Below are 115343 nucleotides of genomic sequence, written 5' to 3' on the forward strand. Positions count from 1 at the left end.
CCACGCCAAGGTGATCCTGATCTCGCTGCACGGCGGCATCGCCTATTGGCGCTACGGCGTCGAGCGTCTGATCGAACTGTCCGAGCGCGGTGTGCAGGTGATTCTGGTGCCGGGCGATGACCGTCCTGATCCGGAACTCAGCGACCTGAGCACCGTCAACGCTGTGGATCGTGATCGCCTCTGGCAATTCCTGCGCCAGGGCGGCCTGGGCAATGCGCTGGACTTTTTCCGCTGCCTCGCCAACCGTTGGCTGGCTCGTGATTACGTCTGGGAAGAACCGCAGGCGCTGCCGCGCACGGCGATTTACCACCCGAATAAAACCAGCGCCGCACTGAGTGACTGGCAAGCCGATTGGCTGCCTGCACATCCGGTCGCGGCGGTGTTGTTTTACCGCTCGCATCTACAAGCGGCGAACACCGCGTTCATCGATGTGTTCTGCCAGCGCTTGCAAGCGGCGGGGCTGAATCCGCTGCCGATCGCGGTGGCCAGTCTGAAAGAACCCGGCTGCCTTACGGTGGTCGAGGACTGGCTGGACGAGGTTGAGGCAGGGGTGATTCTCAACACCACCGGGTTCGCTCAATCCAGCCCGGAAGCGCCGCATCTGCGACCGTTTCGCCGCAATATCCCGGTGATCCAGGCAATCTGCGCGCAGGACAACGAGCCCGGCTGGCGCGACAGCGAGCAAGGCCTGGGGCCACGGGATCTGGCCATGCACATTGCCTTGCCGGAACTCGACGGGCGCATCATCAGCCGGCCGATCAGTTTCAAGGATCTGGCTTGGCGCAGTGAGCGCAGTCAGTCCGATGTCGTCTGCTACCGCGCGCAACCTGAGCGCATGGATTTCGTCGCTGAACTGGCGCGGCGCTGGATTGATCTGGCGCAAGTACCAAATGGCGAAAAACGCATCGCATTGATCCTCGCCAACTATCCGACCCGTGATGGGCGCATCGGCAACGGTGTCGGGCTCGACACGCCGGCGGCGGCGCTGAACATCCTGCGTGCATTGCAGGCTGAGGGATATCCGCTCTCCGCTGAACTGCCGAATAGCGGCACCGAGTTGATCGAGCAATTGCTCGGTGGCGTCAGCAACGATCTCGACACCATTGATCTGCGTCCGTGCCAGCAAAGCCTGGCGATGGACGCTTATCTAACGATGTTCAACGCGCTGCCCGAGGCCAATCGCAGCGCTGTGATCGAACGCTGGGGCACGCCGCAAAACGACCCGATGTGCCGCGATGGGAGGATGATGATCGCCGGTCTGCGCTTCGGCCTGACCTTCGTCGGTATTCAGCCGGCGCGCGGTTATCAGGTCGACCCGAGCGCGGTCTATCACGACCCCGATCTGGTGCCGCCGCACGCTTATCTGGCGTTCTATTTCTGGTTGCGCAACACCTACGGTGCCCACGGCGTGATTCACGTTGGCAAACACGGCAACCTCGAATGGCTGCCAGGCAAAGGCGTCGGTCTTTCGGAGAACTGCTGGCCGGATGCGTTGCTCGGTCCGCTGCCGAATATCTATCCGTTTATCGTCAACGATCCGGGGGAGGGCGCGCAGGCCAAACGGCGCACGCAAGCGGTGATTATCGATCACCTGATGCCGCCGCTGACCCGTGCCGAAACCTACGGGCCGTTGCGCAATCTGGAGCTGCTGGCCGACGAGTATTACGAAGCGCAGCTGCTTGATCCGCGCCGCGCCCGTGAACTGCAGCGCGACATTCTGCTATTGGTCCGCGAGACGCAGATCGACCGCGAACTGCAACTCGATGCCGCGCTGGACAGTTATGCCGACGCGGCGATCTGGTTGCCGCGCCTGGATACGTATTTGTGTGATTTGAAGGAATCGCAGATTCGCGATGGCTTGCACATTTTTGGCGAGTCACTGACGGGGCGTCTGCGGATCGATACGTTGCTGGCGCTGCTACGGATTCCGCGCGGAGACGGGAAGGGCGCACAGTCGAGTCTGCTGAGAGCACTGGCCAAAGCATTCGAACTCGGTTTCGATCCGCTCGATTGCGCACTAGCCGATCCATGGACCGGTCTTCGCCCGCCAGAGCTGCAATCGCAAAGCGATGAAGTCTGGCGTAGCGCCGGCGATACCCGCGAACGCCTCGAACTTTTCGCTTCGGACCTAATCTCCCAAACACTACAAATCCCCTGTAGGAGTGAGCCTGCTCGCGATGGCGGTGTGTCAGCCAACATTGAGTCCACTGACACACCGCCATCGCGAGCAGGCTCACTCCTACAAGGACCGCGTTGGGTGGAGGTCAGTGCAATCCTTGACCATCTGCGCGAAGTCGTCGCCCCACGCCTCGATGCCTGCGGCCCCGCCGAAATGCGCGGCCTGCTCGACGCCCTCAGCGGTCGCTTCGTCCCCGCCGGCCCCAGCGGTGCACCCAGCCGTGGTCGCCTTGACGTGCTGCCCACCGGCCGCAACTTTTACTCGGTCGACGTGCGCAACCTGCCGACCACCACCGCGTGGCGCATCGGTTTCCAGTCGGCGACGTTGATTCTGGAACGGCACCTGCAAGACCACGGCGATCACCTGCGCCAGCTCGGATTGTCCGTGTGGGGCACCGCGACCATGCGCACTGGTGGCGACGACATCGCCCAGGCCATGGCACTGATGGGCGTGCGTCCGGTGTGGGCCACTGGCAGTCAGCGCGTTGATGATTTCGAGATTCTGCCGCTGAGCCTGCTTGATCGTCCGCGCGTCGATGTCACGCTGCGAGTTTCCGGGTTTTTTCGGGATGCCTTCGCCAACCTGATTCGCCTGTTCGACGCCGCCGTGCAAGCAGTGGCAGCGCTGGACGAGCCGGACGACCTCAACCCGCTGGCCGCGAAAGTGCGTGCCGAGCGCGAGGCGCTGCGGCAATCGGGCCTCGATGAGGACACCGCGCGGCGTCAGGCCGGATGGCGGATCTTCGGCGCCAAACCCGGCGCGTACGGCGCAGGCGTGCAGGGCGCCATCGACGGTCGCTTGTGGCAGAGCCGTGAAGATCTCGCTGAGGTTTATCTGAACTGGGGCGCGTACGCCTATGGCGGTGCTGATGAGGGCACCGCTGCGCGCGAGCAGTTCGTTCAGCGCCTGAGTCAGGTACAAGCGGTGCTGCAGAATCAGGACAACCGCGAGCACGACCTGCTCGATTCCAATGATTACTACCAGTTCCAGGGCGGCATGCTCGCTGCCGTGGAAAGCTTGCGCGGCGAAGCGGCGGCGAGTTATCACGGCGATCACAGTCAACCGGATCTGCCGAAGATTCGCACCTTGAAAGAAGAGCTGAACCGGGTGATTCGCTCACGAGCGGTCAATCCGAAATGGATCGACGGGGTCAAGCGCCACGGCTATAAAGGCGCGTTCGAAATGGCCGCGACGGTTGATAACCTGTTCGCGTTCGATGCGACGACGCAGTTGATCGATGATCACCAGTACGCTTTGCTGGCCGATGCTTATCTGCTGGATCCGGCAACGCGGGAATTTGTTCGCGAGCACAATCCGCATGCGCTGCGGGACATGACCGAGCGCCTGCTTGAGGCACAGCAGCGGGGGATGTGGCAGGAGCCTGGGGCTTATAAGGAAGCGCTGGAGAATCTGCTGCTGGATATTGAGGAAGATATGTAACCGGCCAAAAGCTACCCTCACCCCAGCCCTCTCCCGGAGGGAGAGGGAGCCGATTTGCGTTGCTGTCGAAGTCTGAGTTCGGCCCGACGTATCAGGTCGACGGAATTCGAAAGAACACCTAGGTCAGTTCCCTCTCCCCAAGGGAGTAAGGGGGTAAGGGAGCCGATTTGTGTTGGCTTTGGAGGCTGAGTTCAACTCGATAATTCAGGTCGGCGCAACTTGCAAGAACACCGCAATCAGTTCCCTCTCCCCCTGGGAGAGGGCTAGGGTGAGGGCCACCCCGACTGACACACCACAACACTCAAGCACACCCAAGACCACGACAGAGAAAACCCAAATGACCGACACCCCGCATTTCCCGCTCTCCGCCGTGGTCGGCGCCGATGACCTCAAGCTCGCCCTGTGCCTCACCGCCATCGACCCGAAAATCGGCGGCGTGCTGATCGAAGGCCCGCGCGGCATGGCCAAATCCACCCTGGCCCGGGGCCTGGCCGATCTGCTCGCCAGCGGTCAATTCGTCACCTTGCCGCTGGGCGCCACCGAAGAACGTCTGGTCGGTACCCTCGACCTTGACGCTGCTCTCAGCGAGGGCCGCGCACAATTCTCACCAGGTGTGCTGGCCAAGGCTGACGGCGGCGTACTCTACGTCGATGAAGTCAATCTGCTGCCCGATCACCTCGTTGATCTGCTGCTCGACGTTGCCGCCAGCGGCACCAATCTGATCGAGCGTGACGGCATTTCCCATCGGCATTCGGCGAAGTTCGTGCTGATCGGCACGATGAACCCGGAAGAGGGCGAGTTGCGCCCGCAACTGCTTGACCGCTTTGGCCTGAACGTCGCCCTCAGTGGCCACACGGCACCGACCGAACGCGGACAGATCATCCGTCGGCGACTGGATTTCGACAGCGACCCGCAAGCGTTCTGCGCACAGTGGCAAGCCGAGCAGCAAGCCTTGCGTGCACGTTGCGAAAACGCTCGTCGTGCCCTGGCCGATATTCCGCTGGATGATGCCGCACTGGCGCAGATCACCGAGCGTTGTTTCGCCGCCGGAGTCGATGGTTTGCGTGCCGACCTGGTCTGGTTGCGCGCCGCACGTGCCCACGCAGCGTGGCGCGGAGCTGAGGTGATTGGCGCAGAGGATATCGACGCTGTCGCCGAGTTTGCCCTGCGCCATCGGCGCCGTGAGCAAGCGCCATCGAATCCGCCGCAACCGGCCCAGTCGCCGGCCGCGACTCAGGCATCACCGAGTGAAGGGCAGGGCCAGTGGGGCGACATGCCGGCGCCTGCGCTCGCCACCGGCGCCCGCCGCGAAGTGCCGAGCTGGCCAAAAAAGCCTTAGGCATTCGCCCCCGATCCGACGCGGGGGCGAATGCCAGACCCCGCGCCGGTCGGCTGGACAACGGACGCCAAGGCAAGCGCCATAAGGCGCGCAGCGGTACGGTAAATTGGCCGGGCACGTTGCTCAACGGGCGTCCCCGGACGCGTGAAGATTTGCTGTTTCAACTGCGCACGCGTACGCCGCATGAGTTATGGCTGGTCATCGTCGATGCCTCCGCCTCGACCCGCCGCCATCAGGCCTTGAGCGATGCCAAAGGTTTGCTCGCGCAATTGTTCGATGATGCTTACCGGCAACGGGCGCGACTCGCATTGTTGACGGCCAGTGGCTCGGTGCCGAAATGGCAGGTGCAGGGATTGAAGGCGTCCAGCGGCTTGCGTGTCTGGCTGGACGCTTTGGGTGCAGGCGGTGGCACGCCGTTGCTGGCGGCGCTGGAGCAGGCCGGGCAGTGGCTGACGGTGCGGCGCAAGCGCTTTCCTGCCGAGCAGCAACGCTTGCTGGTGGTGACCGACGGGCGTTTGAAACAGTGGGCGGGATTACCGGCGCTGGGGTGTCCGGGGTTGCTGATCGACATCGAGCGTGGGCCGATCCGGTTGGGCCGGGCCAAGGATCTGGCGACGGAGCTGGATGCGCAGTATCAACATATCGATGAATTGATTTCCCTCTGATACTTTCTGTGTCTGGTCGGGCCTCATCGCGAGCAGGCTCACTCCTACAGGGGAACGCATTCCAAATGTAGGAGTGAGCCTGCTCGCGATTGCATCGACCCGGTCTAGAGCCGAACACTCAAAACCCGAATCACTGCTCTATGCTGCACCCAGCCCCAATCACAAGGAGTGAGCGATGCGCGTTCTGGTTAAAAACCCTCAAGACGACTTCCGCGTCAAAGCCTACGCCGGCACCAACGGCGTGCTGCTGGCCATGGACCTCGCCGAGTCCCGGCGCCAAGGCTTGCTCGGGTTTGCCATCGAAAAGCAGCAGGGCGCCAAACCCTGGTTGTTCCTGTTCAACAGCCTGACCTTCCCGAATAAGGCTCACACCTTTCCCCAGTTCCACGCCACCCCAAGCGATAAAGCCCCGCTGCAGAAATTTCGCTGGGCCGATTATGCGGTCAATCCGAGCATGACCCTTCACTATCGCGTGCATCTGGCCTACGGCACTGCGGATGCCGTGCAGTTGGGTGAGTCGCTGGAACTGACGATCACCTCCGATGACGGTCACCCGAGCAATCAAAGCGTGATATTCAACCGTGCGATCGCCGCCAGTCAGGCATTCCAGCGCAAGTTTCCCGATCTGGACGCGCAGATCAGCGCCAACAAAAACATGCCCATCGAAGCCTGGCCCGATGCCGCGCGACAGTGGCTGGAAAACGGTTTGCTCGGGCGCTTGCTGGGGTTTATCGAGCGTGCGGTCGATGGTCAGTGGGCGCTGGACATCGCGATTTACGAGTATCAGTTGCAGGCAATCGTCGATGCGGTCAACGCGGCGTTCACGCGAGGCGTACAGGTGCGGGTGCTGTATCACGCCCGGCCCGATGATGAAGACACCACGCTCAACGAAGCGAGCCTGGCGGCACTGCCTCCCGCGAGCAAACGCGGGCGAGTGACCCACAACATCTTTCACAACAAATTCATGGTCCTGAGCCGCGTCGATGCCAGCGGCACTCATCAGCCTGAAGCGGTTTTGTGTGGCAGCACCAATTTCACCGCCAACGGGGTTTATCGTCAGGCCAACGTGGTGCATGTGCTGGACGATGCATCGATTGCCGCCAGTTATCTGCAGACGTTCGAGCAGATCTGGGCGCAGCCGGATGATATCGGCGTTACCCGTGACTGGATTACTGAACACAACCCGATGAGTCCGCAGCAACCTGTGTTCGCCGGGTTCTCGCCGCGCACCGGCGGGGCCGATCTGCAGGCGTTCGTGCAGATCATCAGCGCGGCGAAAAAGGACGTGCTGTTCGTCACCGCGTTCTCGCTGCCGGACGCGATTCTTAACGCGTTACTCGGCCAGCCCCACGACGATGTTTTGCGTTATGGCCTGCAGAACACTGCCAGCCGAATCACCGGTTTTCACGCCGACCGCAGCGCCGAATTCGCCGCCACCGCATTGCTCAACACCGGGCTGGAAGGCTGGCTGCGCGAGAACATGAAAGGCCAGAAAGGCAATCTGCTGGTGCACACCAAAGCCGTGGTCACCGACTTCACCACGGACACACCAACGATCATCAGCGGCAGCCACAACCTCAGCGTTTCGGCGAGTAATGGCAACGATGAAAACTACCTGATCATTCGCGGCGACACCGATCTGGCGGATCGTTACGGGCTGGAGCTGCTGCGGTTTTATGAGCATTACCGCTTTCGTTATTTCGCCAAGAAGCTGGCGTTGAAGCAGGTGAGTCCGTTGGCGGTGGATGACCATTGGACGAATGACTATTACATCGAAGGGGATTTGCGGCAGTTGTCCCGCCTACGCTTCGCTGGCCGCTGACATTGCCCCTGCGGCAGCTCCTACGGGGGAATCTGGAGCGCTGTTACAAATTTAGAAATGATTTGCCGCTGTAGGAAATGTTCCCAAAGCCTGTACGCTCCAAGGCCATTTTTCATTCAGGATTTGCATGAACACCCTCTCGGAGCCTCCCAGTCGCACCTTCCCCTCGCGCCATGGCGCGGTCTTGACGCACTCGCAGCATCCGGTTTTCCGACATCCGACTATCGTTGCTAACGCGGCCCCAGAGCCTTCGCGTTGCGCTTTGCCGTGTCCGGCAGCCTGAATTCATCGAGAGAGATAGAGACGTTTTATGGAATGGTTAGCGGATCCCACGGCCTGGTTAGGCTTGTTGACTTTGATCGTGCTGGAACTGGTGCTGGGTATCGACAACCTGGTGTTCATCGCAATTTTGGCAGACAAGCTGCCACCGCATCAGCGTGACCGCGCGCGGATTATTGGCCTGTCGCTGGCGCTGATCATGCGCCTTGGCCTGTTGGCGAGTATTTCCTGGCTGGTCACCCTCACGCAGCCATTGTTCGAGGTGTTCGACAAGAGTTTCTCTGGTCGCGACCTGATCATGTTGTTCGGTGGTGTGTTCCTGCTGTTCAAAGCGACGATGGAGTTGCATGAGCGATTGGAAGGCCACGTTGGCGAACGCTCGAGCAACACCGCCTATGCGCTGTTCTGGCCGATCGTTGCGCAAATTGTGGTGCTCGACGCGGTGTTCTCGCTGGATGCGGTGATCACGGCCGTCGGCATGGTCGATGAACTGGCGGTGATGATGATCGCGGTGATCATCTCGATTGGCTTGATGATTGTCGCCAGCAAACCGCTGACGCGCTTCGTCAACGCGCACCCGACGGTGATCATGCTGTGTCTGGGCTTCCTGATGATGATTGGTTTTGCCCTGACGGCTGAAGGTCTGGGCTTCCACATTCCGAAAGGTTATCTGTACGCCGCCATTGGCTTCTCGATTCTGATCGAGGTGTTCAACCAGATCGCCCGGGCTCGCCGCAAGCGTTCGATGCAGGGTTTGCGGCCGATCCGCGAGCGCACGGCTCACGCGGTCATGCGCTTGCTGGGTGGGCGTAAACTGGCGGCGGAAGAGGTCGGCGAGGAAATTGCCGACCTGCTCGACGACGGTGACGCGCCAAGTGCCGAACTGTTCGACCGTCGCGAACGGGTGATGATCAGCGGCGTGCTGCAACTGGCCGAACGCCCGATTCGCGGGCTGATGACCGTGCGCGCCGATGTCGACACGCTTGATCTGGCCGATGATCGTGAAGCGATTCGGGCTCGCTTGATGCACTCGTCCTACTCGCGTCTGCCGTTGATTCGTAACGGTGCGGTGGATGAGCCGTTGGGCTTCGTGCACAAGAAAGAATTGCTCAAGGAGTACCTGGGCGGCGCCGAGCCGAACCTGGAACACCTGGCGCGCAAGACCATCAATTTGCTCGACAGCTATTCGATCCTCAACGCGCTGGAGCAAATGCGCGCCGCCTCGACGCACATTGCTTTTGTGGTCAACGAGTTCGGTGATTTCGTTGGTGTATTGACCATGACCGACATCCTCGAATCGATTGCCGGTGAGTTGCCCGATGCCAGCGAAATCGAAGGCCCGGATGTGGTCGAGGAGCAGGGCGGGTTTATCGTCAGTGGTGCGTTGAACCTGTCGCGAGTGCGCCAACGCACCGGGTTTGGTGCGCAGCCGACCGAGGACTATCAGACGATGGCCGGGTTGGTGATGAGCCTTCTTGATCGTCTCCCGGTCATTGGTGATCGTCTGGAACTGGATGGCTGGCAGATGACGGTCAAAGCGGTGGATGAGCGGCGGGTGACGCGGGTGCTTTTGGAGCGCACGCCAGCGTAATCCTTGAGTTCTCTACTAACTGTGCCGGCCTCTTCGCGAGCAAGCTCGCTCCCACCTTGGAACGCGTTTCAAATGTTGGAGCGAGCCTGCTCGCGAATGCTTGGGTTCAGGCACCGCAGTATTCACTGATGAAAAGTGTAGCGATCCTTCCTGTTCCCAACCAAGTGCGAGAAACGTCTGACGGACAACGCAGAAACGTCGCCGGAAATCACGTGGTATCGTCAAATGGATCGAAGTTAAGAGCTTCGAGGGTGCTATTTTAGGTGCTACTAAAAGTACTTCAGGAAGCACCTTAATGGCACACATCGTTCTTTCCCACGTAGTAGCGAGTATTTCCGAGTTGAAAAAAAATCCGATGGGCACCGTAGCTGCTGGTGGTGGACGCTCTATAGCGATTCTCAACCGAAATGAACCAGCGTTTTATTGCGTACCAGCCAAAGAATACGAGGCGATGATGACGCGCCTTGATGATCTGGAGTTGATCGCGCTTTGCAAGGAGCGAGAAAACGACCCCACCATCAAGGTCTCACTAGATGACCTATGAGCTGGAATTTTCTGAAAAGGCCTGGAGAGAATGGGAGAAGCTGGGCGCTGGCCTACGGGATCAGTTCAAGGAAAAACTAGCTGAGCGACTGTCGAAGCGGGGTTTATCTCCTGGCACCGAACAAGGATCGCCACCACGCGACGATTTGCTCCAGAATGTTTCCCGATGGCTTCTCGTCCAGTTTCAATAGCTCCAGACTGCCAAATTGCGAAGTAGCGACCCCGGTTTCTGCTTTCGTCTCAAGTTTTACGGTGGCTCCGGTTGTGCCGGGCGGCGCTTCCGTCCAGTCGGTCAACACCTGCCAGTTCGATGCGTTTTCGAGCAGCAGCGCAAGTACCTTTCCAGATGGGTGTAGCGTCAATGTCACGCACGCCGTGAAGCCTGGCGCAGTCTTCATTCTGGCGGACAGCGCATATTCTTCGGCTGCAGATGGGAAAATGATGTCCTGACTGATGTATCCGGGTGAAGTGATCTTGCAGTCATCCTCGTTGAATTTCACGTGCTCCGGATCGCTCACTGACCAGTCTTTTTCGCCTTCGTAGAACTCGCCATTCCTGATCAAATTCGTCATGTCCTATCTCTCCCTGAGACTTTTTGGTTAACGCTACTTCGGAACCTTCAGCCTGTTCAGTACTGACTCCGCGGACGCGCACGGGCAACGGTGCACAAGGTACGAAGTGTCTGACGCAGCCAAGGCAGATCATGCGTTTGTTTGCGGACGGCAACGGGCGCCTTGGTCTTGCCGATATGCTCGGCGAAATCCCGTGCGAGGGTTTCTTCGGTGCCGATGCCTTTGAGTTTTTTCACCAGTCTACCGTTCTTGTAAAACAGCACGGTGGGCGTGCCGGTGACCAGCGGATGGCGCGGGGACTCGCTGGTATTGAGCATGTAGATATTGGCGCGATATCGGTATGGCTCGGCCGTCTGGCGAAAAATCGGTCCGGCCCATTCGCAGGCGGGGCAGTGTTCGTTGGCGAAATACAGAATCACCGGGCGCCAGGTTTTCAGCGTTTTTCGATAGGTGGCCGGCAAGGCTGCGAAAGGGGTTGTCGAGTTCATTGCAAACTCCCTTTTCGGAATGCAGTGGTTCACGGAAAAAGCGAGCCGTCACGAGATGAAAGCTCGCTTTCAAGAGTATTGGCTCAGAGCAACTTGGATAGCGTTAAATCGCTGAAATAAGAGCCAAGTTCATCAAACGTACCGTCATTTGACTCTGCCTTCACCGTGAATTTGAGTGTCGCAAGAGGTGCTTCGAACTCTTTGAACTTGATCGTCCAGTTCTGACCTCCAGAGACGTCAAGTTTAACCAGGTCGCCTGTCGGAAGTGGTTGCACAGTGACGCGGCCAGCATAGCCAGGCAGTGTTTTCATTCTTGCCGAGATCATGAATTTACCGCCGCCCTCGCTACCCAGGAGAACGTCCTGACTAATGGAGTCAGGAGTCGCGATTATGCAGTGACCATTCACATAACTGACGTTTTCTTTATTTGTTGCGGTCCAGTGGTCGCCTTGATTGGCGAAATCCCCGTTTTTTATCAGGTTGGCCATTTCAAAAGTCCTTATTGAGATTTTGAGTTCGATTCCTGACCCGTTCGGTCCAAACCAGTAGGCCTATCAATTCACCGGTCAACAACTGTCAACTCTGACAGGTCAAGCCGCAAATCCGATGAACGGTCACCCGTGCTCAGTCCATTTTTCAAGTCCGATTCATTGCTCTATGTGTGCATCAATTGGTCGCGCACATGCCCTTGAATGTGACGTTACTTCCCAATTGGTTGCCCTCAGTAGCGACGGTCAAACTTCTACTGGCAATAGTCGCGTGTAGATACGCGGGCTAACTTGTTGAACCGATTAATGTTTCCGAGGACCTGGGTTTTATTGCCAAAGCTATGGCACACTTTCTGCTGTCTATTCCGTAGTAACAAACCGTGTTCCGGTATAGCGGAATAAACACCATCCTGGAGTGCTTGCCATGCATCGCCGTCCTTCGTTGTTCAAAGCGTGTGTTTTTGTTCTTGCGGCTTCGTCCGCTGTCATGGGCCTGGCCCAGGCAGCCGACAGCAAGCTCGACAGTGTTCTGGCCCGTGGCAAGTTGATCGTGGGTACCGGTAGCACCAATGCGCCGTGGCACTTTCAGGGCGCGGACGGCAAGTTGCAGGGTTTTGATATCGACATCGCCAGGATGGTGGCCAAAGGTCTGTTCAACGACCCGAGCAAGGTCGAATTCGTCGTGCAGTCGTCCGATGCGCGGATTCCCAACCTGCTCACCGACAAGGTCGACATGAGTTGCCAGTTCATCACCGTCACCGCTAGCCGTGCGCAGCAAGTGGCGTTCACCCTGCCGTACTACCGCGAAGGCGTCGGCCTGCTGCTGCCGAACAACAGCAAGTACAAGGAAATCGAAGACCTGCAAGCCGCCGGCGACAGCGTCACCGTGGCCGTGCTGCAAAACGTCTATGCCGAAGAGCTGGTGCATCAAGCCCTGCCCAAAGCCAAGGTCGATCAGTACGACAGCGTCGACCTGATGTACCAGGCCGTGAACTCCGGCCGCGCCGATGCCGCCGCCACTGACCAGTCTTCGGTCAAATACCTGATGGTGCAGAACCCAGGTCGCTACCGCAGCCCGACCTATGCGTGGAGCCCACAGACTTACGCGTGTGCAGTCAAACGCGGCGATCAGGATTGGCTGAACTTCGTTAACACCGCACTGCATGAAGCGATGACCGGCGTTGAATTCCCGACTTATGCGGCGTCGTTCAAACAATGGTTCGGCGTTGACCTGCCGTCGCCTGCGATCGGTTTCCCAGTCGAATTCAAATGATCCCGTGAGAGTGGGGCGATTAAAGTCGCCCCGCTCAAGGTACTGCTGACCATGAACTATCAGTTGAACTTTGCCGCCGTGTGGCGCGATTTCGACACCTTGCTGGCGGGGCTCGGTCTGGGCCTTGAACTGGCCTTGGTGTCGATCGCCATCGGCTGCGTGATCGGCCTGCTGATGGCGTTCGCCTTGCTCTCGAAGCATCGCGCCTTGCGCGTGCTGGCCTCGGTGTACGTCACGGTGGTGCGTAACACGCCGATTCTGGTGTTGATTCTGTTGATCTACTTTGCGCTGCCAAGCCTGGGCATTCGTCTGGACAAGATTCCGTCGTTCATCATCACGCTGTCGTTGTATGCCGGGGCGTACCTGACCGAAGTGTTCCGTGGCGGTTTGCTGAGTATCCCCAAAGGCCAGCGCGAGGCCGGACTGGCCATTGGTCTCGGCGAGTGGCAGGTCAAGGCCTACGTCACCGTGCCGGTGATGTTGCGCAACGTCTTGCCGGCGCTGTCGAACAACTTCATTTCGCTGTTCAAGGACACCTCACTGGCCGCCGCAATTGCGGTGCCGGAGCTGACCTATTACGCGCGCAAGATCAACGTCGAAAGCTACCGGGTAATCGAAACCTGGCTGGTGACCACGGCGTTGTATGTCGCGGCCTGTTACCTCATTGCCATGCTGCTGCGATACCTGGAGCAGCGTCTGGCGATCCGCCGATAGGAGGCTGCGATGTACGAATCTCCCAGTTGGTTACATGAATTGTGGCTCGCGCGTGAGCCGTTGTGGCAGGGTTTTCTGACCAGCGTGCAAGTGTCGGCACTGGCGATTCTGCTCGGCACGATGCTCGGCGTGATCACCGGTCTGGTGCTGACCTACGGCAAATTCTGGATGCGCGCGCCGTTTCGTTTTTACGTCGACCTGATTCGTGGCACACCGGTGTTTGTGCTGGTGCTAGCCTGCTTCTACATGGCGCCGGCACTCGGTTGGCAGATCAGCGCATTTCAGGCCGGGGCCTTGGGCCTGACGCTGTTTTGCGGTTCCCACGTCGCCGAGATTGTTCGCGGTGCATTGCAAGCCTTGCCGCGCGGGCAAATGGAGGCGAGCAAAGCCATCGGCCTGACGTTCTACCAATCGCTCGGCTACGTGCTGTTGCCTCAGGCGCTGCGGCAGATCCTGCCGACCTGGGTCAACTCGTCCACGGAAATCGTCAAGGCGTCGACCTTGCTCTCGGTGATCGGCGTCGCCGAATTGCTCCTCAGTACGCAACAGATCATCGCCCGGAACTTCATGACCCTGGAGTTCTACCTGTTCGCCGGTTTTCTGTTCTTCGTCATCAACTACGGCATCGAATTACTCGGCCGGCACATTGAAAAGCGGGTGGCCTTGCCATGACTCAAGCTCAAGTTTCCCCACAGAATCAGGCGTTGCTGGATATCCGTGGCCTGCACAAACAGTACGGCGCAGTCGAAGTGCTCAAAGGTGTCGATCTGAGCATGCAGCGCGGCAACGTGGTCACGCTGATCGGCTCCAGCGGCTCGGGTAAAACCACGCTGCTGCGTTGCGTGAACATGCTCGAAGAATTCCAGGGTGGGCAGATCCTGCTCGACGGTGAATCCATCGGCTATGACGAGGTCAACGGCAAGCGTGTGCGGCATGCGGAAAAACTCATCGCCCGCCATCGTGCGATGACCGGCATGGCGTTCCAGCAATTCAACCTGTTCCCGCATCTGACCGCATTGCAGAACGTCACCCTGGGCCTGCTCAAGGTGAAGAAAATGCATAAGGATGAAGCTGTGGCGCTCGCCGAAAAATGGCTGGAGCGCGTCGGCTTGCTGGAGCGACGCAATCACTTTCCCGGTCAGTTGTCCGGCGGCCAGCAACAGCGCGTGGCGATTGCCCGGGCGATTGCGATGAACCCGAGCCTGATGCTCTTCGATGAGGTCACTTCGGCACTCGACCCGGAGCTGGTCGGCGAAGTGCTCAACGTGATCAAGGGCCTGGCCGAAGACGGCATGACCATGTTGCTGGTGACCCACGAGATGCGTTTCGCCTTCGAGGTCTCGGACAAGATCGTTTTCATGAATCAGGGGCGGATCGAAGAGCAGGGGCCTCCCAAGGAGCTGTTCGAGCGCCCGCAATCGCCGCGTCTGGCTGAGTTTCTGAAAAATACGCGGTTTTAATCTTACGTTTTCACATCAGGAGAAACACCCATGAGCATTACGCGTTACGGCACCGGCAGCACCGCCGCTGGCGGCCAGCCACGTCCCTTCGCTCGCGCCGTTGAAGCGGATGGCTGGCTGCATGTGTCCGGCCAGGTACCGGCGGTGGATGGCGAGATTATTGTCGGCGGTATTGTCGAGCAGACCCATCAGACCATGAAAAACCTGATCGCGATTCTCGAAGAGGCCGGGTATGGCCTCGAAGACGTGGTGCGTGCCGGCGTGTGGCTGGATGATCCGCGGGATTTCAGCAGTTTCAACAAGGTTTTTGGCGAGTACTTCAAGCCTGAGCACGCACCGGCGCGGGCCTGTGTGCAGGCGAGCATGATGGTGGATTGCAAGGTCGAGATCGATTGCATCGCCTACAAGAAGAAGGCTTGAAAATTGCTGCGTTGCTTAGGCCGCAGCCCCTCACCCTCACCCTAACCCTCTCCCAAGGGAGAGGGGACTGATCTGTATCGATGTGGATTTTGCGTATGACGCTTACATTTACATCGATACGGTCAGGCTCTTTCTCTCTGGGAGAGGGCGGGGGGTGAGGGGCGGGGGCGAGGGCAGCAATCCAACTGACACAACACCAAGGGCCAGTTACCATCCGGCGACTTTGAATGGGAACCACTGAAATGACCGAAGACACCATCAAACGCCGGGCTCGCGGTCTGGACCGGGCGTTCGATATTCTCGATTTTCTCAAGGAGATCGGCCAGCCGCTGCGCCCCAACGACATCGCCAACGGCATCGGCAGCCCGAAATCCACGGTCTACGAACTGGTTGCATCGTTGCTGGAACGACGGATTCTGGAACCGGTGGGCAAGGACGGTCATGTCTACCTGGGTCGGCAGCTGTACTTCCTCGGTCAGGCGCATTTGCGTCATTTCGACCTCAGCCGCGAGGCCGATCATGCCTTGCAGGAGATCGTCAGCCAGACCCGTGAAACCGCGCAGATGTGCCTGCTCAACGGGCGTAAATACACCGTGGCACTGATGAAGGAGGGCGAGCGGCATTTCCGCATTTCCTCCGACATCGGTGAAAACGCGCCCATCCCGTGGACCGCTTCCGGGCGCCTGCTGCTTGCGCATTTAAGCGATCAACAGATCATCGACCTGATCGACGAAAACGACTTCATCCTGCCCGACGGCGAGCGCCTGCCGCTGGAGCGTTTTCTGGCGGAAATCCGTCAGGCCGGCATCGATGGTTTCTTCTCCTTCGACAGTGTTGCCGACACCTTTACCCATTGCTTCGCCGCCCCGGTCAAAGACGCGCAAGGCGTGGCCATTTGCACCTTGTGCATCGTCGCGCCACGGGCCGATGCGAAAAACAATTACAACGACTATCGCCGGGTGCTGATCGAGAGCGCCAACAGCCTCGCCCGGCGCATCAACGAATAACCGCGGCTGGCTGCAGCCGCGAATGTGAGGAGTTCGACCATGACCACTGCCATCAATACTGCTGGAGAAAAGGGCGACGCTGCCATCGGCGCGCACCTGGCGCGTGACGTCAGCCTGCCGGCGCTGGTGCTGCATCGCGCAGCGCTGGAGCACAACATCCACTGGATGCAGAAATTCGTCAGCGACAGCGGCGCGGAACTGGCGCCCCACGGCAAAACCAGCATGACCCCGGCACTGTTCAAGCGTCAGCTCGACGCCGGCGCGTGGGGCATCACCCTCGCCAGCGCGACCCAGACCCGGGCGGCTTATGCCCATGGCGTGCGTCGGGTGCTGATGGCCAACCAATTGGTCGGCACGCCGAACATGGCATTGATCGCCGATTTGCTTGCCGATCCGTCGTTCGATTTCTATTGCATGGTCGATCACCCGGACAACGTCGCTGATCTCGGCGCGTACTTCGCCTCGCGCGGGGTGAGGCTCAACGTGATGATCGAGTACGGCGTGGTCGGCGGGCGTTGCGGTTGCCGCAGCGAGCAGGAAGTCATCGAGCTGGCCAAGGCAATCAGCGCGCAACCGGCGCTGGCCCTGACCGGCATCGAAGGTTACGAAGGGGTGATCCACGGCGATCACGCCGTCAGCGGCATTCGTGAATTTGCCGCGTCGCTGGTGCGCCTTGCGGTGCAGTTGCAGGACAGCGGCGCATTCGCCATCGGCAAGCCGATCATCACCGCCTCGGGTTCGGCCTGGTATGACCTGATTGCCGAGTCGTTCGAAGCGCAAAACGCGGCCGGGCGTTTCCTCAGCGTGTTGCGCCCGGGCAGTTACGTGGCGCACGACCATGGCATCTACAAAGAGGCGCAGTGCTGCGTGCTCGACCGCCGTAGTGATCTTCACGAAGGTTTGCGCCCGGCGCTGGAAGTCTGGGCCCACGTGCAGTCGCTGCCGGAGCCGGGTTTTGCGGTGATCGCAATGGGCAAGCGTGATGTCGCGTTCGATGCCGGTTTGCCGGTGCCGTTGCTGCGCTACAAGGCGGGCGTAGTGCCGGCGCTGGGCGAGGATGTCGGTGCGTGCAAGGTCACGGCGGTGATGGACCAGCACGCGTTCATGACGCTGGCGCCGGGCGTTGAGTTGCGCGTGGGCGACATCATTTCCTTTGGTACGTCGCACCCGTGCCTGACGTTCGACAAGTGGCGTGTGGGGTTGTTGGTGGATGAGCAGTTGTCGGTGATCGAGAGCATGGAGACTTGTTTCTAAAGCTTGAGACCGAGTCGCGGCCATTCGCGAGCAGGCTCGCTCCCACAGGGGAATGCATTCCAAGTGTGGGAGCGAGCCTGCTCGCGAAGACGCCAGTCCAGACACCACCGATCAACCAGAGACAGCACAAAATGAACACCCTCAGCCCCCTGGGCCCGAACACCCCACGCATCGCCCTGATCGGCGAATGCATGATCGAACTGCAGCAACGCGCCGACGGCAGCCTGCAACAAAGCTTCGGCGGCGACACCCTGAACACCGCGGTGTATCTGTCCCGCGCCACGGGCGACAAGGCGCAGGTCGATTACGTCACCGCACTGGGCGATGACAGCTTCAGCGACGCCATGTGCCAGATCTGGTCCGATGAAGGCATTGGCCTCGATTTGGTACAACGTCTGCCGGGTCGCCTGCCGGGCCTGTATTGCATCCAGACCGATGCCAGCGGCGAGCGGCGTTTTCTCTACTGGCGCAACGAAGCGGCAGTTCGCGACTGTTTCACCACCCCGGCCGCCGAGCCGATTCTGGCGGCGTTGCCGGATTACGATGTGCTGTATTTCAGCGGCATTACCCTGGCTGTGCTCGGTGCGTTGGGCCGGGAAAAACTTATCCAGACTTTGATCGAAGCGCGGCAGCGGGATGCGCGCATCGTCTTCGATAACAATTACCGGCCACGCCTGTGGGCCTCGGTAGAAGACGCGCGGGCGGCTTATCGCAACGTGTTGCCGTACGTTGATCTGGCGTTGCTGACGGTGGATGACGAACAGGCGCTGTTTGGTTTCGCCGATTGCGAAGCGGTGTTTGCTGCTTACGCGCAGTTCGGCACGCTGGAAGTGGTGCTCAAGCGTGGCGCCGAAGCTTGTTTGATTCAGTGTGATGGTGAAGCGTTCGAAGTGCCGGCGCAGAAGGTCGAGAAAGTGGTGGATACCACGGCGGCGGGGGATTCGTTCAGTGCGGCGTATCTGGCCAGTCGATTGCTGGGCGGAAGTCCGGCGGAGGCTGCCGAGGCCGGGCATCTGCTGGCCAGCAAGGTGATTCAGGTGCCGGGGGCATTGATTCCGAAACAAGCTTGAATGGCCGCTTGCTGCGCAATCGTTTCGCGAGCAGGCTCGCTCCCATAGGGGAATGCATTCCAAATGTGGGAGCGAGCCTGCTCGCGATAGGGCCCTAAAGCCAAACCTTCAATCGCGGTAAAACACCTGCACCAGGTGGTACCCGAACTTGCTCTTGATCGGCCCATGCACGGTGCGCAGCGGTTTCTTGAAAATCACCGCATCAATCGCGCCAACCATCTGCCCCGGCCGCACTTCACCCAGATCACCGCCGCGCTTGCCGGACGGGCAGGTCGAGAATTTCTTCGCCAGCACATCGAACGCTTCACCCTTGGCGATGCGTTGTTTGAGCTGTTCGGCCTCTTCGGCGGTTTTCACCAGAATGTGGCGGGCTTGGGCTTTCATCGTGCGATACCTGATAACGGGGTGACGGCGGGGCGCGGATTATGCCTCAAGTCACAGGGTTTGGCTGATCATCGTGCGGATCTTGCTGGCCAGCAGCTCAATGGCAAAGGGTTTGGCAACCATGTCCATGCCATCCTCAAGAAATCCCTGACGCTCGGCGGCTTTCTGCGCATAACCGGTCATGAACAACACTTTGAGGCCCGGCCGATGCTGGCGGGCGATCTCCGCCAGTTGCCTGCCGTTCATGCCCGGCAGGCCGACGTCGGTGACCAGCAGATCGACGCGTAGATCGGACTCCAGCAGGGGCAGGGCGGTCTTGGCATCTTCCGCTTCGTGGGCCTGATAACCCAACTCCCGGAGCAGATCGAGCACCAGCATGCGCACCGCCGGGTCGTCCTCAACCACCATCACGGTTTCACCGGTCGCCGTCGCCGACGGTTGTTCAACGGCGACGATGGCCGGCCGTTCCGGTTCGACGCCATACAAGCGCGGCAGGTACAAGCGCACGCAAGTACCCTGGCCCGGCAGGCTGTCGAGGCTGACATGACCACCCGACTGCTGGGCAAACCCATAAATCATCGACAGCCCCAGCCCGGTGCCCTGGCCGATGGGCTTGGTGGTGAAGAATGGATCGAAGGCCTTGGAACGCACCGAGGGCGTCATGCCGGTGCCGTTGTCGCTGACCGCCAGCATCAGGTAATCGCCGGCCTTGACCGGTTCGAGCGTGGTGATGTCGCTGCCGTCGAGGTAGACGTTGGCCGTTTCGATCACCAGTTCACCGCCCTCGGGCATCGCATCACGGGCATTGATGACCAGGTTGAGCAAGGCGTTTTCCAGCTGACTGACGTCGGTGCTGACCGGCCACACGTTCTCGGCCAGACGCAGGGTGAGTTCGATCGGATCGCCCTTGGTACGGCGGATCAGATCTTCCAGCGAATGCACCAGTTCATTGGCATCGAGGGTTTTGCGATCCAGCGACTGGCGCCGCGAGAACGCCAGCAATCGATGGGTCAGCGCTGCCGCACGGTTGGCCGATGACACGGCGGCTTCGGTAAAACGGCCAATTTCGTCAGCCCGGCCGTTGGCGATGTAGCGCTGCATCAAATCGAGGCTGCCGATGATCCCGGTGAGCATGTTGTTGAAGTCGTGGGCGATACCGCCGGTGAGCTGGCCGACAGCCTCCATCTTCTGCGCGTGGCGCAAGGCATCTTCGGCACGCTCGCGTTCGAACATCTCGTTCTGCAAACGCTGGTTGGCCTGGGCCAACTGTTCGGTGCGGGCGCTGACCCGTTCTTCCAGGGTTTCGTTGAGATTGCGCAAGGCTTCTTCGGTTTTCTTGCGCTCGGTCTCATCGATCACGAAGATATAGAAACCACTGATCGCGCCGTCGGCGGCGTAACGCGGCAGATAATTCATCAGCGCGTGGCGATTGCTGCCATCGCGGTGCGGGGTATACAGGCTGAATGAGCACGGTCTGCCGGCCAGCGCCTCGGCAATGTAGGGCCGGCGCAGGAAATACGCTTCTTCACCGATGACTTCGCGAATCGTGCGCCCGTAGAGTTCCTGTGGCGTGAGGCCGTACCAGTCCAGATAGGCCGCGTTGTTGAGGCGAAAGCGCTCTTCACAGTCGACATAACTGATCAGGATCGGCATGGCGTTGATGATCAATTGCAGTTCGGTCTGGCTTTGGCGCAACGCCTGTTCGGTGTGTTTGCGCTCGGTCAGGTCCAGCGCCGCGCCGAGAAAACGCATGGGCCGGCCGTGATGATCCTTGTAGCAGCGCCCGCGAGCGAACACCCAGCGCACCTCGCCATCGCCTTGCTGCAAGCGATATTCCTCAGCGTATTCGGTGCCGTGGGTGATGCAGTGCTTGATGCTGCGCGCAATCATGGCGCGGTCTTCCGGGTGCACGCCTTGCAAGTAATCGCTGATCGGCAACCGACCGGCGAGGCTGGGGTCGACGCCATGCAATTGGGCGAAATGCGCATCGGCGATAAAGCGGTCTTCGCCGATGTCCCAATCCCAGGTGCCGACAGCATCGGTCGCAGCCAGGGCCAGTTGCAGGCGCTCCTCGGTTTCCCGTTGGGCTTTGAGGCTTTCTTCTGAGCGTCGCTGCAGCTCCAGAGCGATGCGGCGGCGTTCGTTGGTTTCGATGGCGGTGACGAGGATTCCGGCGACTTGCGCGGTCTCATCACGAATCGGGCTATAGGTCAGATCCAGCCAGAAGTCGGATTCTCTGCCGTCTCGTTGCAGGGTGAAGCGTCTTTCGCTGTAGGTGCGAACCTGGCCCTGTAGGACGGCGCTGTAAATAGGGTCGGTAAAGTCGCGAAGTTCCGGCCAGATCTGGTGCGCAGGCTGTCCGAAAGCGTGCGGATGCTTGTGGCCGGCAAGCAGGGCGAAACCGTTGTTGTAGATCTGCGTGAGCTGCGGCCCCCACAACAACAGCATCGGCATCGGCGAGTGAATCACGATGTCCACCGCGGTGCGCAGGCTCTGCGGCCAGTTGCCGGCAGCGCCCAGGGGGCTGCGGCTCCAGTCGGTACGGGCGATCAGTGCCTGTGCGTCATCGGTGTTCGGTACAGCATTCATTACATCAATCCTGAGCGTGGTTCGTTGAGGCGACGTCTATCATTGTTGCAGTTGATCTGCGCCAGGCGCAGGCCGTTGTCTGTTCATTGAATGCTTCGCGGGTGCTTTTTGCCATGGAAATCGATGCACTGTTGTCAATTTTGTCCAATAAAAACGGTTCGGACCTGTTCCTCTCCACGGGCGCACCTCCCAGTGCGCGCATTGACGGCGTGCTCACAGTGTTGAGCGAACGCCCGTTCAAGAACGGTGAAACCGCCGCCATCGGCGCCTCCCTGATGGACGCCGAGCAACGACGGGAGTTCGACCGGGATCTGGAAATGAACCTGGCGATTTCGCGAGCGGGCATCGGGCGTTTTCGCGTCAATATCTTCAAGCAGCGCAACGATGTATCGATCGTCATTCGCAATGTCAAACTCGACATCCCGCGTTTTGCCGATCTGAAATTACCGACAGTACTGCTCGACACCGTCATGCTCAAGCAGGGGTTGATCCTCTTTGTCGGCGCCACCGATTCGGGCAAGTCGACCTCGCTGGCCGCGCTGATCGACCACCGCAACCGCCATAGCAGTGGGCACATCATCACCATCGAGGACCCGATCGAGTACATCCATCGCCACCAGCGCTCGATCATCAATCAACGGGAAGTCGGGGTCGATACACGCAGCTTCCACGCGGCCCTGAAAAACACCCTGCGCCAGGCACCGGACGTGGTGCTGATCGGCGAAATCCGTGACCGCGAAACCATGGAACATGCCTTGGCGTTTGCCGATACCGGGCATCTGGTGCTCTCGACGTTGCACGCGCACAACGCCAATCAGGCACTGGATCGGATTATCAATATGTTCCCGGAAGACCGGCGACCGCAGTTGTTGCATACGCTGGGAAACAACCTGAAAGCATTTATCTCGCAACGCTTAGTGCGCACCGTCGATGGGCAACGCAGGGCGGCTGTCGAGGTGCTGTTGGGCACGCCAACCATCGCAGATCTGGTTCGGCGCGGACAGTTCGAGGAGCTGAAACCGATAATGGAAAAATCCACCGAACTGGGTATGCAGACATTTGATGCGGCGCTGTACGCATTAGTCGCTGAAGGTGCAATCAGTGCGCAGGAAGCTTTAAAGAATGCAGATTCGGTGAATAATTTGAAGTTGCGGATGAAACTTTCTGAAGAGGCAGATGTTGGTAATGATTCAACGTCCGAAGAATGGGGTTTGATCGATTAATGTTTTCTTGATTGTTTGTGTGTGGGCGCCCGGAAATAGTTATTCATGTTTTTTAGATGGATTGGTCGTATCAAAGAAAGTAGAACGTCATCGCGCTGAAGTTGTCAGCTAATTAACTTGATGAGGTTCTAGTATGAATGATAAGACCCGGAATAAAACGTTCTGGTCTTCGCCTGTTGCTCTTTCCGAATGGAAGAGCAGGGATGAAGCCGATGCCGTTGAGCGTCAATTGGTTTTGGCTCAACTAGAGGGGGCGTTAAGCCAATACACGGATGATCAAAAGATCAATTGGTATGGGCATGAAGTAGAGTTGCAAACCGGATCGTCGTTGTTCGAGATCTATAATCCCGGCAGCCTTTTGCTTAATCAGTTGCTTGCTACCGGCCCGGTATTCGGTGCGATTGCCAGGGAAGGCGCAAGCGATCATGACGGACTTCTGCGCGTTACGCCCGACGGCAAGATGGAGGTCCGTGCGGTCAGGGGGTGGGTGGATCTGGTCGCGGCGCGGCACTTTGAATACAGTGTTCCGACACAATCTGCACTGACGTTGATTTCGGATATAGCAAAAGTGGCCAGTGGTTATATATGGCCTGATAACGCTATAACCCTCGATCAATGGTTCCGCTTTCATGACATAAACTTGCCCGACAACAAGGCAAAGGTCAGGAATTTGATCGATTTATTCGAGTTTGATCCGCCAGTGCCAGAGCCGGGCAACTACTGGGAGCATTTTCAAACCGAAGATCCGGCATTGGTCGTATTAAGCGAGGAACAGTTTTCAGCTATTCGTAATGCGACCGCCAAGTTGATGCCCAACAGAAAACTTCTCACGGCCCTCTACAATGTTACCGGTCGCGCCGCCGTCACACATGAACGTGCGGCTCAACGGGTCATTGAACTCGTCAATCATCCGATTGCTCTGAATCTCGCCGGTGACTACCTGAAAGAACTGGGCTGGTTCGGTGTGAACGAGGGGCAGCAGGCTTCCGATGACATTCTCCGGCAATTGCTGATGACGGCGATATTGCTCGACCTTGATCCATCGATTGGTCACGGCATACAGCGTAATCGCGTGGTCGGACTTGATCTGTATGCGCCGAAAAATGTTGATCGTCACCCCTCGGTCATACTTGAGGCGCTGACGGCTGTGCTGCGAACCCGACAATGGGTTGAGGCTGGTCTGGAGCCGTTGGTTGCCCACTTGCTGTTGGCACGCAATGCACCCGAGTTTCTGGTCAGGGAAATTCCCTCGTCGGTTACCTTGGGTTCGATTGGATGGATCAATTTCTGTCGCGCCGTCATGCTGGTCGAGACACTGAAAACCGGTGCGACGCGTGGCATGACCTACGCGCAGGTCATGGCGTATGGCGAACTTGAACCGGTCAGTGAGTCGCAGAAACACAAGCGTGACCTGGCTATGATTGACCCGATCGTCGATTGGGCATTGATCAACCAGATTGTGACCGTCGCTGAACTCGAGCAGGCCGAGCAAACCACTACCCGACGTGCAATTGATGCATTCGAGCGCCACTCGGAAACGTTCGCTCAAATCGCCAAGGCATTTTCGACGCCGTTACCCGACAGAGCGAAGATTGCCCGATCCGCTTTGCAAATCGCCGCGCCTGGTTGCGACAGCCTGGACGAAAAAGCACTGTCCGAGAAAGGCGGACAGCAAGTCATGTCGATGGTCGACTTGCATCAATCAGGTGATCTGGTCACTGGCCAGTGGGATAGACGTACCGTGCGCCTGGTCACTAACGGTGTCCTCAGGCCGGCCATCAACTACAACCCGTCCGGTGTCAGCCTTTACGCGCGTTACCCGAACCTGTTGAAGCTAGGATCCTGTGACGAGGAGATGGATCGTCAGCTGGCTGTGCATTTCGATGATTTGAACAGCGCCATGTTGTCTAGCGTGAAACTGGCTTTGGCACAGATGCCAGAGGCGGATTTGCAAGTCTTCATGAATGCCGATATTCACTTTCTGACCGTACGCGAGTCCGCCATTTATTCTAAATCGCGCGGCCTGGGCGGGCCCCTGAAAATTGATCTTGACCAGGAAACAATGCAAAGCAGAGATGCCGCCACGGGACGCTTTGGCATTGTGATGTATGCGTCTCACGAGAATGCGGACATCTGCTACGAACTGTTCACATCGCGCGCCGAGACTCGAAAAAATGACGCCTTGGCGGCTTTCATCAAGCGAGAGCGAAAACTGCGACAACGTTCAAGAATGAGTGCCAGTGCGGATCTAACGTTTCCACTGAGCATCACCGCGACGCAACTCCTGCCGCTCGATGTAAAACGCTATACCCATGCGACTGCTGAAGACTCTTCGATCACCAGCAGCATGGCCATTATCGATAATTTCGGCATGCTCAACGCGCCGCAAGCATCGTCGACGCCAAAGTCAGGGTTCTATCAAAAATTCAACGACGCGAATATCGAACGTATCGCCACGTTTCTGGTTAAAAATCGACCTTATCTGAACAAGAACGAGCTGAGAGAACTGGTACGCGTACCGACTCCGCTTGAACTTTCCAGGGAGGAGGGCGAGCGATTGCTGACTTATTTCATCGACCTGGTGGTGCCTTTCAAAAAGTGCATCGAGGATATTGCCTCGGGTGAACATGACAAGGTCGTCGACGGAGTTTACGGATGTCTGATGGATGGCATCGGCCTGGTGGGCACGGTGGCAGGAGCCACCTCCAAAGTCTTGAGCATATCGGCGAAGGCTATTTCAACCACATCCAGGGCGGCGCGTTTTACCCGATTGGCATTCACCTCGGCCGTTTCCCTTTTCAACCCGCTGGATGGGGTGCCCTCTGGCATTCAGTCGGGCGGAAAACTGGTGAACAAGGGCTTGTTGCGTTGTAGCAAAAACAGCCATGAACTGGTTGCCAGGGCCAACAGCCAATTGCACAAACTCAGTGGTCGTCGGCAGTCCTATGATTTGCTCGGTGCGTCGCAAAGTACCCATTTGGGGTTGGGTCACTGGCAACCTCGCGGCACGCCTGGCAACGCTGTTGCTGTTCTGGCGGCCCGCAGTGGCAACCAATGGTACGCCTTGAACCGCCGTGGCAAGTTGTGGGGTCAACCGCTAAGCGGCTTCGCCTATCAAATGCCCTTGCAGTTGCCGTATTCGACCAAGACACTTCCCGCGAGCTACACGCGCAACTTCATCGAAACAAGTCTGCCTCGCGCTCGGGCGAAGATTGACAACGCTATTGCTGTGATCAGCCGACATGAGTTCAAGCGAGACGGCGATCTGCTGATGAAGGCACTGTTCGGTAACACGTCGCAGGTAGCGACCGATCGACTGGTGAATTATCTGCGCTTGATTCGCTTTGATTTCGCTGGCTTCTCGGTGAGCAACACGCTTCTCGATGCAGTGAAGCATAACGAGACACTCGCCTCTTTTGATGTGAACAACTACAAGCGATGGAAAAGTGCCAGCTCCAACGACGCATCGGGTATTGCGTTTATCGAGATTTATACTCAAAACCTGAACAAACACTTCGTCAATCTGGGCTTCAACCATGACGTGGTGGCCGATGACCTGATCCATGAACTGTTCCATGGCAGTGCGCAGACCGTGGATGTCGGCTACGCCACGGACACAGAGCATGCAAGCCACAGCGGGCAGCGACTGGATGTAGCGCAGCTGCTGGATCTTGCGTCCGGCAACCTCCTTGTCGGCGACTCGAGCGCTGGCAATCATGCGGTATCCAAGGCCTTTGAGAATGCCGACTCGCTGGCAATTGCCACTTCGTTACTGAGTCAAATGGCTACGGACAAAACGACATTCGACCGCAACATGACGATCATTCGCAGGGCGCTCGATTCCAGTGGCGGTAGAGCGATTGGTCAGCCGGTTGTGATTACGCTGAACAAACCCCGCTGACGCCAGGCACCGTCGCCAACGCTTGCCGTAAGCGTATCAGCGCCGGGTTCAAATGCGCAGTTCCAGCCGATCCCGAAACTGCTCCAGCGCTTCGGGATTGGCTAACGCATCAGTGTTTTTCACCGGCCTGCCGTGCACCACCTCGCGCACGGCAAGTTCGACAATCTTGCCGCTGATGGTGCGCGGAATGTCCGTCACCGCAACGATCTTCGCCGGTACATGCCTTGGGGTGGTATTGGCGCGGATCTCCTGACGGATGCGTTGCTCCAATGCGTCATCCAGTGCCAGCCCTTCGCGCAACTTCACAAACAGCACAACCCGCACGTCATCCTGCCACTGCTGACCGATAGCGACGCTGTCCAGCACTTCGCTGACTTTCTCGACCTGCCGATAGATCTCCGCTGTGCCAATGCGCACGCCACCCGGGTTGAGCACTGCGTCAGAGCGACCATGGATCAGCATCCCGCCGTGAGGCCGTTGCTCGGCATAATCGCCCTGTGCCCAGACCCCGGGAAACAGGCTGAAATACGATTGCCGCAATTTTGCGCCGTCCGGGTCATTCCACAGGCCAATCGGCATGGCCGGGAAATGCCGGGTGCAGACCAGTTCACCTTTTTCACCAAGCACCGGTTGGCCGGCGTCATTCCAGACTTCGACCGCCATGCCCAGGCTCTTGCCCATGATCTCGCCGCGCCGCACCGAGGACAGCGGATTGGCGTTGACGAAGCACGAAACGATATCAGTGCCGCCTGACATCGACGCCAGGCATACATCCGCTTTCAAGTCGCGATAGACGAAGTCATAGCTTTGCGGCGATAACGCTGAACCCGTGCACAGCAGCGTCTTCAGGCTGCTCAGATCATGACTTTCCCGGGGCTTGGCGCCGCTGCTTTCCAGGGTGGCGAGAAACTTGGGGCTGGTGCCGAACACACTGATGCGCTCGTCGTCGATCAAGTCGAGCAAACGCTGGTTGTCCGGGTGAAACGGCGAGCCGTCGTACAGCACCACGGCGCTGCCGACCGCGAGCGCCGAGACCAGCCAGTTCCACATCATCCAGCCGCAGGTGGTGTAGTAGAAAAGTCGATCGCCGGGGCCGAGATCGCAATGCAGGCCGTGTTCCTTGACATGTTGCAGCAACACGCCGCCGGTGCTGTGAACGATACATTTCGGCACGCCGGTGGTGCCGCTGGAATACAGCACGTACAGCGGATGATGGAACGGCACCGGGACAAAGTCCGGTTCGCCGCCGACCTGATAAAAGTCATCCCACACAGTCACTTCGGCGGGAGTCTTGTATGCCTCGACACGGGCCTGCGGCTGGGCGTAAGGCACGATGATCAACTGCCTCAGGGTTGGCAGTTGCTCGAGTATTCCGTTGATTTTGTCGGTCTGCGCGATGACTTTGCCGGCATAGCGATAACTGGCGCAGGTGAGCAGCACCTTGGGTTCGATCTGGCCGAAGCGATCGATCACCCCATGGGTGCCGAAATCCGGTGAGGAGCACGACCAGATCGCACCGAGGCTGGTGGTGGCGAGCATCGCCACCAGGGTCTGCCAGGTATTGGGCATGCAGGCGGCGACGCGATCGCCAAGACCAACACCGGCGGCCTGCAAACCGGCCTGAAATCCGGCGACATGCTCGGCGAGTTCGGCCCAGGTCAACTGCTCGCGTTGACCGTTTTCCGCCACGCTGATCACCGCCACGGCATCGTCACGCCGCCGCAGCAGGTGTTCGGCGAAGTTCAGCGTGGCGCCTGGAAACCACTCGGCGTCGGGCATCTTTGAGCCTTCGCGCAGCACGGCATCGGGTTGCGTGTGGAAGCGGATATCGAAGAAATCGACAATCGCCTGCCAGAATTCCGCGCGCTGCTCGACGCTCCATTGGTGCAGGGCAGGGTAATCGTCGACTTTCAGTGAATGGCGTTGATTGACCGCACGACGGAAGGTGTCCATGCGCGACTGGGCGATACGGTTGGCGTCGGGTTGCCAGAGGATGTCGGACATTGTTTGCCTCTTGTTTTATTCATGCACAAAGCTTGGGCGGTTCAACTATCCCCTGTAGGAGTGAGCCTGCTCGCGATAGCGGTGTGCCAGAACCGTAAAAGTTAACTGACACAAAGCTATCGCGAGCAGGCTCACTCCTACAGGGACGCAGCATTACTGCGCCAACCACCCACCATCAATATTCCACGCCGCGCCGCGCACCTGGCTGCCAGCCTCGCTGCACAAAAACAACACCAGTTCGCCCAGATGCTGCGGCGTCACGAATTCCAGCGATGGTTGCTTCTCGGCCAGCAAATCATGCTGCGCCTGCTGCGGATCGACCCCCTTGGCCGCACGGTCGTCGATCTGCTTCTGCACCAGTGGCGTGAGCACCCAGCCCGGGCAGATCGCGTTGCAGGTGACATTGCTGGTCGCGGTTTCCAGGCCGACCACTTTGGTCAAGCCGATCACGCCGTGCTTGGCGGCGACATACGCCGCTTTGCCGGTCGAACCGACCTGGCCATGCACGGAGGCGATGTTGATGATCCGCCCCCAGCCTTTGGCGCGCATTCCCGGCAAGCTCAAACGCGTGCTGTGAAACACCGAAGACAGGTTGATGGCAATGATCGAGTCCCAGCGCTCGACCGGAAAATCCTCCACGGCGGCGACGTGCTGGATGCCGGCGTTGTTGACCAGAATGTCGACACCGCCGAATTCGCGCTCGGCGTAATTGATCATGTCGGCGATCTGCGCCGGGTCACTGACATCGGCCGGATGATGGCCGACCATGCCGCCGAACCGGGCGACTTCGGCGATGACTTTCGACGCATCGCCAAAACCATTGAGAATCAGATTCGCGCCAGCCTTGGCCAGGCTCAGTGCGATGCCCAGACCAATGCCGCTGGTGGAACCAGTCACCAGCGCGGTCTTGCCGGAAAGAGTCGTCATGAATACCTCACACAATGCCAGTGGCGTAGAAGGTGCCGATCACTACGAAAACCGCCAGGGTCTTGATCAGCGTAATACAGAAAATGTCTTTGTAGGCTTCGCGGTGCGTCAGGCCCGTCACCGCGAGCAAGGTGATGACCGCGCCGTTGTGCGGCAGGGTGTCCATGCCGCCACTGGCCATCGCGGCGACGCGGTGCAGTACTTCCAGCGGAATATTCGCGGCGTGGGCTGCACTGATGAACTGCTCGGACATCGCCGCCAGCGCAATGCTCATGCCGCCGGAAGCGGAACCGGTGATACCGGCCAAAAGGGTCACGGTGATGGCTTCGTTAACCAGCGGATTGGGAATCTGCTTGAGCCAGTCCGCCAGCACCAAAAAGCCTGGCAGCGACGCGATCACCGCGCCGAAGCCATACTCCGAGGCGGTGTTCATCGCCGCCAGTAATGCGCCGCTCACGGCACTTTTGCTGCCTTCGGCGAGCTTGCTGCGAATCGCCTGAAAGCCTAACGCCAGCACCATCAGAATGCCGACCAGCAAAGCCGCCTGCACGGCCCAGATCGCCGTCAGTTTGGCGATCTCGGTGGTCACCGGAGCCGCCATGCCCGGCAGCGCGAGGCTGTGGGTCTTGCCGTACCACTGCGGAATCCATTGGGTGAAGAGCAGGTTCATGATGCCCACCGCCAGCAATGGCGACAGGGCAAGCCATGGGTTTGGCAGTTTCAGATCTTCAGCGGTTTCCGGCTCGTTGCGCAATTCAGTGCCGTAGCCTTCGCCAGCACGTTGCGCCTTGTTGCGTTGCCGCTGCAGAAACAGCATGCCGGTGCAGAACACGAAAATCGTGCCGATCACCCCCAGCCAAGGCGCCGCCCATGCGGTGGTGTTGAAAAAGGTGCTGGGGATGATGTTCTGGATCTGCGGCGTGCCGGGCAGGGCGTCCATGGTGAATGAAAACGCGCCGAGGGCAATGGTGGCCGGGATCAGCCGCTTGGGGATATTGCTCTGGCGGAACATCTCGGCAGCAAACGGATAGACCGCGAAGACCACCACGAACAGCGACACGCCGCCGTAAGTAAGCAGAGCGCAGACCAGCACGATCACCAGCATCGCTTGCTTGGTGCCGAGCAAGCGAATGGCCGCCGCGACAATCGAACGGGAGAAGCCCGACAGTTCGATCAACTTGCCGAACACGGCACCGAGCAGGAATACAGGGAAATACAGTTTGATGAAGCCGACCATTTTCTCCATGAACACCCCGGTGAACGCAGGGGCGACGGCGGAAGGGTCGGTGAGCAGAACTGCGCCGAGGGCGGCAATCGGGGCGAAGAGGATAACGCTGTAGCCACGGTAGGCGGCCAGCATTAGCAGCGCCAGGGCTGCCAAGGCAATGATCACACTCATGGTGTGTCTCTCCAGAATTGTTATTTTTGTTGGTAGAACGGGTGTGGAAGAGGTGTTAGCGAGATCTGTGCCAGATACGTAAGCAATTGAAATATATGAAGTTAATCTGAGTGATTGAGTGGCGAATGAGTTGTTTGTCTCTGTTTTGAGATGGTGTTGATCGATTTGGCGTCATCGCGAGCAGGCTCACTCCTACAGGGGGGATGTGTACACCGGTAAAACTGTAGGAGTGAGCCTGCTCGCGATGAGTGCGAAGCACTCCTTTGTGCATATCTACATATAGAGATTAACGTCTCTATATAGAGATTCAGGCGATTCCCAACGCCACCATTTTCTTGTACAACGTCGACCGCCCAAGCCCCAGTCGAGCCGCCGCTTCCGGCACGTTTCCCGCGCATTGCACAAGGGTCGACTGAATCAGTTGCCGGTCGAAACGCGCCCGCGCCTCGGTGAACGTCTCAGACACCGACGCTTCAGCCATTGGCGTCAGCGCACGCTCGACCGGCGTCAACGTGCCAATCGCCGCACGAATATCCTGCTCGGTCAGCATCAAGTCATCACTGAGCAACGCCGCTCGCTCCAGCACATTGCGCAGTTCGCGAATGTTCCCCGGCCAGGCATGCTGACCGAGCAACGCCAGCGCATCCCGGTGCAGTTCGTGTTGGCTGCGCAGTTCTTCCAGAATCGCTTCACTGAGTGCCGGTAAATCATCAAGGCGTTCACGCAATGGCGGCACCTGAATCGGCAACACATTCAGGCGATAGTACAAATCGGCGCGGAACTCGCCGCGCTTGATCGCCGCTTGCAGATCGGTCGAGGTGGCAGCAATCACGCGCACGTCGCTCTGAATCACCTCGTTGGAGCCGACCGGTTCGAACTCCTTTTCCTGCAACACGCGCAGCAGCTTGCTCTGCAAGGGCAGCGGCATGTCGCCGATCTCGTCGAGGAATAACGTGCCGCCCTGGGCGATTTGCAACTTGCCGGTGCGACCCTTGCGGTCGGCGCCGGTGAACGCGCCCGGTGCCGTGCCGAAAAATTCCGCCTCCAGCAGTGCCTCGGGAATTGCCGCGCTGTTGATGCTGACGAATGCTTTGTGCGCCCGTGGCGAAGCGCTGTGAATCGCTTGGGCCAGCAGCTCTTTGCCGGTGCCGGTTTCACCGAGCAGCAACACCGGTGACTCGGCGCTGGCACTGCGCCGGGCGCGGCGTTTGACTTCAAGACTGGCGGCGCTGGTGCCGATGAAATGGGCGAAGTTGTATTTGGTCTGCCGGGCGCGCAGCAGAGAACGGGTCGAGGCCAGTTCTTCCTGCATGCTCAAGTAGCGTTTGAGCATCGGCGACAACGTGCGCAACTCGTCGAACAGGGCAAAACCGATCGCGCCGATCACCGTGCCGGCGTCATCGTGGATCGGCAGGCGCATCACCACCAAAGGCTCCTTCGGCGTGTCCTGCATGTCCAGAAGAATAGGGCGACCGGTGCGCACGACTTCCCGCAACAGGCTGCCGGGAATCACGCTTTCACAGGGTTTGCCGATCGCGCCTGCAGCCGATTCAAGACCGAAACGCCGGGCGTAGCGCTCGTTCATCCAGACGATGTTGGCATCGCGGTCGACAATCACCGTGCCTTCGCTGGATTGCTCGATGATCTCGAACAGCGAACGGATCGCCAGGGTGCGCACCCGTTGGTAGTCCTTGAGGCTTTCGGTGGTGTTCATGGAGGCTGATCCTGATTGTATGTTGCCTGTGCCGGCCCTTTCGCGAGCAAGCTCGCTCTCACAGTAGATTGGGTCGTGGCCAAATTTTGTGTCCGGCGTGAACCTTGTGGGAGCGAGCCTGCTCGCGAACTCCTCGACCCGGTTTCAAGCCGAACACATATGACACCTACCCCGGATGCGCCGCCGCCAACAGCTCTTTGGTGTACGGATGCTGCGGCGCATCAAACACCTCATGGCTGGCGCCACGCTCGACCACTTTGCCGTCCTTGATCACGATCATGTCGTGGGCCAGCGCGCGCACCACCGCCAGGTCATGGCTGATGAACAGATAGGTCAGACCGTGTTTTTCCTGAAGCTGGCGGAGCAGGGCGACCACTTGTTTCTGCACCGTGCGATCCAGCGCCGACGTCGGTTCGTCGAGCAGGATCAGCGCCGGTTTCAGCACCAGCGCCCGCGCGATAGCGATGCGTTGGCGCTGACCACCGGAGAACTCGTGGGGATAGCGATGGCGACTTTGCGGGTCGAGGCCGACCTCTTTGAGCACGCGGATGACTTGCTCATCGCATTCATCAGCCGTCGACTCGCAGTGTACTTCCAGGCCTTCGCTGATGATCTGCGCGACTGACATGCGCGGGCTGAGGCTGCCGAACGGATCCTGAAACACCACCTGCATCTGGCGGCGCCATGGGCGCATTTGCTTCTGATTGAGACCGTCCAGTGCCTCGCCCTGAAAGCGGATACTGCCTTCGGAGTCGAGCAGACGCAGGATCGCCTGACCCAGCGTCGACTTGCCCGAACCCGACTCGCCGACGATGCCCAGCGTCTTGCCACGCTGGATGCTCAGGCTGATGCCATCCACCGCCCGCAGGTACTGCTTGCGCTGGAACAGACCGCCACCGACGACAAACTCAACCTTGAGATCGTCAATCTCCAGCACGTTTTCGCGCTCATCCCGAGGCAGTGCTTCGCCTTCGGGCTCGGCGTTGAGCAGCACGCAGCTGTAAGGATGCTTCGGTTCGGTGAACAGGGTTTCGCAGGGTGCCTGCTCGACGATTTCCCCGGCCTTCATCACGCACACGCGTTGCGCAATGCTGCGCACCAGATTGAGGTCATGGCTGATCAGCAGCAGCGACATGCCCAGGCGCTGTTGCAGGGATTTGAGCAGCAGCAGGATCTTGCGCTGCACGGTCACGTCAAGCGCGGTGGTCGGTTCGTCGGCGATCAACAGCTCCGGTTCGCAGGCCAGGGCCATGGCGATCATCACCCGCTGTCGTTGTCCGCCGGAGAGTTGATGCGGGTAAGCCTTGAGGCGTTCCTTGGGTTTCTGGATGCCCACCAGTCCGAGCAGTTCGAGGATCCGCGCCTGCGCCGCTTTGCCGCCGAGGCCACGGTGCAGCAGCAGGGTTTCGCCGATCTGTTTTTCGATGGTGTGCAGCGGATTCAGCGAGGTCATCGGTTCCTGAAAAATCATGGCGATGCGGTTGCCACGCAGTTCGCGCAAGACTTTGGGATCGGCGCCGATCAGTTCCTGGTCGCGATAGCGAATGCTGCCAGTGGTTTGCGCTTCGCTTTCGGGCAGCAATTGCAGAATCGAATGGGCAGTCACCGATTTGCCTGAACCCGACTCGCCAACCAGGGCCAGACACTCACCGGGGCGAATGTCCAGGCTCAGGTCGCGCACCACGCTCTGGTCATGGAAGGCAACGTTGAGGTTACGGATTTCAATCAGGTTGTCAGTCATGGCCACGCTTCAGGATCGAGGGTCGAACGCGTCACGCAACGCTTCGCCGATGAACACCAATAAAGAAAGAATCAGCGCCAGGGTGAAAAACGCCGTCAGCCCGAGCCACGGTGCTTGCAGATTCTGTTTGCCCTGACCGATCAACTCACCCAGCGAGGCGCTGCCGGCGGGCATGCCGAAACCGAGAAAATCCAGCGCGGTGAGGGTGGAAATCGCCCCGGTCAGAATGAACGGCAAGTAGCTCAATGTTGCATTCATGGCGTTGGGCAGAATGTGCCGGAAGATCACCTTGCGATCGCTCAGGCCCAGCGCGCGGGCGGCTTTGACGTACTCCAGATTACGTCCGCGCAGGAACTCGGCGCGCACCACATCCACCAGCGCCAGCCATGAGAACAGCGCCATGATCCCCAGCAGCCACCAGAAATTCGGCTCGACGAAACCGGAGAGGATGATCAACAGGTACAACACCGGCAGCCCCGACCATACTTCCAGCAAGCGCTGCCCGAGCAAATCGACCCAGCCACCGTAGTAGCCCTGCAATGCCCCGGCGGCGATGCCGATCAGAGCGCTGACAAAGGTCAGCATCAAGGCAAACAGAATCGACACCCGAGCACCGAAAATCACCCGCGCGAGCACGTCTCGCGCCTGATCATCAGTGCCCAGCCAGTTGACCGCCGTCGGCGGGCTCGGCGCCGGTTTGTTGAGGTCGTAGTTCGGCGTGTCATCGCTGAACGGAATCGGCGGGAACAGCAGCCAGCCACCGTCCTTGCGAATCAGGTTCTGCACATAGTCGCTGCGATAATCGGCCTGGAACGGCAGCTGTCCGCCGAACTCCTGCTCGGTGTGGCGCTTGAACACCGGGAAGTACCACTGGTCCTGATAGCTGACGACCAGAGGCTTGTCATTGGCGATCAACTCACCACCCAGTGTCACCACAAACAGGCCGATAAACAGCCATAACGACCACCAGCCACGACGGTTTTTCTTGAAGCGCTCGAAGCGCCGGCGGCCCAGAGGCGAGAGCTTGAACATCAGGCGTTCCTCGCAGCGAAGTCGATACGCGGATCGACCAGCGTGTAACACAGGTCGCCGACCAGTTTTATCAGCAGGCCGAAGAGGGTGAAGATGAACAGCGAACCGAACACCACCGGGTAGTCCCGCGAAACCGCGGCTTCGTAGCTCATGCGCCCGAGACCGTCGAGGGAGAAGATCACTTCAATCAGCAAGGAGCCGGCGAAGAACACACTGATGAATGCCTGCGGGATGCCGGACACCACCAGCAACATCGCATTGCGGAACACATGCCCGTAGAGCACGCGGCGCTCGCTCAGGCCTTTGGCGCGCGCGGTCACCACATATTGGCGGGTGATTTCATTGAGAAACGAGTTCTTGGTCAGGATCGTCAGCGTGGCGAAACCGCCGATCACCAGTGCCGTCACCGGCAGTACCAGGTGCCAGAAGTAGTCAGCGATTTTGCCGAGGGTCGACAGCGATTCGAAGTTGTCCGACACCAGGCCACGCACCGGAAACCAGTTCAGCGACGTGCCGCCGGCAAACACCACGATCAGGAACATCGCAAACAGAAACGCTGGCATCGCGTAGCCGATGATGATCGCCGTGCTGCTCCAGATATCGAAATGACTGCCATGGTGCACGGCCTTGCGGATCCCCAGCGGGATCGACACCAGATAGGTGATCAGTGTCGCCCATAGCCCGAGGGAAATGGTCACCGGCATTTTTTCCAGGATCAGGTCGGTGACTGTCGCGCCACGGAAAAAGCTTTTGCCGAAATCCAGTTGTGCGTAGTTCTTCAGCATCAGCCACAAGCGTTCATGGGCCGGTTTGTCGAAGCCGTACTGTTTTTCGATGTCCTTGATCAGTTGCGGATCGAGGCCGCGACTGGCTCGGGAAGTACCGCTCATGGTTTCGCTGGCACCGCCGCCGACACTGGCGCCGCCGATCCCTTGCAGGTGAGCGATGGCCTGTTCCACCGGACCGCCGGGCGCGGCCTGGATAATCACGAAATTGACCAGCAGGATGATCACCAGCGTCGGGATGATCAGCAGCAGGCGCCGCAGTATGTAACCCCACATCAGTGCGGCCCTCCGGGTCTGCCACGGGTAATTTTTTCCGCGGTCATCTGCTGATTGGTCAGCGGTGTGCTGCTGATTTCCCACCAGCTCTCGATGGCTTCGTCATTGCTGGCTTGCACCGACGGTATGCCGAAGCGGTTCCACCACACGGTCGAGGTGCCCGGTGGATAGTAGTTGGGAATCCAGTAGTAATTCCATTGCAGGACCCGGTCCAGGGCGTGCGCGTAATGCAGCATGTCGGACTGGGTGGAGGCGCGGATCAGGCCGTTGATCAACGTATCCACGGCAGGATTTTTCAACACCATGTAGTTGTTTGCGCCTGGGTCGTTGGCCGACGCGGAGGCGAAGTAATTGAGCAATTCGCCCCCCGGCGAGGTGCTGACCGGGTAGCCGGTGACGATCATGTCGTAGTCGCGGCTCATCAGGCGATTGACGTATTGCGAGGAGTCGATACGGCGAATGTTCAGATCGATGCCGATCTGTTTCAGCGTGCGCTTGTACGGCAGCAGCAAGCGATCCATGCCGTTCTGGCTGACCAGGAAGGTGAAGCTCAGTGGTTCGCCCTGGGCGTTCACCAACTGATCGCCATCCGGTTTCCAGCCCGCCTGTTCGAGCAGTTCGAGGGCCTGCAACTGTTTGTCACGGATGACGCCGCTGCCATCGGTTTTCGGCGCTTCGAAGACTTTAGTGAAAACCTCTTCGGGAACCTGGCCGCGCAGCGGTTCGAGGATTTTCAGTTCCTGCGCATCGGGCAGTTCGCTTGCCGCCAGTTGTGTTTTGGAAAAGTAGCTCTGCTGGCGGATATACATACCGCGCATCATCTGCCGGTTGCTCCACTCGAAATCCCAAAGCATGGCCAAGGCCTGGCGTACGCGGCGATCGGCGAACATGGGTTTCTGCAGGTTGAACACAAAACCCTGGGCTGACTGTGGCGCCTCGGTGGCCAGATGCGCCTTTTGCAGGCGTCCGTCGCTCAGTGCCGGGCTGTCATAGCCGATCGAGTAGCCAGTGGCCGAAAACTCGCGGTTGTAGTCATAAGCGCCACCGCGCAGCACTTGGCGGGCGACGTCGGTATCACCGAAGTACTCGATGCTGAAATGATCGAAATTGTACAGGCCACGACTGACCGGCAGATCCTTGCCCCACCAGTCGGCGTTGCGTTCAAACGTGATACTGCGCCCCGAATCGACCTTGCCGACACGATACGGGCCGCTGCCCAAGGGGGCTTCATAACCGCCGCCGCCGGCGAAATCGCGACGCTTCCACCAATGCTCGGGGAATACCGGCAGGGTCGCGATGTCCAGTGGCAGGGTGCGGTTTTCATTACTCTTGAAATCGAAGCGCACGGTCAGCGGCGCTTCGACTTCGACGCCTTTGACGTCGGCAAACTGGGTGCGATAACGCAGGCTGCCCTGGGTCATCAATAAATCGTAGGTGTAACGCACGTCTTCGGCGGTGATCGCTTTGCCGTCGGCGAAGCGTGCCTTGGGATTGATGTAGAAGCGCAGCGACAGACCATCGTCCGAGCGTTCCATCTTTTGCGCGACCAGACCGTAGACCGTGTAAGGCTCGTCAAGCGAACGCTGGGCCAGCGGCGAATAGAGCAAGCCATCGATCTGAGTGACGCCGATGCCTTTGTCTATATAAGGAAGGACATGGTCGAAGTGGCCGATCTCGATGGCCGAGCGGCGCATTGTCCCGCCCTTTGGCGCTTGCAGGTTGGTGTAGTCGAAGTGACTGAAGCCGGCAGGATACTTGGCAGGCTCGCCATAAACGGTCAACGCGTGTTGCGGTGCAGCGTTTGCGCCGGTGGCGCCCGTCAACAGGGCGAGGGCGGTGAGCATCAATGTGGGGAAAACCAGTCGCATTGTCAGCCTTGGAACCGGGAAATCGATAAGCGCAAGTTGTACGCGAGAGGCGCGTCAGTCGCCAGCCGTATATGTAACTGAAACACAACGGCCCACCAGAAGGCGGGCCGTTGGCAAGCAATCAGGCGACGGATCAGTCCTGACGGCTGGTGACTTCCAGCAGGTGATAACCGAACTGGGTTTTTACCGGACCTTGCACGACGTTGATTGGCGCGCTGAAGACCACGGTGTCGAATTCCTTGACCATCTGGCCAGGACCGAACGAACCCAGATCACCACCCTGACGGCTCGATGGGCAGGTGGAGTTGGCCTTGGCAACTTCGGCGAAATCAGCGCCACCTTCGATCTGGGCCTTGAGTTCGTTGCACTTGTCTTCGCTGGAAACCAGGATGTGGCGGGCAGTGGCTTTAGCCATGGGGAAATTCTCCAATCTATTTCAGTAAAAGTGTGGAGCCTACCGGATTCAGTGGGCGAATTCTCGGCAAAGTTCCGTTCGATTGTCCGTGGCCTTGATCAGAGATTCGCGGCTCGCAAACGTTCAGCATGTTCGACGTACAGCTCAATCGGGTCGGGCAGTGCGGTTGCCGTGGTGGCCGTGCGGCGCAGGCTGCCCAGATGGTCCAGCGGGTAGTCGGAGCGGATCACTTGCCCCAAGTGAGAACTGAAGCGGCCAACGAAGCCGTCATTCTGCTGCGTTTCGGTCATGAAGTACTGCGATAACGCGTGGCAAATGCTTTGGGTTGGATCGAGTGTCGACGGGCTGTTGGCCGGCAGGACGCCGCTCCATGAGTAATAGCGTACGCCGTTGACCTGTTCCGGGCCTTGTCCGCCCCAAGTGCTGGGCAATCCCTGCGGAAACTTGTCGTTGAACTCGCCTACGCCTTCGGTCGTCAGTGCATTGAGCGCCGCCATTGCGTTCTGCGGCAAGGTGACACTGCCACTGAGCAACGATAGAAAATCGGCAAATAGCGTCGCTATATTTTGGGCGACGACCTCCGGCAGCCGCCCGGGTATCAGGGCCTTACGCAGAAAGTCGGCCAGTTCCGAACCGTGATTCGGGCCGCTGACAGAGGTTACGGAAGCGACGGCGTGTGGCGCGAGCGCTGCAGCGTATCGAGCAGCCAGTGCTCCCTGACTGTGTCCTATGAGGTTGACTTTGTCTGCACCTGTGCCTCGCAAGACACGATCAATCTGTGCAAGTAATTGTTCACCCCTGGTTTCGTTTTTATGGGTGGCAGAAAGGTGCGGAACAAACACTCGGCTGCCGGCCGTTTTCAGAGCGTCCTTTACGTCATGGAACAGCTCGAAGTGACCGATGCGCTCGAATCCGAACAGGCCATGTACCAACAGGACGGGATAGCGAGTTGAAGCATTCCGTTGCATGTTCTTACCTTTTTCGCAGAAGTTCATCGGGGAATCCGGAGGCCACTCTAAAACACTCATCCCGTTGAAGAAGTAAGAAGGGGCTTCTCTTGGCCGTTGAATCTGGACTAGTGGCTGTACGAATTTTCAGATACTTATGAAATCCGAATCGGAAGTTGAGGACATCTTTCGCTCGGTTGATGGCGTTTTTGCGTAGTTTGCCTACCCGGTGGGAGGCCTTTGCCGGGTGTTCGCGGCGGCTGAGGCTGACATCGAAAGTGTGCGCAATAGCGTTCAATGTTGGCTGTCGACGCCGCCCATGAAAGCGGCGTTCTTTCCAAGGAATGGAGCCACTAATGCACACGCACGAAGTCGAGTTTTGCTACCGGATGCGCCACCCCGCCAGCCCCTGTGTTTCGAACGAACTGCTGCCAGCGGCAATCGTTGATAGTCTGAAGGGGGCGGTGCTTGATCCATCGCTGGGCAAGGTCGTTGTCCGTATTGCTCCTTATGCAAACATGAGCTGCGGCGATCAGTTGCTCTTGAGTTGGGACGGTCTGGACATAGAGGGCTTTGCTTATCAGCATGAAATGGTTCGCTATATCAGCGAAGCCCAGGTCGGCAAAGACATCGTTTTCGTGATCAAAGGCCTGCACATCGCTGCACTGGATGGCGGTTCGCTGGCGGTCTACTGGAAACTGCTCAGTGCGCGCTCGGCTGAACCGGCGGTGTCTGCCCGTGTGCATTTGTCCGTGGGTGATGTCCGGCAACAATTGCTTGCACCGATTGTCGAGGGGGCCATCGGAGGGGCGCTGGATCCGGCGCGGGTGCCGGACGGCACGCTTATCGTGCTCCAGCCTTATGCCCGAATGGCGGCGGGGGATCGAGTCACGTTGCTGTGGGGCGCTGACGCATTGTCCGCAACGTTCAGCGACAGCTTGAAGGTCGAAGCCTTTGCTGTCGCAGACGTACTGTCATTCTGGGTTGAAGGGGCGCACATCGCTGCTCATCTCGGCGGCGAGGTGGTGGTGCGCTATCAGGTCGAGCAGGCGGGCGGAGTCATTCGCGAGTCCGAGGCGGCAAGAATTCTCGTTACCCCGTTCCTGCGGGGAGAGCTTGAGGCTCCCGATGTACTTGAAGCTGAAGACTGCGTGCTGTTGAAAGAGGACTCCGTCGATGGCGTCACCATCGTGATCGGTAATGCCCGGACGCAGGAAGGCGAGTTGGTCTATCTCAAGTGCGACGGGGAACTGTTCAATCATCGGGATGACCGTGAAATCACTCGGGAGACGGCGGGGAAGCCGCTGATCTTCATTGTGCCGCACCGATTCTGGCGTGAGCACCATGGCACGACCGTGCGGGTGGCCTACACGGTTGAACGTCTGGACGATGTCAGTCAGACGTCTGCGGCCACACAGGTGCGAGTGGAGGGGTAACGCGGCGTGACCAGCCCTGCGGTTTGCAATAAATCCGCGGGGCTGGCCGGATAATCAGCCTTTTGTCTGTGTACTGAGGCGTTGAGATGCGTCCAGCAGCAAACGCTCCGTTGCGCTGAAACCGAGGCAGCCATCGGTAATCGAAACCCCGTAACGCAGGGATTCGCTCAGCGGCTGGCAGCCCTCGAACAGGTGAGACTCGATCATCATGCCGATCAGAGAACGGTCACCTTGCAGGCGTTGCTCAAGCACTTCGTTGAAGACGCCAGGCTGGCGTAGCGGGTCCTTGCCACTGTTGGCGTGGCTGCAATCGACCATGATCCGGCTCGGAATCTTCAGGCGATCCAGGTCGGCATGGATTTTGGCCACACTCTCGCGATCATGGTTCGGCCCTTTATGGCCGCCGCGCAGAACCAAGTGGGTGTCGGGGTTGCCGGGCGTTTGAATGATGGCTGGATGGCCCTGACTATCGACGCCGAAATGCCGGTGCGGATGGGCTGCCGAACGCATGGCGTCCACCGCAATGGCGGCACCGCCGTCGGTGCCGTTCTTGAAGCCGACGGGCATGCCCAATCCACTGGCCATCTCCCGATGGATCTGCGATTCAGTGGTACGCGCGCCAATGGCCACCCAGCTCAGCAGGTCATCGAAGTAGCCGGCAGCCATGGGTTGCAGCAGCTCGGTGGCCACCGGCAAACCGAGGCGGATCATTTCCAGCATCAGCTCGCGCGAAAGCGTGAGACCGCCAGCCATGTCATCACTGCCATCCAGATGCGGGTCGTAGGCCAGACCTTTCCAGCCGACCGTGGTGCGCGGTTTTTCGACATAGGCTCGCATCACCAACAACATTTCGCCGCTGACTTCTTCAGCCAGTCGAGCGAGCTTGCCAGCGTATTCGAGTGCGGATTGCGGATCATGGATAGAGCAGGGCCCGACGATGACCAGCAGGCGCTGATCCTGGCCGTTGAGAATGGCGCGAACCGCCTGACGGTGGGCGGTGACTTGCTGACTCAAGGCATTGCTCAGGGGCAATTGCTGTTTGAGTTGCAACGAGCTGGGCAGACGCAGAGTCAATGCTTCGTTGGCAGGATTCAGAGTGGACAGCGGCAGAGCAGAAACGGACGAGTTCATATTCGGTCTTCCTGGGCTGGCGGCGGGTTCTCCCGCTCGCTCGGCCCTACTGGGGTGTTCGACAATTGGCCGTATTGGCTACGTGTGTGTGCTTGCCACCTGTAGGTGACCGATCGGAGGCGGCAGGCTGTCCCGAGCGGAAGCTGGTAAATCGCCAGGCGTTAAAGCTGTCGTAACGGTAATAAGTGGCGTAGTTCATTTCGTGAATCCTCAAAGTGTCTGGTGTGTTGCTTAAAAGGTTGGGGCTGAAAAAACAAAACCCCCGGTCGGGAGGCCGACCGGGGGTTGAGAATTCTCTGGTAGGCGACCCGTTGTTATGGGCGCCGTTTGGGTATCAGGCGCGCCAGTGGCTAAACCAATACCCAAAATAAAAGCTGACCGGAGCGCAAACGTCATTCACCCGGGCAGCCGCAACCGAGCGCAAGGCGCTGGCGGTACGAAGCTGTGAGAGGGCGTTGAACATGGTCTGTCTCCAATGAATGGGCCGAGCTTACTAGAGGGCGATACGCCTCAGCAATCAGAAATTGCTATCGCGTAATCAACAAAACATCTATTGCTAGCGTCGCGCTGGAGTTGTGACATTCTGCACTTCGCTTGATGACCAAGGATGAACCGTGTCGACACAAAACATTGCTGCTGCTCAGTCTCTGCTCATTGCCGATGATCTGTTGGTCAAGGCCGAGCGCGTCGTGGGTGCGTGGCTGGGGCGAATTGTTCCTGTTGTGCAAGCCTGATGACATTCCACTTACGATTGGCGGTTCCAGAAGATCTGGCGTTTGCCCGTGATCTTACCTGTCAGAACATGCTGCGCTACTACATTCGCCATGACCTGCCATGGCAGGACGAAGCGTTCGACGTGGCATGGTTGGGGCGGCAAAACTGGCTGATAGTGAAGGGTGATGTGCCAGTGGGCTTTCTCAGTCTCAGTCGGGATATGCGCGCGCTGTACATTCGTGAACTGCAAATTGCTGAAACGTATCAGGGGCAGGGTGCTGGTTCTTGGGCGATCGATCAGGTTATCGACATGGTCCGCAAAGAAAGACGCCCGGCTCTACGCCTGACCGTATTTGAAAATAATCCGGCGAGAAACTTGTATGAGAGAAAAGGACTACAGGTTCAGGGCGCGGACGAGTGTTTTCTGCGAATGCAGCTTGATATCAGTACACATGTGCTCTGAAACCCACGGCCGGCAAGCCTTCAATGATGAATTGAAACTTTTTAAATGACGCTTTCCGCTAGGTCTGCGTGGCACTTTTTGCTAAGGTGTCCGGCATCCCAATATGACCATATCGCGAGGTGTCTGCTTGATTAGGGTGCTAGTGGTCGATGACCATGATCTCGTTCGTACAGGCATTACACGTATGCTGGCCGATATCGATGGCTTGCAGGTGGTTGGCCAGGCCGAATCCGGGGAAGAGTCCCTGATCAAGGCCCGAGAGTTGAAGCCCGATGTGGTGCTGATGGACGTCAAGATGCCTGGCATCGGCGGCCTGGAAGCCACGCGCAAACTGTTGCGCAGTCATCCGGATATCAAGGTGGTCGCGGTCACGGTGTGTGAGGAGGATCCTTTCCCGACACGCTTGTTGCAGGCCGGTGCTGCGGGTTATCTGACCAAGGGCGCGGGTTTGCCGGAAATGGTCCAGGCGATTCGCCTGGTATTTGCCGGCCAACGCTATATCAGTCCGCAGATTGCCCAGCAATTGGCGATCAAATCCTTCCAGCCCTCCAACGACTCTCCCTTCGATGCCTTGTCCGAGCGCGAAATTCAGATCGCCTTGATGATTGTCGGCTGTCAGAAGGTTCAGATCATTTCCGACAAATTGTGCCTGTCGCCGAAAACCGTGAACACCTACCGCTATCGTATTTTCGAGAAGCTTTCGATCAGCAGCGATGTCGAGTTGACCCTGTTGGCGGTTCGTCACGGCATGGTTGATGCCAGCCTCTGACCATGACTGAAACATTCGATTCCGGCGCGTTTCTGTCGACAGTCAGCGGGCGCCCAGGCGTCTATCGCATGTTCGACAGCGATGCACGCCTGTTGTACGTGGGCAAGGCCAAGAACCTGAAAAAACGCCTGGCCAGCTACTTTCGCAAAACCGGCCTGGCGCCGAAGACTGCCGCGTTGGTGGGGCGCATTGCGCAGGTCGAAACGACCATCACCGCCAACGAAACCGAAGCGCTGCTGCTTGAGCAGACGCTGATCAAGGAGTGGCGACCGCCGTACAATATCCTGCTGCGCGACGACAAATCCTATCCCTATGTGTTTCTGTCCGACGGCCAGTTTCCGCGCCTGAGCATTCATCGCGGGGCCAAAAAGGCCAAGGGCAAGTACTTCGGTCCCTATCCGAGTGCCGGCGCCATACGTGAAAGCCTGAGTCTGCTGCAAAAGACCTTCTTCGTTCGGCAGTGTGAAGACAGCTACTACAAGAACCGTACCCGTCCATGTCTGCAGTATCAGATCAAGCGCTGCAAGGCGCCTTGCGTGGGGCTGGTCGAGCCTGACGTGTATGCCGAAGACGTGCGCCACTCGGTCATGTTTCTTGAGGGGCGCAGTCACGCGCTGACCAACGAGCTGTCCACGGCGATGGAGGAGGCGGCGATCAACCTGGAGTTCGAACGAGCCGCCGAGTTGCGTGACCAGATCGCGCTGCTGCGCAGGGTTCAGGATCAACAAAGCATGGAAGGCGGCACAGGGGACATCGATGTCATCGCGGCATTCGTCAACCCGGGTGGCGCCTGCGTGCACCTGATCAGTGTGCGTGGCGGGCGCGTGTTGGGGAGCAAGAATTTCTTTCCGCAAGTCGGCATCGAGGAGGACGTGTCGGAAGTCATGGCCGCGTTTCTTGGCCAGTATTTCATCAGCAGCCCTGAGCGCGATTTGCCGAGCGAACTGATCGTCAACGTGGTGCATGAAGATTTTCCAACGTTGATCGAAGCGATCCATGAGTTGCGTGGTCGCGAGCTTGCCATCAGTCACCGGGTGCGCGGTACGCGGGCACGCTGGCAGCAACTGGCCGTCACCAACGCCGAGCAGGCGTTGGGCGCACGCCTGGCCAACCGCCAACACACCGCCGCGCGCTTTGAAGCCTTGGCCGAAGTGTTGAATCTCGATGAACCGCCGCAGCGCCTGGAATGCTACGACATCAGCCATTCCAGCGGTGAGGCGACGGTTGCTTCCTGTGTGGTCTTTGGCCCGGAAGGCGCGATCAAGTCGGACTACCGGCGCTATAACATCGAAGGGGTCACGGCGGGTGACGACTATGCCGCCATGCATCAGGCCTTGACGCGACGCTTCAGCAAACTCAAGGAAGGCGAGGGCAAGTTGCCAGACATCTTGCTGGTGGACGGTGGCAAGGGCCAGCTGTCGATGGCTCGCGATGTTCTCAACGAGTTGGCCGTACCAGATCTGATTCTGCTCGGTGTTGCCAAAGGCGCTACTCGCAAGGCGGGCTTCGAAACGTTGTATCTGAATGATGCGGCGCATGAGTTCACCTTGCGTGGCGACTCGCCGGCGCTGCACTTGATTCAACAGATTCGCGATGAGGCGCACCGCTTCGCGATTACCGGACACCGCGCACGCCGAGGCAAAACCCGCCGTACGTCAACGCTGGAAGGCGTTGCCGGCGTTGGGCCGACCCGACGTCGCGACTTGTTGAAACATTTTGGTGGATTGCAGGAGCTGACTCGTGCAAGCATCGAAGAGATCGCCAAAGCCCCGGGGATCAGTAAAAAGCTCGCAGAGTCGATTTATGCGAACCTGCATAGCGAGTAGAATGCCCCTTCACCTCGTAGCCAGTTGTGCCGATGAATATCCCTAATCTGATTACCGTTCTACGCGTCCTGCTCATTCCGATCTTCATTTTGCTGTTCTATCTGCCTTATCAGTGGAGTTACATGGCCTCCGCCTCGGTGTTTGCCTTTGCGGCAGCGACGGATTGGCTGGACGGTTATCTGGCTCGCCGTCTGGAGCAAAGCACTCCGTTCGGGGCGTTTCTCGATCCGGTAGCCGACAAGCTCATGGTTGCGGTGGCACTGGTGCTGCTCGTTCAAGAACACGGCAATCTCTGGCTCACTCTGCCGGCTGCTGTCATCATCGGTCGCGAGATCGTGGTGTCGGCATTGCGTGAATGGATGGCCGAGCTTGGTGCTCGTGCCCACGTAGCCGTTTCAAATCTGGGCAAGTGGAAAACCGCGGCGCAGATGCTTGCGCTGGTCATTCTGTTGGCCAACCCGAAGGACTTCAGTTTCTGGGTTATCTTGGGTTATGCCTTGCTGATGGTCTCTGCCGGCCTGACCTTGTGGTCGATGGTGCAGTACCTGCGCGCCGCCTGGCCGCACCTGAAGACTGATGTTGAAAAGAAATAAAACTTTTTTGAATCAAGGGGTTGACGGAGCTTCTTAATTCTATAGAATGCGCATCACCAAGCGGGAATAGCTCAGTTGGTAGAGCACGACCTTGCCAAGGTCGGGGTCGCGAGTTCGAGTCTCGTTTCCCGCTCCAAGTTTGTACAGTGTTTGTTGTTGTGCTACTGACAGCAGATACTTTGAGGCCGAGTAGCAAAATGGTTATGCAGTGGATTGCAAATCCACCTACGCCGGTTCGATTCCGACCTCGGCCTCCACTATAAATAAGCTCCGTAGATCCATGATTTACGGAGCTTTTTTATTTGCAAAGTACCGCAAGATTTAGTCTTGAAAAACGGTCATTGCAAACTTGCTTCACCGGGAAGTGATGTATATATTTCCCGCACTGTTGTTCAAGGCTGGATCCTGTCAGGATCGCGACTGGGCAGCAGAAGACAGCAGCACCGCGCTACCGCCCGAATGGCGAAACTGGTAGACGCATGGGACTTAAAATCCCCCGCTCGTAAGGGCGTGCCGGTTCGATTCCGGCTTCGGGCACCATCTTAAATCAAGGGTTTGCGGGCGAAAGCTGATGCAAGCCCTTGTTTGTTTCTGGTCCGCAATCATTTGGTTGGCATTGCTGTTTGCCCTTGCGATTCCTGATGTATGGCTCGGTCATTATCACGGTCGTACACTCAAGTTGATTCCCCGCCTGCAAAATCTCACGCTGGACTCTGCCTTGTCTGTACCTGCCTTGGCGCGCAAATCTTGCCTCTGAAACTCAGCCTTAAGCCATCCGTTCCGCTGGTTGCCGTTGGGCGCGGAGGGGAATGCATTCAGGTGGTGTGCCAGCGGTTTGATACGAGGCGGTTGTCATAGCTCGCAGTTTCATCCAAATCTCTCGATTGCCCAGCGGCTAATATCTGCAAGCTGCATGGCGTTACGAAAAGATGCCCGGACGTAGCCGGGCTTTTAGGGAAGAGTTCAGCGCGAATCCGCTTCTTTCGGAGAACGAGACGAAGTTTTTTCACTTCGTCTCCGAAGCCAGCTAAAGAACGCGTGCACCGGATGCAGGAAGGCCACAAGCACGCCGATGAGCATGATGATGAAGATGGCCACAAGCGGGATGCTTTCGTGCGAGAACATGGTGGGTTACTCCTGTAGTCACTATGTCGGAACCCGCAGCCTAGACGCATCGAGCCATGTTTTCGATGAACGTATATTCATCCTTCAGCGCCTCGGTTGTGCTACAGCGAGGCTCACGAGTCAGGCGGTATCTGGAAATCAGCGAGCAACCAAAAGACCCTCCCGAGTTGGCTGGGTTATTTGAAATTTCGTTCGTAAAACATTCGCTGTATCGCCGCGCAACCGCCAGACAAAACCATTTGCTCAATGCTGAACCCGCTTGTGAAGTGCCTGTTCGGGTATTAGCACCCGGCAAACTGTGCGTCCGCCGGGAACCAGGCGCGTTTAAGGCATCAAGACAGAGTCGACAACGTGGATCACGCCGTTTGACTGCATCACGTCTGCGATGCTGATACTTGCCTTACCGCCTTTGGCGTCCACCACCCATAGCTTGCCTTCGTACAGCTTGATACTCAGCGACTCACCTTGAACGGTTTTCAGCATAACGGTGCCGCCGTTCTTTTTGGCCTCGGCCATTATTTGTGCAGATGTGTGAGTGCCGGGCACAACATGGTAGGTCAGGATTTTGGTCAGATCGGCTTTGTGTTCAGGCTTTACCAGCGTGTCGACGGTGCCTGCCGGAAGCTTCGCAAACGCTTCGTTTGTCGGAGCGAAGACGGTGAATGGACCTTTGCTGTTGAGCGTATCAACCAGCCCGGCAGCCTTGACCGCCGCTACAAGTGTCGTGTGATCCTTCGAGTTGACTGCGTTCTCAACGATGGTTTTAGTGGGGTACATCGCTGCGCCTCCGACCATCACCAAGTCGGCGGCAAAGCTGAGCGTTGCAGTTACACAGAGAATGGCGAAGCAGGCTGCTGCAGCAATTTTTTTGTAAAAGGCATGCATGATGTATCTCCTTGGCTCTTGTGCCCTCCGAGTGAGGGTATTGAATCTACGAGCCAGCGATCAAAATGGATGCATCGGTTGTTGAAATGATTTTGTGAGTGCTGCCCGTGTCAGGCTTTTGTCCTGGTGCTGGTGGTCGCTCATAAAGGCGTACCGCTTCGGCCACCCTGAATAGCAAAGGCCTGCATGAGTTTCCTCATGCAGGCCTTTTTTGTGCCTTGCTTATACGCAGTGCTAGACGAATGCTTGCCCGCTAAAGCCGCGAGGCAAGCGCTGAAGACCGGCCATTGCAGTCAGGCGCTCGATCCACTCTGCGCGCCAGTTGGTTGCGCCGTGGGAGGTTTTGGCCTGACGGGCCATGCGACGGGTGGCGTTGCGCTGATCCTTTCGCGCCTGTTTGTAGGCATCGGTATTGCGGCAACTGCGGCACTTCACGCGATTGAGTTCGCGGCTTGCCGACAGTTGTTTGCCTTTATGGCCGCAGGCCAGATGCCCGTCGACGTTGAAATGGATAACCATAACTGTCTCCTATGCGACATGTATAAGTTATGACAACTCACGCACGGTAACCGTTCGCCATTTGGGCGCTGGCCAAAAAAACACCCACATGCGGGCGGGAGAGGGCGTTACTTTGCAAAGGAGTGATTTCACTGTCGTCGCGCAGATGCAGTCGTCACGTGAAAAACTGGAAAAATAGACATTACGGGCAGACACAAGCGCGGTGACTCCTGTGTCACCGCTAATGAGCAAATTCCTGACACCCTGGCCGGGTCGAGGTCATCTGAACCGAGGCAGTGGCCGATCAACAGGCTTTAGCGCCGACAGCGTGTTGCGAATCAGCGGAGCATCCTTCTCGATGTCGTTCAGCCGGTCTCGGATGCGCAGGGCGGTGGGGTGTCCACCTTGGTGATCGACCCAGTCGGCGATCTCTTTGCAAGCGGCGGCGAGGCGCGCTTGTCGAGCGTCGAGCAGGGTGAGGAGGGTGGTGATGGACTCTTTTTCGGACATTGAACACCTCCGTTCTATGAAACCTGGGCTGCAGCAAAAAGCCCGCGTGTTGCGAGCCTTCTGCCGTGGGGCGCTGCTCCTTCAGCTGGTTTCAGTATAGACCCGCTTCTGATCGGCATCAGCCTGAAGACTGGCGGGCCGCTGATGGGGAACTCGCTGCGTTGAGGCGTCTGCATTCACCTCGTGCTTCACCCTCCGTGTCGTAGCCATCGCCGATGAAACCGCCAGTACGTGTGTCGCAGATGCGAAACCAGCTAGTGGCTTTGGCGGGATCATGCTGGCTGTCTTCGGCACGTCGACCGTAAATAATGATCTTGTTGCAACGCTTCACGACGAAAATGTCTTCCATGGCGTCACCGCAGCTGATTCGTGTCAGATCAACTATAGAAGCCCTCGGCAATCGTGCAAAAAATAGGCAGGTCAGCTCGTCGGTTGCCAGCGCCAGCCTTCGGGGTGCCAGGTCAAACAATGGCTTGGGTTTAACGCCTGTAAAAACGCTTGATCGTGGGAAACCGCGACAATCGCTCCGGGAAATGCCTGCAAGGCGTGTTCGAAAGCGTGCACCGACGCCAGGTCCAGATGATTGGTCGGCTCATCCAGCAGCAGTAATTGTGCGGGCGTCTGGCGCCACAACGCCAGCGCAAGGGCTGCTTTCAAGCGTTCGCCGCCACTGAGTGAGGCGCACGGGCGGTTAACGCGTTGTGCGTCGAGTTGCAGATGAGCGAGAAAGCTGCGCAACTCACCTTCGCTCAAAAGTGTTTGCTGTGCCTGCAACTGATCGACAATCGATGTGTGCTCATCCAGCAGCTTCAGTTGTTGGTCAAGAAAGGCAAAAGGCACGTGCGTGATGCACTCGCCACTTACCGGCGCCCATTCACCTGCCAGCAATTTCAACAGCGTCGATTTGCCACAACCGTTGTGACCGCTGACAGCGATGCGCATCGGCCCTTGAATGGCGAGGTCAAGGCGGGTGGTGGGCGCATCTGCCGGTAACCATGGCAAGCACGCGTCGATCAGCGTGCACACCCGCCGATTGCTCGGCACCACGCTGCCCGGCAGATTGATCAGCACGCCGTCGGCGGGCAGGACGTTTTCGTACGCCTCGCGAACACGCTGATCCAGATCGGCCTTGCGTGCCTGGTGGCCGACTTTTACCTGCCCTATGATGTCCCGCGCAGCGGCTTTCAACGCTGCCCGCTCGAAGCCCGAAACGTTGGCACTTTGTGCGTGGCGACGGCTGCCGGCCGCGTGGCGCTGGATCGTGTCGTGCTCGCGTTGCAGCCGCGTACGTTCGCGCTGACGTTCGATACGGGCCTGATCGAGCTGTGCCTGCGCCGCCTGTTGATGGATCCTGCGTTGCTCGGTGAAATCCGAAAACCTTCCGCTGAAAACTGTTACTCCCAACGCCGTGAGTTCGACAATTCGCTGCATCTGCTCCAGAAGCTGGCGGTCGTGACTGACGATAATCAGGCCGCCACGCCAGCGCTCAAGCAGGCTCATCAGCCATTGCCGACCGGCGCTGTCGAGGTGATTGGTGGGCTCGTCGAGCACCAGCAATGGCGCCTGACTCAGCAGTGCGCCGATCAAAGCGATTCTGGCTTGCTGGCCACCACTGAGGTGCTCCGTCAGATCCGACCCGGTGAGGTCGGTCAGCCCGGCCCCATCGAGCATCTGGCGCAAGCGTTCGGCCAGATCCCAGCGTTCATCGATGAGGTCGAAGTCGTGCGCAGTGGCACCACCGCATCTTAGTCGCTCCAGTGCGCTGAGCGCCGGGGCCGTCCCCGTTGCATCGGCGACGGTTTGCCCGGGTGTGGCGATGAACGTTTGTGCGACGTAATGCACGCAAACCGAGCGTGCCACGCTGCCGGTGCCGGGTTGTAATTGCCCGGCAATCAAACGTGCAAGCACGCTTTTGCCAACACCATTGCGCCCGACGATCGCAGTCGGTTGATGATCGAAAGTCAGGTTCAGGTCTTCAAACAGTGTTGCGCCATTGGCGAACTGAAAGCCCAGTTGATTCAGGGAAACGAGTGCGGGTGTACGCGAGACGTGAGTCATCGGCACCTCCAAAAAATGTCGTGAAAACTGACAAGCGCCGAGAACGGCGTGTCGCGATTACATTTTTAGAAGGCTGGATTGTTCACTGCTGCGGTCGTCCGAAGGAGGAGAGGTCGCTAGCCTAGATGACGCTCCCTTGCGGATCAAGATGCATCGGTCATCTCGCTCATTCGCTCGAGAAACATCGCCAGTGCCACTTCCTCCGCACGCAGGCCTTTGCGCACGCGCGGGCGAGGCAGTTCAGCGAGGGCGCCGAGCATGAATTTCTCCACCACGGCGGGGTGGATGTAGCATTTTCGGCACACCGCCGGGGTGTTGCCCAGCTGCTTGGCGACGCCTTTGACCATCTCCACCACATGCCGCTTGGCCTCGGTCTCGGATTCCCATTGCAACTCGCGCAACACCGCCAGCGCCAAGGCACTGCCGGCCCAGGTACGGTAATCCTTGGCGGTGAAATCGGCGCCGGTCAGGGTTTGCAGGTAGGCGTTGACGTCGGAAGAACTGACGGTGTGTCGCTCACCGTTTTCATCCAGATACTGAAACAGGTTCTGCCCGGGAATCTCCAGGCAACGCTTGATGATGCGCGCCAGACGCCGATCCTTGACGGTGATCTGGTGTTCGATGCCGCTTTTGCCGCGAAACTGGAAGAGGATCGCGCTGCCGTTGACTTCGACATGTCGGCTGCGCAGGGTGGTCAGGCCGTAGGAACGGTTGTCGCGGGCGTATTGCGTATTGCCGACCCGGATCAATGTGGCGTCGAGCAGGGTGATCACCGTCGCCATGACCTTGTCACGACTGAAGCCGGGCGCGGCCAATAGCGCCTCCAGTTGCTTGCGCAGTTTCGGCAACGCGAGACCGAACTCACGCAGGCGCGAATACTTGTCGGCATCGCGCACTTCGCGCCAGCGCGCGTGATAGCGATATTGCTTGCGGCCACGGGCATCACGGCCGGTGGCTTGCAGATGACCGCGCGGATCCGGACAGATCCACACATCGGTATAGGCGGGTGGTACGGCAAGGGCATTGATGCGTTTGATTTCATCCGGATCACTGATGCGCTGGCCGGACGGCTCGAAATAGCTGAACTTGCCACGCAGCTTCTTGCGGGTGATACCGGGCTGGGTGTCGTCGACGTAATGCAGGTCGGATGGCAGGTCGGCAGTCAGCACGGTGTCGGGCATGGCAGTTTCCTTTGATGGCGCGGCGGTCTGTAAAACGATTGACCGCACGCCGTTGCCGTGGTGCCGAATGATTTAAGCGAGGACTGCGACCGCTTTGATCTGCGCCCATAAATGCTGGCCCGGATGCACGCCCAACTGGTCCCGGGAATAGCGTGTAATACGCGCGAGCAGCGGAGTGCCGCCAGCATCAAGGCGAATCAACACGTGGGCGGCGTTGTCCGCCGATTGTTCGCTGACCACCGTCACCGGCAGTCGATTGAGGATGCTGCTGAATTCGCTGTTCTGCAGGCTCAGGCTGATATCCCGCGCGTGTACTTTGCAGCGCAGGGTCTGACCCGGTTCCATCGGCGCGTGCGTCACACGGATGCTCATCTCGGTGGCCGGCAATTGCAGGCTCAGCAGTTGATATTGCGCATCGTAGGCGCTGACCTGCCCTTCAATGATCACCCCGGCGTCATCGCCCATCGCCATCGGCAGATCAAGACGTGCGAGGGTTTCGCCAATCGGGCCGCTGGCCAGCGCTTTGCCTTCGCTGAGCAAGACCAGATGATCGGCCAGTCGCGCCACTTCATCCTGGGCATGACTGACGTACAACAGCGGAATGTCCAGTTCGTCGTGCAGACGTTGCAGGTACGGCAGGATTTCACTTTTGCGCTGGCTATCGAGAGCGGCCAGCGGCTCGTCCATCAGCAGCAGTTTCGGGCTGGTCAGCAGGGCGCGGGCGATGCCGACACGCTGGCGTTCGCCTCCCGACAAATGCTGCGGATGACGCTCGAGCAAATGCTCGATGCCCAAGAGTTCGGTGGCCTGCGCCATGTCGACCCGACGCTGGGACTTGGCGATGCGCTTGAGGCCGAACTGCAAATTGGCCAGCACCGACAGATGCGGAAACAGGCTGGCTTCCTGAAATACATAGCCGAGCGCGCGTTTGTGTGGCGGGACGAAAATGCCGTTATCGCTGTCCTGCCAGACTTCATCGTTGATCTGAATGAAGCCATGTTCAGCGCGCTCAAGCCCGGCAATGCAACGCAGACAGGTGGTTTTACCCGAGCCGGAATGCCCATAAAGCGCAGTCACGCCACGGCCCGGCAAGTGCAGGTCGACATCGAGGCTGAAGCCCGTATAGACCCGTTTCAAACGCACATCGATCATCGATCAGCTCCAGCCTGCGCGGGTCTTGCGGCTGGAGTACAGCGCCAGCAACACCAGAAACGAAAACACCAGCATCGCCCCGGCCAGCCAGTGAGCCTGCGCGTATTCCATCGCTTCGACGTGGTCATAAATTTGTACGGAAACCACGCGGGTCTTGTCGGGAATGTTGCCGCCGATCATCAGCACCACGCCGAACTCACCGACGGTATGCGCGAAACCGAGTATCGCTGCGGTGATAAAACCGGGGCGCGCCAACGGCACAATCACGCTGAAAAACGTGTCCCACGGATTGGCACGCAAGGTCGCGGCCACTTCCAGGGGGCGGGTACCGATCGCCGAGAACGCGTTCTGCAACGGTTGCACCACGAACGGCATGGAATAGATCACCGAACCGATCACCAGCCCGGTGAAGCTGAACGTCAAAGTGCCCAGGCCCAGCCATTGGGTGAACTGGCCGAGAAAGCCGTGCGGGCCCATCATCAGCAACAGATAGAAACCGATCACGGTCGGAGGCAGTACGAGGGGCAGGGCGACGATCGCTCCGATCGGGCCGCGTAGCCATGAATCGGTGCGCGACAGCCACAGGGCGATCGGCGTGCCGACCACCAGCAAGATCGCGGTGGTCAGGGACGCCAGTTTCAGGGTTAGCCAGATCGCCGCGAAATCGGCGCTTGTCAGTGACATTTTAAAGCTGGTAACCGTAGGACTTGATCACCGCAGCGGCTTTCGGGCCTTTGAGGTATTCAACCAAAGCTTTGGCGGCGGCGTTGTCTTTGCCTTTGTTCAGAATGACCGCGTCCTGTTTGATCGGGTCGTGCATGCTCGCAGGGACGATCCATGCCGAACCGCTGCTGACTTTGCCGTCCTTGTAGATCTGCGACAGGGCGACAAAGCCCAACTCAGCGTTGCCGGTCGAGACAAACTGATAAGCCTGAGTGATGTTCTGGCCTTCAACGATCTTGGCTTTGGTGGCGTCGGTCAATTTCAGTTTTTCCAGCACTTGCGTGGCGGCCAGGCCGTATGGCGCAGCTTTCGGATTGGCGATGGACAGGTGCTGGTATTCGTTCTTTTTCAGCACTTCGCCTTTCGCATCGACATAACCTTCTTTCGCCGACCACAACGCCAGCGTGCCGATCGCGTAGGTGAAACGCGAACCTTTGACGGTCTCGCCTTCTTTTTCGAGTTTTTCCGGGGTGGTGTCGTCAGCGGAGAGGAACACTTCGAACGGCGCGCCGTTCTTGATCTGAGTGTAGAACTGGCCAGTGGCGCCATAGGCTGCGACCAGTTTGTGCCCGGTGTCTTTTTCGAAATCGGCGGCGATGGCCTGGATCGGCGCGGTGAAGTTGGCTGCCACAGCCACCTGCACTTCATCAGCCTGAACTGCGCCGACGGCGAAGACGGCGAGCAAAGAGGCCAGGCAACCAGGGGCAAGACGTGAGGCACGAATGGTCATGTAACAGCTCCGTTATTGACGAGTGCAGCGGGCAGCTATTGTTTGAAGTGGGCTGCGCCGATGCGAGGGGTGAATTCGCTATATAGCGAAATATATAGCGAAATGCCGCCAAACAGGAAGTGTTGGTTAAAATCAGCGCGAGGATGTTTGAATCTTCACGCTGTACAGCTTCAGCGGCGAGCGAGTTTTGCCAGTGCGCCTTCGGCCAATTGTCGAGTCAGTTCAGCGCTACCGAGGTCTTTGCCCAAGGTGAATGCCTGACCGGCCCAGAGGTTGGCAAACTCTGCTTCGTTGATCGCTCGCAGCGGCATCAGCGCACCCCCGGCCAAGGGAAATGCTGGTGCCTGGGGCGAAATCGGGCCCAGCTCACGCATGACGCGATTGAGAATGCCCCGTGCCGGCCGCCCGGTAAAAATATTGGTGATCGCTGTTTCGCTTTCCTTGGCGGTGCGCAGCGCCTTGTGGTGAGCGGCGCTGACTTTTGCTTCCGGCGTGAACAGATAGGAGGTGCCGACCTGTACCGCTGAGGCCCCCAACATAAACGCCGCCGCCATGCCGCGCGCATCGGCAATTGCCCCGGCGGCAATCACCGGTACGCTCACCGCATCGACCACCTGAGGCACCAGGGCAAACGTGCCGATCTGACTGCTCAGATCATCACTGAGAAACATACCGCGATGGCCGCCGGCCTCGTAGCCCATGGCGATAATCGCGTCGCAGCCGTTCTGTTCCAGCCAGATCGCTTCATCGACCGTCGTGGCCGATGAGAGAATTTTCGCCCCGGTTGCCTTGACCCGCTCGAGCAAGGATTTCTCTGGCAGACCGAAATGGAAGCTCACGACTTCAGGTCGAAACTCTTCCAGCACTTCACAGGCTGCCGCATCAAACGGTGCCCGATTGGACACCGGCGTCGGTGCAGCGAAATCGGCGCCCAGTTCACGGTAATACGGTTCCAGTAAATGCTTCCAGTCACGTGCACGTTGCTCATCGGCTGCCGGTGGCTGATGGCAGAAGAAGTTCACGTTGAAGGGCTTGTCGGTGTGCTGGCGGATGGTTTTCAGCTCTTCGCGCAATTGCTCGATGCTCAACATCGCGGCCGGCATCGAACCCAGGCCGCCGGCGTTGCACACGGCGATGACCATGGACGAATTCGTCGCACCGGCCATCGGGCCCTGGATGATCGGCAATTCAATGCCGAGCAGATCAAGAAGACGGGTGTCTGGCCATTGGCTCATGAGGGCGGTTCTCCAAACGGTGTAGCGGGCAGGGGGCAAAACCGGTTTTTAGCAGCAAAACCGGATTCGGGGCCAGTTGGAAATTCAGAACAACCCGTGCAGTTTTTCAGCGTCGATGACATCCGCCGTTCTTCGGCCTCCAGAAGCGTGATGAAAATTGCTGGTACGCCGGTGGTCACGGCAATGGCGAACTCTTTAAGAATTTCGGTGAAACCACGACCGTCGAAAAAGCATAGACGCGGGCCATGGAAATACCCGGCGAATTCGCCGATTGGCGCAAAGTCGAATGTGGCAAGGTGTTGCGATGTGCTATTTCAAGGCACGACATTCTGAAAACAGTCCAGCGAGGCAGTCATGTTTAACGCCATTGTGATCGACAAAGACGACAGCGGTTACCGCGCCAACCTGCAACAGGTCAACGAGGAGCAATTGCCTGAAGGCGATGTCACCGTGGCTGTTGCGTACAGCACGCTGAACTTCAAGGATGGCCTGGCGATAACCGGCAGCAGTCCGGTGGTGCGCAAGTTTCCGATGGTGCCGGGGATCGATCTTGCGGGCACCGTGGAAGCCAGTTCACACCCCGACTGTAAGGTGGGTGATCAGGTGCTGCTCAACGGCTGGGGTGTTGGCGAGAATCACTGGGGCGGTCTGGCGCAGAAGGCGCGACTCAATGGCGATTGGCTTATTCCATTGCCCAAGGCCTTTACGGCGGCGCAAGCGATGGCTGTCGGTACGGCCGGTTATACGGCGATGCTGTGCATTCTGGCGCTCGAGCGTAATGGCGTGACGCCGGAGCAGGGTGAGGTGCTGGTCACGGGGGCCAACGGCGGTGTCGGCAGTTTTGCCATCGCCCTGCTGAGCAAACTCGGCTACCGTGTCGTCGCGTCCACCGGCCGGGTCTCCGAGCATGAATATCTGCAGCAGTTGGGCGCCGGCGAGATCATTGACCGTGCGACGTTGTCAGCGCCCGGCAAGCCACTGGCCAAAGAGCGTTGGGCGGCGGTGATCGATTCGGTTGGCAGTCACACCCTGGCCAATGCCTGCGCGAGCACCCGCGCCGAAGGCACCGTCGCCGCCTGTGGTCTGGCCCAAGGCATGGACTTCCCGGCGTCAGTGGCGCCGTTTATTTTGCGCGGTGTGACCCTCGCCGGCATCAACAGCGTGACCCAGCCCAAGGCCCGCCGACTGCAAGCGTGGGAGCGTTTGGCCAAGGATCTGGATTTCTCGCTGCTGGCATTGATCAGCCACGAAATCGGCCTGAGTGAAGCCATCGAGGCGGCGCCAAAACTGCTCGCCGGGCAACTTCGCGGACGGGTTGTGGTGGACGTCAATCGCTGAGGTTTTCAGGTTGCGTAGCATCCATTGACCGTTCACGCCGGCGTCTCGCGCTCAAGCAACTGACGCTTGCGCTCGACCCCCCAACGATAACCGGAAAGGTTGCCATCGCTGCGCACCACGCGGTGGCAAGGGATCGCCACCGCCAGGCGGTTGGCCCCGCATGCCTGAGCCACTGCGCGCATGGACGTCGGCGCACCGATGCGCTGGGCAATTTCGGCGTAGCTGGCGGTGCTGCCGAGCGGAATCTCCCGCAACGCTTGCCAGACACGTTCCTGAAACGCCGTCCCCCGCACGTCCAGTGGCAGATCCAGGCCAATGGCCGGCGCTTCGATAAAACCCACGACTTTGGCGATCAACTGTTCAAACCCGCTGTCTGCGCCAATCAGGTTGGCTCTGCGAAACTGATCCTGCAGGTCGCACACCAGTTGATGCGGGTCGTCACCCAGCAAAATCGCGCACACCCCACGCTCACTTTGCGCCACCAGAATCGCGCCCAGCGAGCATTGGCCTACGGCAAAATGGATGTCGTTGTTTTGACCGGCAGCGCGGTAGTCGCCAGGTTTCATCCCCAACAGTTGGTTGGCTGATTCGTAGAAACGGCTGTTGGAATTGAAGCCTGCGTCGTATAGAGCGTCCGTCACCGAATTGCCGTCCGCGAGACGTTCACGCACTCTGCGCGAACGATGGGCGGCGGCGTAGGCTCTTGGCGTCAGGCCAGTGGCGGCTTTGAACACGCGATGAAAGTGAAACGGGCTCAAACCGGCCGTCTCTGCGAGCTCGTTCAGGGCGGGCGGATTTTCTGCTATCTCGATTTGCCGGCATGCCGTGGCGACGGTCGCGGCATGCTGCGCGGCGACATCACTTTGATCCTTGCTCGCACGTTTGCTCGGCCGATAACCCGCGGCTTCGGCCTGTTGGGCGGTATCGAAAAACTCGACATTCTGGGGTTTCGGCAAGCGTGCCAGGCTGCTCGGGCGGCAGTAGATGCCGGTGGTTTTTACCGCATAGACAAACTGCCCGTCCGCCTGCGGATCCCGTGCAAGCACGGCGGCCCAGCGTGGATCATGTTCGGTATCAAGCGGGGTCGAAAGCGTTTTCATGATGAGTAATCCGTTGACCTGTTTGATTCAGGTTAACCAGCCTCGCCAGGCACAACACTCCGGGCCTTGCGGTCAAATTTTTCGGGTTCAGCGAGCGACCCGAAACGTCAGATTGATCCGCTGTTGACCCAAGCGCGGATGCTGACCTTGCTTGATTGGCAATACGCCGTGGTAGCGCAATCGGTCGACGCCGCCCCAGACCACCATGTCACCGTGCAGTAGCGAAATTCGCCGGGTCTTGTCGCTGCGCGCAAAACCGCCGAACAGAAATATGGCTGGTAATCCGAGTGACAGGGAAACGATCGGCGCGGCGTAGTCCTTTTCGTCTTTATCCTGATGCAATGACATTTTTGCGCCGGGGACATAGCGATTGATCAGGCAGGAATCTGCATTGAAGCCAGAGAAACCAGCTCGCTCGGCTGCCGAATGCGCCAGAGCAGCGAAGGATTTCGGCATCTGCGGCCAAGGCAGCCCGTTGAGCGGGTCGACAGCCGAATAACGATAGCCGCTGCGATCAGTGATCCAGCCCCACTCACCGCAACTGCTGGTGCCGACTGACATGCTGAAACCGCCCGGTGTGACCATGTGGCGCAAGGGGGCCGCTGCGAGAACGGCGTGCAGTGCCGGCAGCAATTGATCGACAATCGGCAGGGCGAAGCCGCGCAATAGCCAGGATTGCTCGCCAATCTGTTCGGCTCGGGCTTGTTGTTGAGGTTCGTGGTCAGCGAACAGGTCGAGAGTTGTTGAGGACATGGCCATCAGGTTGCGTCGTGAAAGATGATGCCTAGGGTATGCCTTTTTCCACTGTGCAGGCGACTGACACCGTGGCGCATGGTCACCCGATAATCACCGCGCACGCCTTTGACGGGGCGCTGATTCACGGCAAAGATCAGCGCATCACCTTTCGTCAGATCAAGTACGTGCGGGCGAGATTGCATGCGCGGGCGCTGCTCGGTGAGAACGAACTCTCCACCGCTGAAGTCTTGCCCGGGTTCTGACAGAAGAATCGCCACTTGCAGCGGAAAAACCGATTCGCCGTACAGGTCCTGATGCAGGCAGTTGTAGTCCTGCGGGCCGTACTGCAACAGAAGAGGGGTGGGGCGTCGTTGACCGGCGGCATGGCAGCGCTGAAGAAACTCGGCGTGGTTCGGAGGGAAACGCTCGGGCAGGTGCATGCGTTCGTACCAGCGATTGGCCAAGGGGACCAAGCGCGGATACAACGCGCAGCGAAGGCGTTCTACCGGTGTCGGCAGGGGATATCGAAAGTATTTGTACTCGCCGCGACCGAAACCGTGGCGGGCCATGATGACCTGCGATCGAAACGGTTCGGTCTGTGGATACAGCGCACTCAGGTGATCGCAGGTTTCGGCCAGCAGCAGCGAACGGATGATCGCGTAGCCGTCCTGATCCAGTTGCTGCGCAAGGCTTGCCCAGTCGAGCGAATCCAGACGCGAGGGTGACATCGACATGCTGACTCCTTGACGCTTGGTCGAAGAAAGTCAGTCTAGGCAAGGCCTGGCGGCAGAACACTCCGCCGCTTGCGGTCGAATTCGCTGCCGCGTCTTACAGTGCTTTGCTTACCGAGATTTCGCTGATCACGTCGTCGCTCTGGCCGTGAAGGGCCTCCAGAGCGGCCTTGGCTTCTTCGGCAGTGCCGTTTTCCAGCTGCGCGAACTCGAAGCGGCGTTCACCGTTGAGTTTGTACTTGATGACGTATTTGGTTGTTTGGGCCACGGTCATGCTTTCCTTTCTGGTTGAGCGGCGTGTCTCAGCTGAGTTTGGTGCTGGAGCGACGGATGATCTTGATCGAGTGGGTCAGCGTCGGCTTGCGGGTTACGCTGATCGCACGGCGGTTGACCGTGTCTATGGTGATGTTCCAGAAACCGGTGCTCGGCGCGGTGATACGGGCCGGGAAGGTGTCGAAGGCGCCGCCGTGATAGGTGTGACGGCCGCCATTTTTGAAGCTGCGGAAGTTGGCGTCGTTCATCAGACGGATGTTGCACATTTGCGAGCATTGAATGACGACGATGTCGTCTTCGTTGAGGTGTTCGCGCTGGTGAATGAATTTCATGGGCGCCTCCAGAAGGGCTTTTTCTACAAAATCAAAACGATAGCTTGTAATTGCGCGCAGTTTATCAGCCCGCACGGGTTATTATCTGGCCGTCGGGCGTTGGTTTGACAATTTTGAACAGATATTCGCAATCGGATGCGGGTTAAATGCAGAAGGCCCCGGAGAAAAACGGCATTTGTGCTGTCGGACGGTCTTTAACGGAGGTTTTGTATGAAGTGGGGTGTGGTGTGTCTGCCGTTGATTCTGGCTGTGGGTGGTTGTGCGAGTGTTTCCGAAATCAATGAAACGCTGCCGACCATGAGCGTGATCTCCGGCAAGAAACCCCATGAATATGCCCAGTGTCTGGCCGATAAACTGGCAGACAGCCGCGGCGCGCTGCAAGTGCAGCCGCACAAGGACGGGGTTCGGGTCATCGTACCGGGGAAACTTTCTACGGGTGCAGCCGCAGTGTTTGATATCGAAGATCGCTCCGGCGGCAGCAGCATCAAGTTGCATGAGCGCATGTCGAACGTGCCGGTTCGCCCGCGTGACGTGCAAAAGGCCGCCAATGCGTGTATTTCCGGCTGATAGACTGACAGTCATCAGCACCGATGCCGTCGCAGTCATGCTGTGACGGCATTTTCATTTCTGGAGTCGCGATGAAGCGAGAGCAAGTACGGGAGCGCCACGTAGAGGGCCTGATCTCTGCCACCCATGTTATCCAGAACCCGGCGAATCCGGGTGAGTGGATCGTGTTTTTCAAGAAGAGCGCCGGGCGCAGCTACTTTCTGGTCGACGATAACGACGAAGTCGAATCCTTCAACCGTCTCGACGATCTGATCGAAGTCGTTCGTGGACTCGGGATCAAGTTCGCCGAAATTCATATGTAAGGTCTATTTGCAGACCACGACAACGCTGCGGTTCTTGTAGTTGCCGACATCAACGCCCAGGGTTTTGTCGCTTTCCTTCGGCTGGGGTGTGCCGTCGGTGCCAACGATTCGGTAGCCAGTGCCCGCGCAGGAGGCATCGGCTTTTTCATAGCAGGTCGCCCAGGAATTCGCTTCGCCGGAGCAATCGATCGACAGCCCCTGTTCACCATTGTTCAGGTATGTGGGTTGGGAGGTGGCGCAACCGGCCAGTGCCAATACCGCGATCAGGGGCAGCCATTTTTTCAGATTCATGTTTGTGGTCTTCAGCGAGGGGGACTAGACGCTCTGACAGCGCCGGTGTGAAAAGGTTATAGCGTTTGGCCACTTGTTTGTAGTGGGCACAAAAAAGCCCTGCTCAAGGGCAGGGCTTGGGGCGTCGCAGTCGATCAGTCCTGATCTTTGCCGCGGCGCTTGGCCGATGCCGGAGTGTCGGTGAACACTGCCGCTACATCGGTCGCCATTTGTTCGCTGTCGAAAGGCCCGGCGATGTGTTCGCCATTGGTCGTGGTCAGCGTCCACTTGCCGTCTTTCTTGTCGATCACATACCCGTTGACGATTTTTACCGCAGCCATCTATCTGTCTCGTTCGCTGGTTCAAAGGCGCCATGATACCGGCAAATGCTCGCATTGGGGGGCGATGAGCGTATGGTGATTCAGTTTCTCGGCTGCTTTGAGCTACGCTGATCTGGCTGCGCCAGGATGTCGATGGAACTATCGGCGAGAATATTTCTCTATGTTGGCATCGGTTAGCCAGTGCGGGGCATTGTAAGGTGCACGCCGCCTGATTAGACTGCGCCGAAACTCGTACACACAGCCCTTTCAAGGACTTATATGATCAAGAAATGCTTGTTCCCAGCAGCCGGTTACGGTACTCGCTTCCTGCCAGCGACTAAAGCCATGCCTAAAGAAATGCTGCCGGTGGTAAACAAGCCACTGATCCAGTACGGCGTTGAAGAAGCTCTGGACGCTGGCCTGACGGAAATCTCCATCGTGACCGGTCGTGGCAAGCGTGCTCTGGAAGACCACTTCGACATCAGCTACGAGCTGGAAAACCAGATCAAAGGCACCGATAAAGAGAAATACCTGGTCGGTATCCGCAAACTGCTCGACTCGTGCTCGTTCTCCTACACCCGTCAAACCGAAATGAAAGGTCTGGGTCACGCGATCCTCACCGGTCGCCCACTGATCGGTGACGAACCGTTCGCCGTGGTCCTGGCGGACGACCTGTGCGTCAACCTCGAAGGCGACGGCGTACTGACCCAGATGGTCAAGCTGTACAAGCAGTTCCGTTGCTCGATCATCGCCATCCAGGAAGTCGATCCGCAGGAAACCAGCAAGTACGGCGTTATCGCCGGCGAGATGATCCGCGACGACATCTACCGCGTTCACAGCATGGTCGAGAAGCCAAAGCCGGAAGATGCGCCGTCGAACCTGGCAATCATCGGTCGTTACATCCTGACTCCGGACATCTTCGACCTGATCGAACAAACCGAGCCAGGCAAGGGCGGTGAAATCCAGATCACCGACGCCCTGATGAAACAAGCCCAGAACGGCTGCGTCATGGCCTACAAGTTCAAAGGCAAGCGTTTCGACTGCGGTGGCGCTGAAGGCTACATCGAAGCGACCAACTTCTGCTTCGAGAACTTCTATAAGACTGGCAAGGCTTACTAAGAGCGCTTGATTGGTCTGTAAGAAAAACCCGCTTCGGCGGGTTTTTTCATTTTGCGCCCCCATATGACTGGCAGCGCTTGCCCAATGGGTGGCTGCAGGTATGCTGATCCCCTGCCGAGGAGATAGAAATGGCCTACGATTTTGACCTTTATGTGATTGGTGCCGGTTCCGGCGGTGTGCGCGCTGCGCGTTTTGCGGCCGGTTTCGGTGCGAAAGTGGCGGTGGCGGAGAGCCGTTATCTGGGCGGGACCTGCGTCAATGTCGGCTGTGTGCCGAAAAAGCTGCTGGTGTACGGCGCGCATTTCGCCGAAGACTTTGAGCAGGCGTCCGGTTTTGGCTGGAGCCTGGGCGAAGCGAATTTCGACTGGGCGACGCTGATCGCCAACAAGGATCGTGAGATCAATCGCCTCAACGGCATCTATCGCAATCTGCTGGTCAACAGCGGCGTGACCTTGCATGAAGCGCACGCGAAGATCGTTGGCCCGCATGAAGTTGAAGTGAATGGTGAGCGTTTTACAGCGAAAAACATTCTGATCGCTACCGGTGGCTGGCCGCAGATTCCGGAGATTCCGGGGCGCGAGCACGCGATCGGTTCCAATGAGGCGTTCTTCCTCAAGGAGCTGCCAAAGCGTGTACTGGTGGTTGGCGGCGGTTACATCGCCGTCGAATTTGCCGGGATCTTCCACGGCCTTGGCGCGAACACCACGCTGCTGTATCGCGGCGATCTGTTCCTGCGCGGCTTCGATGGTTCGGTGCGCAAGCATTTGCAGGAAGAGCTCACCAAGCGTGGTCTGGACCTGCGGTTCAATGCCGACATCGCGCGTATCGACAAGCAGGTCGATGGCAGTTTGAAAGCCACCCTTAAAGATGGTCGTGTGCTGGAGGCGGATTGCGTGTTCTACGCCACGGGTCGGCGTCCGATGCTCGACAATCTGGGGCTGGAAAACACCGATGTGCAGCTCAACGACAAAGGCTTCATCAAAGTCGACGAGCAGTATCAGACCAGCGAGCCATCGATTCTGGCGCTGGGCGATGTCATTGGTCGTGTGCAACTGACGCCGGTGGCGCTGGCTGAAGGGATGGCTGTGGCACGACGTCTGTTCAAGCCAGAGCAATACCGTCCGGTGGATTACAAGATGATCCCGACGGCGGTGTTCAGTCTGCCGAACATCGGCACGGTCGGTTTGACCGAAGAAGAAGCGCGCGAGGCTGGCCACGACGTGGTGATTTTCGAAAGCCGGTTCCGGCCGATGAAGCTGACCTTGACCGAGTGTCAGGAAAAGACGCTGATGAAGCTGGTAGTCGACGGCAAGACCGACAAAGTCCTCGGCTGCCACATGGTCGGCCCGGACGCTGGCGAGATCGTTCAGGGTTTGGCGATTGCGTTGAAGGCTGGCGCAACCAAGCGCGACTTCGACGACACGATCGGGGTACACCCGACGGCCGCCGAAGAATTCGTCACCATGCGTACGCCGGTCGGCGCTTAAGCGTCTTTCGGCTTGGCCGAGTCTGGCGCTGCCGTAACGGCAGCCGCCAGACGCTGGCTTTCTTCCAGGCTTGCCTGAGCCTTGTTCAATTCCTTTTCCAGTGACTGGTTGAGCAGCGTCTGCTCCTCGACGCTCTGCTTGAGTGTCTGGCTTTCCAGGGTGGCCACGCGCAGGCGTTCCTGGAGGAGGGTGCGTTCGCTGTCGACGCGGGTCGCTTGCTCGAGCAATTGGTCCTGACGCTGATTGCTCTGCTTGAGCTGATCTTGCAGCAGACTCAGTTCGCGCTGCGTGCCACGGTTTTCCGTGAGCAGGCGTTCGTTGTCGCGGTGCAGTTGCGTGATCTCGTCCTGGCGGACCAATGCACTTTGCTGCGCCTGACGCAATTCGGCCTGAATCTGTTGCACCTGCGCTTCGTGGCGGCTCTGTTCTTGCTCGCGCTGCTCTTTGCTGGCGTTGCGGTAGTGCTCCAGCGCGTCACGGGCATGCAGGTGTTTTTCTTCCAGCGAGCGGATCTGCTCGTCCCTGTCCTGCAAGCGCAACTCAAAGTCGGCCAATGCCTGATTCAGCCCGGCATTGCGGGTCTGCTCGGTCTGCAGCATCGAGCGTGTGTTGTTCAGCGCTTCGGATTCACGCGCCAGTGCAGCGCCTTGAATGTCGTGCTCGTGTTCGAGCTTTTCCAGTGCCTGACGCGTCTGTTGCAGCTCCGACTCCAGTGCTTCGCGCTGCTCCTCAAACTGCTCGCGGGCTTGCTCGATGGGCTCTTGCGCTTGTTCTTTGAGGCGTTGGGCGAGCCTGGAGACGAGGGCGGTCAACTCGTCATCGATAGGCTCAGCCGAGGCTTCAACGGGCTGGGCGCCGTCATCCAGTTCTTTCAAATAGCGATGGATCGTGGTTTTCGAGCCGGTGTTGCCCATTTCAATGCGTACTGCATCGATGCTCGGGTGTTCGCCACGGGCGAGGATCGCTGTACGCGCGATCTGCACCAGTGCTTTGGTTATGCCGCCACGGGCCATGTGAACTCCTACGTTTACGTACTGTGGTACATGCCACTAAAGTACGCAGTGTACCATCTCAAAAATAAAGATAAACCTTTGATATTGAAGACGCGGGATATACTGGTATTACCCAGTGTCAGGCGGCAAAATGCGCCTTTGCATTCCTGCATCAGTACGCCAGCGAGAAAACAGCCCATGAGCGATCTGGATCGCTATCTGCAAGCCGCCACCCGTGACAACACGCGCCGTAGCTATCGCGCGGCCATCGAGCATTTCGAAGTTAAGTGGGGCGGGTTCTTGCCGGCGACGGCCGACAGCGTCGCGCGGTATCTGGTAGCGCACGCCGAAGAGTTGTCGATAAACACGCTGAAGCTGCGTCTGTCGGCGCTGGCGCAGTGGCACAACAGCCAAGGGTTTGCCGATCCGACCAAGGCGCCGGTGGTGCGCAAGGTTTTCAAAGGGATTCGGGCTTTGCATCCAGCGCAGGAGAAACAGGCTGAGCCGTTGCAGTTGCAGGATTTGCAGCGCGTCATCGACTGGCTGGAGCATGAGGCGCAAACCGCAAAAGAGCAGCAGGATCGTCCGCTACTGCTCAAGGCTTATCGTGATCGCGCCTTGATTCTGCTGGGCTTCTGGCGCGGCTTCCGCAGCGATGAGCTGTGCCGCCTGCAAATCGAACATGTGCAGGCGCATGCCGGCAAAGGCATCACCTTGTATTTGCCGCGCAGCAAAGGCGATCGGGAAAATCTCGGGCAGACCTATCAAGCTCCGGCGCTGCTCAAGCTCTGCCCGGTGCAGGCCTATATCGACTGGATCACCGAAGCGGCGCTGGTACGCGGCCCGGTTTTCCGCAGCATCGACCGCTGGGGCAATCTGAACGAGGAGGGCCTGCACGCCAACAGCATCATTCCTTTGCTGCGCCAGGCGTTGCAGCGTGCCGGGATTGCCGCCGAAAACTACACCAGCCATTCCCTGCGTCGCGGCTTTGCCACTTGGGCACACCAAAGTGGCTGGGATCTGAAATCGTTGATGAGTTACGTCGGCTGGAAGGATATGAAGTCGGCGATGCGCTATGTTGAAGCCAGCCCATTCCAAGGGATGGCTCGGATTACGGATAACCCGGCTTCGTCGTAGATATCGTTTTCTTCTATTAATACAGTCGGCTAATAGCGAAAACAAATCAGCAGCATCAGGTTTGCCAATGAGCCATCCGTCGAGTGAGTGGGTAGGATTCACCCATCGAATTCACAACCCTGACGGAGAGTCATCAATGCCTATCATCAACAGCCAAGTAAAACCGTTCAAAGCTACCGCGTTCAAAAACGGCGACTTCGTTCAAGTCTCGGACGCTGACCTGAAAGGCAAGTGGTCGGTTGTATTCTTCTACCCAGCCGACTTCACCTTCGTTTGCCCAACCGAGCTGGAAGACCTGGCTGACAACTACGCTGCTTTCCAGAAACTGGGCGTAGAGATCTACAGCGTTTCCACCGACACCCACTTTGCCCACGCTGCCTGGCACAACACTTCGCCAGCCATCGGCAAAATCGAATACACCATGATCGGCGACCCGACCCACGTCATCTCCCGCAACTTCGACGTGCTGATCGAAGATGCTGGTCTGGCTGACCGTGGCACCTTCGTGATCAACCCAGAAGGCCAGATCAAAATCGTTGAACTGAACGATGGCGGCGTTGGCCGTGACGCTTCCGAGCTGCTACGCAAGATCAAGGCTGCTCAGTACGTTGCTGCTCACCCAGGCGAAGTTTGCCCAGCCAAGTGGAAAGAAGGCGAGGCCACTCTGGCACCGTCCCTGGACCTGGTCGGCAAGATCTAAGCCTGTGACACGCAACGCAGGGCGGTACGCCGCACCTTCTTAAGTACGCTGCACCGCCCAATAAAAATGCCCGGGCGAGATTCGCTCGGGCTTTTTTTCGCCTCAAATAAAGGAAATCGCCCGTATGTTGGACGCCAATCTTAAAGCCCAGTTGAAATCGTACCTGGAACGGGTCACCCAGCCGATCGAGATCGTTGCCTCCCTCGACGACGGTGCGAAATCCCGTGAAATGCTGGAACTGCTGAAAGACGTTGCCAGTCTTTCGAGCCAAATTACCCTGATCGACAGCGGTGACGATGCACGCAAGCCATCGTTCTCGATCAACCGCCCGGGCGCCGACATCAGTCTGCGTTTCGCCGGCATCCCGATGGGCCACGAGTTCACCTCGCTGGTGCTGGCCCTGCTGCAAGTCGGCGGCCACCCATCGAAAGCCAGTGTTGAAGTGATCGAGCAGATCCGCTCGCTCAAAGGCCAGTTCAGCTTCGAGACCTACTTCTCGCTGTCCTGCCAGAACTGCCCGGACGTGGTCCAGGCGCTGAACCTGATGGCTGTGCTGAACCCGAACATCCGCCACGTCGCCATCGACGGCGCGTTGTTCCAGGACGAAGTCAACGATCGCAAGATCATGGCCGTGCCGAGTATCTACCTCAACGGTGAGAACTTCGGTCAGGGCCGCATGGGCCTCGAAGAGATTCTGGCCAAACTCGACACCGGTGCCATCGAGCGTCAGGCTGAGAAAATCAGCGCCAAAGAGGCCTTTGATGTGTTGGTCGTCGGTGGTGGACCGGCCGGTGCGTCGGCAGCGATTTACGCTGCACGTAAAGGTATCCGCACTGGCGTCGCCGCTGAGCGTTTCGGCGGCCAGGTGCTCGACACCATGGCCATCGAGAACTTCATTTCCGTACAGGAAACCGAAGGACCGAAACTGGCCACGGCGCTGGAAGAACACGTCAAGCAATACGACGTCGACATCATGAACCTGCAACGTGCCGACAAGCTGATTCCGGGCAAAAACGGCGAGCTGCACGAAGTCCGTTTCGCCAGCGGCGCGACCCTCAAAGCCAAGAGCGTGATTCTCGCGACCGGTGCGCGCTGGCGTGAAATGAACGTGCCGGGCGAGCAGGAATACCGCAACAAAGGCGTGGCGTACTGCCCGCACTGTGACGGTCCGCTGTTCAAAGGCAAGCGCGTGGCAGTGATCGGCGGCGGTAACTCCGGCGTTGAAGCAGCCATCGACCTGGCCGGCATTGTCTCGCACGTGACGCTGCTGGAGTTCGACGTACAACTGCGTGCCGACGCGGTATTGCAGCGCAAACTGCACAGCCTGCCGAACGTCACGGTGATCACCAGCGCGCAAACCACTGAAGTCACCGGCAATGGCGAGAAGGTTAACGGCCTGCGTTACAAGGATCGCAACACCGACGAGTTGCGTACTGTCGAGCTGGAAGGGATCTTCGTGCAGATCGGTCTGTTGCCGAACACTGACTGGCTGAAGGGCACCATCGAGTTGTCGCCGCGTGGCGAGATCATCGTCGACAACCGGGGTGAAACGTCGATCCCGGGCATCTTCGCTGCCGGCGACGTGACCACCGTGCCGTACAAGCAGATCGTGATCGCGGTGGGCGAGGGCGCCAAGGCTTCGCTGAGTGCTTTCGATCACCTGATCCGCACTTCGGCTCCGGCGTAAGCGTCCAGCCAGAAATAAAAAAAACCCGTGAGCGATCACGGGTTTTTTATTGCGCGTGAAAAGCTGCCCCTCACCCCAGCCCTCTCCCGAAGGAGAGGGAGCCGACCGAGGTGTCTGGCGTTGTCCATCGACCTGAATGACCGAGTCGATTATGGATTCGGTAAAAATCTCTCACGTCGGCGGAATTCTTGAATATCCCCCGATCAGTTCCCTCTCCCGAGGGAGAGGGAGCCGACCGAGGTGTCTGGCGTTTTCCATCGACCTGAATGACCGAGTCGATTATGGATTCGGTAAAGATCTCTCACGTCGGCGGAATTCTTGCTTATCCCCCAATCAGTCCCTCTCCCGAGGGAGAGGGAGCCGATCGAGGTGTCTGGCGTTTTCCATCGACCTGAATGACCGAGTCGATTATGGATTCGGTAAAGATCTTTCACGTCGGCGGAATTCTTGCATATCCCCCAATCAGTTCCCTCTCCCTATGGGAGAGGGTTAGGGTGAGGGGCTTTTCAGCTTTTACAGCGGCGCAGGCTGAATGATCTCGACCCAGTAACCATCCGGATCCTTGATGAAAGCCAGGCTCTTCATGCGGCCATCGGTCAGGCGCTTCTGGAAGTCACAGCCCAACTCTTCAAAGCGCGCACAGGCCGCGACGATATCCGGCACCGAAATGCAGATATGACCAAAACCACGCGGGTCGGTATTGCCATTGTGATAGGCAAAATCCGCATCGTTTTCGGTGCCGTGGTTATGGGTCAGTTCGAGAATGCCCGGGATCGATTTCATCCACTCAGTGCGGGCAGCCGCGTCGGCCGGGATCTGCGCTTTGTCGACCAGTGCGAGGAAGTACAGGCTGAACTCGGCTTCCGGGAAATCGCGTTTCTCCACCAGCGAGAAGCCCAGGACGCGGGTGTAGAAGTCCAGGGATTTAGTGATGTCTTTGACGCGCAACATGGTGTGGTTGAAAACGAAGTTGCGGGTTGCGCTGTCTGGGGTGGCGGTGACGCCGGGGAACGTATTGAGTTCGTGCAGGCTCATGAGCCCTCCAATAACTATGGGCGAGTGAATGGACGCAATGATACGCATGCCTGTCGGCATCGCCAAATGAAAGGGCAGGCTTGCCCTGCGTGCGGGCGAGGCTCAGACTTTACGGTTCAATCTGCGAGTGCGTCCGGCAATGATCCGACTGTGTAAATCCGTGTTTGTTTTTTTTGTGTTGTCGCTTGTGGCGGTGTGCGCGTCAGCGGACGAACCAAGCATTACCTGGCCTGCCGGTTGGCAAGTTGAGGCGCTGCCCGAGGCGGCTGCACAGGTTTCCCGTCAGCGCGCGGTCAAGAATGACGCCGATGGCAATCAGGTGATGGTTATGGAATTGACCATGACTCATGTCGAAGCGGGGCATCAGGTCAATTTGCAGGGCGTGCTGCTGGAGATGCGCAAGTCGATACAGAAGGACTTCTTCCAGGGCGGTTACCAAAGTGTCTGCAACAAAGTGCATCCGTCGACGCTGGGTACTTTGTCGGCGCTGGAAACCACTTGCACCATCACCGAAAACGGTCGGCATGTGTTGTCGCAAACCCTAGTGGCGGCAGTCGAGGCGGACAAGGCTTATGTTCTTTCCTACGCCGGGCAAGCTGAGATTTATAAGGCGAGCGCAGACGAGATAGTGGCGCTGAGAAACAGCTTGAAACTTTAAGGCGCTGTACTCTTCACGGAGGAGGTTAGATACCCGAACGGATTAAGCACAAAGTTTAATCGCGGGCTTGATCGCAACATCGCGCCGCAAAATGTTTAGCTCTCTGACTCAGCAGCGTTACAGAAAACCCGCAACTTGTTCGATGAAATTCATTTCATTTGTTAGATATTGTCAACAAAAAAGCCCTGCGTCATGCAGGGCTTTTTTGTTGGCGTTGGATTAACCGCGCAACCAGGAATCAACGGTGGCTGCACCGTATTGTTCCTTCCAGGCTTTCAGGCCACGGTGATTGCCGCCCTTGGTTTCGATCAGTTCACCGGTATGCGGATTCTGATAAACCTTGACCACGCGAGCGCGGCGGGTTTTAGGGGCTGCAGAAGTTTGCAAAGCGGATTTTGCCGGGTTCGGATCGAGGATGGCGACGATGTCCTTCAGGCCTTTGCCGTAGGTTTTCATCAGCCCCTGGAGCTTTTCTTCGAATTCGATTTCTTTCTTGAGCCCGGCATCGTTCTTCAGCGATTCCAGCTGTTTGAGCTGTTCCTGAAGGGCCTTTTCAGCTGCACGAAATTCAGCGAGTCTGGACAATATCTTTACTCCAATAGTGTGTTTGGCTGATACCAACCGCAAACAAAGCTAATAAGCCAAGAGCCTTGAAGCGACTCGGTGATAAATGGCTCCCCTGCCAATCTTGCTCAGGTTGAAAAAATTGTAGTAGTTAATGCGCCAAGAGTAAATCCTGATGTTGTCCTCATGTAACAACAGCGGTCTTTTGTATCAATTTGGTGCGCCTGGTCGGTACGCTCGTCTTAATCCGGCTTAGTTAATGGTGAGTTAACGCGCTGATGAATTCCGCAGCCGGCATCGGTTTGCCGAACAGATACCCTTGCAGGAAGTTGACGTGATGTGCGGTCAGATAATCGGCTTGCGCCTGAGTTTCGACACCTTCGGCAACAATACCCAGATCAAGCTTGGCCGACAGGTCGATAATGGTATCGAGAATGTGTCGGGACAACGCATCGACACCGATCATGGCAACGAAACTCTGATCGATCTTGAGGAAATCCACATTGAATTTGCGCAAGTAGCCCAGGCTTGAGTGGCCGGTGCCGAAGTCGTCAATCGCGATCTTCACGCCCAGCGCATGCAGTTGCTCGAACAGCTGGCGAGTGATGTCGGTCGGCTCGATCAATTCGCGCTCGGTCAACTCCAGCACCAGGTTGATGCTGTCGGCGGCGAACGCGGCGAGAAACGTTCGACAATCCTCCACCAGTTCCAGGTCTTTGCAATGGCTCGCGGTGATATTGATGCCGATATGAAATGGCGCGGTGAACGTTGCTGATAGCGGCCCCAGCAGCGCGGCAGTTTGTTGCATCAGGGCGCGGGTCATCGGCACGATCAACCCCGAATGCTCGGCGAATGGAATAAACAGATCCGGACGTACCAGGCCTTCTTTCGGGTGAGTCCAGCGCATCAACACTTCAGCTCCCGACCATGCCTTGCTGTCGCCATGCACCACGGGCTGGAAGTAGGGAATGAACTCGCCAGCCTCGAGCGCGCGGAGCATTTCGTGGCTCGGTGAAGTGGAGCGCTTCTGCAGGACATGGCCGATGGCCCCCGACACCACGCCAAAAAAGATCAGCAGACTGAACAGCGGCGGATATTCATCGACCATGTAGCGCCAGGTTTCGCCCTCGGGAAACCCGGCAGAAACACTGAACGCATAACGGGCGGAGGCCAGGGTGTTTTGCGCTATCGGCAGCGTGGGGAGGGTACCGGTGTGGACTTTGCCGTCGGCCGACAGCCAGTTATCGCCCACTTGCAGCACCAGCAACATGTGCCGGCCGATCAAACGCAACATGTTGCTTAGATGGTAACCGTCCAGTGTCGTCAATGCGCCGCCGCGACCTTCGCTGAGCCGATAAACCAGCAGCGCGGTGTTGGGGGTGACCGGATTGCCGTTCATCAGCCACAACTTGCCCTGGTTGTAGTCGCCCGCGTTGACGGCTTCCTTGAAGTCGCCAAACAAAGAGCTGCAATAAAGGTTGTCGTCCCACACCAGATTGGTCGAGCGCACGAACGGGCGGCGGGTTACTTGCTCGCGCAAGGCGAGTTTGACGTTTTCGCAATTCTGACCGGCCAATGGCAGCAATTCGCGCGCCGCTTGCGCGGTGTTGTCGAGCATCAACTCGAACTGCTGCAGTGCCTCTTCGGCGGTCTGTTGTGAACCTTGCTCCAGCGTGCGTCCGGCCTGGATGTAAAGAATGGCGCTGCCCAGCAGCACCGGAAGCAAACCGCTGAACAGCGTGACAGCGATGCGGGTGCTGCGTTTGCGGCGGGGTCTGACGGTCAACGGCATGGGCGCATCCTGTCGCGGGGGAGTGGGGCTCTCGAACGCAGGCCGGATAACGGCGCGCCGCTGAAAAGCATAGTGCAACAAAGCCCTTGCGCCGGGCGACAAAAAGCGGATTTTATAGGGAGGGCAGACAAGCCTATTTACGCTGTGTAGAATCGGGTTACGCATACAATAATAATCGTCTTCTGGCAGCAGAAGCCTCGCCCGCAAGAGCCTTGGGTCGACAATGAAGATATTCGGGTTTCAACTGATCTACGGTGACTTCCTCGCCCGCAGTGTGCGTGGCATCTCCTGCGCGCCACCCACCGACCTCGCATGACTGACAAATAACCCTGGTTAATTGATAAGAAATGATGAGGCGCCACCATGGCAGATTTATACGAAAACCCAATGGGCCTGATGGGCTTTGAATTCATTGAGCTCGCATCGCCGGTGCCGGGCACCCTGGAGCCGATCTTCGAGATCATGGGCTTCACCAAAGTCGCCACCCACCGCTCCAAGAACGTGCACCTGTACCGTCAGGGCGCGATCAACCTGATCCTCAACAACGAACCCAACAGCGTCGCTTCGTACTTCGCTGCCGAGCACGGCCCATCCGTTTGCGGCATGGCGTTTCGCGTCAAGGATTCGCAAAAAGCCTACAACCGCGCACTCGAACTCGGCGCCCAGCCGATCCATATCGAAACCGGCCCGATGGAACTGAACCTGCCGGCGATCAAAGGCATTGGCGGCGCGCCGTTGTACCTGATCGACCGTTTCGGCGAAGGCAGCTCGATCTATGACATCGACTTCGTGTTTATCGAAGGCGTTGATCGCAATCCGGTCGGTGCCGGCCTGAAGATCATCGACCACCTGACACACAACGTGTATCGCGGTCGCATGGCCTACTGGGCAAACTTCTACGAGAAGCTGTTCAACTTCCGCGAGATCCGTTACTTCGACATCAAGGGCGAGTACACCGGCCTGACCTCGAAAGCGATGACCGCACCGGACGGTATGATCCGCATCCCGTTGAACGAAGAGTCGTCCAAAGGCGCTGGCCAGATCGAAGAGTTCCTGATGCAGTTCAACGGTGAGGGCATCCAGCACGTTGCGTTCCTCACCGATGACCTGATCAAGACCTGGGATCAGTTGAAGAAGATCGGCATGCGCTTCATGACCGCGCCGCCAGATACTTACTACGAAATGCTCGAAGGTCGCCTGCCGAACCACGGCGAGCCGGTTGATCAGCTGCAATCGCGCGGCATCCTGCTCGACGGCGCCTCGGAGCAGGGCGACAAGCGCCTGCTCCTGCAGATCTTTTCGGAAACCCTGATGGGCCCGGTGTTCTTCGAATTCATCCAGCGCAAAGGCGATGATGGTTTCGGCGAAGGCAACTTCAAGGCTCTGTTCGAGTCGATCGAGCGCGATCAGGTGCGTCGTGGTGTGCTTGCTACCGAGTAATCGGCCACTGAAATGAAAAAATCCCGGCCTGCTGAAATGCAGAGCCGGGATTTTTTTTGTAGATCAAAAGATCGTAGCCTTCGCTTTTAAGGACGGCGTTGGCGCATCAGGTGTTTGAAGCTTTCGAAGACCAGCACCACAACGGCCAGCCAGATCGGAATATACGTCAGCCATTCCCCGGACTTGATGCTCTCACCGAGCAACAACGCCACACCGAGCAACAGCACCGGCTCAACATAACTCAACAAGCCAAACAGACTGAACGGCAGCAAACGGCTGGCAATGATGTACACCACCAGTGCCGACGCACTGATCAATCCCAGCAACGGAATCAGCCACATCAGCCCCGGGTACTGATCGAACACGCCGAAGCCTTGCTCGCCACCCTGCACAAACCAGTACGCCACCGGCAGCATCAAGGTCATATCGACCCACAAGCCACCCAGGTTGTCAGTCTTGAGGTATTTGCGCAGCACGAAGTACAGCGGATAGCCGACCACCACCACCAGCGTCGCCCAGGAAAACCCACCGACCTGATACAACTCATTGAGCACGCCCAAACTGGCGAAAAATACTGCAATTTTCTGCAAATAAGACAGACTCTCGCCGTAGGCAATCCGCCCGGTCAGCACCATCGCCAGCGGCAGCAGGAAGTAGCCCAGCGACACATCAAGGCTGTAGCCGTTGAGCGGCGCCCACATGAACAGCCACAGTTGTACGCCGAGCAGGGCGGCCGAGATAATCAGGCCGGCGACCAGTTTTGGCTGTGCCGCGACCATCCGAATCAGCTCCAGCACCCGCCGCCATTCCCCGGACACCAGCATGAACACGGTCATGCACGGCACCGTCAGGAGCATCCGCCAGCCAAAGATCTCCACGCCGCTCAACGGTGTGAGCAACGAAGTGTAGTAATACATGACGGCAAACAGCACCGAGGCTGAAACCGATAGAGCGATACCTTTAGACAAACTGTCCTCGCGGGTTGGTGGTCAAACGGGGCGCGAAGGATACGTGGTTTTTGTGCTGAATATTGGCCGGGTGATCAATATTCACCACATCCTGAAGATAAGCACAAAACCAGTGGGAGCGAGCCTGCTCGCGAAAGCGGTGTGCCAGGCAACGCAGATGTTGAATGTGCCGGCCTCTTCGCGAGCAGGCTCGCTCCCACAATGGATTTGTGTTGCCTCCACAATCTGCTGACGCCACTGCTTGCCGGCTTGTGCGGCTTTCAGGACTGAAGCGGTTTACGCCCCGACACAAAATGGCTCACATCGTTGAACCCCGGCGTCGACGCATGCCCCGGCGTCACCAGCGAGTCGATAAACGCTTCATCGTCCGCCGTGATCTTCACCGCCTGTGCTTTGGTGTACGCATCCCACTGCTGCTCCGTCCGCGGGCCGACGATCGCCGACGTCACGGCACTGTTGTTCAACACCCAAGCGATCGCAAACTCCACAGTTCCGACGCCGCGCTGCTCGGTGTACTGCTGAATCTGTTGGGCAATACGCAGCGACTCGACGCGCCATTCGGTTTCCAGAATGCGCTTGTCCTGACGTCCGGCACGGCTGTTGGCGTCCGGTTTGGCGTCCGGTGCGTATTTGCCGCTCAGCACGCCCCGGGCCAGCGGGCTGTAAGGCACCACACCAAGGCCATAGCTTTGCGCTGCTGTGATCTGCTCGGTCTCGGCCTGACGGTTAACGATGTTGTACAGCGGCTGGCTGATCACCGGGCGGTCAACACCGAGTTTATCGGCGATACGAATCACCTCGGCGATCCGCCAACCGCGATAGTTGGACAACCCCCAGTAGCGAATCTTGCCCTGACGGATCAGATCGCCAATCGCCGACACGCTCACCTCAAGCGGTGTGTTGTGGTCTTCACGGTGCAGGTAATAAATGTCGAGATAGTCGGTGCCGAGCCGGGTCAGGCTGGCATCGATGCCATTGAAGATATGTTTGCGGCTCAAGCCGCTGCGGTTTGGCACGCCGTCCACCGGGCCGAAACCGACCTTGGTCGCCAGCACCCATTCATGCCGATGCCGGGCAATTGCTTCACCGACGATCTCTTCGGAGCGGCCGTTGGTGTAGACATCGGCGGTGTCGATGAAATTGATCCCCTGATCCCAGGCTTTGTCGATGATGCGCAGCGAATCCTCTGCGCTGGTCTGCTCGCCAAACATCATCGTGCCGAGGGTGAGGGTGGACACCTGTAACCCTGAGTGCCCGAGAGTGCGAAAGCTCATGCCGAAATCCTTTTGTCGGTGGGAAAGCCCTAATCAAATACCAGAAGCGCTGAATACGGCCAACCGTTTTGTCCAGAAACTGCCTTTCTCAACTCCAGCGAAAGGTGACCATTCGTCGTGACTGTCAGATCTGACAGTAGGCAGATCTGCGGACGCTCAGGCTTGATCCTCGACGGGAGCCTTGTTGAAAAAGGCTCTGTCTTTTCTTGAAATCAGGAGCGCTTTCATGAACACACAGTCTTGCGATGAGGTTTTGTCCGAGGACGCCGAGGTAACCCTCTACGCGCCGCAACTTCCGGACAGCAATACATCTGTGGCCGGTGCCGATTGCGGTATCGCCAAGGCGTTTTACGATCTGCGACCGAATGGCGCAACAGTCATTATCAACCCGGTTCTGGCGCAGCAGCCAAAGGATACGTTTTCAATTCACGTGAACGGCATCATGCGGGTCGACAGCCAGCAGTCCCAATCCACGGATGACGCAGTGACCCTGCATATTCCCAAAAATCTGCTGCGATCCGATCCGGGCTTCGTCAATGAGCTCACTTACACCGTCAAACGCACCACGGGCGCCGAAGATACCTACGAGCCGCCATGGACGATCCTGTACAACGCCATCCGCCCCGGGATGGAGGACAAGAACGGCGATGAAGGACACTCCGAACTCGAGTTAGGACTGCCTCGGGATGTGCTGGAAGACGGTATCGATGCCGATCGTGCAGCACAGGGCGTGCAGGTCTGGTTCTCCTATCCCTATTGCCGGCCGTACGACCGGATTGTGCTCAACTGTAATGGTCATGATGTTGAGTGGGTGGTGCATCCGGACGAGGCTCCGGCGACACCGACCAGTACACCCACTCGCATTGGGCGTCTGTTGGAAAAAGCCGATCTGGAGGCGGCAGGTGATCATCCCCAGTTCTCTTTCACCTATACGGTGTTCGACCAGATTGGCAACGGTGCCGATTTGAATTCACCATGGTCGGCGGCGATACGCGTCGTTGTTGACCTCAAGGGCGCGCGGATGACGGCTCCCGATGTTGCCGAAGACCCGGATGACCCGCACGACGCGCCAGAGACCATTGACCTGAATAAACTGGGCAACAAGGATCTGACCATCCAGGTGCATGTCATGGAACCTCTTTGGGCCACCAACGATATTGTCCGCGTGAAATACACCGCGACGCCAGGCAGCGGAACCGTTGTCGCACATACGGTTGACGAGCCGGTCGGCAGGCTTCCTTTTGTGCACAGGTTGATGATTCCTAATGCCAAGGTCATTGGCGACAGCGTGATAGCTGCGCTGTATGAACAAGTACGTGAGGGAGTCGTAAATGCAACATCTAAAGTCGCGCGACCAAGAGTGATTGTTAAACCCGTTATTTTGGAAGTTAAGAATTCGTCCGGAGCTGACGTGCAGAACGGCGGCACGGTTTCGGACAATAAAGTGGTGTTGTCGGGTTCTGCGCTGGCGGGGATGGTGTTGCGGGTTTTTGATGGCGAGGCGTTTATTGAGGAGATTCAAACCGGATCGAATTATAAGTGGCAGAGCAAGTTGCTACCGATTGCGGTGGGGCAGCACAGCTTCACTGTGAAGGAAAAAACCGGGAATCAATTTGAATCGGATCCATGGCGGTTTGAACGGTTGGCGTTGAGCATTGACCGGACGCAGATGAAGCTGGACGGTTTCTCGGTGAAGGTGCCGCAGTGGCCGAAAACCGGGGAGGATTCGCTTGGCAATACGGGTGTTCGTGTGCCGACGGGTGGGGTTCCGCCGTATGACTATGCGTCCTCGGATCCGTTGACTGCGCCGGTGACTGTGGCAGGTAAGGTGACTGGACTCAAGCAGGGTGTGGCGACGATATATGTCACGGATCGGGAGGGTGAGACAGTTAGTTACCTGGTGGCTGTTACGAATGTTTATAGGTTGCAGATCAGCGATCAAGCGATAGGCTTTCTTCAAGCTGAAGCATGGATGAATTCACTGGAAGGTCGTCCTACTTACGACGGGGGCTTTCGAAACGATATCCTTCGAGTTTATGTCCCGCCAATCCGGACATCGCACGTTTGGACGTGCGCCACTTTTGGTCGATTTGGGGGGTTTATGACCGTTGAATATAGATTTCAAACCACGACGGGGTCGCCCCTATTCCCTGCATGGTGTCTTGTACCTATGTAGCTGAGCGGCTGTTTGATTGATCGTTCCCACGCTCTGCGTGGAACGATCAAAGCACACTAAGCGGACAAAGTGATTTATCGACTCAGCCCTGCGCAGCGCTCTTGCAGAAACACCTGCAACACCCTGACCCGTTCCGACACCTGCATCCGATGCGGACACAGCAAATTGAACGGCGCACTTTCCCCGTCCCAATCATCAAACAACGTCACCAGCCGCCCGGCGCGGACATCTTCGGCAATGTCGAGCCAGGCCTTGTACGCAATGCCATGCCCGGCCAGCGCCCAGCGTCGGGCGACTTCGCCGTCGTCGCTGAGGTAGTCGCCATGGACTTCCACTTCCAGCGTTTCATCGCCGCGACTGAAACGCCAGCTGTTGTAGGGCCGGCCATTGCGCAGATAGAGCAGGGCGCTGTGCTCGCTTAGTTCGCCGGGATGTTGCGGGGTGCCGTGGCGCGCCAGATACTCAGGGCTGGCGCAGGCAACGCGCCGGTGTTGCGGCAGAATCGGCAACGCCACCAGCGTCGAGTCGCTCGGCACGCCGAAGCGCAATGCAACATCGACGGTCTCGCGAAACAGATCGGCATGCCGGTCGTTGAGCAGCAGTTGCAGTTGAATATGCGGGTGTTCGCGCTTGAAATCGTCGAGCCATGGCAACAACACATTGCGCCCGAAGTCCGACGGTGCCGCCAGTTGCAACACGCCGCTCAGGCCTTCGCTTTGTTGCTTGAGGGCCTGTTCGCCCTCGGCTAGCGCCGCCAGCGCCAGCCGCACGCTTTCAAGATAACGGCGGCCTTCCTCGGTCAGACGGATGCTGCGCGTGGAGCGTGCGAACAAACGAATGCCCAGACGGGTTTCCAGGCGTTTCAGCGCGATACTGGCGGCGGCTGGCGTCAATTCGAGCGCACGGGCGGCAGCGGAAATGCTGCCGGCATCGGCGACACGGACAAAGATCTCCAGATCGAGAATCGAGCTCATTGCTAAAAATCCTTTAAAGATCTTTGCGTTTTTGCGGGATTTTTTCGTGATTGGCAAGAGTGGATACTGCAATCAATCAACAACCGCAGGAGAGGCGCATGACCTGGACATTCGATCACCTGGCCTTCAATACCGCTGACGGGCAGAGCTTGCAGGACGATTTCGCCAAGTTGCTCGGGCTCAAGCCGGGCCGGCGACCGCCGTTTCCGTTTCCCGGGCGTTGGCTGTATCAGGATGAGCATGCTGTGGTGCATGTGATTGAGCAGCCGTTGCCGGATGACACGGAATTGAGCCACATCGCGTTTCGTACTGAAGAGCCGGCGGAAACGGTGTTGCAGCGGGTGCGTGACAGTGGTTTGCCTTTTCAACTGGCGCAGGTGCCGGGGGAGGGGATCGCGCAGATTTTTGTGCAAATGCCGGGTGGTCTGGTGATTGAGCTGGACGCATTAAAAGCCCCTCACCCTAACCCTCCCGAAACGTCGGACCGCCCGAAGGGAGAGGGGACTGACCGAGGTGTTTGAGCAAGTCACACCAAGGTTCAATTTCAAGTCGAACTCAGACGTTGAAAAGCCCGAAGATCGGCTCCCTTTCCCCCTCACCCCCTTGGAGGAGAGGGCTGGGGTGAGGGGGAAAAGATCTCCAGAACACCACTAAAGCCCAGCCGAAACCCCAATAAAAAACGGCCCAGAAAAGGGCCGTTCTCCTGTGCATCAAAAACTCAAGCCCGCAACGTCCGCGTCATGTGCAACGCCAGCAGACTCCCGCCCACAATCACCCCCGCCAGCAGATACAACGCCGCATCGGTCGAACCGGTGCTGTCCTTGACCCAACCCACCAGGTACGGACTGAGGAACCCGGCCATCTGCCCCATCGAGTTGATCAACGCCAGCCCACCGGCAGCAGCACCGACACTCAACATGGCCGTCGGCACTGGCCAGAACATCGGCAGGCCGGTCAGTGCGCCCATGGTGGCAATGGTCAGGCCGAGGATCGCAATCGCCGGATTCGCCGCGAAATTCACCGCGATCATCAGACCGATCGCGCCCATCAGCATCGGCACCACCAAGTGCCAGCGACGCTCCTTGCGCAAGTCCGCCGAGCGCCCGACCACCAGCATGAACACCGCCGCCAGCAGATACGGAATCGCACTCAACCAACCGATCACCAGGTTATCGCTGAAGCCAAGGTTCTTGATGATCGATGGCAACCAGAAGTTGATCGCGTACACGCCGCTCTGGATGCAGAAGTAAATCAGGCCAAACGCCCAGATCGCCGGCTTCTTGAACACCGCCAGCAGTGAGTCGGAGGTGGTTTTCGGCTTGTTCGCCAAATCTTCGGCCTGATCCGCTTCCAGCACTGCACGCTCATGCGGGCTCAGCCATTTGGCATTGGCGAAGCTGTCGCTTAGCAGGAACCAGGCGAGGGCGCCGAGGATTACCGTTGGAATGCCTTGCAGCAGGAACATCCACTGCCAACCGGCCAGACCGCCCTGGCCTGCAGCAAAGTGATTGAGGATCCAGCCCGAGAAAGGGCTACCGAGCAAACCGGACACCGGGATCGCCGACATGAACAGCGCCATGATCCGCCCACGGCGGAAGGTCGGGAACCACTGCGAGAGGTACAACACGACGCCCGGGAAGAACCCGGCTTCAGCCGCACCGGTGAACAGGCGCAGGGTGTAGAACTCGGTCGGGGTGGTGACGAACAGCAGGCAGGTCGACAGCGTGCCCCAGGTGATCATCATCAGCGCAATCCAGCGCCGTGGACCGAATCTGGTCAAGGCGAGGTTGCTCGGTACGCCGCACAGCACGTAGCCGATGAAGAAGATACCGGCACCGAGGCCGTACACGGTTTCGCTGAATTTCAGGGCATCAAGCATCTGCAATTTGGCAAATCCAACGTTGACCCGGTCGAGGTAGTTGAACAAGTAGCAGATGAAAATGAAGGGAATCAAACGCAGGGTGATGCGTTTGTAGACGGCGTTTTTATCGTCATCGATGGTCTGGGTAGCTGCGGCGCTCTGCGACATAGCGGCTCTCTCTTTATTATGATTTTTTGCGATGCAAAGGGTAACGTTGATCGCCCCGAGAGTCTCGACCACCTTTGGCTGGATTGTCTTTGTGCCTGCGCACAGGGTTTGCCGTCAGACCCTGTGCGGGTGAACAACCGCCAGTGCCATAAATCAAGGATTGCCGCCGCTATGTTTGAACTCGATCACGACCTCGCCCAGGACATCGTCGACCGGGCCATGGCCATTTTGCCCTACAACGTCAACGTCATGGACAGCCAGGGGTTGATCCTCGGCAGTGGCGAACCGGAGCGCATCAATACTCGTCACGAAGGTGCGCAACTGGTGCTGGCCAACGGTCGTGTGGTCGAGATCGATGCGCAAACGGCCGTGCATTTGAAGGGCGTGCAACCGGGGATCAACCTGCCGCTGTTGCTCGATCAACGCTTGATCGGTGTGCTCGGCATCACCGGTGAACCGGAGCAATTGCGCACTTACGCCGAACTGGTGCGCATGACCGCCGAAATGCTCGTTGGCCAGCGCAATCAGCAGGCCGAGCAGCAATGGCGGCGCCAGCGTTGTGATGATTTGCTGGCGCTGCTGTTGAGCGAGGCGGGGGACTCGCCGCGTCTGGTCGATGAGGCGCAGCAACTTGGGCTCAAGCCGCAATTGACGCGAGTGCCGTATCTGTTCGAGCTGGGCCTTGAACATGGGCCGGGGCAAACCGTCGAGGCGTTGAGTGCCTGGCTGACGTCGCGTTATCCCGATAGCTGGTGCGTGAGTTCGGCGAAGTCATCGCTGTTGTGGTGCCGCCCGGCAAGTCAAAACGTCGAGCATGATCGCTTGCTGGAAAAACTCGACAGCCTCGGCTGGAAGATTCTGCGCATTGCCGTGGGCGGGCAGGCCGATGGACTCGCCGGGCTGCGCCGTTGTTATCGCCGCGTGGGCGATTTGCTCGCCTATGGTCGCGAAGTGTTGCCGCATTCGCGATTGCTGACGCTGAACCGTTATCGATTGCCGGTGATGTTGTGGCGGCATCGCAATGACGATGCACTGGACGAATTGCTCAAACCGCTGCGCAAGGTGATCGCCAAGGACGCCAACGGCCAGTTGCTGGCGACGCTGCGCAGTTGGTGCGAGCACGATGGCCAGAGTCAGGCCTGTGCCGATGCCTTGGGCATTCATCGCAACAGTTTGCGTTATCGGATGGAGCGGATTGCTGAACTGAGCGGGGTTGATCCGCTGCGGCTCGATGGGATGCTGGCGCTGTATCTCGGGGTGCAGTTGCTGCCACAGACTGATCCGGGTTAATTAGGCGTCTTCAAAGACGCCATCGCGAGCAGGCTCACTCCTACATTTGGAATGCATTCCCCTGTAGGAGTGAGCCTGCTCGCGATGGCGGCGGTACATTCACCGCACAGCCTTTTGTGAAAATGAACAATAAACGCCCCCGCCACTTGTGCAGTGGACAGGCGTCAAGGCGCAGGCCAACTGGCAGCATGAGGGGCATTGCAAACGGAGAATTCCCATGAAGATCGTCATCGCCCCCGACTCGTTCAAGGACAGCCTCAGTGCCCAAGGTGTCGCCGAAGCCATTGCCCTCGGCCTGGCCCAGGTCTGGCCGCAGGCAACGATGATCAAATGCCCGATGGCTGATGGCGGCGAAGGCACGGTCGAATCGATCCTCGCCGCTTGCGAAGGCGAACTGCGCCGCACCCGTGTTCGCGGCCCTTTGGGCACTCCCGTCGACGCTGCGTGGGGCTGGTTGCCGCATAACCACACGGCAATTATCGAAATGGCCGAGGCCAGCGGCTTGCAATTGGTGCCGCTGGGACAACGCGATGCCTGCATCAGCAGCACCTTCGGTACCGGCGAACTGATTCGCGCAGCGCTGGATGCTGGTGCGCACCGGGTGATTCTGGCGATTGGCGGCAGTGCCACCAACGATGGTGGTGCCGGGGCGATGCAGGCGTTGGGTGTGAAATTGCTCGATGCGCAACATCAGTCGCTGGTACCCGGCGGCTTGGCACTGGCGCAACTGGCGCAACTGGACCTGAGCGAACTCGACCCGCGACTGGCGCAGGTGCGTTTCGATATCGCCGCTGATGTGAACAATCCGCTGTGTGGCCCACACGGTGCCTCGGCGATTTTCGGCCCGCAGAAAGGTGCGTCGCCGGCGCAAGTGCAGCAACTCGATCAGGCGTTAGGGCACTTCGCCGAGCTGTGTGCACAAGCGTTGGGCAAAGACGTCCGCGATGAACCGGGTAGCGGTGCGGCAGGCGGTTTGGGCTTTGCGGCCAAGGCTTTTCTCGGCGCGCAATTTCAAGCCGGGGTTGAAGTGGTTGCCGAACTGGTCGGCCTCGCCGAAGCGGTCAAAGGCGCTGATCTGGTGATCACCGGAGAAGGGCGATTCGATGCGCAGACGTTGCGCGGCAAGACCCCGTTCGGCGTCGCACGGATTGCCAAGCAACACAACGTGCCGGTGATTGTCATCGCCGGGACATTGGGCGAGGGTTACCAAGAACTCTACGATCACGGTATCGATGCGGCATTCGCCGTGACCAGCGGCCCAATGACGCTGGAGCAGGCCTGCGCCGAAGCACCGCGCCTGTTGCGTGAACGGGCGACGGACATCGCCCGCGTCTGGCAGATGGCCGCCAAACGCTGAGCCAGATCGGCAGCTCCTACACCAAGCGATCAATAGTGTTGCATTGTTGTAACACTCTGAAAAATAATTTCTCTTGACCCGCAATCTTCCTAAAGCCTGGCCGATACAGCTAACAGGCGCGCACCAAACTTCCTGAAAACAGCGACGCCAGACTGAGCCCGCCCCCCTCGGGCCAGTGACGACGCATGGACGCTCGTAGTTTCTATCTTTCGAGAGCTCAACTATGTCCCTGCGTAACCTGAATATCGCGCCCCGTGCCTTCCTCGGTTTTGCCTTTATCGCCTTGTTGGTGATCGTGCTCGGCGTGTTCGCCGTCAATCGCATGAGCACTATCCGTCAAGCCTCGATCGACATGGAGACCAACCAACTGCCCAGCGTGACGTACCTTGGCGTGGTGACGGAAAACGTTCTGCGTCTGCGGATTCTGTCGTTCCGGATTCTGGTCAACCGTGACCCTGCCGGTCTGCAAGAGGCGCAAACACGCATTGGCGTGCTGGTAGACAAGGTACGCAGTGCTCAGGCGAGTTACGCTGCGCTACCTGCCGAGGCCGATGAACGTGCCTTGTATCAGGCTTTCGCGACGACGCTCGACAACTACCTGCAAGCGCAAAACCAGATGATGGAGCTGTCGCGTCAGGACAAGGTCGATGAGATGCGCACGCTCATCAACACGCGGATCAAGGACGGCACCGACCAGATGGGTGAACAGCTCAACAAGCTGATCGCAATCAACGCCGCAGGTGCGAAAGTCGCCTCGACTCAGGCGGGTGAGCATTACGACAGCGCCATTACCGGCATTGTCATTGTTGCCGTGATTGCGGCGTTGGCGACGGTGCTGTTGGCACTGCTGCTGACCCGCAGCATCGTCACCCCGCTGAACCGTGCCGTACTGGCCGCGCAAACCATTGCCGACGGTAACCTGAGCAAAACCATCGAAGTCGACGGCAAGGACGAAGCGACGCAGTTGCTGCAGGCGCTCGCCACCATGCAGAGCAACCTGCGCAAAACCATCGAACAGATCGCCGGTTCCGCCACACAACTGGGCGCCGCTGCCGAAGAACTCAGCGCGGTGACCGAAGAAGCCTCCCGTGGCCTGCAGCAGCAGAACAACGAAATCGAGCAAGCCGCCACCGCCGTCAACGAGATGACCGCCGCTGTCGAAGAAGTGGCGCGCAACGCCGTGTCGACCTCCGAAGCCTCGAACCAGTCGACCCACGCCGCCCGCGAAGGTCGCGATCAAGTGGTGAAAACCGTCGACGCGATCCAGACCATGACCCACGACGTGCAGAACACCGCACAGATGATAGAAGGCTTGGCCGCGCAGGGCCGTGATATCGGCAAAGTGCTCGATGTGATCCGCGCCATCGCCGAACAGACCAACCTGCTGGCCCTCAACGCAGCGATCGAAGCCGCCCGCGCCGGTGAGGCCGGGCGCGGTTTTGCCGTGGTTGCAGACGAAGTGCGCGCGCTGGCTCATCGCACCGCACAATCGACCCAGGAAATCGAAAAAATGGTCGCCGGCATCCAGAACGGTACCGGCGAAGCAGTGTCGTCGATGCAGCAAAGCAACCAGCGCACCCAGACCACCCTGGAAATGGCCCGCGCCGCTGGGGTTGCGCTGGAGCAGATCACCCAGTCGATCCATCAGATCAACGAACGCAATCTGGTGATCGCCAGCGCCTCGGAAGAGCAGGCGCAAGTCTCGCGTGAGGTCGACCGCAACCTGGTCAACATCCGCGATCTGGCTACGCAATCGGCCGCCGGGGCCAACCAGACCAGCGCCGCGACCCACGAACTGTCGCGTCTGGCGGTGGATTTGAACGCCATGGTGGCGCGTTTCGTGATTTGAGATACGGTGAAGGCTGGAGACCGCGCAATCAGGAGACGTACATGCGCTATTCAGCCTTGACCCAACGAATCGCCGGGGAGGGAGCCGCTGCCTGGCAGATTCACGACCGAGCGCTGGAGCTGCGCGCCGAGGGTGTCGATATCCTGCTGCTGAGCGTGGGCGACCCGGATTTCGATACACCGCTGCCGATTGTCCACGGCGCGATCGACAGTTTGCTGGCGGGCGATACCCATTATTCCGAAGTGCGTGGTCGTCTGGCGCTGCGTCAGCTGATTGCCGACCGCCATCGTCGGCGTAGCGGGCAAGCTGTGGATGCCGACCACGTGATCGTCATGCCCGGCGCGCAATGCGCGGTGTATTCGGTGGCGCAATGTCTGCTCGATCCCGGCGATGAAGTGATCGTCGCCGAACCCATGTACGTCACCTACGAAGGCGTGTTTGGCGCGTGTGGCGCGACGGTGGTGCCGGTGCCGGTGCGCCCGGAAAACGGTTTTCGTGTCGATCCGGTCGACGTCGCCGCGCGTATCACCCCGAAAACCCGCGCCATGCTGCTCAACAGTCCGAACAACCCCAGCGGCGCCAGCCTGTCACTGCTGATCTGGCAAGAACTGGCGGCGCTGTGCATCCGCCATGACTTGTGGCTGATCAGCGACGAGGTCTACAGCGATTTGCTTTACGAAGGTCAGCACGTCAGCCCGGCGAGTCTGCCGGGCATGGCCGAACGCACGGCAACAATCAACAGCCTGTCGAAATCCCACGCCATGACCGGCTGGCGCATCGGCTGGATGATCGGGCCGAAGTCGTTGGCCGAGCATTTGGTCAATTTGTCGCTGAGCATGTTGTTTGGCCTGCCGGATTTTGTGCAGAAAGCCGCAGAGATTGCGTTGCAGTCAGACCTGCCGGAAGTGACGCAGATGCGCGAGGAATATCGCCTGCGCCGGGATCTGGTGTGCGAACGTTTGAGCGGTTGCCCGGGGCTGTATCCGATCCGTCCAGATGGTGGCATGTTCGTGATGGTCGATGTACGCCAGACCGGTCTCGGCGCACAGGCGTTTGCCGAGCGGTTGCTGGAGGGCTATGGGGTTTCGGTGCTGGCGGGTGAGGCGTTCGGGCCGAGTGCGGCGGGGCATATCCGCATTGGTTTGGTGGTCGATCGGGTGAAACTCGCGGATGCCTGTGCGCGGATTGCGTTGTGTGCGGCGCAGCTTTTACAGGCGCGTAGCGCCTGATGGTTTTGGGGTGCCTGTCCCGGCCTCTTCGCGAGCAGGCTCGCTCCCACATTGGATATGCATTCCCCTGTGGGAGCGAGCCTGCTCGCGAAGGCGGCATTACAGCCACCGATTAATTCAGCCCTGCCAAGCCGATGGATTCACCAGATTCGCTGGCCTCTCTCCCTTCAACGCAGCCAACAGATTCTCCACCGCACACCGCGCCATCGCCTCGCGCGTCTCATACGTAGCCGAACCCATGTGCGGTGTCGCCACCACATTATTCAGCTGCAACAACGGCGAATCGTGATTCAGCGGCTCACGCTCAAACACATCCAGTCCTGCGGCACGAATCCGTTGATGACGCAGCGCCTCTATCATCGCCGCCTCATCGACCACTTTGCCCCGCGAGATATTGATGAAGATGCTTTCCGGGCGCATCAGCGCGAACTGCTCGGCGCCGATCAAACCTTCGGTCTGCGCCGTCAGCGGCAAGGTCAGGCAAATGAAGTCAGCCTGCTTCAGCAGATCTTCGAGGCTGCGGTATTGCGCATCGAATCGCGCCTCGACCGCCGGTTTGCGCGACTGGCTGTGATAGATCACCGGCATGCCGAACCCGAAATGCCCGCGCTGCGCCAGCGCCTCGCCGATGCGGCCCATGCCGATAATCCCCAACGTTTTGCCATGTACATCGGTGCCGAAATGCGCCGGGCCGATATTGCGGCTCCATTGGCCGCTGCGCACCATGTTCGCCAGTTCCACCACACGCCGGGCTGCGGCGAGGATCAGCGCGAAACCGGTGTCGGCGGTGGTTTCGGTAAGTACGTCCGGGGTGTTGCTCAGGAGGATCTTGCGCCGGGTCAGATAATCGATGTCGTAGTTGTCCACGCCCACCGAGACGCTGGCAATCGCCTCTAGTTGCGGCGCGAGATCAAGCAACGCCGCATCCAGTTTCAGGCTGGCGCCGAGCAAACCGTGGGCGCGGGGCAGGGCGTCGCGCAGTTGCATCAGACCGTCGGCGTCGAGGCTTTCGATCAGCGTGACTTCGCACTGTTCCTGCAGACGCGCCATCAGCGCGGGCGAAAGTTTCTTGTACAACACGACCTGTTTTTTCATGGCAAAAGTCTCTTCAGGAATGCGCCGGCACGGCACGCGTGGCGACGGCTTTGGCGACGACGCGATCACTGGCGCCGGGCTTGAGAAAAATCGTCAGGATCACCGACAGCAGCAACGCGCCGCTCATCAACAGATACGAAGCGCCGGGCGAGCCGGTGGAGCTGTTCAGGTAACCGACCAGATACGAGCCGCCGAACGAGCCGAGCGCACCCATGCTATTGATCAGCGCCATGGCGCCACCGGCGACGTTGGCCGGAAGAATCTCCGGGACGATGGCAAAGAACGGCCCGTAAGGTGCGTACATGCACGCGCCGGCAATCACCAGCAGCGTGTACGACCACCAGAAATGCTCAGCGCCCAGGGCGTAGGAACCGTAAAACGCGATGGAGGCGATCAGCAGCGGTGGCCAGACAAAGCGTTTGCGCTTCTGCAGCTTGTCCGAACCCCACGACACCAAAAGCATGCCAATCACCGCCGCCAGATACGGCAGCGCCGACAGCCAGCCGGCCTCGATCATGTCCATTTGCGCGCCGGCCTTGAGAATCGATGGCAGCCACAGCACAAAGCCGTAAACGCCGATGCTCCAGCAGAAAAACTGCAGCGCGAGAATGATCACCTTCGGCGAACGGAATGCCTCGGCATAGTTTTTTACCGCTTTGATCCCGACCTGTTCGGCTGCCAGAGCACTTTCCAGATCCTGCTTTTCCTGCTCGTTGAGCCACTTGGCCTGCGCTGGACGATCATCGGCCAGACGCCACCAGATAAACGCCCACAGCACCGCCGGCAGGCCCTCAATGATGAACATCCAGCGCCAGCTGAAATGCTGCACCAGATACCCCGAAACCACCGACATCCACAGCATCGTCACCGGGTTGCCGAGGATCAGGAAGGTGTTGGCCCGTGAGCGTTCGGCACGGGTAAACCAATGGCACAGATACACCAGCATCGCCGGCATCACCGCCGCTTCAACCACGCCGAGCATGAAGCGGATGACGATCAGCCAATAGGCGTTGGAGACCACGCCGGTCAACGTGGCGAGAGCACCCCAGAGAATCAGGCTGACGAAAATCAGTTTCTTCACGCTGTGTTTTTGCGCGTAGATCGCACCCGGCACCTGGAAGAAAAAGTAACCGAGGAAAAACAGCGCACCAAGCAGCGAAGACAGGCCCGGGGTGATCATCAGGTCGGCGGCCATGCCCGATGCGGCGGCGAAGCCGTAGTTGGCGCGATCGAGATACGCCAGGCTGTAGGTGATGAACACAATCGGCATGATGTACCACCAGCGGCGGGTGGCGAGGGTTGCGGTTTTCATGGGTCTTGCTCCTGAGCTTGTTGTTTTTGTCGCAGCAGGTTCAATTGTTTGCAGTGACTAGGCGGGCCTCTTCGCGAGCAGGCTCGCTCCCACAGGGGAATGCATTCCAAATGTGGGAGCGAGCCTGCTCGCGAAGGCGGCCTCAAATTCAACCGATAACTCCAGGCGGGTCGGCAACCCTTCCATATCCCCGCGACTCTGCACCGCCCGACTGCCAATCCAGTTCGCACGCTGCACCGCCTCGGCAAAACTCTGGTGCTCAAGCAGGGCACTGATCATCCCCACCGCAAAACCATCACCGGCACCGACCGTGTCGACGACATGCGCCACCGGCACACCGGCGACAAATCCCGATGCCAGATGCGTTCGGTAATAAGCGCCTTGCGGGCCAAGCTTGATCGCCACGGCCTCTGCACCTTGATCGAGATAAAACGCGGCAATGTCCGCCGGGTGTTCGAAACCGGTGAGCAAACGACCTTCGCTCAACCCCGGCAGCACCCAATGGGCGAGGGCGGCGAGGCGGTTGATCTCGCGGATCATTTCGCGCTCGCTGGCCCACAGGCTCGGGCGCAGATTGGGATCGAACGACACGCTGCGTCCGGCGTTGCGCATGCGTGTCATCAATTCAAAGGACATCTCCCGCGCCGAGGCCGAGAGCGCTGGAGGAATGCCGGTGGCATGAAGATGGCGAGCACTCAGCAAACTGGCGGTGATCGACTGTGGCGACAAATGACTGGCCGCCGAACCGCGCCGGAAATACTCGACCTGCGGGTCGCTGCCATCATCATTGCGCGATTTGAACTGGAACCCGGTCGGGTGCTGTTTGTCGACGTCGACGTGGCTGCAATCCAGACCTTCCTTGATCAAGGTTTCGACCACAAAGCGCCCGAGCGAATCGTCGCCGACCCGGCTCAGCCACGCGACGTTGAAACCCAGGCGCGACAGCCCGATCGCGACATTGCTGTCGGCCCCGGCGATACGCTTGTGAAAGTGTTCGACCGCCGCCAGATCACCGGTCTGCTCGGCGACCAGCATCGCCATGGTTTCGCCGAACGAAAGAATATCGATCTCAGACATGAGCAGGCTCCAGACGCGATTGGCCGAGGCGGGCGAGGGCGGCGACGTGCTCGGTGGTCAGTTGCACCAGATCATCGCCCTGCAACGGATATTCGGCGGCGCGCATAACGCCTTGGGCCATGTGCCGCAGCAGTTGTTCCCACAGATGCAGGTCACTGACGGCCGGCGGCACCGCCACCAGTTTGCCGTCGGCGCGACGGGCCACGGCTTTGCAGTGCACATAACCGACATGCCGGCCGAGCAGGCGGGCGGCGCTGGTGGCGGACTGGTCCTGCCACTGCCAGTTGCCGATGTCGAAAGTCATTTTGATCGGCAGATTGTGCTGCTCGACGGCGGCGAAGAAGCGCTGAAATGGCTCGATCCGACCGCCGTGCAGGGTCTGGTCGTTTTCCACCAGCAACTGCACCGGGCTGAGCTTCAAGCGTTCGGCCAGGGCTTGCAGATCGTTGGTATCGGTGAAGTAGCCGAGGGAGACTTTCAGCCATTTCGAGCCGAACGCTTCGGCTTGTTGCAGTGCGGTGATCAACTCGGGATTGGGCTGCGCCTGCCCGGCCAGCCACAGTTCGGTCGGTGAGGAATAGATGCTTAGCAAGCCCTGCGCCTGCGTGGCCTGCGCCAGTTGCGCAGGGTCTTCGCGCGTCAGCAGCTCTTCGCGCCATTCGATGCGATTGGCCCCGGCGGCAGCCAGAACATCAATGAAAGCATCCTGCCCGCGCTGACGCACAAGCTCGGCGCCGTAGCTGGACAGGCTGATGGAAACGTCGGGTTTATTCATTGTTATTGACCTCTGAAACCGGTTTCATTTTTGTTCAAAAAAATATCAGGTGTTTCTGTGTTGTTCTCTCGGGCGCTATCGCGAGCGGGCTCACTCCTACAGGGGAACGCATTCCAAATGTAGGAGTGAGCCTGCTCGCGATAGCGTCAGCTCAAACAACGCTAATCCCCAAGGTTGACCCACGCTCAACCAGCACCGGCGCAAAATCCACCACCCGCGCCACCTCATCATCCCCACGCAAGCGCTTGAGCAAACACTCAAACGCCCGCGCGCCGATCTCCTGCGTCGGCTGGGCCAGCGCGGTAATCCCGCTGCCCACCAACGGATACCAATCCAGATCATCCAGGGCAATCAGCCCGACATCCTCAAACAACCGCACACCCATCTCCCGCAGTGCCGTTGTGGCAGTAAGCGCCGCCACACCATTGGCGCAAAACAATGCTTTCGGGCCGTCGCCGGGAGTGTTTAAAAAGGTTTGAAGTTGCGTGTTCAGGTCATCGCCGGTTTCCAGCACCGCCCCGGCCAGGTTCGAATGCAGCGCGATCTGCGCCTGAAAACTGCTGACCCGCTCGATCCGCGAACTGGTGCCGTCATACGGTTCAGTCACCAGCACCAGATCCCGATAGCCACGTTGTTCAAGGTGCGTGAGCGCCATCTCCACGGCCTGCGGGTTGTTCAGCCCGACCATGTCGCTGTCGAGCCCATCGACCTTGCGATCCACCAGCACCAGCGGCATCTCGCGGCGCAGTTCATGCAGTTCGTCACGGTGATGGCCAAGGGTGTTCACGATCAGCCCTTCGATGTTGTACGAACGCAACAGCGCCAGGTGCTGGCGTTCCTGCTCGTCATCGCGGTCGGTGTTGCACACCACCAGGCTGTAGCCGTGGGCACGGCAAGCGGTTTCCACCCCGTGCATCACGGCAATCGAGTAAGGGTTACGGATATCGGCGACCAGCATGCCGATCAGGCGTGTACGCCCACGTTTCAGGCCTCGGGCCATTTGATTGGGACGATAGCCGAGTTCGCTGATGGCCTGTTCGATGCGCAGGGCGATGGCATCGGAGAGCAGGACGCGATCATCGCCGATGAAGCGCGAGACGCTGGCTTTGGATACGCCAGCGCGTTCGGCGACATCAAGCATGGTCACGCGGCTGCGCTGGGCGGCGGAGAAGTCGTTCACGGTCTGAAACCTTATTATTGGATTTATAGGTTCAGCATCTGCGAACAGTGCTGAAACCGGTTTCAGGAAACACCAAAAACAAATCTTCCGTCAAGTGAATGATCACCTGCCTTCAACTCGTTGCCGACGGGTGGAATGTCGTCAGCCGAACAAACCGGCAGCGATATTGATCGAAAACCCCAGAATCGCCGTGTTGAACACGAAACCGATTAACGATTGTGCCAATACGATTTTGCGGATATCGCGGGTGGCCACGCCGACATCTGCAGTCTGTACCGCCACGCCGATGGTGAAGGAGAAATACAGGAAGTCCCAATAGTTGGGCGTCGTCAGCCCTTCGGCGAAGCGCAACGCCGGTTCCTTGCCATTCCAGGTGTAATACAACCTGGCGTAGTGCACGCAGAAAATCACCCCGATCAGCAGCCATGAACCGATCACGGTCAGTGCGGTGAAACCGTAATGCATGAGCTTGCGCGTGGTTTCCAGGTCCTTGCTGCCCGCCAGTTCGAAGGTGATTGTGGCCAGGCTGGCCAGCGCGGCGATGCACACCACGAACAGCACCAGCCCGGCATTTTCGTCTTCGACTTCAGCGATGCGTTTGACGTCCGGCGCCTTCGCGCGCACGGTCAGCCAGAACATCAGGATCAGGTAAGTCCAGACACCGGCGTTCCAGCCGATGAGGATTTTACTGACGATGGAATCGGCGGGGGCCAACAGACCGGTGGCGAGGCCGAACAGGGCGGCGGCAGACAGGCGAGGGTGGGTGCGGGCGAGGAAGCGCATGAGGACTCGATGGGCCAGGGTGATTCAGACACCTTAGCCCAGCGATGCAGGATATGACCACTGACTCGAGTTTATGAAGAACCCTGTGGGAGCGAGCCTGCTCGCGAAGGCGTCGGTAGATTCAACATAGATGTTGGCAGACCGGACGCTTTCGCGAGCAGGCTCGCTCCCACAATTGGTATCAGTGGGGTTTGGTGAATCGTTGTACGAGCTTCATGACCACGACGAAGAACACGGGGACGAAGATCACCGCCAGCGTCGCGGTGATCATCCCGCCAATCACGCCGGTGCCGATCGCTTGCTGACTCGCCGAACTGGCACCCGTGGCAATGGCCAATGGCACCACGCCGAGAATGAACGCGAGCGACGTCATCACGATCGGCCGCAAGCGCAAGCGAGCAGCCTGCAACGTCGCATCAATCAGATCGTGACCTTCGTCGTACAAGCTCTTGGCAAACTCGATGATCAGGATCGCGTTCTTCGCCGACAGACCGATGATGGTGATCAGGCCAACCTTGAAGAACACATCATTGGGCATGCCGCGCAAGGTCACCGCCAGCACCGCGCCGAGCACACCCAGCGGCACCACCAGCAACACCGAGGTCGGTATCGACCAGCTCTCGTACAGCGCCGCCAGACACAGGAACACCACCAGCAACGACAGCCCAAGCAGGATCGGCGCCTGGTTGCCGGACAAGCGTTCCTGCAACGACAACCCGGTCCATTCCTGGCCCAGTCCTTTCGGCCCCTGCGCCACCAGACGTTCAATCTCCGCCATGGCCTCACCGGTGCTGTGCCCCGGTGACGGTTCGCCGGAAATCGCGATCGCCGGATAGCCGTTGTAACGGGTCAACTGCGCCGGGCCTTGAATCCAGTTGGCCTGCACGAACGCTGACAGCGGCACCATGTGCCCGGTGTTGTTGCGTACGTGCATTTTCAGCAGATCGGCCACCTGGCTGCGTTGATCGCCTTCGGCTTGCACGACAACACGCTGCATGCGCCCCTGATTGGGGAAGTCGTTGATGTAGCTGGAGCCGACGGCAGTCGACAGCACGTTGCCGATATCGGCGAACGATACGCCCAGAGCATTGGCCTGCTTGCGGTCGACCACCAACTGCACCTGCGGCGCTTCGGCCAGCGCGCTTTCGCGCACATTCATCAGCACCGGGCTTTTCTCGGCGGCTGCGAGCAGTTCGGTGCGCGCTTGCATCAAGGTCGCATGGCCGAGGCCGCCGCGATCCTGCAAACGGAACTCGAAACCGCTCGATGTGCCGAGGCCATCCACGGGCGGTGGCAGCACCGAGAACGCCATGGCGTCCTTGATTTCAGTCAGTGCGATATTGGCGCGATCGGCAATCGAGCTGGCGGCATCATCACTGCTACGCTGCGACCAGTCCTTCAGCGTCGAGAACGCCAACGCTGCGTTCTGGCCGCTACCGGAGAAGCTGAAACCGAGAATCACCACCGTGTCACTAATTCCCGGCTCGCTGGCGTTATGTGCTTCAAGCTGTTCAGCCACGGCCACCGTGCGGTTCTTCGTAGCGCCGGGCGGCAGTTGAATATCCGTGATGGTGTAGCCCTGATCTTCCACCGGCAGGAACGAGGAGGGCAGACGCGCAAAGCACAGGCCCAGTCCAACCAGCAGCACAGCGTAAATCAGCAGGTAACGGCCGCTGCGTTTCAACGCATAGCCGACCCAGCCCTGATAGCGATCAGTCAGGCGCTCGAAGCGGCGGTTGAACCAGCCGAAGAACCCGGATTTTTCGTGGTGTTCGCCCTTGGCAATCGGCTTGAGCAGCGTCGCGCACAGTGCCGGCGTGAGGGTCAGGGCGAGGAACGCCGAGAACAGAATCGACGTCGCCATCGACAGCGAGAACTGCTGGTAAATCACCCCGACCGAGCCTTGCATGAACGCCATCGGAATAAACACCGCGACAAGCACCAGCGTGATGCCGATGATCGCGCCGGTAATCTGTGTCATCGCCTTGCGTGTGGCTTCCTTGGGCGACAGGCCTTCGGTGGCCATGATCCGCTCGACGTTCTCCACCACGACGATGGCGTCGTCCACCAGAATACCGATGGCCAGGACCATGCCGAACATGGTCAGCACGTTGATCGAGAAGCCCAGCGCGAGCATGGTCGCGAACGTGCCCATCAGCGCCACGGGCACCACCAGCGTCGGGATCAGCGTGTAGCGCACGTTCTGCAGGAACAGGAACATCACCGCAAACACCAGCAGCATCGCTTCGCCCAAGGTGTAAATCACTTTGGTGATCGAGACTTTGACGAACGGCGAAGTGTCGTACGGAATCTTGTATTCCACGCCCGCCGGGAAGTAGCGCGACAGCTCATCCATCTTCGCCCGCACCAGGGTCGCGGTGTTCAGCGCGTTGGCGCCCGGCGACAACTGTACGCCGACGGCGGTCGACGGTTTGCCGTTGAGACGCGTACCGAACTGGTATTCCTGGCTGCCGATCTCGACCCGCGCGACGTCACCGATGCGCACGGTGGAGCCGTCGCGATTGGCCTTGAGCACAATGTCGGCGAACTCTTGCGGTGTCGACAACTGACCTTTCACCAGAATGGTCGCAGTGATTTCCTGGCTGGACGGATTGGGCAGATCACCGATGCTGCCAGCGGACACCTGAGCGTTCTGCGCGACGATGGCGGCGTTGACATCGGCAGGCGTCAGGTTGAACGCGATCAGCTTCTGCGGATCGATCCAGATGCGCATGGCCCGTTCGGCGCCGTACAACTGCGCCTTGCCGACACCGTCCAGACGCTTGATCTCGTTCATCACGTTACGCGCCAGATAATCGCTGAGCGCCACGTCATCGAGCTTGCCGTCGCTGGAGGTCAGGGTGATCAGCAGGAGAAAACCGGACGAGACTTTTTCAACCTGCAAACCCTGCTGAGTCACCGCTTGCGGCAGGCGCGACTCGACCACCTTGAGGCGGTTTTGCACGTCGACTTGCGCCAGCTCCGGGTTGGTGCCCGGCTGGAACGTGGCTTTGATCGTCGCGCTGCCGAGGCTGCTTTGTGATTCGAAGTACAACAAGTGATCGGCGCCGTTAAGCTCTTCCTCGATCAGGCTGACCACGCTTTCATCGACGGTCTGCGCCGAGGCGCCCGGGTACACGGCGTAGATCTCGATCTGTGGCGGGGCGACGTCGGGGTATTGCGCCACCGGCAATTGCGGGATGGCCAGCGCACCGGCCAACAGGATGAACAGCGCGACGACCCAGGCAAACACCGGGCGGTCGATAAAGAACTGCGGCATAGAAAAGCGTCCTGCTTACTGACCAGAGGTCTGGGCAAGTGGAAGAGGGGTGTCGTCGATCTGCACGGTTTCGCCGGGGCGGGCGTGTTGCAGGCCTTCGATGACGATGCGGTCGCCGGGCTTGAGGCCGCCGGTGACGATCCAGCGATTGTTCTGCACCGCGCCCAGTTGCACTGGTTGCTCAGCGACGCGCATCTGCTCATCGACGGTCAACACCTGAGCAATGCCGGCGCTGTCACGCTGCACGGCACGTTGCGGCACGGTAATGCCGTTCTGGATGGTTGCCTGTTCCAGACGCACGCGAATGAAACTGCCCGGCAGCAAGTCGAGATCCGGATTTGGGAATTCGCTGCGCAGGATGATCTGACCCGTGCCCGGGTCGACGGTGATGTCGCTGAACAGCAGCTTGCCCGGCAGCGGATACAGGCTGCCGTCATCCTGAATCAGCGTAGCTTTGACCTGATCCTGGCCGACTTCCTGCAACTGCCCGGAGCGGAACGCGCGGCGCAATTCGTTGAGTTCACGGGTCGACTGGGTGAGGTCGGCGTGAATCGGGTTGAGCTGCTGAATCAGTGCCAACGGTGTGGTTTCGTTCTGCCCGACCAGTGCGCCTTCGGTGACCAGCGCACGGCCGACGCGACCGGAAATCGGCGCGGTGACGGTGGCATAACCCAGATTCAGTTTCGCCCGTTCGACGGCAGCCTTGTTGGCCGCAACGTCAGCGGCGGTTTGCCGGGCATTGGCGCGGGCGTTGTCGTAGTCCTGAGCGCTGATGGCTTTGTCGTCGATCAACTGGGCGTAGCGTTGCTCTTGCAGTTTCGCTTGAAAGGCATTGGCTTCTGCCTTGCGCAGCGCAGCTTCAGCGCTGTCGAGGTCAGCCTTGAACGGCGCCGGGTCGATGCGGAACAGCACGTCGCCCTTTTTCACGTCGCTGCCTTCGCGAAAGGTGCGTTGCAAGACCACACCGGCCACCCGTGCGCGCACTTCGGCGATGCGTGGCGCGGCGATGCGGCCGCTGAGTTCGCTGCTGATCGTCAGGGGATGCGCTTCGAGCGTCTCGATGCGCACCGTGGCCGGTGATGCCTGATCCTCGGCTTGCGAGGATGAATCACAGGCGCTCAGTGTCAGCGCCATCGCGATCAGGCCGAGTCCGGCCAGCAGTTTCTTCGACATGTACAACCCCCAATATTGATGTCCGCATCCTACGGGCAGACGCCGAGATTAGCGGTGAAGCTTTGTAGGCGCTGTGTGAAATTGTGTAAGGGTTTTGCTCAGGGATGGGCGAGGGCGTATATCCTTCAGATCTTGAAATTTATTGCGACAGATAGATAGCTTTCGCGAGCAGGCTCGCTCCCACAGGGGATCGCATTCCAAGTGTGGGAGCGAGCCTGCTCGCGAATGGGCCTTATCAGTCGCCACAGCACTTTCTGGATCACCCCATGCCCAACATCCTCCTGGTCGAAGACGACACCGCCCTCGCCGAACTGATTTCCAGCTACCTGGAACGCAACGGATATTCCGTCAGCGTGATCGGCCGTGGCGACCATGTGCGCGAGCGAGCGCGGGTCAATCCGCCGGATCTGGTGATCCTCGACCTCATGCTGCCCGGCCTTGATGGACTGCAAGTCTGCCGTTTATTGCGCGCCGATTCGGCGACGCTGCCGATCCTGATGCTGACGGCTCGCGATGACAGTCACGATCAAGTGCTGGGCCTGGAAATGGGCGCCGACGATTACGTCACCAAACCGTGCGAGCCGCGCGTGTTGCTGGCACGGGTGCGCACCTTGTTGCGCCGCAGCAGCCTCGGCGAACCGTTGACCGCCAATGACCGCATTCTCATGGGCAATCTGTGCATCGACCTGTCTGAGCGCACCGTGACGTGGCGCGATCAGCCAGTCGAGCTGTCCAGCGGCGAATACAACTTGCTCGTGGTGCTGGCTCGCCATGCCGGCGAAGTGTTGAGCCGCGATCAGATCCTGCAACGCCTGCGCGGTATCGAATTCAACGGCACCGACCGCTCGGTGGACGTGGCGATTTCCAAGCTGCGCCGCAAGTTCGACGACCATGCGGGCGAGGCGCGCAAGATCAAGACTGTGTGGGGCAAGGGCTATCTGTTCAGCCGCTCAGAGTGGGAATGCTGAGCTGATGTTTCGCATCCTGTTTCGCCTGTATCTGGTGACGATCGTCTCCTACAGCGCGGCGATCTATCTGGTGCCGGATCTGGTGGTCATGGCGTTCCGGGATCGCTTCGTCACTTACAACCTCGATTATTCGCGCGGTCTGCAATCGCTGATTACCCGTCAGTTTCACGCCGTGCCGCAGGAGCAGTGGCCGGCGCTGGCGGCGTCGATGGACAAGGATTTTCAGCCGCTGCACATCGTCCTCGCGCGGATCGACGATGCCGGGTTCACCGCTATCGAGCAGCAACGCCTGCGCCGTGGTGAAAACGTCGTACGCATTGGCGACTGGGGCTGGCGTACGCTGGCGGTGACGCCGCTGGACGACACCACCGCCGTGCAAATGGTCGTGCCGCCGGATCCGCTGGACGTCAATCTGTTGTACTGGAGCATCAACGTGCTGATCGGCGCGAGTCTGCTCGCCTGCCTGTTGATGTGGCTGCGCCCGCACTGGCGTGATCTGGAACGCCTCAAAGGCACTGCCGAACGCTTCGGTAAAGGTCACTTGAGCGAGCGCACAAAAATCGCCCCGAGCTCCAACATCGGCAGCCTCGCCAATGTTTTCGACACCATGGCGGGCGATATCGAAAACCTGCTCAATCAGCAACGTGACCTGCTCAACGCCGTGTCCCATGAACTGCGTACGCCACTGACTCGTCTGGATTTCGGCCTGGCTCTCGCCCTGTCCGATGACTTGCCGAGCGCCAGCCGCGAGCGCTTGCTGGGACTGGTCGCGCACATTCGTGAGCTGGATGAGTTGGTGCTGGAGTTGCTTTCCTACAGCCGCTTGCAGAATCCGGCGCAATTGCCGGAGCAGGTCGAGGTGTCGCTGGATGAGTTCATCGACAGCATTCTGGGCAGTGTCGATGAAGAGCTGGAGTCGCCGGAGATCGTTATTGATGTATTGCTGCACGGTCAGTTGGAGCGTTTTTCGCTCGATCCACGCCTGACCGCGCGGGCGATCCAGAACCTGCTGCGCAATGCCATGCGTTATTGCGAAAAACGCATTCAGATTGGTGTGCAGGTCAATGCCGAGGGCTGTGAGATCTGGGTCGATGATGACGGCATCGGTATTCCCGATGATGAGCGAGAGCGGATTTTCGAGCCGTTCTATCGACTTGATCGCAGTCGGGATCGGGCTACGGGTGGGTTTGGTCTTGGTCTGGCGATCAGCCGTCGCGCGCTGGAAGCACAGGGCGGCACGTTGACCGTTGAGTCTTCACCGTTGGGCGGGGCACGCTTCCGGCTGTGGTTGCCCAATAACGCCTGAGCTGCGTGACGCTGAAAATCTACCTGTGGGGCCGAGCCTGCTCGCGAAGGCGTCGGGTCAGTCAACGCATACCTGGCTGACATACCACCTTCGCGAGCAGGCTCGCTCCTTGGGAATTGCGTTGTTCAGACCAGCTCTGTGGATTGAATCAACCCGACCCCGGCACTTTGCATCCGCTCAATCGCTGCCGCCAGTGATCCATTCAGATCGATCGCCCGGCACGCATCCATCACCACATAAGTATTGAACCCCGCCGCCCGTGCATCCAGCGCCGAAAACATCACGCAGAAATCCAGTGCCAGCCCCACCATGTAGACCGTATCGATCCCGCGCTCTTTCAGGTAGCCGGACAGCCCCGTGGTGGTGCGGCGATCGGCTTCCAGAAAGGCTGAATAGCTGTCGATATCCGGATTGCAGCCCTTACGAATGATCAGTTGGGCGTGAGGCAGGTCAAGTTCCCGGTGAAACTCGGCCCCCGGTGTCGATTGCACACAATGGTCGGGCCAGAGCGTCTGCTCGCCATAATGCAACTGGATGACATCGTAGGGCTGGTGCCCGGGATGACTGGACGCGAATGAGGCGTGACCGGTCGGATGCCAGTCCTGTGTCATGACCACCTGGGTGAACTGGCGGGCGAGCCGGTTGATCAGCGGCACAATCAGGTCTCCTTCGGGGACCGCTAATTGACCGCCGGGGGTGAAGTCGTTTTGAACGTCGATCACCAGTAAGGCAGAGCGGGATGAATCTGGCATCGTGGAGGCATCCTCGGAAAAATACGCGCTGAGCATAGTGCAGGAACTAGCTGGTGATTAAGCGGCTTTTTAACAGTTTTGCCTTGTCTTCCAGCGCCATTGGGGCGTCGTGTCCGATCAGCATCCAGGCGTGTTCACGTTCAGTCCAATACACCACGTTCATCTCACGCCGACGCTCATGGGCCAACGGCTGACTGCCGCTGTTCGAGCGGGTCACACACAGCGCCAATGGTCCATGTTTCGCATCCAGATAAACGATCTGCGCAATCGGTACGCCGTCATACTCCAGCATCTGCGCCCGTTTGAATTCGGCATCAGGCAGCTTCAAAGTGGCTGGCGCAAGGTTCAGGCCCAGGCGCGCATCGACGGTGCGCAGTTGCGCGCGTTGGGAGGCTTCGTCGGTGGGCAGGTGATCGAGCGTTTGCGGCACATACAGCGCCATGTAATCGCCCACCAATGCCCGCCAGTTGTTCGATTGCACGGCGTGCCAGCCGAGGAATAACCGGTCGGCCAATACGCCACCGGCCAACAGCGCAGCGGCGGCGCCACCGATAAACCAGCGGCGATTGAAGCCCGGAGGCTTGGGCGCTGGAATGGCGTCCAGCCGCGCTTGCAGACGCTCCAGCGGGGCCTGCTGCGCCAGCTCGTCATAGGCGTTCTTGTACGGCAGGTTGCTGCGGCTGAGCCATTGCACGCGCAGACTCAGCAGTGAGTCTTCGGCAATGGCGTTGTCGAGTTGATGGCGATAGTCGCCGTCGAGTTCGCCGTCGAGGTAGGCGACCAGTTGCTCATCCGAAGGTAGGTTCATGATCGGTCTCCTTCGGTGGATTTCGGCACGGTCTGCAGCGGTGGGTATTCGGCGAGTTTGAGGCGGGCGGTGGCCAGGCGGCTCATGACCGTGCCGATCGGCACTTGCAGGATTTCAGCGACTTCGCGGTAGTACAAGCCTTCGACATAGGCGAGGTAGACCGTTTCGCGCTGGGTCTCGGGCAGCGCATCGACGCGGCGGATCACTTGCGCGGCCATCACATGCGTCTGCGCGGCGTACTCACCATCAAACGCCAGTTGTCCATCGGCATCGACCTGGCCCGCACCCTGACGCACGCGCCGAGCGCGCACTTCATTGAGCCAGATCGAATGCAGAATGCTCAGCAACCAGCGATCCATACGCGTGCCGGCGATGTACTGATTGGCGCGCTCCAGCGCTCGCACACAGGTGGCTTGCACCAGATCCTCGGCCACGTGCCGATTGCGCGACAGCAGTAGACCGTAGCGCCACAGTTGCGCCAGGTGCTGCCCGAGTTCTGCTCTGAATGCCTGATCGTTGAAGATGATGGCGGCCCTTATAAGTGCTCAGGTTTTCGATGAGTCGTTGATGGCTTCGGCCAGGTCCTGGTATTCCTCGCACGACGTGCCGCAAATCGATTGGATCTGCTGCAACTGCTCTTGCGCCAGGTCGACGCGGCCTTTGATCACATAGGCCTCGCCGAGGTATTCGCGCACTTGCGCGTACTGCGGGTCGAGTTTTACCGATTGCAGGTAATAACCGATGCCTTCGTCAGTGCGCCCCAGCTTGCGCGTGGCGTAACCGCGATAGTTGAGGGCCTTGGCGGTGTGCGGTTGCTTCAGCGTGTCGAGCAACGCCAGGGCCTCTTCGTAGCGACCGGCCTTGGCAAGGCGATAGGCGTAATCAGTACGGTCGGCATCCGAAAGTGCTTTGCTGACTTGCATCACACACTTCTGGGTTTTGCTGTCCCAAACCTGGCCTTTCGGGCATTCCGGCTTCTGCACCGGCGCGTCTTCATCGCCATTGGCCAGGGCCAATTGGCTGGACATCGCCGCGACCAGTAACAACGGGGCGGCGAACATAACGGAACGGATAGTCATGGGCAAGGCTCCACAGAAAGTTATGTTTCACTTTGAACACCACAGGGTGAATTTTTATTCATTACTTTATCAGTGACTGTTCAAGGTAAGCGTAAATTCAAGCGCTATGCTCGGGAGCGTCTGCCGTCGATCCGACGTTTTGCCGTAAGGAGAGTTGCCATGACCGATCACGTCCATCATTCAGCCGCTGCCGGCTACAAAAGCGCTGCCGACACCTATGTGAAAGGTCGGCCGGACTATCCGCCGCAGGTGACTGAGTGGCTGAATGTGACGCTGGGTCTGGACAGGCATAAAACCGTGATCGATCTGGGTGCCGGCACCGGCAAGTTCACCGGACGCTTGGTGGCGACCGGCGCGCAAGTGATCGCGGTTGAACCGGTGCCGCAGATGCTGGAAAAGCTGTCTGACGCCTGGCCTGATGTGCTGGCCGTGAGCGGCACGGCGACCGATCTGCCGTTGCCGGACGCTTCAGTCGATGCGGTGATTTGCGCGCAAGCGTTTCACTGGTTCGCCAGTGCCGAGGCGCTGACCGAAATCGCTCGAGTACTCAAGCCCGGAGGCAAGTTGGGGCTGATCTGGAACCTGCGCGACGCCGACGTCAGTTGGGTGCCGAAACTGGACGCCATCGTCAACGCACTGGAAGGGGACACGCCGCGCTATTACACAGGTGCCTGGCGCAAAGCGTTTCCGCACCCGGCATTCGCGCCTCTGCAGGTCGAGCGGTTTCACCATGGCCATACCGGCTCGCCGGAAGACGTGATTTTCAATCGGGTGCGCTCCACCAGTTTCATCGCCGTGCTGCCGGAGGTGCAGCGGGCGAAAGTCGATGAACAGATTCGTGCGTTAATCGCCACAGAGCCGGAACTGCGTGACAGGGATGTGGTGACAGTGCCTTACGAAACCGCCGCGTTCGTCGCCGTGAAAAAAACCTGACATGTGGGAGCGAGCCTGCTCGCGAAGGCAATCTACCCGGCATCCGATAACCCGGATCAACCCACCCGAGCCAGATCCACCGCCTTCCTGTTGCGCTCGCGAACCCCACGCACCACCAGATACAACAACGGCCCGATCGATACGAAAACCGCCGTCAACAACAAATATGGCACCACCGACCAAATCGACTGCCCACGCGACCGGGCATCCTTGACCATCCACACCCCGGCCAGAGTCGCCAGCAGATACAGATCAATCACCACCTGCGCGGTGTCGGGCCGCGACATCAGGCTGATGCCGAAGTCGATCAACGACTGTTCAGCCTGGAGCATCACCGAAACGGTGTAACCGCTAAACGCGAGCAAAGCCGCGAGGGGCAGGGCGATCGACATCATGCATTCCTTCCGTGGTGTGATGAGAGAGTGGCCAGACTAACGCCGCCGCGCAAAATTGGCCATTGACTCGCCAATAGCGCACAGGCTAATTTCCAGCCCATGACTTCGACTGTATCGCTTTGCCAGCCAATGATTATTACCGCCATTCCTCATTTGGCGGGCTAGCTCACGACTGCAGCACCCAACCCGCCCTAGAGGCGGGTTTTTACTTTCTGTCTCCGGGGTTTTGAAAATGTCAGGAGACGACCATGCCGCACAGCCCCGACCAGCAAACCCTGCTTGAGCACTACGTGAAAAAGATCCTCGCCGCGCCGGTGTACGACCTCGCGGTGCGCACGCCGTTGCAAGCGGCGCCGGCGCTGTCGGAGGCGCTGGGCAACCGGATTCTGCTCAAGCGTGAAGACCTGCAACCAACGTTCTCCTTCAAGATCCGTGGCGCTTACAACAAACTGGTGCAACTCACCGAGGAGCAAAAGGCGCGCGGGGTAATCACCGCATCGGCCGGCAATCACGCGCAAGGCGTGGCGTTGGCAGCGCGCGAACTGGGGATCACGGCGACCATCGTCATGCCAGCGACAACGCCGGAACTGAAAGTGCTGGGTGTGCGCAGTCGCGGCGCTGACGCGTTGCTGCACGGCGAGAGTTTCCCGTTCGCGCTGGCCCATGCACTGCAACTGGCGGAGCAGACTGGACGCACCTTCGTGTCACCGTTCGATGACCCGGAGGTAATCGCCGGGCAGGGCACCGTGGCGATGGAAATCCTCCGCCAGCATCAAGGTTCGCTGGACGCGATCTTTATCCCGGTGGGTGGTGGCGGTCTGATCGCCGGCATCGCGGCTTACGTCAAATACCTGCGCCCGGAAGTAAGGATCATCGGCGTCGAATCCGAACACTCAGCGTGCCTGAAGGCCGCACTGGAAGCCGATCAGCGCGTCGTGCTGCCCAATGTCGGCACTTTCGCCGATGGCGTGGCGGTAGCGCAGATCGGCGCGTTCGGGTTTGAGGTTTGCCGTTTCTGCGTCGACGAAGTGATCACCGTCAGCAACGACGACCTTTGCGCAGCGATCAAGAATATCTACGACGATACCCGCTCGATCACCGAACCGTCCGGCGCCTTGGCCGTGGCCGGGATCAAGCAGTACGTAGCGCGAACCGGGGTGCGCGAGCAGACATTCGTGGCGATCGACTCGGGCGCCAATATCAACTTCGACAGCCTGCGCCATGTCGCCGAGCGCGCCGCAGTCTGCAGCGTCTCGGCGTGAAGCGGTTTACGGCAGCAAGGGGCGCAGGAAGCTGCGCTCGTAGCTAACGATGAACTTCTTCTCGACCAGGCTGGCCACCAGTGCGGTGCTCTCCTGATCGGTCATCGCGATGTGCCGATAGCTTTCGTAATCCGCCAGTGACGGAAAACTGAACAGGCAATAAGCGATGTTGCTCGCGCCTTCGGACGGCAAAAAGTAGCCGTGATGCGTGCCGCCCAAGCGCTCGACGATGCCGAGCCAGGCCTTCGCGTAGGCCTCGAACTCGGTCAGTTGGTAAGGGTCGATGACATATCTGACGTGGCAGGTAATCAAACGACGCACTCCTTGTTCGGGTTATTCCTGCAGGGCTGTACCGACTTTGTCCGAGGCCGACCAGATGCGATAACGCACTTCGACGTCCGACGGCGCATACACCACGACCGGCAATTTGCTGTTGTACCGCAGCATGAAGCCGTCACCGACGACAGGCACGAACGCGCGTTTCTTCTGGCTGCCGGGCGGGCAGGCCATCATCGTGCTCATCGGCCCGATGACTTTTTCCAGCCGATAGAACGGATAACCCCAGCCTTCAAGATTTTTCTCATCGAGAACACCGCCCAAACGCTGGCGATTGCAGTCCACTTCCAGAGTTTTGCCGGCAAGGATTTCCACCTGGAAGTTCTCTTCCTGCTCCTGCTTGGGCAAGTGAATGACCTGGCGGGTGAACCCGGCTTCAGCCTTCGGGTACGGCGCGACGTCTTCAAGCTTGGCGGCGTGGGCGAGGGTGGACAGGCTAGCGATGAACAGCCCGGTGCTCGCGTAAACGCGGAAAGAACCCATGGAAGCCTCCGTGCGGGTGTAGGGTGGATAACGGGCATTCTTACCGTCATGGGCCGTGATTGCAAACCAGCGTCGAGTTGCAAATTGCAGTACCGGCAGGGGCCATTCTTGCAATTTGCAACTAGCCAAATACTGGCACCGCCGCCAAGTGCTTGATTTCATGAGGGTGAAAATGAACCGATGAAAGGCACGCTTTATGCGTCTTTTCAGTGCGGCGCACCGGCCTTGGGCGCCTACACTCCAATGGGCATTTCGCAGTACCACCGCTTGTCGCACCAGGGAAACAGCGGGGACACACCCGTGCAGGGGCAGCAACGGTCAGCGTGAATACTTGATTGGCATCTCACAGTAAGGAGAGGGTTTCGCCATGTTTCTGTCTGCCTTGGAACTACGCAATATCATTGAAAGCAGTTTTCTGCCGAAACGCTGCCAGTGCACGCTGTCGCCGGACTTGTCGATGACCGTCAAGGTTTTCGGCGATCACCAGACCGATCAGGTCGATCTGCTGGTCAGTGGCATCGACGCCAGCCATCTCAACGGCTGTCGTGAAATCAACGAACTGATCGCCGGGCTGCGCTCAGATCTGAACCAGCAAACTGTGCAACATCACTACAGCCCACGCTCCAGAGTCGTCTAACGCACCGTTTCACCCAGTTCGACCGTCACGCGCCGGGCCTGCACAAAACCAAGGCCCAGCGCGAACTCGACCAGCACCGCGAGCAGAATCCCGGGGCCGGCATGGCCGTTCAGCCATTCCGCAAACCCCAACACCGCCAAACCAAAACAACCGACGATGAACCCGTTGCTCAGCGCATTGCGCCCCAGCGACGGCGGTGCATTGCGCACCAGATAAAACATCACCCCCAACGCCGCAAACAGCACCGCACTGCGCCGCGCGACAAACCCGGCACCCTCGGAGTACTCGATGCTCCAGATCGCCAGCAGGCTCTGCGGGAAAACGCCCCAGGCCAACGCCAGCAAAAAACACAACGAACACGTGAAGCCCGACAACGTGCGAAACGACAACTGCATGGCGAATCCTTGCGGCAGTGAGGAGGGCTCCGAGCATAACCGCCGAAACACCCCACGCCTACCGCAAAACCGCAAATCAGACGTTTCTGTCAGTTCTGGAAGTTGCACGCGTCAGACAATTTCCGATAACTGATTTCCTCAGGCTTACCGGCGTTGTCGATGTACTTCATGTCGGCCGTAACCACTTTGCACAGTTGCGTTGGTGGCTCGGTCAACGACACCACTTTGGCCACATGCAGCGGCATGCCGTACTCATACGGCACGGCTTTGGACGTGGCGGAAGTGTCATTGGCCTGGGCCAGCCCGGCAAACGCGGTGCAGGCGAGGGCGGCGGTGAGCAATAAAGGACGAATGTTCATGAAAGGACTCCCGAGTGGCGGTTCTAGCGTTCGGCGTGATGCACCCGAACCTGCCGCACTGGGCAACAGCCAAAACGGCTGAGGGCGTGCGGTTCAGTAGAGTTTTTGACCACGGCGTTAAGGGATGGTTAACCGAGCTGAACGCCGGCTGTCAGGGAGTGCGGCGGTTTTCTCTGGAAGGTTTGGCGAATTCCTACAAAGGCTGGTGCCTTGTCTGCTTCCGGCGGCTGGAGCGGGGCGGTTATTGTCGGTTGCCGCTGCAAAATCAGTGGTTCGGGTTTGGTCACCTGATAACTTCCCTTATTGCAGATGTGCCATCATTTGCGCTGCGGACATCTATGTCCGTGCGGTGCATAGCTGTGGCGGCTGTGTGCAGGACGCCTTCGGGCGAGCTGAGTTGGGGTTGTTCTCGGTTGACCAAGCCTGCACACAGTCCGCCTCCCACTGTTTGGTCACAGTGCTGGCGGTTACTTTCGCCCCAATTGAGTAATCACCTATGCCGATAATCAAACTGCTACAAAACCGCTATCTCCCCCTCAGCAGCAATGTCACCGAAACCCCGACACTGCTCATCGACACCCAAGCCAACCCGAAAGACATCCTCGAAGCCGCCGTCCAGCGCATCCGCGCCGCCGCCGACCTGCTCGAGACCTTGCATTGCCTGTGCTTCAAACACGCCGACGTGCAGGACATTCCACACATCACCCATGCGCTTTACCTGCTGACGCAGGATGGCAATGATTTGCTGCAGGTGGCGCAGCAGCAGATGTTGAGCTGGAAGGCGCCGGCTTGATGGGCTAGTGAAAACGGCAGGGGTGAACAGCCGAATTTACGCGGGCTGATTCACTTGCTGCCGGTTAATGCAAGCGGGGTGTTGTGCGACTAACCGCTGGGGCTGCGGTCAATCTCCTAGTTTGTCAGGGAAAAATGAGAGGGGTGGGTGAGTGGTTTTCCACTCTTTAGCTATTCTTTCTGAATCTTCAATCTGTGCTGGTGTCATTTTCTCGCGAATTTCTTCACCTTTTCGCTCAACATATCTTCCGATTCCGCCAGCATCACCTAGATCTTTAAGCAATGTAAAAAGCGCATAACCTTTAAATAGATCTAGGGGGTAATCCAGTTTGTCCGGAGTGTGGGAAATATAGGCGCCATAGCTGCTTACTGCCACTTGGTAACCACTGCGGGCTGCTAACTCAAGCCACTGGCGAATACTTGCTGTGTCGCCTTCTCTATGTAAAATTTCCAGGTAATCCATCATTGCTTTTGGATATCCGCCTTCCGATGAAAGCAAAAGCCATTTTTTTACAGATGCATCACGTTTTCCTGGAATCAAGAAGAAACCTTCGCCCTGACGTTCGTTGACCGCCATCCAGTACTGCGCGAGCGAGTATCCCGCGTTTGCGGATCTCTCTAACCACTCACGATTCAGAGTGATTTCATACATTAGATACAAGGATTCGGGATCGCCTTCCTGCGCCTTTGGTAGAACTAATCCTTTAGCTTGTGCAAACCATTCCGCTTGGGTTTTCTTGAATGGAGGGCAGTTGCCAATCTTCTGACAAAAGTCATTTTTGTGTCGGCCCAGTTGAATCATTGCATAGATATTGTCTTTTTCTGCTGCCTTTTCATACCAATGTTGCGCTTCGGGTGCCATGTAGCGACTTTTTTTCGAATGATTTCTGCTAAGTAATATTGAGAATCGGAATTCCCATCGTTGCTTTCAATTTGGAGTTGTTGAGTCGCTGCATTTATTCTAAGTTGATTGTATAAGATCAGTCCTGAAACTTTTTCGGGTTCGCTGTCTGCCGCTAGGCTTAGATCTATCCAAAAAAATATAACAATTAATAAAGGCCGCATAGAGAATTTAGACACTACTATTGCCTGCCTAGTTTTTCCGGGAAAAAGGAAAGTGGAGGATGTGCCGCTTTCCATGCTGAAGCAAATTTCTCGGCGCGCACAAGTTGTGCTGGAGTCATTTTCTCTGCAATCTCTGGAAGTACTTCATCTACATAAGATTGCATCCCTCCACCTTCGTCTAGTTCCTTCAGAAGTGAGGTTATCGCATATCCTTTTACCACATCAAATTCGAATCCGAACCTTTCAGGAGCATGTGCTAAGTACGCGCCGTAACTGGTGACGCCGCTCTCATATCCGCGTTCGGCGGCGGTTCTAATCCAATGGCGAGCGGTTTCAAGATCACCACTATTTTCATGTAGATAAGCCGCATACTCCATCATCGCTCGCGGATTTCCACCTTCGGCCGATGCTTTCAACCAATTACCGACGGATGCGTTGCGCCTGCCCGGAAGGAAGAAACCTTCGCCTTGTCTATCGCCAATAGCCATCCAATATTGCGCTGTTGCATTTCCAGCAAGCGCTGATTTTTCCAACCAGCTACGATCTAACGTTATTTCATACATAACATACATCGCCTCAGCGTCACCGTGTTCAGCCCTAGGCTGCGCTAGATCACGTGCATTACGAAGCCAATCGACTGGAGCTTTAATAGGGTTTGGGCAATTGTTCATCCTTTTACATAGATCATCACCACTACGCCCTAACTGAATCATTGCGTAGTAGTTCCCTTGCTTTGCAGCAGCTTCGTACCATTGCTGCGCTTCAGCAGTCATGTACCGGCTTCGCTTTCGAAGTGCCTCGGCAAGGTAGTATTGGGAATCAAGATTTCCCGAATCGGCCTCTTTTTTTAGCTCGGGAATCGCCAAGCCTAACTTTAGCTGGTTGTATAACACCACTCCCAGGGTTGATTCATTTGTTTGCGAATGTGCTGAGCTGTTTGCAGAAAGAGCGGCGATCAGCATTGCTAAAATAATTCCAAATGCTCGCACTGCTATTAATAACCTAGCTTGTCAGGGTAAAACGAGAGAGGCGGGTGGTTGGCCTTCCACGTTTTTGCGAGCTCTTTTGCTTTTTCTATTTGCTCTTTTGACATGTTTTTTTCTATGCCGGATAATGTGTCATTGACGTCTCGTATTACATTGCCTCCACCATTAAGTTCCAGCAGGTTTGAAAGTAAAGCATATGATTTTATTGGGTCGAATGCGAAACCGTATTTTGAGTTTTCTTCGCCTATGTAGGATGCATATCCAAATACACCTTCTACATAGCTCGAGTCAGCTGCTTTTTCGTTCCAGTTTCTGAACGAGGCTAAATCATTTTTTTCGATCATGATTGCGGCTAACCCCATCATTGCAAGTGGATAACCATTTTCAGCAGACGCCTTCATCCATCGTTCGATAGCTTGGTCGCGTCTCGAGGGTAGTAAAAATGAACCCCTTCCTTCTTGGTACTTCGTCGCCAGACGGAACTGCGCAAATGCGAATCCGTTCTCTGCTGACTTCTCCAACCAGTCATCGTTGTCTGTCATTTCATATAACAGGTACATTGATTCGCTATCTCCCTGCGTTGCGCGTTGAATTGCAAGGCTTTTAGCTTTAATTACCCAGTTGCTAGGAGAGTCTTCACCTGGTGGACAGTTTTTCATGGTTGAACACAAGTCGTCTTCAATTCTCCCAAGGCGAATCATAGAGTAGATGTTCCCCTTTTTTGCGGAGCTTTCGTATGCTTTTTTAGCTTCCGGAGTCATGTAGCGGTTATTTTTTCTTAACGCTTCGCCCAGATAGTAGAGCGCCTCATCATCTCCGCCGTCAGCGGCGGTTTTCAAAAAATCGATCGCAGAAATGGCTTTGTATTGATTGTAGAGTTTTATCCCCTCGTTTTTTGATTTTTGTTGTTGGGTGGAGAGTTCGGAATGTGCATGTTTGCTAAACAGTATGCATGCAAACGCCAAGCTTAGAGTCAAAATTTTGAGTGGCTCAAAGTAACTTTGTCTCGCAGTTGAGCTTGGTTTTAATTGTAGAGGCTGATGCAAGATTAAAAGCCTATTTTTTCAGGGAAGAAAGACAGAGGGGGGTGTGTAGTCTTCCACTTGGAAGCAAAGTCTTCTGCTTCCTGAATCTGCGTCGGGGTCATTTTTTCTGAAATTTGTGGAAGTGTCTCCTCAACATCTGTTTGTGCTGATCCGCCGCCGTCTAGCTCTTTCAGCAGAGAAATTAATGCATACCCTTTGATTTTATCTTCCGTAAATCCGAGTGCTTTAGGGTCGACGGCTAAAAAGTATCCATAGTTATAGACGCCGGCCTCATATCCAATCGACGCCGCTTTTTCTACCCAATAGCGGGCTTGTTCCAGTTCGCCTTTTTCTCTATATATACCAAAAAGTTGCATCATTGCTTTAGGGTTTCCTGCTTTCGCAGAAAGTAAAAACCAATGTTCGATTGTCTCTTGTCGCTTCCATGGAAGAATAAAACCTTCTCCTTGACGATCACCAATAGCCATTCGATATTGGGCGATTGCATCTCCTGCGCGTGCTGATTTCTTTAACCACTCTCTCTCTGCGGTCAACTCATACATTATGTAAAGAGCTTCCGCATCACCGCGATCGGATTTGTCTTTCGCGATTCTCGTTGCTTCAGCCAACCATTCTTTTGGTTCTTTTTTTCCTATTGGACAATTCTTCATTGTCAAACATAGGTCATTATCGGTTCGGCCGATTCGAATCATCGAATAAAGGTCGCCTTGGGTGGCTGCGGCCTCATACCATTGAAGAGCTTCGGCATTAAGGGTTATTGTTTGTTGCCGGAGTTCTTCGGCTAAATAGAATTGTGCTTCAGTATCTCCAGCCTCTGCCGCAATGCGTAGTTCACGCTCGGCTTTTTTATGTTGATTGAATAGCTTGATTCCTTGCAGTTTGGCTACCTGTTGTTGTGTGCTCAACTGCACCGACGCGTAACTGGGAAATATGAACGAAGTCAAGAATATGAAATAACCAATACACAATATTCTTGTAAGGCGCGTTCCTTTTGCAGAATAAAAATGTTTCGTCAAAATCCATATTTTCCGGGGTAAAAGGATAGGGGAGGATGCGTATTTTTCCACTGCTGTGCAAATACCCTGGCTTCTGCTATCTGCTCAGCACTCATTTTTTCAGAAATTTCTGGCAGAACTTCATCCACGTAAGGCTGTATATTCCCACCACCATCAAGCTCCTTCAGTAATGATGTCAGTGCGTAACCTTTTACTAGGTCAAGCGGAAAATCATATAGTGAAGGGGCATGAGCAAGATAGGCCCCGTAGCTGCTGACGCCAGACTCGTACCCCGTTTTTGCCGCCTCTTCGATCCAATGCCGGGCTACCCCGATATCGCCACCGTTTTCATAAAGAAATGCGGAGTATTCAAGCATTCCTGCGGGGAAACCATTTTCAGCTGACGCTTTTAACCAACGTCCGACTTCTTCAGTTCGTTTCCAAGGCAGAAAAAATTTTTCACCTTCTTTGTAGCGATTTGCCAAAAGCCACTGGCCTCTGGGGAAGTTAGCTGCTGCGGATTTTTCCAGCCACTCTAATTGCCCAGACGACAGATATTTAATGTACATTGCTTCGCCATCACCATTATCTGCTTTTTGTTCACTTTCTTTGTTTAATAACTCCAGCCAGTCGGTGCGTTTTTTCGTGCCCTCAGGGCAATTGTTCATGACCTCGCATAAGTCATTATTTGATGTCGCGAGTCGTAACATTGCGTACAAATCGCCTTGCAAGGCTGCGGCTTCATACCATTTTTGAGCCTCGGCAGTAATGTATTGTTTTTGCTGTCGAAGCTCCTCTCCCAAATAATATTGCGACTCGGCATCACCCGCTTCCGCAGCAATTTTTAATTCTGCAGCCGCAGGTTTGTATTGATTGTAGAGTTCAATGCCCTGGATTTTTGCCTGAAACTGTTCGTGCGTTAGAGCAGATGATTCGGTTGCTATTATAGTTAATAACGTTAACGCCGCAGTCATTAGTTTTATTAGTGTCTTTGCTGAACTCATGGGTGGTTTTTCTTCTCTGCGAAAGTAAGGGGGCGGTTAGTCTTCGATTAAAATGCGGCGGTCCGCGCGTCCCTGAAGAAATCCAAAAAATCGGAGTCAGTCGCTAAGTTTTTCGGGGAAAAAAGAAATCGGTGGATGGGTAGCTTTCCACTCTTGTGCAACGATTTTTGACTGTTCAATTTGTTCTGGTGTCATTTTTTCAGCAATTTTTTCAATTTTACGGTCAACATAATCTTGCACTCCACCGCTGTCGCCGAGCTCCTTTAACAAAGAAAAAATAGCGTAGCCTTTAACTAAGTCCAGCGGGTAGCCAACTTTGTCAGGAGTATGTGAAATGTACGCTCCATAGTTGCTCAAAGCTGCTTGCTCGCCGGTTGCTGCGGCCACTTCAAGCCAGTGCCGAGTGCTCTCCATTTCTCCTTTTACATACAGTGTTTCTAGATATTCCATCATTGCTTTTGGGTTGCCACCCTCGGAAGAGAGTAGTAGCCATCTTCTTACTGA

At 58.2% G+C, this 115343-nt stretch carries 107 protein-coding genes, 3 tRNA genes and 2 pseudogenes (2 of these 112 cut by a window edge); 47 read left to right on the plus strand and 65 right to left on the minus strand.

From position 1 onward, the window contains the following. The 7 genes and pseudogenes from cobN to HU754_RS29435 all read left to right on the plus strand — a co-directional run. Positions 1 to 3619: the 3' portion of a cobaltochelatase subunit CobN gene (cobN, locus tag HU754_RS13175; protein ID WP_186624551.1), read on the plus strand. The gene continues 230 nt to the left of window position 1, outside the view; only the last 3619 of its 3849 coding nucleotides appear in the window; the start codon falls outside the window, past its left edge; the stop codon is at positions 3617 to 3619. Positions 3620 to 3956: 337 nt separating this feature from the next. Continuing rightward, positions 3957 to 4958 (plus strand): magnesium chelatase ATPase subunit I, encoded by a 1002-nt coding sequence (locus tag HU754_RS13180; protein ID WP_099756444.1) that lies wholly within the window; start codon positions 3957 to 3959, stop codon positions 4956 to 4958. Beyond that, entirely contained in the window at positions 4940 to 5623 is a 684-nt protein-coding gene (locus HU754_RS13185; RefSeq protein WP_189661569.1) for a vWA domain-containing protein, read from the plus strand. Before HU754_RS13180 ends, HU754_RS13185 begins: the two co-directional genes overlap by 19 nt. Before the next feature lie 175 nt (positions 5624 to 5798). Beyond that, positions 5799 to 7445, plus strand: coding sequence for a phospholipase D-like domain-containing protein (locus tag HU754_RS13190; protein ID WP_186624553.1), 1647 nt, complete (start codon positions 5799 to 5801; stop codon positions 7443 to 7445). A 310-nt stretch (positions 7446 to 7755) separates the two neighbouring features. Further along, positions 7756 to 9315 (plus strand): TerC family protein, encoded by a 1560-nt coding sequence (locus tag HU754_RS13195; RefSeq protein WP_186624554.1) that lies wholly within the window; start codon positions 7756 to 7758, stop codon positions 9313 to 9315. A gap of 295 nt (positions 9316 to 9610) precedes the next feature. Then, positions 9611 to 9859: a type II toxin-antitoxin system Phd/YefM family antitoxin gene (locus HU754_RS13200; protein WP_099756441.1), complete on the plus strand. Its 249-nt coding sequence runs from the start codon at positions 9611 to 9613 to the stop codon at positions 9857 to 9859. Then, positions 9849 to 9950: pseudogene (locus HU754_RS29435) on the plus strand (type II toxin-antitoxin system RelE family toxin); the annotation flags it as partial. The gene HU754_RS13200 and the pseudogene HU754_RS29435, both read left to right, overlap by 11 nt. 12 nt (positions 9951 to 9962) lie before the next feature. Here HU754_RS29435 and HU754_RS13205 read toward each other — a convergent pair. The 3 genes from HU754_RS13205 to HU754_RS13215 all read right to left on the minus strand — a co-directional run bounded on the left by HU754_RS13205 (position 9963) and on the right by HU754_RS13215 (position 11406). Next, the gene (locus tag HU754_RS13205) at positions 9963 to 10430 is read right to left on the minus strand and encodes a hypothetical protein (RefSeq protein ID WP_186624555.1); all 468 of its coding nucleotides are present in this window, start codon (positions 10428 to 10430) and stop codon (positions 9963 to 9965) included. 56 nt (positions 10431 to 10486) lie between these two features. Beyond that, positions 10487 to 10918: a thioredoxin family protein gene (locus tag HU754_RS13210; protein WP_186624556.1), complete on the minus strand. Its 432-nt coding sequence runs from the start codon at positions 10916 to 10918 to the stop codon at positions 10487 to 10489. 83 nt (positions 10919 to 11001) lie between these two features. Then, positions 11002 to 11406, minus strand: coding sequence for a hypothetical protein (locus HU754_RS13215; RefSeq protein WP_186624557.1), 405 nt, complete (start codon positions 11404 to 11406; stop codon positions 11002 to 11004). Between the two features lie 424 nt (positions 11407 to 11830). Here HU754_RS13215 and HU754_RS13220 point away from each other — a divergent pair, with 424 nt between their 5' ends. The 8 genes from HU754_RS13220 to kdgK all read left to right on the plus strand — a co-directional run bounded on the left by HU754_RS13220 (position 11831) and on the right by kdgK (position 18604). Then, positions 11831 to 12679: a transporter substrate-binding protein gene (locus tag HU754_RS13220; protein WP_099756438.1), complete on the plus strand. Its 849-nt coding sequence runs from the start codon at positions 11831 to 11833 to the stop codon at positions 12677 to 12679. A gap of 51 nt (positions 12680 to 12730) precedes the next feature. Beyond that, entirely contained in the window at positions 12731 to 13393 is a 663-nt protein-coding gene (locus HU754_RS13225; RefSeq protein ID WP_003225455.1) for an amino acid ABC transporter permease, read from the plus strand. A gap of 9 nt (positions 13394 to 13402) precedes the next feature. Next, a complete protein-coding gene (locus HU754_RS13230) occupies positions 13403 to 14065 on the plus strand; it encodes an amino acid ABC transporter permease (RefSeq protein ID WP_116254839.1) in 663 nt (220 codons plus the stop codon). Next, positions 14062 to 14853 carry an amino acid ABC transporter ATP-binding protein gene (locus HU754_RS13235; RefSeq protein ID WP_093430931.1) on the plus strand — a complete coding sequence of 264 codons (792 nt, stop codon included), beginning with the start codon at positions 14062 to 14064 and terminating at the stop codon, positions 14851 to 14853. The genes HU754_RS13230 and HU754_RS13235 overlap by 4 nt, the downstream gene beginning before the upstream one ends. A gap of 30 nt (positions 14854 to 14883) precedes the next feature. Further along, positions 14884 to 15273: a RidA family protein gene (locus HU754_RS13240; protein ID WP_007912330.1), complete on the plus strand. Its 390-nt coding sequence runs from the start codon at positions 14884 to 14886 to the stop codon at positions 15271 to 15273. 242 nt (positions 15274 to 15515) lie between these two features. Beyond that, positions 15516 to 16280 (plus strand): IclR family transcriptional regulator, encoded by a 765-nt coding sequence (locus tag HU754_RS13245; protein WP_093430933.1) that lies wholly within the window; start codon positions 15516 to 15518, stop codon positions 16278 to 16280. A 39-nt stretch (positions 16281 to 16319) separates the two neighbouring features. Then, complete coding sequence (locus HU754_RS13250) at positions 16320 to 17534, plus strand: amino acid deaminase (RefSeq protein WP_186621360.1); 1215 nt, start codon at positions 16320 to 16322, stop codon at positions 17532 to 17534. A gap of 131 nt (positions 17535 to 17665) precedes the next feature. Next, entirely contained in the window at positions 17666 to 18604 is a 939-nt protein-coding gene (gene kdgK / locus HU754_RS13255; protein WP_186621362.1) for a 2-dehydro-3-deoxygluconokinase, read from the plus strand. Between the two features lie 108 nt (positions 18605 to 18712). On the opposite strand, the gene HU754_RS13260 is transcribed toward kdgK, so the two are convergent. Next, positions 18713 to 18988 (minus strand): peptidylprolyl isomerase, encoded by a 276-nt coding sequence (locus tag HU754_RS13260; RefSeq protein WP_007912322.1) that lies wholly within the window; start codon positions 18986 to 18988, stop codon positions 18713 to 18715. A 51-nt stretch (positions 18989 to 19039) separates the two neighbouring features. Beyond that, positions 19040 to 21577 carry a PAS domain-containing hybrid sensor histidine kinase/response regulator gene (locus tag HU754_RS13265; RefSeq protein ID WP_093430942.1) on the minus strand — a complete coding sequence of 846 codons (2538 nt, stop codon included), beginning with the start codon at positions 21575 to 21577 and terminating at the stop codon, positions 19040 to 19042. A gap of 113 nt (positions 21578 to 21690) precedes the next feature. Between HU754_RS13265 and HU754_RS13270 the strand changes: the two genes are divergently transcribed. Both HU754_RS13270 and HU754_RS13275 read left to right on the plus strand, forming a co-directional pair. After that, on the plus strand, positions 21691 to 22800 hold the full coding sequence (locus tag HU754_RS13270) for a PilT/PilU family type 4a pilus ATPase (RefSeq protein ID WP_186621364.1): 1110 nt from the start codon (positions 21691 to 21693) through the stop codon (positions 22798 to 22800). Positions 22801 to 22933: 133 nt separating this feature from the next. Next, a complete protein-coding gene (locus HU754_RS13275) occupies positions 22934 to 26701 on the plus strand; it encodes a hypothetical protein (protein ID WP_186621366.1) in 3768 nt (1255 codons plus the stop codon). A gap of 48 nt (positions 26702 to 26749) precedes the next feature. Here the strand turns inward: HU754_RS13275 and HU754_RS13280 are convergent, their stop codons facing one another. The 10 genes from HU754_RS13280 to HU754_RS13325 all read right to left on the minus strand — a co-directional run bounded on the left by HU754_RS13280 (position 26750) and on the right by HU754_RS13325 (position 39830). Beyond that, positions 26750 to 28705, minus strand: a complete 1956-nt coding sequence (locus HU754_RS13280) for an acetoacetate--CoA ligase (RefSeq protein ID WP_186621375.1) — start codon at positions 28703 to 28705, stop codon at positions 26750 to 26752. 153 nt (positions 28706 to 28858) lie between these two features. Then, entirely contained in the window at positions 28859 to 29632 is a 774-nt protein-coding gene (hbdH, locus tag HU754_RS13285) for a 3-hydroxybutyrate dehydrogenase (RefSeq protein ID WP_093430959.1), read from the minus strand. Between the two features lie 7 nt (positions 29633 to 29639). Further along, positions 29640 to 31031 (minus strand): GntP family permease, encoded by a 1392-nt coding sequence (locus HU754_RS13290; protein ID WP_186621377.1) that lies wholly within the window; start codon positions 31029 to 31031, stop codon positions 29640 to 29642. A 307-nt stretch (positions 31032 to 31338) separates the two neighbouring features. Continuing rightward, a complete protein-coding gene (locus HU754_RS13295) occupies positions 31339 to 32745 on the minus strand; it encodes a sigma-54 interaction domain-containing protein (RefSeq protein ID WP_186621386.1) in 1407 nt (468 codons plus the stop codon). Between the two features lie 166 nt (positions 32746 to 32911). Then, positions 32912 to 34486 (minus strand): ABC transporter ATP-binding protein, encoded by a 1575-nt coding sequence (locus tag HU754_RS13300; protein WP_186621388.1) that lies wholly within the window; start codon positions 34484 to 34486, stop codon positions 32912 to 32914. Between the two features lie 9 nt (positions 34487 to 34495). Further along, complete coding sequence (locus HU754_RS13305; RefSeq protein ID WP_093430971.1) at positions 34496 to 35518, minus strand: ABC transporter permease; 1023 nt, start codon at positions 35516 to 35518, stop codon at positions 34496 to 34498. Then, the gene (locus HU754_RS13310) at positions 35518 to 36579 is read right to left on the minus strand and encodes a microcin C ABC transporter permease YejB (protein WP_034154280.1); all 1062 of its coding nucleotides are present in this window, start codon (positions 36577 to 36579) and stop codon (positions 35518 to 35520) included. The genes HU754_RS13305 and HU754_RS13310 overlap by 1 nt, the downstream gene beginning before the upstream one ends. Next, positions 36579 to 38447: an extracellular solute-binding protein gene (locus tag HU754_RS13315; RefSeq protein ID WP_186621389.1), complete on the minus strand. Its 1869-nt coding sequence runs from the start codon at positions 38445 to 38447 to the stop codon at positions 36579 to 36581. The genes HU754_RS13310 and HU754_RS13315 overlap by 1 nt, the downstream gene beginning before the upstream one ends. Before the next feature lie 133 nt (positions 38448 to 38580). Then, positions 38581 to 38862 (minus strand): peptidylprolyl isomerase, encoded by a 282-nt coding sequence (locus HU754_RS13320; protein WP_007912303.1) that lies wholly within the window; start codon positions 38860 to 38862, stop codon positions 38581 to 38583. A gap of 98 nt (positions 38863 to 38960) precedes the next feature. Beyond that, the gene (locus HU754_RS13325) at positions 38961 to 39830 is read right to left on the minus strand and encodes a lipase family alpha/beta hydrolase (protein WP_186621679.1); all 870 of its coding nucleotides are present in this window, start codon (positions 39828 to 39830) and stop codon (positions 38961 to 38963) included. Positions 39831 to 40165: 335 nt separating this feature from the next. Between HU754_RS13325 and HU754_RS13330 the strand changes: the two genes are divergently transcribed. Continuing rightward, the gene (locus HU754_RS13330) at positions 40166 to 41245 is read left to right on the plus strand and encodes a hypothetical protein (protein WP_186621391.1); all 1080 of its coding nucleotides are present in this window, start codon (positions 40166 to 40168) and stop codon (positions 41243 to 41245) included. A 54-nt stretch (positions 41246 to 41299) separates the two neighbouring features. On the opposite strand, the gene HU754_RS13335 is transcribed toward HU754_RS13330, so the two are convergent. Beyond that, on the minus strand, positions 41300 to 42376 hold the full coding sequence (locus HU754_RS13335; RefSeq protein ID WP_099756426.1) for a 3-deoxy-7-phosphoheptulonate synthase: 1077 nt from the start codon (positions 42374 to 42376) through the stop codon (positions 41300 to 41302). 733 nt (positions 42377 to 43109) lie between these two features. On the opposite strand from HU754_RS13335, the gene HU754_RS13340 reads away from it, so the two are divergent. From HU754_RS13340 to HU754_RS13370, 7 genes are all read left to right on the plus strand, one after another. Further along, positions 43110 to 43553 (plus strand): GNAT family N-acetyltransferase, encoded by a 444-nt coding sequence (locus HU754_RS13340; RefSeq protein WP_186621393.1) that lies wholly within the window; start codon positions 43110 to 43112, stop codon positions 43551 to 43553. Between the two features lie 127 nt (positions 43554 to 43680). Beyond that, a complete protein-coding gene (gene gacA, locus HU754_RS13345) occupies positions 43681 to 44322 on the plus strand; it encodes a response regulator transcription factor GacA (protein ID WP_016984198.1) in 642 nt (213 codons plus the stop codon). A 2-nt stretch (positions 44323 to 44324) separates the two neighbouring features. After that, the gene (uvrC, locus tag HU754_RS13350; protein WP_093430986.1) at positions 44325 to 46148 is read left to right on the plus strand and encodes an excinuclease ABC subunit UvrC; all 1824 of its coding nucleotides are present in this window, start codon (positions 44325 to 44327) and stop codon (positions 46146 to 46148) included. 32 nt (positions 46149 to 46180) lie between these two features. Next, positions 46181 to 46741, plus strand: a complete 561-nt coding sequence (pgsA, locus tag HU754_RS13355; RefSeq protein WP_007950102.1) for a CDP-diacylglycerol--glycerol-3-phosphate 3-phosphatidyltransferase — start codon at positions 46181 to 46183, stop codon at positions 46739 to 46741. Positions 46742 to 46801: 60 nt separating this feature from the next. After that, positions 46802 to 46877: transfer RNA gene (locus tag HU754_RS13360), tRNA-Gly, on the plus strand. Positions 46878 to 46924: 47 nt separating this feature from the next. After that, positions 46925 to 46998, plus strand: a tRNA-Cys gene (locus tag HU754_RS13365). A gap of 196 nt (positions 46999 to 47194) precedes the next feature. After that, positions 47195 to 47281: transfer RNA gene (locus HU754_RS13370), tRNA-Leu, on the plus strand. Positions 47282 to 47704: 423 nt separating this feature from the next. Here HU754_RS13370 and HU754_RS13375 read toward each other — a convergent pair. From HU754_RS13375 to HU754_RS13425, 11 genes are all read right to left on the minus strand, one after another. Beyond that, positions 47705 to 47866, minus strand: a complete 162-nt coding sequence (locus HU754_RS13375) for a hypothetical protein (protein ID WP_175559572.1) — start codon at positions 47864 to 47866, stop codon at positions 47705 to 47707. Between the two features lie 324 nt (positions 47867 to 48190). After that, positions 48191 to 48751, minus strand: coding sequence for a fasciclin domain-containing protein (locus HU754_RS13380; protein ID WP_186621395.1), 561 nt, complete (start codon positions 48749 to 48751; stop codon positions 48191 to 48193). A gap of 234 nt (positions 48752 to 48985) precedes the next feature. Next, positions 48986 to 49270, minus strand: coding sequence for a hypothetical protein (locus HU754_RS13385; RefSeq protein ID WP_093431037.1), 285 nt, complete (start codon positions 49268 to 49270; stop codon positions 48986 to 48988). 258 nt (positions 49271 to 49528) lie between these two features. Then, complete coding sequence (locus HU754_RS13390) at positions 49529 to 49759, minus strand: hypothetical protein (RefSeq protein ID WP_008082703.1); 231 nt, start codon at positions 49757 to 49759, stop codon at positions 49529 to 49531. Between the two features lie 118 nt (positions 49760 to 49877). Continuing rightward, positions 49878 to 50108 (minus strand): hypothetical protein, encoded by a 231-nt coding sequence (locus HU754_RS13395; RefSeq protein ID WP_186621397.1) that lies wholly within the window; start codon positions 50106 to 50108, stop codon positions 49878 to 49880. A 71-nt stretch (positions 50109 to 50179) separates the two neighbouring features. Further along, positions 50180 to 51817 (minus strand): ABC-F family ATP-binding cassette domain-containing protein, encoded by a 1638-nt coding sequence (locus HU754_RS13400; RefSeq protein WP_186621399.1) that lies wholly within the window; start codon positions 51815 to 51817, stop codon positions 50180 to 50182. Between the two features lie 143 nt (positions 51818 to 51960). After that, positions 51961 to 52998 (minus strand): DNA topoisomerase IB, encoded by a 1038-nt coding sequence (locus HU754_RS13405; RefSeq protein WP_093431046.1) that lies wholly within the window; start codon positions 52996 to 52998, stop codon positions 51961 to 51963. 72 nt (positions 52999 to 53070) lie between these two features. Further along, entirely contained in the window at positions 53071 to 54150 is a 1080-nt protein-coding gene (gene modC / locus HU754_RS13410) for a molybdenum ABC transporter ATP-binding protein (protein ID WP_186621401.1), read from the minus strand. A 3-nt stretch (positions 54151 to 54153) separates the two neighbouring features. After that, positions 54154 to 54834, minus strand: a complete 681-nt coding sequence (gene modB / locus HU754_RS13415) for a molybdate ABC transporter permease subunit (RefSeq protein ID WP_093431052.1) — start codon at positions 54832 to 54834, stop codon at positions 54154 to 54156. 1 nt (position 54835) lies between these two features. Beyond that, positions 54836 to 55603, minus strand: a complete 768-nt coding sequence (gene modA, locus HU754_RS13420) for a molybdate ABC transporter substrate-binding protein (RefSeq protein ID WP_095047790.1) — start codon at positions 55601 to 55603, stop codon at positions 54836 to 54838. A 170-nt stretch (positions 55604 to 55773) separates the two neighbouring features. Beyond that, positions 55774 to 56838 carry an NAD(P)H-dependent flavin oxidoreductase gene (locus HU754_RS13425; protein ID WP_186621403.1) on the minus strand — a complete coding sequence of 355 codons (1065 nt, stop codon included), beginning with the start codon at positions 56836 to 56838 and terminating at the stop codon, positions 55774 to 55776. Positions 56839 to 57192: 354 nt separating this feature from the next. Between HU754_RS13425 and acuI the strand changes: the two genes are divergently transcribed. Beyond that, entirely contained in the window at positions 57193 to 58176 is a 984-nt protein-coding gene (gene acuI, locus HU754_RS13430) for an acrylyl-CoA reductase (NADPH) (RefSeq protein WP_186621405.1), read from the plus strand. Positions 58177 to 58208: 32 nt separating this feature from the next. On the opposite strand, the gene ada is transcribed toward acuI, so the two are convergent. The 5 genes from ada to HU754_RS13455 form a co-directional block, all read right to left on the minus strand. Beyond that, positions 58209 to 59276 (minus strand): bifunctional DNA-binding transcriptional regulator/O6-methylguanine-DNA methyltransferase Ada, encoded by a 1068-nt coding sequence (gene ada / locus HU754_RS13435; protein WP_186621407.1) that lies wholly within the window; start codon positions 59274 to 59276, stop codon positions 58209 to 58211. An 87-nt stretch (positions 59277 to 59363) separates the two neighbouring features. Next, the gene (alkB, locus tag HU754_RS13440) at positions 59364 to 60029 is read right to left on the minus strand and encodes a DNA oxidative demethylase AlkB (RefSeq protein ID WP_186621409.1); all 666 of its coding nucleotides are present in this window, start codon (positions 60027 to 60029) and stop codon (positions 59364 to 59366) included. A gap of 5 nt (positions 60030 to 60034) precedes the next feature. Continuing rightward, positions 60035 to 60745, minus strand: a complete 711-nt coding sequence (locus tag HU754_RS13445) for a 2OG-Fe(II) oxygenase (protein ID WP_186621411.1) — start codon at positions 60743 to 60745, stop codon at positions 60035 to 60037. 94 nt (positions 60746 to 60839) lie between these two features. After that, positions 60840 to 61010 (minus strand): hypothetical protein, encoded by a 171-nt coding sequence (locus tag HU754_RS13450; protein WP_093431686.1) that lies wholly within the window; start codon positions 61008 to 61010, stop codon positions 60840 to 60842. Between the two features lie 34 nt (positions 61011 to 61044). Next, on the minus strand, positions 61045 to 61347 hold the full coding sequence (locus tag HU754_RS13455; RefSeq protein ID WP_007912251.1) for a DUF1883 domain-containing protein: 303 nt from the start codon (positions 61345 to 61347) through the stop codon (positions 61045 to 61047). A gap of 210 nt (positions 61348 to 61557) precedes the next feature. Between HU754_RS13455 and HU754_RS13460 the strand changes: the two genes are divergently transcribed. Beyond that, on the plus strand, positions 61558 to 61914 hold the full coding sequence (locus HU754_RS13460) for a hypothetical protein (protein WP_093431070.1): 357 nt from the start codon (positions 61558 to 61560) through the stop codon (positions 61912 to 61914). 71 nt (positions 61915 to 61985) lie between these two features. Next, positions 61986 to 62216, plus strand: coding sequence for a hypothetical protein (locus HU754_RS13465; protein ID WP_008082673.1), 231 nt, complete (start codon positions 61986 to 61988; stop codon positions 62214 to 62216). Positions 62217 to 62219: 3 nt separating this feature from the next. Here the strand turns inward: HU754_RS13465 and HU754_RS13470 are convergent, their stop codons facing one another. Both HU754_RS13470 and HU754_RS13475 read right to left on the minus strand, forming a co-directional pair. Next, a complete protein-coding gene (locus tag HU754_RS13470) occupies positions 62220 to 62507 on the minus strand; it encodes a hypothetical protein (protein WP_093431076.1) in 288 nt (95 codons plus the stop codon). Between the two features lie 134 nt (positions 62508 to 62641). Beyond that, a complete protein-coding gene (locus HU754_RS13475; protein WP_090283267.1) occupies positions 62642 to 62827 on the minus strand; it encodes a hypothetical protein in 186 nt (61 codons plus the stop codon). Between the two features lie 258 nt (positions 62828 to 63085). Between HU754_RS13475 and galU the strand changes: the two genes are divergently transcribed. Together galU and gorA are read left to right on the plus strand one after the other, a co-directional pair. Beyond that, complete coding sequence (gene galU, locus HU754_RS13480) at positions 63086 to 63925, plus strand: UTP--glucose-1-phosphate uridylyltransferase GalU (RefSeq protein WP_093431079.1); 840 nt, start codon at positions 63086 to 63088, stop codon at positions 63923 to 63925. Between the two features lie 128 nt (positions 63926 to 64053). Continuing rightward, positions 64054 to 65412: a glutathione-disulfide reductase gene (gene gorA / locus HU754_RS13485; RefSeq protein ID WP_186621413.1), complete on the plus strand. Its 1359-nt coding sequence runs from the start codon at positions 64054 to 64056 to the stop codon at positions 65410 to 65412. Here the strand turns inward: gorA and HU754_RS13490 are convergent. Further along, positions 65409 to 66425: a DNA-binding protein gene (locus HU754_RS13490; protein ID WP_186621422.1), complete on the minus strand. Its 1017-nt coding sequence runs from the start codon at positions 66423 to 66425 to the stop codon at positions 65409 to 65411. The two genes, gorA and HU754_RS13490, sit on opposite strands and share 4 nt — an antisense overlap. A gap of 177 nt (positions 66426 to 66602) precedes the next feature. Between HU754_RS13490 and HU754_RS13495 the strand changes: the two genes are divergently transcribed. The 3 genes from HU754_RS13495 (at position 66603) to ahpF (ending at position 69928) form a co-directional block, all read left to right on the plus strand. Further along, positions 66603 to 67541: a site-specific integrase gene (locus HU754_RS13495; protein WP_186621424.1), complete on the plus strand. Its 939-nt coding sequence runs from the start codon at positions 66603 to 66605 to the stop codon at positions 67539 to 67541. A 136-nt stretch (positions 67542 to 67677) separates the two neighbouring features. Continuing rightward, a complete protein-coding gene (gene ahpC, locus HU754_RS13500; protein ID WP_047602282.1) occupies positions 67678 to 68241 on the plus strand; it encodes an alkyl hydroperoxide reductase subunit C in 564 nt (187 codons plus the stop codon). A 124-nt stretch (positions 68242 to 68365) separates the two neighbouring features. Beyond that, on the plus strand, positions 68366 to 69928 hold the full coding sequence (gene ahpF, locus HU754_RS13505; RefSeq protein WP_038368199.1) for an alkyl hydroperoxide reductase subunit F: 1563 nt from the start codon (positions 68366 to 68368) through the stop codon (positions 69926 to 69928). Between the two features lie 513 nt (positions 69929 to 70441). On the opposite strand, the gene gloA is transcribed toward ahpF, so the two are convergent. Continuing rightward, complete coding sequence (gene gloA, locus HU754_RS13510) at positions 70442 to 70963, minus strand: lactoylglutathione lyase (RefSeq protein ID WP_007963339.1); 522 nt, start codon at positions 70961 to 70963, stop codon at positions 70442 to 70444. 139 nt (positions 70964 to 71102) lie between these two features. On the opposite strand from gloA, the gene HU754_RS13515 reads away from it, so the two are divergent. Further along, entirely contained in the window at positions 71103 to 71621 is a 519-nt protein-coding gene (locus HU754_RS13515) for a DUF4946 domain-containing protein (protein WP_186621681.1), read from the plus strand. Positions 71622 to 71840: 219 nt separating this feature from the next. Here the strand turns inward: HU754_RS13515 and HU754_RS13520 are convergent, their stop codons facing one another. After that, positions 71841 to 72206, minus strand: coding sequence for a histone-like nucleoid-structuring protein, MvaT/MvaU family (locus tag HU754_RS13520; RefSeq protein WP_093431101.1), 366 nt, complete (start codon positions 72204 to 72206; stop codon positions 71841 to 71843). A gap of 235 nt (positions 72207 to 72441) precedes the next feature. Further along, positions 72442 to 73977 (minus strand): EAL domain-containing protein, encoded by a 1536-nt coding sequence (locus HU754_RS13525; protein WP_186621426.1) that lies wholly within the window; start codon positions 73975 to 73977, stop codon positions 72442 to 72444. 363 nt (positions 73978 to 74340) lie between these two features. Between HU754_RS13525 and hppD the strand changes: the two genes are divergently transcribed. Continuing rightward, complete coding sequence (gene hppD, locus HU754_RS13530) at positions 74341 to 75417, plus strand: 4-hydroxyphenylpyruvate dioxygenase (RefSeq protein ID WP_007912211.1); 1077 nt, start codon at positions 74341 to 74343, stop codon at positions 75415 to 75417. An 86-nt stretch (positions 75418 to 75503) separates the two neighbouring features. Here hppD and rarD read toward each other — a convergent pair whose 3' ends face one another. Beyond that, positions 75504 to 76385, minus strand: coding sequence for an EamA family transporter RarD (gene rarD, locus HU754_RS13535; RefSeq protein ID WP_186621427.1), 882 nt, complete (start codon positions 76383 to 76385; stop codon positions 75504 to 75506). 260 nt (positions 76386 to 76645) lie between these two features. Then, positions 76646 to 77659 (minus strand): aldo/keto reductase, encoded by a 1014-nt coding sequence (locus HU754_RS13540; protein WP_186621429.1) that lies wholly within the window; start codon positions 77657 to 77659, stop codon positions 76646 to 76648. A gap of 226 nt (positions 77660 to 77885) precedes the next feature. On the opposite strand from HU754_RS13540, the gene HU754_RS13545 reads away from it, so the two are divergent. Further along, positions 77886 to 79835, plus strand: a complete 1950-nt coding sequence (locus HU754_RS13545; protein ID WP_186621431.1) for a hypothetical protein — start codon at positions 77886 to 77888, stop codon at positions 79833 to 79835. A gap of 74 nt (positions 79836 to 79909) precedes the next feature. Here the strand turns inward: HU754_RS13545 and HU754_RS13550 are convergent, their stop codons facing one another. Further along, entirely contained in the window at positions 79910 to 80809 is a 900-nt protein-coding gene (locus HU754_RS13550; protein WP_186621433.1) for a LysR family transcriptional regulator, read from the minus strand. Positions 80810 to 80907: 98 nt separating this feature from the next. On the opposite strand from HU754_RS13550, the gene HU754_RS13555 reads away from it, so the two are divergent. After that, positions 80908 to 81330 carry a VOC family protein gene (locus HU754_RS13555; RefSeq protein WP_186621435.1) on the plus strand — a complete coding sequence of 141 codons (423 nt, stop codon included), beginning with the start codon at positions 80908 to 80910 and terminating at the stop codon, positions 81328 to 81330. Between the two features lie 197 nt (positions 81331 to 81527). Here the strand turns inward: HU754_RS13555 and HU754_RS13560 are convergent, their stop codons facing one another. Then, positions 81528 to 82838, minus strand: a complete 1311-nt coding sequence (locus HU754_RS13560; RefSeq protein ID WP_186621437.1) for an MFS transporter — start codon at positions 82836 to 82838, stop codon at positions 81528 to 81530. Between the two features lie 171 nt (positions 82839 to 83009). On the opposite strand from HU754_RS13560, the gene HU754_RS13565 reads away from it, so the two are divergent. The 4 genes from HU754_RS13565 to HU754_RS13580 all read left to right on the plus strand — a co-directional run bounded on the left by HU754_RS13565 (position 83010) and on the right by HU754_RS13580 (position 88563). Then, the gene (locus HU754_RS13565; RefSeq protein ID WP_186621439.1) at positions 83010 to 84128 is read left to right on the plus strand and encodes a sugar diacid recognition domain-containing protein; all 1119 of its coding nucleotides are present in this window, start codon (positions 83010 to 83012) and stop codon (positions 84126 to 84128) included. A 217-nt stretch (positions 84129 to 84345) separates the two neighbouring features. Beyond that, on the plus strand, positions 84346 to 85485 hold the full coding sequence (locus tag HU754_RS13570; protein ID WP_186621441.1) for a glycerate kinase: 1140 nt from the start codon (positions 84346 to 84348) through the stop codon (positions 85483 to 85485). A gap of 223 nt (positions 85486 to 85708) precedes the next feature. Further along, complete coding sequence (locus tag HU754_RS13575) at positions 85709 to 87334, plus strand: methyl-accepting chemotaxis protein (protein ID WP_093431134.1); 1626 nt, start codon at positions 85709 to 85711, stop codon at positions 87332 to 87334. A 41-nt stretch (positions 87335 to 87375) separates the two neighbouring features. After that, the gene (locus tag HU754_RS13580) at positions 87376 to 88563 is read left to right on the plus strand and encodes a pyridoxal phosphate-dependent aminotransferase (protein ID WP_186621448.1); all 1188 of its coding nucleotides are present in this window, start codon (positions 87376 to 87378) and stop codon (positions 88561 to 88563) included. Between the two features lie 117 nt (positions 88564 to 88680). Here the strand turns inward: HU754_RS13580 and HU754_RS13585 are convergent, their stop codons facing one another. The 8 genes from HU754_RS13585 to HU754_RS13620 all read right to left on the minus strand — a co-directional run bounded on the left by HU754_RS13585 (position 88681) and on the right by HU754_RS13620 (position 99238). Further along, positions 88681 to 89658 (minus strand): 2-hydroxyacid dehydrogenase, encoded by a 978-nt coding sequence (locus HU754_RS13585; RefSeq protein WP_186621450.1) that lies wholly within the window; start codon positions 89656 to 89658, stop codon positions 88681 to 88683. Between the two features lie 13 nt (positions 89659 to 89671). Further along, complete coding sequence (locus tag HU754_RS13590; RefSeq protein WP_186621452.1) at positions 89672 to 90970, minus strand: MFS transporter; 1299 nt, start codon at positions 90968 to 90970, stop codon at positions 89672 to 89674. A 57-nt stretch (positions 90971 to 91027) separates the two neighbouring features. Then, positions 91028 to 92047 carry a sugar kinase gene (locus HU754_RS13595; protein WP_186621454.1) on the minus strand — a complete coding sequence of 340 codons (1020 nt, stop codon included), beginning with the start codon at positions 92045 to 92047 and terminating at the stop codon, positions 91028 to 91030. Beyond that, positions 92040 to 92822, minus strand: a complete 783-nt coding sequence (locus HU754_RS13600; RefSeq protein WP_186621456.1) for a sugar phosphate isomerase/epimerase family protein — start codon at positions 92820 to 92822, stop codon at positions 92040 to 92042. Before HU754_RS13600 ends, HU754_RS13595 begins: the two co-directional genes overlap by 8 nt. A gap of 151 nt (positions 92823 to 92973) precedes the next feature. Beyond that, entirely contained in the window at positions 92974 to 94002 is a 1029-nt protein-coding gene (locus HU754_RS13605; RefSeq protein WP_186621458.1) for a LacI family DNA-binding transcriptional regulator, read from the minus strand. Positions 94003 to 94143: 141 nt separating this feature from the next. Continuing rightward, a complete protein-coding gene (locus tag HU754_RS13610; protein ID WP_186621460.1) occupies positions 94144 to 94785 on the minus strand; it encodes a DUF1345 domain-containing protein in 642 nt (213 codons plus the stop codon). Between the two features lie 181 nt (positions 94786 to 94966). Beyond that, positions 94967 to 98065, minus strand: coding sequence for a multidrug efflux RND transporter permease subunit (locus HU754_RS13615; protein WP_186621461.1), 3099 nt, complete (start codon positions 98063 to 98065; stop codon positions 94967 to 94969). A gap of 15 nt (positions 98066 to 98080) precedes the next feature. After that, positions 98081 to 99238: an efflux RND transporter periplasmic adaptor subunit gene (locus HU754_RS13620; protein WP_186621463.1), complete on the minus strand. Its 1158-nt coding sequence runs from the start codon at positions 99236 to 99238 to the stop codon at positions 98081 to 98083. Positions 99239 to 99504: 266 nt separating this feature from the next. On the opposite strand from HU754_RS13620, the gene HU754_RS13625 reads away from it, so the two are divergent. Continuing rightward, positions 99505 to 100206, plus strand: a complete 702-nt coding sequence (locus HU754_RS13625) for a response regulator (RefSeq protein ID WP_007912171.1) — start codon at positions 99505 to 99507, stop codon at positions 100204 to 100206. A 4-nt stretch (positions 100207 to 100210) separates the two neighbouring features. Continuing rightward, positions 100211 to 101512, plus strand: a complete 1302-nt coding sequence (locus HU754_RS13630; protein WP_093431171.1) for an ATP-binding protein — start codon at positions 100211 to 100213, stop codon at positions 101510 to 101512. 125 nt (positions 101513 to 101637) lie between these two features. Here HU754_RS13630 and pncA read toward each other — a convergent pair whose 3' ends face one another. From pncA to HU754_RS13650, 4 genes are all read right to left on the minus strand, one after another. Next, positions 101638 to 102264: a bifunctional nicotinamidase/pyrazinamidase gene (gene pncA, locus HU754_RS13635; protein ID WP_186621472.1), complete on the minus strand. Its 627-nt coding sequence runs from the start codon at positions 102262 to 102264 to the stop codon at positions 101638 to 101640. 46 nt (positions 102265 to 102310) lie between these two features. Further along, complete coding sequence (locus HU754_RS13640) at positions 102311 to 103072, minus strand: anti-sigma factor (protein WP_186621473.1); 762 nt, start codon at positions 103070 to 103072, stop codon at positions 102311 to 102313. After that, positions 103069 to 103527 carry a sigma-70 family RNA polymerase sigma factor gene (locus HU754_RS13645; protein WP_264082812.1) on the minus strand — a complete coding sequence of 153 codons (459 nt, stop codon included), beginning with the start codon at positions 103525 to 103527 and terminating at the stop codon, positions 103069 to 103071. Before HU754_RS13645 ends, HU754_RS13640 begins: the two co-directional genes overlap by 4 nt. A 90-nt stretch (positions 103528 to 103617) precedes the next feature. Beyond that, positions 103618 to 104151 carry a tetratricopeptide repeat protein gene (locus HU754_RS13650; protein ID WP_016984464.1) on the minus strand — a complete coding sequence of 178 codons (534 nt, stop codon included), beginning with the start codon at positions 104149 to 104151 and terminating at the stop codon, positions 103618 to 103620. A gap of 159 nt (positions 104152 to 104310) precedes the next feature. Between HU754_RS13650 and HU754_RS13655 the strand changes: the two genes are divergently transcribed. Beyond that, positions 104311 to 105084: a class I SAM-dependent methyltransferase gene (locus tag HU754_RS13655; protein WP_186621475.1), complete on the plus strand. Its 774-nt coding sequence runs from the start codon at positions 104311 to 104313 to the stop codon at positions 105082 to 105084. 56 nt (positions 105085 to 105140) lie between these two features. Here the strand turns inward: HU754_RS13655 and HU754_RS13660 are convergent, their stop codons facing one another. Continuing rightward, positions 105141 to 105479 (minus strand): DUF2834 domain-containing protein, encoded by a 339-nt coding sequence (locus tag HU754_RS13660; RefSeq protein ID WP_186621477.1) that lies wholly within the window; start codon positions 105477 to 105479, stop codon positions 105141 to 105143. A gap of 248 nt (positions 105480 to 105727) precedes the next feature. Between HU754_RS13660 and ilvA the strand changes: the two are divergent. Next, positions 105728 to 106717, plus strand: a pseudogene (gene ilvA, locus HU754_RS13665) (threonine ammonia-lyase, biosynthetic); the annotation flags it as partial. 30 nt (positions 106718 to 106747) lie between these two features. Here ilvA and HU754_RS13670 read toward each other — a convergent pair. Together HU754_RS13670 and eco are read right to left on the minus strand one after the other, a co-directional pair. Then, positions 106748 to 107053 carry an NIPSNAP family protein gene (locus HU754_RS13670; protein ID WP_186621685.1) on the minus strand — a complete coding sequence of 102 codons (306 nt, stop codon included), beginning with the start codon at positions 107051 to 107053 and terminating at the stop codon, positions 106748 to 106750. 21 nt (positions 107054 to 107074) lie between these two features. Next, positions 107075 to 107560 (minus strand): serine protease inhibitor ecotin, encoded by a 486-nt coding sequence (gene eco / locus HU754_RS13675; protein WP_186621486.1) that lies wholly within the window; start codon positions 107558 to 107560, stop codon positions 107075 to 107077. A 367-nt stretch (positions 107561 to 107927) separates the two neighbouring features. Here eco and HU754_RS13680 point away from each other — a divergent pair, with 367 nt between their 5' ends. After that, positions 107928 to 108197, plus strand: coding sequence for a DUF1652 domain-containing protein (locus HU754_RS13680; protein WP_007912157.1), 270 nt, complete (start codon positions 107928 to 107930; stop codon positions 108195 to 108197). On the opposite strand, the gene HU754_RS13685 is transcribed toward HU754_RS13680, so the two are convergent. Together HU754_RS13685 and HU754_RS13690 are read right to left on the minus strand one after the other, a co-directional pair. Continuing rightward, complete coding sequence (locus tag HU754_RS13685) at positions 108194 to 108592, minus strand: hypothetical protein (RefSeq protein WP_186621487.1); 399 nt, start codon at positions 108590 to 108592, stop codon at positions 108194 to 108196. The genes HU754_RS13680 and HU754_RS13685 overlap by 4 nt on opposite strands. A gap of 89 nt (positions 108593 to 108681) precedes the next feature. Further along, complete coding sequence (locus HU754_RS13690; protein WP_016985200.1) at positions 108682 to 108951, minus strand: DUF2790 domain-containing protein; 270 nt, start codon at positions 108949 to 108951, stop codon at positions 108682 to 108684. Between the two features lie 496 nt (positions 108952 to 109447). Between HU754_RS13690 and HU754_RS13695 the strand changes: the two genes are divergently transcribed. Then, positions 109448 to 109744, plus strand: coding sequence for a hypothetical protein (locus tag HU754_RS13695; RefSeq protein WP_186621488.1), 297 nt, complete (start codon positions 109448 to 109450; stop codon positions 109742 to 109744). A gap of 108 nt (positions 109745 to 109852) precedes the next feature. Here the strand turns inward: HU754_RS13695 and HU754_RS13700 are convergent, their stop codons facing one another. The 6 genes from HU754_RS13700 to HU754_RS13725 all read right to left on the minus strand — a co-directional run. Further along, on the minus strand, positions 109853 to 110605 hold the full coding sequence (locus HU754_RS13700; protein WP_186621489.1) for a tetratricopeptide repeat protein: 753 nt from the start codon (positions 110603 to 110605) through the stop codon (positions 109853 to 109855). 220 nt (positions 110606 to 110825) lie between these two features. After that, positions 110826 to 111770, minus strand: coding sequence for a tetratricopeptide repeat protein (locus tag HU754_RS13705; protein ID WP_186621490.1), 945 nt, complete (start codon positions 111768 to 111770; stop codon positions 110826 to 110828). Positions 111771 to 111802: 32 nt separating this feature from the next. After that, positions 111803 to 112840 (minus strand): tetratricopeptide repeat protein, encoded by a 1038-nt coding sequence (locus HU754_RS13710; RefSeq protein ID WP_225919980.1) that lies wholly within the window; start codon positions 112838 to 112840, stop codon positions 111803 to 111805. Between the two features lie 2 nt (positions 112841 to 112842). Further along, positions 112843 to 113751 carry a tetratricopeptide repeat protein gene (locus HU754_RS13715; RefSeq protein ID WP_225919981.1) on the minus strand — a complete coding sequence of 303 codons (909 nt, stop codon included), beginning with the start codon at positions 113749 to 113751 and terminating at the stop codon, positions 112843 to 112845. 101 nt (positions 113752 to 113852) lie between these two features. Continuing rightward, entirely contained in the window at positions 113853 to 114839 is a 987-nt protein-coding gene (locus HU754_RS13720; protein ID WP_225919982.1) for a tetratricopeptide repeat protein, read from the minus strand. 96 nt (positions 114840 to 114935) lie between these two features. Next, a protein-coding gene (locus tag HU754_RS13725; protein WP_186621496.1) for a tetratricopeptide repeat protein crosses the window boundary here: on the minus strand, positions 114936 to 115343 show its end. 561 nt of this gene lie beyond the right edge of the window; the window shows 408 of its 969 coding nt (coding positions 562–969); its start codon lies off the right edge, out of view; it ends in the stop codon at positions 114936 to 114938.

Origin of the sequence: Pseudomonas zeae, assembly GCF_014268485.2 — a bacterium.
Lineage (GTDB): Bacteria > Pseudomonadota > Gammaproteobacteria > Pseudomonadales > Pseudomonadaceae > Aquipseudomonas > Aquipseudomonas neuropathica.

Bases quoted from the DNA above. Each gene is read 5' to 3' on its own strand.
- HU754_RS13180 (WP_099756444.1), top strand. From the start codon at position 3,957: ATGACCGACACCCCGCATTTCCCGCTCTCCGCCGTGGTCGGCGCCGAT.
- HU754_RS13190 (WP_186624553.1), top strand. From the start codon at position 5,799: ATGCGCGTTCTGGTTAAAAACCCTCAAGACGACTTCCGCGTCAAAGCC.
- HU754_RS13195 (WP_186624554.1), top strand. From the start codon at position 7,756: ATGGAATGGTTAGCGGATCCCACGGCCTGGTTAGGCTTGTTGACTTTG.
- HU754_RS13200 (WP_099756441.1), top strand. From the start codon at position 9,611: ATGGCACACATCGTTCTTTCCCACGTAGTAGCGAGTATTTCCGAGTTG.
- HU754_RS13205 (WP_186624555.1), bottom strand. From the start codon at position 10,430: ATGACGAATTTGATCAGGAATGGCGAGTTCTACGAAGGCGAAAAAGAC.
- HU754_RS13210 (WP_186624556.1), bottom strand. From the start codon at position 10,918: ATGAACTCGACAACCCCTTTCGCAGCCTTGCCGGCCACCTATCGAAAA.
- HU754_RS13215 (WP_186624557.1), bottom strand. From the start codon at position 11,406: ATGGCCAACCTGATAAAAAACGGGGATTTCGCCAATCAAGGCGACCAC.
- HU754_RS13220 (WP_099756438.1), top strand. From the start codon at position 11,831: ATGCATCGCCGTCCTTCGTTGTTCAAAGCGTGTGTTTTTGTTCTTGCG.
- HU754_RS13225 (WP_003225455.1), top strand. From the start codon at position 12,731: ATGAACTATCAGTTGAACTTTGCCGCCGTGTGGCGCGATTTCGACACC.
- HU754_RS13230 (WP_116254839.1), top strand. From the start codon at position 13,403: ATGTACGAATCTCCCAGTTGGTTACATGAATTGTGGCTCGCGCGTGAG.
- HU754_RS13235 (WP_093430931.1), top strand. From the start codon at position 14,062: ATGACTCAAGCTCAAGTTTCCCCACAGAATCAGGCGTTGCTGGATATC.
- HU754_RS13240 (WP_007912330.1), top strand. From the start codon at position 14,884: ATGAGCATTACGCGTTACGGCACCGGCAGCACCGCCGCTGGCGGCCAG.
- HU754_RS13245 (WP_093430933.1), top strand. From the start codon at position 15,516: ATGACCGAAGACACCATCAAACGCCGGGCTCGCGGTCTGGACCGGGCG.
- HU754_RS13250 (WP_186621360.1), top strand. From the start codon at position 16,320: ATGACCACTGCCATCAATACTGCTGGAGAAAAGGGCGACGCTGCCATC.
- kdgK (WP_186621362.1), top strand. From the start codon at position 17,666: ATGAACACCCTCAGCCCCCTGGGCCCGAACACCCCACGCATCGCCCTG.
- HU754_RS13260 (WP_007912322.1), bottom strand. From the start codon at position 18,988: ATGAAAGCCCAAGCCCGCCACATTCTGGTGAAAACCGCCGAAGAGGCC.
- HU754_RS13265 (WP_093430942.1), bottom strand. From the start codon at position 21,577: ATGAATGCTGTACCGAACACCGATGACGCACAGGCACTGATCGCCCGT.
- HU754_RS13270 (WP_186621364.1), top strand. From the start codon at position 21,691: ATGGAAATCGATGCACTGTTGTCAATTTTGTCCAATAAAAACGGTTCG.
- HU754_RS13275 (WP_186621366.1), top strand. From the start codon at position 22,934: ATGAATGATAAGACCCGGAATAAAACGTTCTGGTCTTCGCCTGTTGCT.
- HU754_RS13280 (WP_186621375.1), bottom strand. From the start codon at position 28,705: ATGTCCGACATCCTCTGGCAACCCGACGCCAACCGTATCGCCCAGTCG.
- hbdH (WP_093430959.1), bottom strand. From the start codon at position 29,632: ATGACGACTCTTTCCGGCAAGACCGCGCTGGTGACTGGTTCCACCAGC.
- HU754_RS13290 (WP_186621377.1), bottom strand. From the start codon at position 31,031: ATGAGTGTGATCATTGCCTTGGCAGCCCTGGCGCTGCTAATGCTGGCC.
- HU754_RS13295 (WP_186621386.1), bottom strand. From the start codon at position 32,745: ATGAACACCACCGAAAGCCTCAAGGACTACCAACGGGTGCGCACCCTG.
- HU754_RS13300 (WP_186621388.1), bottom strand. From the start codon at position 34,486: ATGACTGACAACCTGATTGAAATCCGTAACCTCAACGTTGCCTTCCAT.
- HU754_RS13305 (WP_093430971.1), bottom strand. From the start codon at position 35,518: ATGTTCAAGCTCTCGCCTCTGGGCCGCCGGCGCTTCGAGCGCTTCAAG.
- HU754_RS13310 (WP_034154280.1), bottom strand. From the start codon at position 36,579: ATGTGGGGTTACATACTGCGGCGCCTGCTGCTGATCATCCCGACGCTG.
- HU754_RS13315 (WP_186621389.1), bottom strand. From the start codon at position 38,447: ATGCGACTGGTTTTCCCCACATTGATGCTCACCGCCCTCGCCCTGTTG.
- HU754_RS13320 (WP_007912303.1), bottom strand. From the start codon at position 38,862: ATGGCTAAAGCCACTGCCCGCCACATCCTGGTTTCCAGCGAAGACAAG.
- HU754_RS13325 (WP_186621679.1), bottom strand. From the start codon at position 39,830: ATGCAACGGAATGCTTCAACTCGCTATCCCGTCCTGTTGGTACATGGC.
- HU754_RS13330 (WP_186621391.1), top strand. From the start codon at position 40,166: ATGCACACGCACGAAGTCGAGTTTTGCTACCGGATGCGCCACCCCGCC.
- HU754_RS13335 (WP_099756426.1), bottom strand. From the start codon at position 42,376: ATGAACTCGTCCGTTTCTGCTCTGCCGCTGTCCACTCTGAATCCTGCC.
- HU754_RS13340 (WP_186621393.1), top strand. From the start codon at position 43,110: ATGACATTCCACTTACGATTGGCGGTTCCAGAAGATCTGGCGTTTGCC.
- uvrC (WP_093430986.1), top strand. From the start codon at position 44,325: ATGACTGAAACATTCGATTCCGGCGCGTTTCTGTCGACAGTCAGCGGG.
- pgsA (WP_007950102.1), top strand. From the start codon at position 46,181: ATGAATATCCCTAATCTGATTACCGTTCTACGCGTCCTGCTCATTCCG.
- HU754_RS13375 (WP_175559572.1), bottom strand. From the start codon at position 47,866: ATGTTCTCGCACGAAAGCATCCCGCTTGTGGCCATCTTCATCATCATG.
- HU754_RS13380 (WP_186621395.1), bottom strand. From the start codon at position 48,751: ATGCATGCCTTTTACAAAAAAATTGCTGCAGCAGCCTGCTTCGCCATT.
- HU754_RS13385 (WP_093431037.1), bottom strand. From the start codon at position 49,270: ATGGTTATCCATTTCAACGTCGACGGGCATCTGGCCTGCGGCCATAAA.
- HU754_RS13390 (WP_008082703.1), bottom strand. From the start codon at position 49,759: ATGTCCGAAAAAGAGTCCATCACCACCCTCCTCACCCTGCTCGACGCT.
- HU754_RS13395 (WP_186621397.1), bottom strand. From the start codon at position 50,108: ATGGAAGACATTTTCGTCGTGAAGCGTTGCAACAAGATCATTATTTAC.
- HU754_RS13400 (WP_186621399.1), bottom strand. From the start codon at position 51,817: ATGACTCACGTCTCGCGTACACCCGCACTCGTTTCCCTGAATCAACTG.
- HU754_RS13405 (WP_093431046.1), bottom strand. From the start codon at position 52,998: ATGCCCGACACCGTGCTGACTGCCGACCTGCCATCCGACCTGCATTAC.
- modC (WP_186621401.1), bottom strand. From the start codon at position 54,150: ATGATCGATGTGCGTTTGAAACGGGTCTATACGGGCTTCAGCCTCGAT.
- modB (WP_093431052.1), bottom strand. From the start codon at position 54,834: ATGTCACTGACAAGCGCCGATTTCGCGGCGATCTGGCTAACCCTGAAA.
- modA (WP_095047790.1), bottom strand. From the start codon at position 55,603: ATGACCATTCGTGCCTCACGTCTTGCCCCTGGTTGCCTGGCCTCTTTG.
- HU754_RS13425 (WP_186621403.1), bottom strand. From the start codon at position 56,838: ATGAGCCAATGGCCAGACACCCGTCTTCTTGATCTGCTCGGCATTGAA.
- acuI (WP_186621405.1), top strand. From the start codon at position 57,193: ATGTTTAACGCCATTGTGATCGACAAAGACGACAGCGGTTACCGCGCC.
- ada (WP_186621407.1), bottom strand. From the start codon at position 59,276: ATGAAAACGCTTTCGACCCCGCTTGATACCGAACATGATCCACGCTGG.
- alkB (WP_186621409.1), bottom strand. From the start codon at position 60,029: ATGTCCTCAACAACTCTCGACCTGTTCGCTGACCACGAACCTCAACAA.
- HU754_RS13445 (WP_186621411.1), bottom strand. From the start codon at position 60,745: ATGTCGATGTCACCCTCGCGTCTGGATTCGCTCGACTGGGCAAGCCTT.
- HU754_RS13455 (WP_007912251.1), bottom strand. From the start codon at position 61,347: ATGAAATTCATTCACCAGCGCGAACACCTCAACGAAGACGACATCGTC.
- HU754_RS13460 (WP_093431070.1), top strand. From the start codon at position 61,558: ATGAAGTGGGGTGTGGTGTGTCTGCCGTTGATTCTGGCTGTGGGTGGT.
- HU754_RS13465 (WP_008082673.1), top strand. From the start codon at position 61,986: ATGAAGCGAGAGCAAGTACGGGAGCGCCACGTAGAGGGCCTGATCTCT.
- HU754_RS13470 (WP_093431076.1), bottom strand. From the start codon at position 62,507: ATGAATCTGAAAAAATGGCTGCCCCTGATCGCGGTATTGGCACTGGCC.
- HU754_RS13475 (WP_090283267.1), bottom strand. From the start codon at position 62,827: ATGGCTGCGGTAAAAATCGTCAACGGGTATGTGATCGACAAGAAAGAC.
- galU (WP_093431079.1), top strand. From the start codon at position 63,086: ATGATCAAGAAATGCTTGTTCCCAGCAGCCGGTTACGGTACTCGCTTC.
- gorA (WP_186621413.1), top strand. From the start codon at position 64,054: ATGGCCTACGATTTTGACCTTTATGTGATTGGTGCCGGTTCCGGCGGT.
- HU754_RS13490 (WP_186621422.1), bottom strand. From the start codon at position 66,425: ATGGCCCGTGGCGGCATAACCAAAGCACTGGTGCAGATCGCGCGTACA.
- HU754_RS13495 (WP_186621424.1), top strand. From the start codon at position 66,603: ATGAGCGATCTGGATCGCTATCTGCAAGCCGCCACCCGTGACAACACG.
- ahpC (WP_047602282.1), top strand. From the start codon at position 67,678: ATGCCTATCATCAACAGCCAAGTAAAACCGTTCAAAGCTACCGCGTTC.
- ahpF (WP_038368199.1), top strand. From the start codon at position 68,366: ATGTTGGACGCCAATCTTAAAGCCCAGTTGAAATCGTACCTGGAACGG.
- gloA (WP_007963339.1), bottom strand. From the start codon at position 70,963: ATGAGCCTGCACGAACTCAATACGTTCCCCGGCGTCACCGCCACCCCA.
- HU754_RS13515 (WP_186621681.1), top strand. From the start codon at position 71,103: ATGATCCGACTGTGTAAATCCGTGTTTGTTTTTTTTGTGTTGTCGCTT.
- HU754_RS13525 (WP_186621426.1), bottom strand. From the start codon at position 73,977: ATGCCGTTGACCGTCAGACCCCGCCGCAAACGCAGCACCCGCATCGCT.
- hppD (WP_007912211.1), top strand. From the start codon at position 74,341: ATGGCAGATTTATACGAAAACCCAATGGGCCTGATGGGCTTTGAATTC.
- HU754_RS13540 (WP_186621429.1), bottom strand. From the start codon at position 77,659: ATGAGCTTTCGCACTCTCGGGCACTCAGGGTTACAGGTGTCCACCCTC.
- HU754_RS13545 (WP_186621431.1), top strand. From the start codon at position 77,886: ATGAACACACAGTCTTGCGATGAGGTTTTGTCCGAGGACGCCGAGGTA.
- HU754_RS13550 (WP_186621433.1), bottom strand. From the start codon at position 80,809: ATGAGCTCGATTCTCGATCTGGAGATCTTTGTCCGTGTCGCCGATGCC.
- HU754_RS13555 (WP_186621435.1), top strand. From the start codon at position 80,908: ATGACCTGGACATTCGATCACCTGGCCTTCAATACCGCTGACGGGCAG.
- HU754_RS13560 (WP_186621437.1), bottom strand. From the start codon at position 82,838: ATGTCGCAGAGCGCCGCAGCTACCCAGACCATCGATGACGATAAAAAC.
- HU754_RS13565 (WP_186621439.1), top strand. From the start codon at position 83,010: ATGTTTGAACTCGATCACGACCTCGCCCAGGACATCGTCGACCGGGCC.
- HU754_RS13570 (WP_186621441.1), top strand. From the start codon at position 84,346: ATGAAGATCGTCATCGCCCCCGACTCGTTCAAGGACAGCCTCAGTGCC.
- HU754_RS13575 (WP_093431134.1), top strand. From the start codon at position 85,709: ATGTCCCTGCGTAACCTGAATATCGCGCCCCGTGCCTTCCTCGGTTTT.
- HU754_RS13580 (WP_186621448.1), top strand. From the start codon at position 87,376: ATGCGCTATTCAGCCTTGACCCAACGAATCGCCGGGGAGGGAGCCGCT.
- HU754_RS13585 (WP_186621450.1), bottom strand. From the start codon at position 89,658: ATGAAAAAACAGGTCGTGTTGTACAAGAAACTTTCGCCCGCGCTGATG.
- HU754_RS13590 (WP_186621452.1), bottom strand. From the start codon at position 90,970: ATGAAAACCGCAACCCTCGCCACCCGCCGCTGGTGGTACATCATGCCG.
- HU754_RS13595 (WP_186621454.1), bottom strand. From the start codon at position 92,047: ATGTCTGAGATCGATATTCTTTCGTTCGGCGAAACCATGGCGATGCTG.
- HU754_RS13600 (WP_186621456.1), bottom strand. From the start codon at position 92,822: ATGAATAAACCCGACGTTTCCATCAGCCTGTCCAGCTACGGCGCCGAG.
- HU754_RS13610 (WP_186621460.1), bottom strand. From the start codon at position 94,785: ATGCGCTTCCTCGCCCGCACCCACCCTCGCCTGTCTGCCGCCGCCCTG.
- HU754_RS13615 (WP_186621461.1), bottom strand. From the start codon at position 98,065: ATGCCGCAGTTCTTTATCGACCGCCCGGTGTTTGCCTGGGTCGTCGCG.
- HU754_RS13620 (WP_186621463.1), bottom strand. From the start codon at position 99,238: ATGTCGAAGAAACTGCTGGCCGGACTCGGCCTGATCGCGATGGCGCTG.
- HU754_RS13625 (WP_007912171.1), top strand. From the start codon at position 99,505: ATGCCCAACATCCTCCTGGTCGAAGACGACACCGCCCTCGCCGAACTG.
- HU754_RS13630 (WP_093431171.1), top strand. From the start codon at position 100,211: ATGTTTCGCATCCTGTTTCGCCTGTATCTGGTGACGATCGTCTCCTAC.
- pncA (WP_186621472.1), bottom strand. From the start codon at position 102,264: ATGCCAGATTCATCCCGCTCTGCCTTACTGGTGATCGACGTTCAAAAC.
- HU754_RS13640 (WP_186621473.1), bottom strand. From the start codon at position 103,072: ATGAACCTACCTTCGGATGAGCAACTGGTCGCCTACCTCGACGGCGAA.
- HU754_RS13650 (WP_016984464.1), bottom strand. From the start codon at position 104,151: ATGACTATCCGTTCCGTTATGTTCGCCGCCCCGTTGTTACTGGTCGCG.
- HU754_RS13655 (WP_186621475.1), top strand. From the start codon at position 104,311: ATGACCGATCACGTCCATCATTCAGCCGCTGCCGGCTACAAAAGCGCT.
- HU754_RS13660 (WP_186621477.1), bottom strand. From the start codon at position 105,479: ATGATGTCGATCGCCCTGCCCCTCGCGGCTTTGCTCGCGTTTAGCGGT.
- eco (WP_186621486.1), bottom strand. From the start codon at position 107,560: ATGGGTTCTTTCCGCGTTTACGCGAGCACCGGGCTGTTCATCGCTAGC.
- HU754_RS13680 (WP_007912157.1), top strand. From the start codon at position 107,928: ATGTTTCTGTCTGCCTTGGAACTACGCAATATCATTGAAAGCAGTTTT.
- HU754_RS13685 (WP_186621487.1), bottom strand. From the start codon at position 108,592: ATGCAGTTGTCGTTTCGCACGTTGTCGGGCTTCACGTGTTCGTTGTGT.
- HU754_RS13690 (WP_016985200.1), bottom strand. From the start codon at position 108,951: ATGAACATTCGTCCTTTATTGCTCACCGCCGCCCTCGCCTGCACCGCG.
- HU754_RS13695 (WP_186621488.1), top strand. From the start codon at position 109,448: ATGCCGATAATCAAACTGCTACAAAACCGCTATCTCCCCCTCAGCAGC.
- HU754_RS13700 (WP_186621489.1), bottom strand. From the start codon at position 110,605: ATGGCACCCGAAGCGCAACATTGGTATGAAAAGGCAGCAGAAAAAGAC.
- HU754_RS13705 (WP_186621490.1), bottom strand. From the start codon at position 111,770: ATGCTGATCGCCGCTCTTTCTGCAAACAGCTCAGCACATTCGCAAACA.
- HU754_RS13720 (WP_225919982.1), bottom strand. From the start codon at position 114,839: ATGAGTTCAGCAAAGACACTAATAAAACTAATGACTGCGGCGTTAACG.